The following is an 83092-nucleotide window of genomic DNA, read 5'->3' on the forward strand; positions in this document are numbered from 1 at the left end:
GCGTTATGCTTTCGTTAGGACTGATCTCAAATACAAGTAGATTAGGCGTTTTATAAACATGCTTTGCAGTGGATTGCTGCAGAGGTTCCTTGAATTCGAATACGATTCTCGTCGATTTCTCCTTCATCCTTTTGCCTGTACGGATATAGAAAGGAACGCCTCTCCAAAAATAATCATCGATATGCAGCTTAGCTGCGATAAAAGTGTCATTCTGGGAAGTTAACGCAATGTTAGGTTCGGATGTATAGCCAATCACCGATTTCCCATTGATCGTCCCTTCACCATACTGCCCGCGGACAACATGGGAGGTGACATCCTCTTTTTGCAGCGGCTCTAGTGCGTTCATGACCAATTTCTTCTTGAAACGGACATCTTCTGAAGTACTGTTGTTCGGGAGGTGAATCGTCAGCATCATGAGCAATTGGAGCATGTGGTTTTGGAACATGTCTCTTATCGCGCCAACATGATCGTAATAACCAGCTCTTTCTTCTACCCCAACGATTTCATTCGCTGTAATCTGTACGTTGGCAATATATCGTTTGTCCCATAATGCCTGAAGGACTGGGTTGCTTTGCTGTAATACTTCAAGCTTCTGAACCATCGGTTTCCCGAGATAATGATCAATTCGGAAAACCTCATCCTCCGTAAAAGCTTTGCTCAGGTTGTTATTCAGCTCGCGAGCGGATTGCAAATCATGACCGAATGGCTTCTCAATGACGAGGCGCTTCCAGCCGTTCGTAGAACCGAGCCCGCTTTCATGGATGTTAGCTGCAATCGTTTCAAAAAATTCAGGTCCTACGGATAAATAAAACATACGATTTGGTACTATACGAAGTTCTTCTTCCCTTTGTTCAATCAGGTGAAGCAGCTTCTTGTAATCTTCTTTACGACCCACATCCAGAACACTATAGCGGAATGCACGCAAGAAGTTTTGCAACAATAAGGGATCTTTCACTTCGCGTCTAGAAAACGTCCGAAGAGATTGCTCGACATTAGCCTTAAAGGCTTCATCGGAAAGTTCTCTTCTTCCAAGGCCGACCACTGAGAAAAACTCCGGCAGCTTTTTATCAATGAATAAATTATATAAGGCAGGGTAAATTTTTCTTTTTGCCAAATCCCCTGTCGCTCCAAATAAGACAAAAGTGGTAGCTTCCATGTAACTTCTCCTTCCAACAGAGCTATTTAGTTAGTACTGGTTTCTATTTCCTAAATCCACTATAATACGAATATCACCTATACAAGTAATTCATATATTTCACAGGAGCTATAGACAATATCTATGATCAATTACGAATTATACAAAGTTTTCTACTGGATCGCGAAAAAAGGAAGCTTGTCCCAGGCAGCCAAATCGTTGTATATCACTCAGCCGAGCGTGAGCCATGCCATTAAGCAGTTGGAGAGCAGTCTTGGGATTACTTTGTTCTACAGGAATTCCAAAGGCGTCGCTTTGACACAAGAAGGCGCCATCCTTTATTCCTATATCGAGAAGTCTCAAATACTCATCTCATTGGCGGAAGAAAAGATGGCGGCGCTAAAAAATTTGGACAGCGGCGAACTGCGAATCGGCGGGAGCGATTCGTTGTTTAAGCATTATTTGCTGCCATTTCTAGAAAGCTATCTTCAGAAGTATCCTGGCATCAAGCTGCATTTGAATCATGGAACGACACCAGAAACGATTGCGTTTCTGAAGGAAGGCAAAATCGATTTGGGCGTTGTCCGTATGCCAATCGTCGATTCGCAGTTAGAGGTGATGAGAGGAATTGAGCTTCAGGATTGTTTTGTGGCAGGAGCGCGATATGCCGAGCTTAAAGACAAAGTACTATCACTTGATATGCTTCTTCAGTACCCCATCATTCTATTCTCGCGTAATAGTCGGGTACGGATGGCCATCACCGAGCTTTTCCAAAGCTATGATTATCAGATCAAGCCTGAAATTGAGGTAGGAAGCGTCGATCTTCTCATCGAGTTCGCGCGGAAAGGCCTCGGAATCTCATACGTAACTAAAGAATTCATCACTAAAGAGCTTGAAGAAGGCTCGCTCTTCGAAATTCAACTAGATATCAAGATGCCCCCTTCCCAAGTGGGCTTCATGATTATGCGCAATATGCCGCTCTCCAACGCGGCAAATCGATTTCTTGAGCTCGTGAAATAACAGGTTGAGCATCTAGCTGGCCGCACATAACAAAATAAGCATGCTGCTATATGCAACATGCTTGAATATGCAACATGCTTGAATACTCCCGCTTCGAACGGTCAGCTCTGCTAGAAACTATTAAACCTCAAAAGGAGTCGGATTATGTTTCAAACTGAACAATATAAGGATTCAAAAGAACAAAATTATAAGTTAGTTATTAATCAGCTTCAAGCATTGCTGGAGGGTGAATCAGATATAATTGCTAATCTATCCAACACATCCGCATTGCTTAATCAATTTCTTACTAATATCAATTGGGTAGGATTTTACCTTTATCGAAATGAAGAGCTTGTTCTTGGCCCATTTCAAGGACTGCCAGCTTGCGTTCGCATCGGTTTGCATCGTGGCGTATGCGGCAAAGCGGCAAGCCAAAGAACGACAATCCGAGTTGGGAATGTCCATGAATTCCCAGGTCATATCGCATGCGATGCAGCATCGCAATCCGAGATTGTTATTCCTATCATTATAAATGGTGAGCTATTCGGCCTTCTCGACATTGACAGTCCTATACTCAATCGTTTTGACGAGATTGATCAGCATTACTTGGAGCAGTTCGTCGATCAATTGAGTAGACACTTGCAACTGCAATAAATAAATGAGAAAATTCACAGCCTCATGAGGCTGTGGATTTTAGTTTATAAATCGAATCTAGATTTAGAAATAAGATTATGGCGTGACTATGCTTGAAAATCCGCCTTATGCAAAATAGAACGCCAGCGAATGCTTTCTTGTTTGTCATAAGCGGCAATGCACAATTCGTAACTCGCCTCGCGGTACACATTTTAATATTTAAATTAAGTCCAATTCACTTTTTTAAATATTTCAATCGCCTTTTGCCGATATTCCTCCAAATCTGCGAATTCGAGCTGCTGCGACTTAAAGGCCCCCCAGGATTTGATAGGCTCTGCTGCTTCAGCCTCTTCATTTACCGGGAATTCAAAACTCCCCTGCACCAATAGCGTTTGGCCTTCCTTACTCGTCATATATTCAACCAGCTTTAATGCATTTTCTCTGTTTTTAGAGTAACGAACCAGCCCAATTCCGCTAATATTAAGATGTGTCCCCGTCGTCTCCTGATTTGGGAAAAACACTCCCAAGCCTTCCGCTATTCGGGCTTCTTCCGAATCTTTAGAGGCGGCCAGCTGTCCAACATAATACGTATTCATGATTGCTACATCACCAATGCCATCGGCTATGGCCTTGGCTTGATCACGATCTCCGCCTTCAGGAACACGCGCAAAATTGTTCACAATCCCTCTGGCCCACTGTTCAGCATGCTCTTCCCCGTTTATTGCAATAAACGAAGCAAGCAATGACTGGTTATAGAGATTGGAGTAAGATCTAACCAGCACTTTGCCTTTCCATTTATCTTCGGTCAAGCTTTCATAAGTCGATAATTCCTCTGGCTTAACCCTATCCTTCGCATATACGATTACCCTCGCACGCGTAGCAATGCCAATCCAGTAATCATCTGGATCACGCCATTTAGCCGGAACCTGGCGGTCAACTACCTCAGAACTCAGAGGCTGCAGTACTTTCTCTCGCTTGGCATAGTTTAATACGCCTCCGTCCACGGTAAAGAACAAATCCGCCCCGGAATCCTCTCCATCCTGCTTTAGCCGCGCGACCAATTCCTCCGCCGTGCCTTTGATCTCATTCACCTTTATCCCCGTGCGCTTAGTAAAGGCTTCGAATAGGATGGAGTCGGCTTCATAATGCCTAGCTGAATATACCGTCACATCGCCGTTTTTCATGTCTGTATCTTCAGTAACTTGAATAGCTGTAACCGTTGGCTCGGAATGATTTTGAGCTTCACCGCTACTTCCTCTAAGCTCGCATGCCGAACAGACTATAAAAAGAAATAAGATGATCGACAACTTTTTCAAACTTCTTCCTCCTCCATCATTTACCGTACCCGGCTTCTATTCGTGAAATAAATATGGCAAGCCGATGGTTACCGTAGTGCCGGAAAGCTCCTCGGAACGGATCGCAAGCGTGCCCTGATAACGATCAATCAATCTCTTGGCAATTGCAAGACCTAACCCATTGCCGCCCTGATCACGGCTCCTTGCTTTATCTACCCGATAGAACCTGTCAGTAACGTAAGGTAAATCTTTCGCAGGAATCCCCATGCCATAATCGATGATTTCAATATGGACCTGTTTCTCACTCACGTAGGCTTTAACGGATATCACTTTTTGCTGTAGAGAGTATTTAATCGCATTATCCAAAATAATGAGTAGAATTTGCTCCAGATGTTCGTTGGAAATCTTCAAACTCGTACCATCAATCCGTTTTAAATCGGTTTCCAAAAAGAAACCAGGATGAATCAATGCGAACCGATCTATTATTTTTTCGATTGCTTTCGAAGGGTTCTTCAACAACGATTCGAGGACATGTGTGTTTTGTTCGGCCCGAGATAAGGTAAGCAATTCCAAGACAAGCCCCTTTAACCGTGCAAACTCGTAAAGAGAAGCATCAAGCGAATCGCTAAGAATAACGGGGTCTTCCTTCCCCCATCTTCGAAGCAGATTCAGATGGCCTTCGATTATGGCTACCGGTGTTCTAAGCTCGTGGGAAGCATCTTCGACAAACCTGCTTTGCTGATGGAACGATTCTTCCACCTGATCCATCATGTCGTTAAACAAGATCATTAGAGTTGAGATTTCATCACCATTTAATGCAGGCCGCATTCTTTCCTGCATCCCTTTGTTGCTGATGTCTCTAATCGTCTGAGCCATTGCCTGCAGCGGCTTGAGCACATTTCTCGTAAGCAGCCAACCGACCAGAATACTTAAAACGACTGCGCCCAAAGTGAAATAAAACATGACCTGTGAAATCGTCTTTCTCATTCCCTCGAATTGTTCCAGGCTTTTGACAATTTCGACTGATCCGGAAAATTCGAAAATAGTGATCGGACTTTGCATGATTAACTGGGAATAGCCGCCCTGCCTGTAAATACCGATTTCTTGCGGTGGGATCGATTGGTGCTCCAATAGATCGTCCGGCACATTATCGTTTATCGTTAAAAGAGGAACATTGTCGGTTCCAATGATACGGATCCGTTGATCGTCTCGGTTGATTTTGTCCAAATACTGTCTTATTTTCGTTAAATCCCCTTGCTTAAACACCGCTTCCTGTTCCAGAAAATAGTTCAAAATTTCATTCATGCTGTGCTGCACGTTCTTTTTCTCGCGGTGAATGATCCATTTCTCCATAATGACGTATTGCAGCGTGTTATATCCGGCGAACAGCACCATAATTAACACAGTTGACCATAAAGTCAGCTTAAACTTAATCGGCATTCGAAAGTAGAAGCTCGTCCATTTTTTCAAGCTCATTTTCTCATCACGTAACCAATGCCTCTCAAGGATACTTTTTTCATTACGCCTTTTCCTCCCGCAAGGCTAAAGCCATGTCCTAATGCTGGCCGCGACATGATTATAGGGCTTATTTCCATTTAATGAAAATGATTATCATTATTATGTATATAAATCTATTCTATTCGAAAAACGTATGCCAATCAATCATTGTTTTTCAAAAACTGTTCGTTTCTCAACCGCAGAGCGTGCATCAATCCTACATTTAAGTCTTTCTCATCCGCCTGATGCAGAATGGCGTTCAAATCCTTAGGGAGACACTTCCCCGAGAAGCCGCGATTGTCCTCATATACGAAGGTATGGCTTCTGCCTATTCTCGGGTCTTCTAGCCACACTTCCCTCAGTCTGGAATAATCGACATCAAAGGCTTGGGCAATATCGTAAAACTCGTTGCAAAAAGCGACCTTCAATGCCAAATAACAGTTTTCCATATATTTGGCCAGCTCCGCGGTACGCGCCTCCGTCAGCACGAATTTAACCTCTGCGTTACATACGCTTTGATAGGCTTTCACAGCCAGCTTGACATCCCCAGCTGCGCCTCCCAGCGTTAACCAGCTTCGCGCATTGAGATCAGCAAATGGATGCGCTGCCGTTTCTCCGTAATATTCAGGCTGGAAGACGATCCGCTTGCCCGTATCCCTAATCTGACCGTCGGTGAAACCGACAGGGATAGTCGATCGAATAATAATAACAGAGGCATCAAGCCACGACAGAACTTCCTTCACTTGAGTCGTGTCGCAGCTGCCGTCCACTGCTTCCGGCGTAGGCACGCATATAAAAGCGGCATCGCAATCGGCAAGCTCCTCCCGGCTCCCAATACCTAATGGACCGTCATAGACGGTCGCATTCGGAAATTGCTTAAACATCGCTTTACCGACATGGCCAAAACCAATAATTCCGATTTTCAACATGTTCACACTCCCTTTACTGACTCTGTAGACTGCATTTCTTGGTAACGCTTTTTCTGCAAACCAAGCAGAATGAATATAATCAGATAAAATGCCCAGTAGAGGACAAACTCTTCAACGGATGGGTTCTGTGTATAGCCAAGGAATGCTTTAAAGAAAATTCCGACTTGTCCATTTATTAAAGGGCGTTCACCGGTATCGCGAATATGCTGCGTTTCGTCCAAAGGATGCTCAGGCATGATCGCCGTAATGTTGTAGATCTCGCCAACCTCGCCGCCAGGCGTTTTGAAAACCGAGCCCATTATTCCAATATCCTGCATGATCCCGACAGCCTGTACAAGAAGTCCTCCCGCAATCATCGTGAGGAATATGCTTGTGATCCGAAAAAAAGTTTTAAGCTGAATTTTTTTGGTACCTTTAAAAAACAAATAACCGACTACGAAGGCCAGTATCAGGCCAAACAACGCTCCCCAGCTTTGAAGCGCCTGTTGAATATCTCCACCGGTAATCGCGGCGAAGAAAAATACGGTCTCCACGCCTTCCCTTACAACGACAAGGAAAGAGTGGATGATCATATTCATCACCCCGCCGACGGTGAGAATCGCCGATATTTTATTCTCAACCTGCCCCTGTAAATTGCGGCTCTGCTGGCTCATGAATAAAACCATGTGAGAAAGGAGTACGCATGAGACGAGCATAATACCAATCTTCAAGTAATTTTGGCTGCCCATCATTGCGAATCCGGTTAGCACCGTTTGGAACACCAGAGCAGTGCCATAACTTGCTGCCAACGCAAGGATAACGCCTACCCATACCCATTTGTTCCACTGCGTCTGACCAATCCTCTTTAAATAGGTCATGATAACCCCAACAATTAAAATCGCTTCGAGCGCTTCGCGAAACGTAATTAAAAAGGACTGCAAATTCATCCTTATGCCTCCATTCAATAAGATAAATATAATGGCGGAAGACACCTGCGTTTTCAGCGCAGGCGTCTTCCGTAAAGAGATTATGAATTATCTGAGAATAATGATTTCACCTTTGTCATAAAAAACACCTTTTCCGAACAATTCAGCGACCGCACGCAGTGGAATAAATGAGTTGCCCTTGTCCACGACGACCGGCTGGTCGAGTTTAATCGTTTCGTTAAGTTTACCGTCTTGGATGATTTGATCGGAACCAAGCTTCAGTTCGGTTTTTTTACCGTCTTTAACGATGCTGACCGTCTTCGTGCTATTCTCGTAACTAACTTCTGCATTGATCGCATCCGCAATTAAGCGAACGGGAACCAGAGTGCGGGAAGTCTTCTTATTGATGAATGGAGCGCTGGCAGCGGTACGGGACTGCCCGTCAACTTTATACGTTTTTGCATTGACTGAAATTTGTGTACCGTCTTTGGCTGCCAAATACTTCAGCATCTTAAAGGAAGTAGCTTTTGCTTTCGCAAGATCCGACATGTCGATTGCTTCAGCGAACTGCTGCGCATGTGCTGCGGCTGCCGCATATTCTTCCTTCGTAAAGAATACTTCCTGCGTCGACAAGAACATATTCCCTTCCATTGCATAACCGCGTGCGCCTTGCAGATCACCGTCTGCTAATTTCGTATAGGCATTCGTTACGTATTCCGATACTTTGCCAATCATCGTTCTTTGAAGTGCGGCCTGAATTTTATCTTTATCTACTTTACTAGCGTCTCCAGATGCGAACACATTCAAAACATAATTAGCATCCTCCACGCTTCCACCTCTTAAATAGGTGTATACAGGGAGGTATAGGAAGTAGCCTTCCGTAACGGCAGCCGGTTGATCGGCAGCAGGCTTCGTCGGGATATTCGTCGCATAAGTAAAGGTTGCAAGCGCGTAGGTTTTGATAATGGTTTTATCCAAAACTTGACGGTGCACGTTGAAATCATTGGCATTTTTCTCATCAAGATCAGTCAACAGCTGCTCGATCGTCCCTTTCAAAATAGCTGTCATATCCAGTCCATACGTGCCATCGCGTTTGGTCACCGTGCTCTGAATAACTCCCTCATAAATTTGCACGACTTTGTAGAACTCAGTCGTAGCGGTATTGAAATCCTCTTTCGACAATGCCGGTCTAACCTTGTTGCTGATCATGTCACGCAGGCTGAAGTAGAAGTACCATTGAAGCCCTTTGTCTACAGCTTGCTTCGCTTGGCCCACATTAAGCGTGCCTTTAATGGCATTGTCTAATACGAATGAAATGTTCTCATCGATCTTTGGATCATCGGGCTTAATTGTTGCGTCAATGCGTTTAACATCCGTTTGGAACTGATTCACGTAAAATTGTTTAACCGCGCCCAGATCCGTCTTGTCTGTGAATAAGGCTTTAATATCCGTAAAGGCTTTTATTTTTGCGGCGATATCCGCATCCTCCGTAATTTTGAATTTAGATTCTGCACTGACAACGGAAGCCAGCATAAAGACGGAAGAAAAAACCAAAGTCAAACTGAGTACTAAAGATAATAATTTACGCAATTTCATCTCTCCTAAAATAAGTTTTTTTACATTAAACCTTTTTTGCGAATAAACCATATGACGCCAGCGCCAACGATAATTACCCCTGCGATAACGAATACCGTTACCAAGGAATTTGTTTTATCGGTTCGCTCCATCGGGGCATGTCCTTCTTCCTGTGCTGCTTGTTCAGATGCAGCAACTGTAGAATCAGAGGATATCGGCTCATCTATCACTTGCTCCGATACGTCCTCACTGCCTGAATCGGCGGATGTTGCTGTCTCACCCCCTGTCTCTTCTGTTACTGGCACCTCGGGCGTTGGTTCTGCCTCAGGGCTAGCCGATGCCAACTCCTTCGGATCTGGACTTGGAGCCGTGCTAGGCGTTGGCGAAGCCGCTGCCTCTTCCTTTTCGACGGGACTCGGCTTCACGCTCGGCGAAGGCTTAACGGCAGCAATAGGCGCCTTGCTTGGAGAAGGCTTCTGCGTAGCTGCCGGTTCCTTGACGGGCTTCTCCTCGTTTGGCTTCTCAACCGGCGGCTTGACATAAGCCTTGTAAGGAAAGTGCGGTTTAACCTTACCGTAAATAAAGTTTACCTTTTGTTTAAAGGTTTCCGGATCGGCCTCCTTCTCCCCTACGCCGAACAAGCCGGGATTTCCGAGCGCTTCCAAGGCTTCTTCGAAAGCGTTGTTGATGTCATCCGTACCAGATGACATATAGGGCGCTAATGTATCGAAGGTTGCCTTTGCTTTGGCCAGAAGCAGCTTGGCTCCGGCATAGTCACTTACATCCTTCAACGCGTACGTGAATCGGCGGTCCAGATTCATAACGAGAACGGCCTTGTAATTAGCCGTCAGAAGCTTACTATCCTTCGCTTCAATGTTCTTGTCCAGCGTGACCGCAATGGATTCGCCAAAATGTGATTTGATCTCTGAGCGCCTTACTTTGTGAGTCTCTTCGATTACTTTCCAATCCGGCTTACTCCCGTCTGCTGCACCGGCAATGATCTTAAAAGTCTCGGCAACATCCTCCGTATTCGCATCCCCATAGGAGTACGCCGATACCTGAGCTGGAGATAGCCATAATAATAAGACAACTACCGCCAGCCCGCTTTGAAACCATCTTGACACTTGAACACACTCCTTCTGTTTACTCTTTTTCCTTTTGGAGATCATTTGGTCCGATCCATTCGTAAAGGGTAATCCGGGAATAGACCGGGTCAAATAAATCATCTGACACAAACTTTGCAACCGGGATAACCTGTGATCCCGCATTGGCATTTTGCTGCAAAAAACCATTTAGCACATGATCCGTCAAAAATACCCGCTGCCCATCCCCCGTCTGCGATAAGGAATGAAAGTAATCGAATGTCAAAATTTTTCGATGCTCATATCCGGCTTCCAAATAGCGGAGTACCCGGGTTTCTTCCCATGTGTACAGAACAAACGGTTGGTTCAAAGCTTCCATATAGTCGTTCAATTGATAGACAGCAGGCGTTTGCTCGGCTTGAAGCTTAAGCAATTGAGCTCCTATTGCAATTTGAACGGCGATAACGGCAGCTAAGGAAAGATAGATTGCTGCTGGCATATCCCACTTCCAACGGCGGATATCGCTCGAAGCTCTGTTTAATAACTCTGCTGTTTTTAATGCTGAAGCATAAAGGACCAGAATCATTGGACCAGCAACGGGCGCAATATGGCGAGGCTTTTCAATATTTTGGCCCAATAAAACCCATACTCCATATGCAGCCAGACAAACCCACAGCCATTTGCCGAATTTCCTATCCGCAGTAACATCCCGTATGCTGCCTCTTAGCTTCCACATCCCAAAGCCCGTCAAAGCTAACAGCAGTAAATAAAGCAAAGCCAGTGCTGACGAACGGCTAAACCATACGTCACGAATCAAGTGATCCGAGATTAGCGTTACAAAGCGCGTGCCGAGTGGTACCTGCGAGTCTGCGACCCCGCCGCCCCATTCGGAGAAATGTCCAGAGACAAATGCTAGGGACAGCTTCCAGAAACCTTGCAGCGTACCTTCGGATTGGATTAGGCCGCCAATCCAAATGAGCTGCGCGCCTCCAGCGGCTGCCAGTGCCAAAACCAATCTTCGAAGCCTATTGTGGCTGTCCTTAAGACTCGTATATTGGAAAACAAGCAGCAGTAGCAAGGCAATGCCAAAAGGGAAGTAGGATAATCGAATCCCCATTAGTACACTGAACAATAGCAGCGAGGTTCCCAGGCGAGCGTTGGATTTAGGACGGTCTGCAGCCCATCGCACACTCCAGAGATACCACCACAGCACGGCGATGCCCGCGCATTCAGACATAGGCCGAGAGCCCATTAGCCATAAATAAGGCAAAGATTGAACGCCCACCGCTGCCCATACTGCGGGAACCAGCCCGATGTATCGTTTGGCTAACAACGTAATGGGAATCGCTGCGCTTAAGGCAAGCATCGCATTCCATATAATCAAGGATTGGACCGGATCAGTCACCCACTCATGAACCAGCTTCGCTCCCGCAATAAAATACGGGTATCCCGGAAAATGGGGCTGCATTGCGAGCAGGTCGAACCGGTCCACCGCGAGCACAAAATCCACCTCGTCCCATGAGCGTACATAGGGACTAGAGAAAAACAGATTGAAACAAAAAAGGAAGAGAAGGACGATAGAGGCAGCGCTTATCGATATACGGCGAACGAGTCGAAACAATATTTTCTGATCCCCTCTCGTTGCGATAACCGTTACGCTTGCTGGCCCGAGGTATCCTGCACTTGCCTGTTTCGGGCAAAGGATGAACCGCGCAGAGCAGGCCGCTTCATTTCCTTATAAATAGCCGGAATGACGGAATTGACATATTGCCGGAATTTAATGAAGGACTGCCCCTGTGTCCTCACCTTGTAGGCGATAGGAACCTCTTGCAGACGGAAGCCCTTCCGCAGCAAATTCAAGGTCAACACTTGTGCGTAATTGTAATCATGAATGATTTCCGCGCTTTCCATCGCTTCCCGAGAAAAGCCTCGCATGCCGGATTGGCCGTCATAAATCCATTTGCGCAGCAGCACAGACTGGAGCAGTGTAAAAAAATAATTCCCCAGCCTGCGATGCAGCTTCATCCCTGCGATGCTCCCCTTAAATCGCGAACCGAACGTGTAGTCTGCCGTCCTATCCATAATGGGAGCGATAACCTCTGGAATTTGCTCTGGCGGGTATTCATTGTCTGCATCAATCATCAAACCAATATCCGCATCCAGCAGGCAGGATTGTCTCAGTCCTTCTCTAACCGCAGCCCCTAAGCCCCTATTTTTCTCAAAGGAATGGACATAGTCCGCTCCTGCTTCCTTCGCTATCTCTACTGTTCGATCGGTCGAGCCATCATCGATAATGATGACTTTTACGTCATAATTAGGATGGAAGTCTCTCGAGACGCGAGAAATGACACTCGCGATGTTTGCTTCTTCATTGTGTGCAGGTATGAATACGACAAGTTTTTTGTTACCGCTTGATTTCATGGGATTCCTCTTTTCATTAAGCCATTTCCTTGATGTTGAGGTATTAACGCTTGAACGCATCCGTCAACACCCGACCGCGGCTGGCGCTTGGATAGGGTGCGCCCAATAAGTAGGCTAGCGTTGGTGCCATAGAAATCAATGAATTTCTTTCATCGATTCTGTAGCCTTGGCGAATGGTTGGACCATGCAGGAAGAAGGGGACAAACCGTTCACCTTCGTCAAGGTGGCCATGCCCGCCGATACCGTCCGCCTGCCCGTGGTCGGCGCAAACGATAAGCGTTGTATTTTCCATCATGCCTTGATCGGTCAGCCAACCGACAAATTCCTCAACCAACCTGTCTGCCTCGGCGATTTTCTCTAAATATTCATCGTACAGCACGCCCATGCTGTGTCCGGTTTGGTCAACGGCAATCATCTGAACGACGAATAAATCAGGGTTTTGTTCGGCCATTATCTTCTTGGAGCGGTCGATGATATTGCGGTCAGCTTTGTCATTGTGCATAACGGCAGTTACGCTTTCCACATCGTCGCCCATGGAGTCAATCAGATGGGCAATACCTAGCAAACGTCCACGCTTCCCAACCTTCCGCAGCGAATCAAAAATACTTTCCACCCGAATTCCCAGCCTCCAAACCATATTGGAACGTATACCGTGGTCTTTGGGATGGGCACCGGTAAACATGGATGAGAAACAAACGACCGTTCTTGCGGGATAAACCGTCTCCATCTGCGTATACTCTGTTCCTTCCGAACGCAGCTTCTTCAGAAATGGAGCATCGGCTTCTTCAAAGCGCTCCTTGCGCATACCGTCAATGACAATTACAATTACCTTCTCATTGGTGGCCTTTCCCGTCATATCAGGCCCATCTGTGAATCGTGTCGTCTCTTTGGGTTTCCAATCAAAAAGGTTTGCATGCAGAATCCAGCTATATAAACACAAGCACGCTGTGAATATGCCCAATAATATAACATCATCCGCAAACCCGGCAGCGGGCCAAGAGGACCCTCCTAAAGGAAACAGCAGTATGTAAAAATGATTCCATAGCAACAAGAGCAGCAGCAGCTTCGGCAGTTGTTCCTGTGCGTTACCGCTGGTCGAATCGCTGTTCTTGAGCACGAGCTTCCAGAAGCGTCTAAAGTTCCACCATGACGTACCGATTCGCATTCGGTAATAAAACGTCCCCCAGAAAAACACGGTGAAGAAAAAATACAATCCTATTGCCGCCGCATGAAGGGAAAGATTCTGAGGTTCCCATAAAAGTAACGCAGCCACAAGCGGCAACCATAAGTAGTTCCTTAGAAAAAGCGGGAAATCGAAATAATAGAATAAAAAAAACAAAGGTAACATCAGCAGCAGACTTAAGCCGCTACCCGCCCAAAAACGGCTGTCCAGCCACTGATCAGACCGATACAGCAAAAATACGGATGTGGCAAAAATCGGCGTAAACGGCTTGCCCTCGTTCAGAAGGTTCCAACATCTAGCCGCTACAATTTCAAAAGGAGAAGCTTGTTTCATAAGGATGTCCTTTCACGCGTTTGATTCGTATTGAGAGAAGGCTTTCGCTGTATTTGGATCCATTTCTTGGCTTCATGCAGACCAATCGGCATTCGAATCAAAGAAAAAGAACCCAGAATAAAGGCAACAGCGAATTTGAATGTATGTGTCAACAAAGCGGTAGTATAGGCTTCTTCCCAGCTAACTCCAAGCACCGCCAACGAGCCGCTTAACGTACTCTCATAGGTACCAATTCCACCTGGTGTTACATGAAAGATTTGGCCTCCAATTGTAACGCTGTTAGCCCAAATGGACGAAGCGGCGCTTAACTGTATGCCTCCCATATGGGCAATACCAAACAAGATTACCGCTTCCAATATCCAACTTACGGCAACAAGACCTAGGATATAGGGGCCTTGCCTTGATATAACGATTGCCTTGAGCTGCTCCCAGTGCCGATTGGCAAATGGCCAGCGCTGAATCGGAAACCATCTCAAAGCTACTACTGCAAAAATGACGATTGCTGCCATGACAGCAAATACAAGCCATGATATTTTCAGTCCTAACCACAACATGCCAATAGCCGATATCATTCCTAGCACAAGTAAGTCCGTTAAACGCATAATCACAACGGTGTGTAGAGCAGCATCCCACCTCATACGCGCCTTCTTCATTAAAATACCTGTGCGCACAAAATCGCCAACTTTGATTGGAAGCAAATGGTTGAACAGTAAGCTGTAAAAAATGCCATGCAAGTACATTCCAATTGCATGTTCACGGCCTGCGTAAGCTTGCCACGCCGCAGCTTTGAGAACAAAAGATAAAAGATAAACAGCAAACATGATTAATAGCCATCCCGGCTGAACGAGTACAATGCGTAACTGTTCGAGCAGTTGATTCAAGTCAAACAGCTGCCAGCTCAGAAGTAAAAAAACAACGAAGATGGCAAGTCCGGCGAATCCGCTAAGTTTTCTCATCATCCCGCATTGGCGCCATTTGACAGTTTAGGTTCCCCAGTGAAAACGAGATCCGGGTAGCGTTCCAACCACTTTTGCCAATCACGGTTCGCCTCCTCCCAGACCCGCACTCCGTTATCCGTAATGACCATACATTCACCGTCCTCCTCTGCCCTCACTATTAATCCGCTAACGGTCAAACTTTGGGTCACTTTGATTACGGATTGAGCCGGCATCATCAGAAGCGTCGAGAGCTCCTCTAACGTTATTCTTTCTCGTTCAAGCAGGATTCCTAGTACTCTATATTTGCTTCGTTGTGATCGATGTTTCAAATTAGCATTTCGATGATGCTTTCTGGTCCTGTATTGTGTACCAGCATCCAACTCTCTACCACCCTCTTTTAATGCAACTCGATCTTGATAATGATTATCATTCCGAAGACATTTTTCATTATATCTAGTGAAAATGAGAAAATGATGTGAAAATGAAATATTTTTACGATCTATTTAAATAGCTGCATAGCTTGCATGAAAATGGATCCGAAAATGCTTCAAATGGTAGTGACTAGAACAGATCATTTTGCATGCAAAAAAACCGGTTTTTCCTTCACTAGGAATTACCGGTTTCCGTGTTTGAGATACAGAGTGGACACAATAGTTTGTCGTAAATCAACTACGTTTTGTTTTTTTAAACACCGAGCTTAAAGCTACAAACAACAATGAAATCGTACCACTAAACAAAAATAAATAACTTAATGGTATTAAAAAGAAGAATGGTTCGATCAGAGTACCGTCTGGTGCAATATCCGCACTAGTTAAAGAAGAAATAATCAAACATATAACCCCTAAATATATTGGTGTGGCCGCTAATACATACTTTTTTTTCATTATAATTTCTCCTTCGTAGTAAACTAACAACATATTAATACAAAATATATCTCAAGTCAATTGTTATTTATCGTTTTACAATATATTTTTGTCGATAACATCATCCTATCACTTCTTACAACTGAGAATACAACAAAAAAAAGCAAGGATACTTCCCCTGCTTTTTAAGCATTAATCATTTTAATGATAATTTTGATTATTCCATTCAATTCATTGATTTATAATACTCCGCAAACACGTCAGCGAAAGCCTCAGCGGTTTGTAGATTTTCATTCAGTGTATTATTTACTCCTCCGAATTCCAGCAGCAGACTTCCGTTAGAGACGGACTGGTTGTATTCGGCATTTCCTTGATGAGCGCTTTTTAAAATAACACCTCTCGAGATGCCAGGATACTTCTTGTTCAATCGCGCATCTAATGCTTCAGCGAACTTTTTGTTTTCCTTGTGGGTGGGATTAACATCTCCAATGACGAACAAAATCCTAGCATACGTTTTTCCATTAATTACAACCGTTGTTTTGCTGCGTGGAACATCCGCATCCCGGTGAATATCGAAGAAATAAGAAAGGGATGTATGAGACTTCATCGCCTTGTCTACCGCTTTGCGCGATTCGCTGTAGGCTTTCGTGAAGCTTAGTTTCTGTTCATTCAACCTTTTTGCAAAGTCGGTCTGTTCAACAATGGATGATATTCCTTTTTTCTCTAGACTCTCTGCTAGCTTCTTGCCAACAAGTGTAATGTTCACTTTCGGATCATCGAAGGAAATACCACTTGTATTGCCCGATACATCTTTCCAGGACTCTCGATTATGTGAATGATAAATGTATACTTTGCTGCCGTTTTTTTTGGCAACACCGGTATTCACGACCCAATTGGCAACGTAAGCCGTTCCTCCGCTTGGCAGCGATACTTTATACCAATCTCCATCTAATCCGACTACAGGAAACGATTCGCCTGCCCTTGCCTTGGTAACAATCTCATAATCCAGCCCCGGTCCTTTGCGTAAATTAGTAGTGTCCACTATATTTACTATGGCTTCCTTATGCTGCTCGCTGCTATTGCCCTCAATGGTTTCCACTACCCAATTGGCAACATATGCCGTCCCGCCGCTGGAAAGCGATACTTTATACCATTCCCCTTTCGAGCCAACGACCGGATAAGTATCTCCAGCCTTCGCTTTGGCAACAACCTCATATTCAAGTCCCGGTCCTTTGCGCAAATTGGTAATATCTACGATTTTAGCGACAGTTGCGTTATTTTGAGTGGTTTTATTCTGTGCGAACTGTTGAGCTCCCGCATTCAGCGTTTTTCCTGCCGACAAGCTCTGAATGGACGCATACGCCGAATCAGATCCCCCTGCTATTAAAGAAAGTATGATGGTTCCACCCAATATTTGATTTCGTAATTTCAAAGCTAGTTTTCCTCCATTTCAAGAACTTGTTCTACGAGTTTCGACATCAATGGAGGAAAATCCTTCTAATATACAATTTAAAGCGCGAAAATGAGAATAAATTCCTAGTAAACTTTAAATTGATCCTCCTCCGTGTAGGCAATCATTAATTCAACCCTTAAGCCCCCCCATACACTTCTCGTTGCTCTCAATCCGAAGTTTTCTCCGTATTTCAACTGCAAGCGGCGATGAACGTTGAATAAGCCGGTGTATTCCGTAATGGCATTATTCGATCGCAGTTGCTCCTGAATCTTCATTAACTTGTTGTCGAGTAGTTTTTCCCCGTTATCTTCTACAATAATAAGCAAATCCCTATCTTTATCGGAAAACTGAATACTTAATCTTCCTCCATCTACCTTTTCTTCAAGTCCGTGAATATAAGCGTTTTCAACTAAGGGCTGCAAAATAATGCGGGGCACCATCATCTTGGCATATTTCTCCGGCACCTCACCCCACTCTACCTGGAGATTCCGGTCAAACCGTATGGATTGAATATTCGTGTAGGTTCTGGCATGACTTATCTCCTGCTCCAAGGTAATCTGCTCCGATCCTGTTCTCGTAATAAACTTAAAATAATTGGCCAAATACTGCATCATCGTTTCCGCAGTCGCATTATCGTTCATCCGCACTAATCCTTGCAATATGAAAAAGCTGTTATACAAAAAATGCGGATTGATCTGTGATTGCAATTGCTTTAGTTCAGATTGCTGCCCCCGGATTCGTTCCTCGTAAACTTCACGAATAAGAAGGTCCAAATGTCTGACCATCGCGTTAAACTGCTCATACAAATAATAAAATTCATCCTTGTTATGGTGGTAGATCTCAACTTTTAAATTTCCTTTCTCCACTTGGCGAAACGAAATAACTAGCCGCTTCAAGGGCTGGTGGATTAGGCGGAATATCCAATAGGCGAATAATACGAGAACAGCGGTAGAAATGATTGAGAGCATCCATAGCAAGGTCCGATACTTCGCCAATGACCCAAGCACTTGTTCTTCCGGAAAGTAGACAGCCAAATAAGTGTTCAGCAGACTCGAATATTCGAAAGTGGCTATATAGTCAACACCTTGCACAGTTATTCTGCCTTGAGCACTTGTTTTGTCCTTAAACCGCGGCTCCGAAATAAGTTTCTGCAAAGCGACCTGTATGTTCTTGTCACTCTTTCCGTCAGTGAATATCCAATCTTGTTGAAAGTTTATGAAAGCGGCACCTGAATATTTCACTTGACTAATCTGGTTAAGCGTATGCCTAAGCTGTTCCATCGATAGCTCTACAGCTAACGCAATCGTCAAATTCACACGCTGGAACGGAGGCGGATAGATTTCGCTTAGATACAGTTGATTATTCCAGAATGTTAAAGGATCGCTGTAACTTTTATGCGATGTTTCAAGCGCCTCAAGCTCATCCTCGGCGATTTGGTTGTCGAAGCTGTTAGCGAAGATCCCTCTTCCAAGCGATGGTATATACACTTTGACATCATCTACATATGGGCTTGAAGTTTTGAGAAGATTTAGCTTGTTCTTAATGCTTAATATCGTTTGCGCGCGCGTATAATCGTCCATTGCATCAGCAATCGTTCTAATTTTGAGGAAATCGTCATCGAAGATGAGCTCCTTGTTCAATCGCATGATCCGCTGCATTTCCGTTTCAAAGGAACTGACATAAAAATGAACGCTGGAGACGACTGATTTGGATATTTCGTTGTGGACGTTTTCTTCCGCTGTCTGATTCATATAAAAACTGATGCCATAGATGGGAAGCATAACAAATAGCAGGCAGGCGACTAGCTTTGTGAAAATGCTGAATTTTCTGATGGTCATAGGCAATCTCATTGACATCACATCCTTATTCGAGCAATATTTCATGCCACAGGAGAAATGGAAAATAACTCGGCAAACGCTGCATAGCCAATAAAGAGGCTGTCCTTGTCACAATGACACAAGACAGCCTCTCCGGCAACAATGATCTATGAATGAACGACTTCCATAACGCTGACATGGTCCGGACGATACACTGAGATCAAATGCCCCTTATGATCAGCGGCGAACATAACTGTCCTTTCCCTCTCCAAGTTGAATGCGTACCCGGTACCCGTCCTCGGATCGCGAACCTCCACATCGACGTCGATGCTATACTCAGATACGAAAATGTAGAGACTTCCCTTCGCGAAGGAAAGCTTGCGGCCATAGACACCCGGAAGGTCTCCGCCGCTCCGCCATTCCAGCTCATGCTCCGCTCCTGACACTTTTAACGCTTCAGCGTACAACGCTTGCAGCGGTTCCCACCGGTCATTCAGCTCCAGCGGAAGCGGACAATATATTATGCGGCCCGCTCCGAGCTCAACCGTGATCGGACTTTGAGCACCGTTCAGGCTGGAAATCGGCCGATCGATAGCAAGCGTGCCGATCTTGCGATCTCCGAACGAAACAGCATAATGCTTGCCGCTCAGTGACAGCACTTCTTCACGCAGCACATTGCCATGGACTGTTTCGGTGATCTCAGCCTGAAGCCGCTCAGCGGCAGGCCCCCAGTAAGCATCTCTACGAATTGGTCCTGTCCATAATACTGTGCTGCCTCGCTTCGCCAGTTCAATGATCTGTGCGAACGCTTCGTCACTGAAGTTATGAGCGCTTGGCACGATAATGAGTTTAGCAGGCTGGCGCTCTAATTGCTCGAGTTGGTACTCCCCGACGCCTCGTGGATGGATGTTCATTCCGTAGGCAAGTACTCGAATCGCCTGAGTTGTGGCCTGGAAAGCATGCTTCCGACTGGAAAAATCGTTGGAATAAGGATACACGACAGCGACATCCTCGAGCTCGCGTTCTTCGAAGAGACTGCCGATCTCGCCCATAAACCGACCGAAATCATACGATATGTCCGCCTCGGGTTTTTGAGTGCCGTCCGCGCGAAGCGCACCAATATTCGATTCATTCGCGTTATCCATGTAATAATTGATATTCCAGATCCATTGCACGGCTCCGGCGCCGCCGGTCGAAAACGCGTAGGCGTATTTTCTCTCCAATATGTTGCGCAGCTCTTCTTCGGTTCGCTTCGCTATACCGTCAGGACGCTGGATATGCATAATTCCTGTTTCCTGAATCAGATTAGGCTTATCCAGCGTCTTGGCAAAGATGCCGTCCCATACCAGTTGATCATTAAGCCACCAGCTGTGCACTGTCGTATAGTCTACCACCGGAGCGTAGAAGAAAGGCGACGGCCGCTGAGCTCCCAACCCCTCATCTTGTCCGACTGTCACAAGCTGCCTCGGATTCGATCGGCGTATCGCTTCCGTAAGCTCTGAAGCCCACTGATTATGCATGTCCATAGTGAACAACGAGTAATCAATCCATCGCCCCCACTTGTTCGGCTGCAGGACGCTGTCGAAGTGTGTATCGTTCGAATTCGGAGGCGTTGCTGCTTCAAAGGACGGAAGCTCGCCTGTCGTCATATTCCAACACTCCTGAAGCTTCGTGATGTTGTTTCCATGACGCTCCCGCAGCCAATTAGCGAACGCTTTGAGCTCGAAACGGTCCGCCAAAGTTCGCGGCCCCTCAAAAACTCGCTCAGGATCAAATAAGGACGGCTCGTTGATCAAATCCCAATGGACGTTTGTCGTACCGACGTGCCGGGATACAATAGAGGCGATAAAACGCTTCTGCGCTTCCACGGCTCTCGGATCCAAATACGGATTGACGCCATCCCAAGCTTCCGGAGCGAAGGAAAAAAACGTAAAGGTCACTTCGAGCTCATGCCGCTTCGCAGTCAGAACGAAAGCATCGATCGCCCGATTCACATCTTCTACGACATGTCCGTCAGTGAACATGATTGTCCGATATCCCGTCCAAATGCCGGTACGGATGAGGTTGATTCCTGCACGCTTCATCTCCGCCATATCCCGCTCCCAACGGTCTACGTTCGGCAAATGTAGAAATTTCCGTGATACGTCAGAAGTCATATAGGTCATGCCGACGATCGGGATCGGCTGACCGCCGCGAATGAAATAATCGCGGCCGCATTCCAGCGTCTCTCCGCATTGCAGCAGCTCCCGGTCCATTCCCCAGAAAGCTTGTCTCATTAGCCGGGCATCTCCTGCGTCCGAACGTGCTTCGCAGCTGATGCGATACAATCCTTTCTCCACGGCAATCGGAACCGCAATATGGATCAACTGCAAATCACGCTTATCCGTTCCTGTCTTGGCTTCTACCTTACCGCTCCAGACGGGCTCTTGCCCATCTTTGCCGACCGACAGTGTAAAAGTCCAATTCTGTTCCGGAATGGATGTCCGTGTCAGCGACTGCAGTTGCAGCGTTAACCTCGGCTGCTCTCCCAGCTCGAATACCGCGTAATTCGGCTTCAGCCACTGCTCCGTTACCCCGCGTCCCACATATTCCGCAAGCTCCTTAAGCAAGTTAAGACCGCCATTATTCCAGAAAGTCGACTGTAACGACTGATTAATAAGCACCCACCGTCCGCCGGCGAAATCTCCATTCGTATTTTCGATCAAAACTACCGGAGCGGCTCTCTCTCTCTCATCTCTATCAACACCTATCAACAGCGGATAAATATGAGCGTCCATCGGACCGCAAGAGCCCATCTCGCTCGGTACATCACTGGATTTCGTAGGATGTAGTGTAAGCCCCCAAGTTGATTCGATCGCAAAAAGGTTTTCTCTGCCTTGCAGCAACGGAAACTCGGAAGCAGCTGTCAATCGCTCAACCTTGCTTACATCTACAGGAAGGGCGTCGTGTATGTTCATCAGCTGGTGATAAGCGACTTGCTCCCGCTCCGCTCTCCAACCGCTGTCATCCTTTACAACGGGTTTACGGAAAGGAACGCCTCCCGCATAAATTAGACCTCCTCCATTCGCAAGGAATGTTTTTATGGAGTTCCATGCGGGTTTTGGGAAGTAAGCACCGTGCAAATATACTAGCGCATCCCAGCTCCCTTCCGCCAATCGATCTGACAACGTATTGGCATTTGCGATCTCCGCCCACGCCGTTGCTTGCTGGATAGCTTCCTCTGAAGGACGGGCCCCTTCGTAAGGAAACGTTATATCATAAAAAAGCAATGTTCTCATAATTACCTCCAGAACGATAAAATTATTATTTTTTATTATGGAATCTATAACATACTGGCCAACCAATCGTTTAATCGACGACGCATAAGAAATACCGGCCCGCTTCGGTACATTCCGCAGGTCGGTATTTCTAACTAACTAACTAACTAACTAACTAACTAACTATGTTTCTATAAAATTCCTTGTTGCAAAGCCTTCCACACCAAATGAGAGAACTGACTGTTTGACCAGGCGAACCAATCCCGCGTGAAGTTGGCGGGGTCGTCCATATGGAAGCCTTCATGCATAAAGCCCGTGTCGGCGTCCGTCGCCTCCATGATATCAATCATTTCTCTGATTTCATCTGGGTCTACGGCGGTCAAGCCTTGCATGGAATAAGCAAGATGCCACACGAAATCCGGCGGCGTATGAGGGCTGCCGATACCGCTAAGACTTTCGCCCTTGTAGTAATAAGGATTGTCTTCGCTTAATATGAAAGCGCGTGTGTTCAAATAAATAGGATCGCTTGCATCCGTGAAGCCGATATAAGGCGCAGATATCAGGCTTGGCGTTCCGGCGTCATCCATCAGGACGTGATTGCCGAAGCCGTCCGTCTCGAAGGCATACATGCGTCCGTACTTCGGATGTTCCACGATACCGTACAAATCAATGGCATGCCGGATTTCTTCTTCCATTACGGCCATGCGGGCAGCAAGCTTCTCATCCCGGTAAACGTGACGGACGATTTCCCCCATGTCGCGGAGTGTTACGGCAGCGAACATATTGGACGGAATGTTAAAATGGAAATCGCAAGCATCGTCGCTTGGACGGAAGCCAGACCAGATCATTCCGGTCTCGTTGACCGGCATACCGCGTCCCTGCCTACGCAGCGTATCAATCATAATTCCATTATGACGCTGGAACCGGTATGTCGAAAGCTCGCCATGCTGCTGCTCGATCTGCCAGAGATCCAGCATCGCCAGCAAAGAAGATTTGAATTGATCATTGAATATGCTCGTCCGGCCCGTCTCCTTCCAATAATGATAAGCTAGACGGAAAGAGAAGCACATGGAATCGAGCTCGAATTTGCGCTCCCACACCCACGGCGAGCTTTCCGTTTCGTCATCGGAGTTCCAATGCCAGTCATTAGCCGTTTCGTTAAAAGCATTGGCATACGGATCAATGCTAATATAAAACATATGGCGTTTAATGACTCCCTCCAAAATGCGCTGCAGCTCAGCGTCTTCCTTGGCGAAAGGCACGTAATGTATCACTTGCTCCGCGGAATCCCGCAGCCACATAGCGGGGATGTCTCCTGTTAGGACGAAGGTAGTCCCGTCCTCCATAAGCTTAGTTGTCGTCTCCAGCGTATTTGGGAAGCAGTTGCGAAACAATCGGCTAAGCTTCGGCCGATGAGCAAGCTGCTTCTCAGCTTCCTCCATTGCCTTTACGATGGAAGGCGGCAGCTTTAGCTTGGGCATATCAATTTGCGGCAAACGATGCGATTTCATAGTGCTGTTACATCCTCTCACAATAATTATTCGGAGGGCAGTACGTACAGGTCGGCCACAAGGAGCGACTCCGCATTTCCACCTATTTGGATTCGGAACTGTCCCGGTTCGACGATGCGGCGGAAGTCCTTTCCGACGTACTGCAATTGTTCCTCGTTAACTGTAAACCGAACGGTCTTCGTTTCACCAGGCTCCAATTGAATTTTTTGAAAACCTTTTAACTCCAAAGCTGGCCTCGTTACGGAGCTGACAACGTCCGTCACGTAAAGCTGTACGACTTCCTGTCCCGCCATACCGCCTGTATTCGTGACGTTTATGCTCACGATGCAGCTCTCATCCGGCCGCATATTAGGTACGCTTAGCGCGATGTTGTCATACCGGAAAGAAGTGTAGCTCAGGCCATAGCCGAATGGATATCTTGGCAATAAGTCCGTCTCTACGTACCGCTTGCCTCTGGTCCGCTTCGTATTGTAATAAATCGGAAGCTGTCCCGAATGCTTAGGGATAGATATCGTAAGCCTGCCGGACGGGTTGTAATCGCCGAAGAGAACATCAGCGATTGCATTGCCACCTTCCTGTCCGGGATACCAAGCCTCTAGTATCGCATCGGCGTGTTCGTCGATCCACGGTTCCACGATTGGCCGTCCGTTGATATAGACGACGATAAGCGGTTTGCCTGTCTTGTGAAGCTCTTTCAGCAACTCCAATTGAACGCCTGACAAGTTCAATTCCGCTCTGTCAAATCCTTCTCCGCAATCCATGTCGCTTAAGCCCGACTGATCCGTTATTATCGCGGCACCGGTCTTCAAATCAATCGTTCCTTCACCGAAGTCCCTTGCGCTGGAACCGCCTACAACGGCGATGATTGCATCTGCGTCCTGCGCGATTCGGATCGCAGGCTCGAACCCTTCCTTCGAAGGATCTTTAATACGGCAGCCCGGCGCATACATGACCTCGGTTTGTCCGACACATTTATGCTGAATGCCGTCTAATACCGTCACGATTCCGGAGCGCTCCTGCGGCGATGTATAATCACCTAATTGGTTATAAATGTTGTTCGCGTTAGGTCCGATGACTGCGAGTTTGCTCAGATCTGTTGACAACGGCAGCACTTGATTGTGATTCTTGAGCAATATTATGCTCTCTTGCGCCATCTGTCCCGCTAACTTGATATGGCTTTCTTGGCCGATAATCTCTGAAGCGCGATCTGGGTTGGCGTATGGCCGCTCGAACAAGCCTAACTCAAATTTCTGGTGAAGAATGCGGCGCACGGCAAGATCAATATCGTTTATAGAGACCTTTTGATTCTGCACGGCATGCAGCAAATGCTTGCCGAAGCTGTCTCCCGACATTTCCATATCGACGCCCGCAAGCAACGCCGCGCATGCCGCATCCTCCTCACTCTCCACTACTTGATGGCCGCTGCAAAGCATATTGATCGCTCCGCAATCCGTAATGACAAACCCGTCAAATCCCCATTGCTCTCTCAAAGTGCGCGTAAGCAGCTCATGATTCGATGTACATGGCACACCGTCGATTTCGTTGTATGCCGTCATGATCGACAGCGCGCCGGCTTTCACCGCTCGCTCGAATGGCAACAAATCCTTCTCGAGAAGCTCCCTCGCACCAATTCGAGCGGGTGCGGCGTTACGTCCGCCTTCGGAGCTGCCATAACCAGCGAAATGCTTCAGCGTAGCGATAACGGTATCATCGGAAGCGATAGACTCCCCTTGCAATCCTTCGACAGCAGCTGCTGCCATCTCTCCGATGAGATACGGATCTTCGCCGAAAGTCTCTTCCGTCCGTCCCCATCTAGCATCGCGGACCACGTCGAGGACGGGGGAATAGGTGACCGCGCCCCCTTGCACCCTCGTCTCAGCCGCAATCGCGCGGCATACTTCAAGGTACAGCGGCGTATTCCAGCTGCTGCCCATCGCGATCGGCACAGGGAATACTGTTGCGCCGATGGCCATATGCCCATGGGAGCATTCTTCGCCGAACAGTATCGGAATGCCAAGCCTCGTATGCTCAATCGCGTATTTCTGAATCAGGTTAATGACTTCTGCCCCTTCGCGGGGAGACAATCCCGACTCCAACGTCACCCCGGTCCAAGGATCGGCTCGCAAAACGCCGTAGAGTGAGCCGATCCCCCCGTTTTCGATATAGGAACGGAAAGTTTCCGTCAGCTCTATGCTGTCTTCCATCCGTTCGTAAGCCTGCCAGCCAAAGGGTTGGATCAGTTGACCGATTTTTTCCTCTAGCGTCATGCGTCCCAGCAGATCATGAACTCGCTCTTCCGTCGATATTGAAGCATCCAAATACTTTTTTACTTCTACCATTTCGATCTCCATGCCAAGATGCCGGCATTCATGCTGCGGCAAGCGGTCATCGCTGTCTCCGGGTTATCAAGAGCTTGTCCCCATGCGACAAAATATCGGAATTCATAGAAGCCGCCAAGCGTTGCCGTAAAGTTAGTTTCCCAATAATTGTTCATAGCCCAGGAATAGAGATGGCCTGGATCCTGCTCCAGCTTCTCGTCTCCGTTCAGTAAGCGGAAGCCGTGTTCAAGCTTGCCCAGTTGGATAAGCGGCGTATCCGGCATGGCGATCGACACCCCGCCTTGGCTTCCCACGTAAGCGACGCCTTCCCCAATACAATAATAATCGGCCAGACTGCCCGGAAGTTGATCCTTACGCGGACGGGCTAGTGCGTCCATCTTATCGATCCACAGCTGCTGCTCGCCGTCCATGATCGGCCCCCCGAACGGCAAGGAAATATAAAGATTTTCCGGATCCCATACGCTGTCCTTGTGCATTCGAACGGCCACATCCACACGTGCTGCGTTCGTATATGCCGTAACAAGCAAAGAATAATGCGTACATCCCGCCACTTCGAATGTCAATTGAACAGTTCCGTACACATCCCCCTGCGCGATCACTTCCGCACTCGTCATTACCCCGGTCGATACGACGGCATCCGCTCCTTTTCGGTTGCGGCCCATCTTCCGTCTAACTTCGTACATATCCTTTACACTGGAAGCACGCGTCATGTCATATACCGGCGAGAAGGCATGGTGATTGCGGTCTGAGCGCAGCATTTCCGTCCCAGTACTCTTGTCAAACCAGGATGTAATCCCTTCGCCTTTCTTCCATTCTATCCGGACAAACGGCGTTTCCAAATAAGTAGAGGTGAAATGGAAATCCTTCTTCACATGCGATACGTCGATATCCATCATTCTGTCCGACCCTACGTAGTCATCGCTGTAAGCAGTCTTTGTTTGACCATTCTTGACGGGATGAATCATCAACGTTTTCTCTTCTCCAGCCTGTAATGTCACTGGTATGCTGACAATGACGCCCCTCGGCGCTACTCTTAGCTGAGCAGGGTACACCTCACCGCTTCCTTCGTCGCGGGCTTCGAATCCGTCCTTAATCGGGTCATAGTGCCAACCTTCCATAATCAGATGCGCAACGTCTTCTTGCACGAACGGATTAGAATTGTGCAGCTTGAAGCGCATCGGCCGGTCTGGGGCAAGAAGCGCATCCCCTTTATGCTCCAAGATGTCATACAATGCACGATGTGCGAGCGTGCTCGCATTGGCAGCGAACGCCTCTTTACGGACACCCAGTTCCTGTACGAACGGATTCCACGGCTCTGTCACAGAGGAATGGTAGCCCCAAGTATGCTCAGCGAACAACGTCAGCTCATATTCCATCGCTTTCATCGCCTCAGAAGTCACGATCTCTCCGTTTGGATCAAGCTGCTTCACTTTCCGATAGACACGCTGCGCCTCTCGGAATACTTGCACATGCTTCGGCGTTGAACCTACACCATCTGTCCACCAGTCTGGCCAATCGCCCCGGAATACAGGAATATCGTCGGGATGCTGCTCTGCATGACTTCGTACCACGTCGAAAAATTGATCCAACGTACACGGTACAATTTTGATTTTTTCACTATGTTTGTCGTTCCATTGGTTCACGAAATCCATAAGCTGTGCATTGGGAGAGCTGTTGTCTGTCGGCAGCCCGGACATCATGACAGGTGCGAATTGGAACGGATATCCATCCGCATGCAACCGTTCCAAATACCTCGGAATACGCGCTTCCGCGATTTCAAACGTAATGCCCTTAGACGTATCAAATTCATCCTTAATCGTGTAAGAGCCTCCGATACCTGGCATTAGTCCCAAATCGTTGCCGAAGACGTAATGCTCCCCGTTCCATGTCAGAAGTCTTTCGCCATTTGGCATCTCCCACCAGAAAGGCTGCTGCTTATGCCAAAGCGGAAACATTGAATGATGAGTATGAATGCAGGTGATCATGTTTTGAATGCCCGCATTCAACAGCACCTCACCATACCCCCAGCTAAAGCCTGTAATATCGGCTGTCATGGCAGACTTCACCGGCACTCCGATCGACTCACCGTAATCGCGGACACGGCCGATCATCGCTTCAAGCAGATCTTTGCCGATCAACTCGCTCATATTGAGATAGGTGCCTGAAAGTCCGATATCTCCGCGCTTTACCGCTTCAACAAACTCTGACTTCTCCTGCTCAGTAGCCTTATCGAGGAACGCCTCAATCGGCCAAAAAGTTTCGCAGACCCATTTAAATCCATTCCACTCCGGACGGCGTCCAGCCTGAATTTCACGAAAGATATGGAGCGCCTGCCGAATAAAATCGACATGATATTGCTTTATCTTCTCTTGTCGCTCCGTATACCCCACATCAGTATGCGAGTGATGAATTGCATAAATTGTCCAAGATTTAGTTCCAGTCTCCATTAGCAATCTCTCCTTCAATTGTTATATTATTCTTTTACCCCGCCTAAAACCATACCCTTAACGAAATACTTCTGAAGGAAGGGATAAAAAGCTAGAATCGGCAGCGCGCCTACGAAAATTTGCGCGGCTTTTACAGTTCTGTCCGACACAGTGGCTAAGTTCGCCAGCTGCTCCGCGGACATGTTGGTCAAGCTCGATTGAACGATGATGGTTTGCAGGTAACTCGACAGCGGATAGTTATGCTGCGAATTCATGACGATAAGTCCGTCAAACCAGGAATTCCAATGCATAACGATCGTGAACAGCATGATCGTGGCGATTGAAGGCATCGACAACGGCACAAATATGCGCCATAGCGTAGTCCAGTGTGTTGCGCCATCGACAAATGCCGCCTCTTCCAGCTCTTTGGGCAAGCCTCTAAAAAAATTCAATAATAATATGACATTAAATACAGGAACGGCACCGGGAATAACTAATGCCCATATGGAATCGAGCAGCCCGGTAGCGCGAATCGTCATATACCAAGGAATCAATCCTCCGCTGAACAAAATCGTAAAGACGAAGAACCATGCGTAAGCCGTTCTGAACTTCAGCTCCCTGCCGCTTTTGGACAGCGGATAAGCAATGAGAATGGTCAAAATCATACTAACGCTTGTACCCAGAACAACCCGCTTCACTGTAATCCATAACGAAGTAAGAAACTCACTCTTGGACAACACAAATTCATAGGCTTTGAAAGTCATTTCCTTAGGCCATAGCTTTACGATCCCAGCGCTTGCCGCTACATTTGAGCTTAGGGATACGGCAAAAATATGAATAAGCGGAATTAAACAAGTTAAGGCGATCCCAATAAGAAAAACGTAATTGAGGATTAGAAATAAACTGCGTCCAAATGATTTTCCTTCTACCAAATCAATTCTCTCCTTTCCTTAAAAGATGCGGTAATCAGCAATTTTGTATGCCAGCCAATACGAGATAGATACAAGCGCAAAAGAAATAACTGATTTGAACAAACCTAGTGCAGTCGCTACCCCGTACTGCATATCCATTAACCCAATTCGATATATTAGCGTATCCAGAATATCTCCACTCTCGTAAACAAGTGGACTATATAAATTAAATACTTGGTCAAACCCTGCATTTAATACATTTCCTAAGCTTAATGTCGCCATCAAAATGATAACCGGCATCATACCCGGAAGGGTAATACTCCATGTTTGCTTCCATCTGCCCGCGCCGTCGATCATCGCTGCTTCATACAAACTAGGATTAATCGTCGTCAGCGCCGCTAAGTAAACAATCGTGCTGAATCCGAACTCCTTCCAAATATCCGAAACGATGAGGGTTATCGGAAACCATTCGTTATCGCCTAGAAAAAAAATAGGTTTAATTGAGAAGATGCCTAAAAACTGATTCAGCAATCCGTTGGACGGTGACAAAATATCGATGAGTACGCCGCCCAGAATAACCCATGATAAAAAGTGAGGCAGGTAAATCAACGTTTGAACCCATCTCTTCACATACATTTTGCCAACTTCATTTAACAAAATCGCGACCGTAATGGGCACAAGTAGCCCGAACACCATCTTGAGAACCGCGATAAATACGGTATTCCATAGAACCTGCCCGAAATCGGGCATTTGAAATAAATATTCGAAATTTTTGAACTCCACCCATTTGGAATCGAACAAACCTTTTGACGGAATATACTTTTGGAACGCCATCAATACCCCGACCATAGGAAAGTAGCAATAGATCAGTACGATCACGATCCCTGGTATTAACATCAAGTGCAATGGAAGCTGCCTGAGTCCCTTTTTTGTGTGCAAGATGTCCACTTCCTTATTTTGAATCTCTATTTGTCTGTATAAAGGAAAGGGGCAAGCAGCAAGCATCTTACCCCTCATACCGAATTATTTCTGTGAAGCGTTCCATTCATTAACTTCTTGCGTAATTTGATCGCCGCCGAGAGCTTTCCAATCCTCAACGAACTTATCAAATTGATCGATCGAGGCTGCGCCGTAAATGATTTTCGTGAAGATTTCAGTCTCCATCTTTTCCAATGTAGCTTTTTTCTCGCCCATCGTATCCGTAGGGGCACCACCGTATCCTTCGGTGATCACTTTTCCTTCATCCGACAGCTTCTTCAATACCATCATCGCTCCTTCAGGACCGTTCTGGTACATTTCACCATAGAAATTCAAGTCTCCGCCTTCGAATGCCTTGATTTTATCGTAAGTCGATTTCTCTTCCGGGTTCAGCTTGGACGGATCCCCGCTCTTGATCGCTTCCGCTACATTCACCGAACGGTTAATATCCTTATCCGGTGAGAACAAATCCACCATCGAGAATTTAGCAACCGTTATACCGCTGCTGTCTACTCCGTATTTTAAATAATCCGCAGTTTCTCCGTACAGCTTCTCCATAAAGAGGTTTGCCATCTTGACAGCTACTTCCGGATGCTTCATATCCTTCTTGACTACAAAAAAGAACGATGCGCCAAACGGCATTTGAACGGTTGCATTACCGCCATCAATGGAAGGAATCGGGAAAGGTCTCCACTCTGCTGCTTCGTTTTTCTTCTTGTTATCTTGAAGCGGCCATTGCGAAGCCCAGCTTGGTCCAAACATCATCCCTATACGATCGCTGACTATAGATTCCGCAACTTTCGAGCCGTCCTTTACACCAAATTCCTTATCAAGTTCGCCGTTCTTGTACATTTCCGCTAGCTTAACTAGAGCGGTTTTGACTTCCGGTTGGATGCTTCCGTACACCAAGTTTCCAGATGCATCTTTTTTCCAGATCCGAGGATGTGCGCCGTAAGCATTAAGGAATCCGTTAAGGGAAGGATATCCGTTAATGATTTCTTTACTTAGCGCGAAGCCGAATGTATCTGCCTTGCCGTTGCCGTCAGGATCTTTGGTCGTGAAGGCATTAGAAATTTGCAATACTTCTTCCCACGTCTTCGGCTCGGAAAGACCCAGCTTCGTCAACCAGTCTGTACGAAGCCAGAGCAACGGTGTTTGCGCGCCGATCATCGGCTCCGTCTTTGGAATCGCATACTGCTTGCCGTCGAAAGTAACGGATTGCAAAGCCTGCTTGTCCTGCTCGAAGATTCTTTTCACATCTGGAGTTGCATATTTCTCATAAACCGATGTCAAATCCTCTAACATATCCGATTCGACCAATTGCTTCAATTGAGCGGAGTTAACCATCATGATATCTGGTATTTCGCCTGAAGCGATGGAGAGGTTCAGCTTCTGGAAATATTGTGCATCAGTGCCTTTCACAATCCAATCGTATTTCAGATTGATACCCATTTCTTTATAGAGATCTTCCCAAGCGTTTTTTGATTCCGATTGACCTTCCGGATACACCACGTCTTGAGTAATGAATTTCGCCGCCGTTACATCAATTGGAGGATCGTATTTGCCTAACGGCTCAATAACGGTATCTCCAGCCTTATTTCCAGAATTTGCATTTGCATTCCCACTCTGTTCGTTGCCGTCGTTACTGCTGCCGCAGCCTGCCAGCACGACAGAGCACACCAAGATGTTGGCGAGAATGATACTAAAATGACCTTTTCCCTTCATCATGAACACCCTTTTCTAGTTAGTTTTCTTTGCTACGGCTTCATTATAAAAGTAAAGCATGTACGCTAACTAGTTTCCATTTGTGACTTTTGTATCTTTTATTTACACGTTTGAATCCCTCTTCAGTTCGCGGTATTCCTGCGGCGTCAGATGCGTCGCTTTTTTGAAAAAACGATGGAAATATTGGGAAGACAAAAAACCGAGCTCAGAGGCAATCTCGTGCACTTTGCATCCATCTTGTTCTAACATACGCTTCGCTTTCTCCAACCTAATTTCGTTGATATAAGCGGACAAACCTTTGCCTGTCAATTTTTTGTACAACCTCGAGAGATAGGAAGGATTGTGCCCCACCACCTCACCAATTCTGAGCAGCGACAAATCCCCTGACAAATGACTCGCCACATAATGCTGGATCTTCTGAATGAGCTCATGCTCCTGAACAACCATTCCAGCATGCTGCCATTCAAAAATACTCTTGGCGTATGAAGTGAATTCTTCACAAATTTGATGCCAGGAATGGTACCTTTCGAACTGTGTAAACCGTCCCAAATCATGATCGGTGTGAGCATCATTACTCGAATGCAGCAAGCCATGAGGAAGGAACACTGCAACAAGCAAGTAGTATAGTTCAATCTGTACGGCGCTTGGGAATGCTCCTGACAGTGACGCGAAAGCCAGCAGCTCCTCCAGCGTTTCGACCGATGCTTCCTCCTGTCCGTTCTCCATGCAGGACTTCAAATAGGCGATTTTGTTAAAGTGAACTGATGTCAGGCGCATCTCGACGTTAATGTCTTTGCTTGCAGGCAGGGATTCAGGCTCCAGCAAGATCAGCTCATTTCCGAATCCAAGACCGCTATGGAAGAGCAGATTAAGCCGTTCGAACTTGTGCGGAATATCGCACCATTCCGAGAAGCTGTTCGCGAGCGCCAGAGATAGAGGCAGCTTCAGCAGATTAAGTGACATCAGCTGGATTTGTTCCAACATTTCACGAACGAACAAGAAGGTTCTTCTGAGAACCTCTGAATCGCATAGTGCTTCAGAAGGTTGGATAAACCAAACCATCTTGTTCTTGTCATAGCTCATAGAGATTACCTTCGTGAGCGGGGATAATAATTCGTTCGTCATATTGTCCAGTGCAAATTGGAACAGCGATCTATCCATCAAGCTTTCCCGTTGTCCCCAATCATCAATACGCACAATCATTAGCAAGCAAGGACAGTCGTCATCCAGCGGAATCTGCAGATCTTCGAATTTGTCAGGAAGCGAAAGAAGCGACTTGTCGTCCCCTTGTATCAGTTCGTTCAAATATTGCTTCTGAATATAAGGCAGCGCTACCTTCCTTTGCTGGCTCGCTTCGATAAGCTGCATGTCCACTAATTGCTCCTGATCAAGCTGTTTGGCTGCCGCGATTATACACTCTGCAATTTTTGCGTTGCCTTCTGTCTTTAGAATGTAGTCCACGCTGCCTTGTCGAGTCGCTTGCTGAATAAAGGCAAAGTCGCTGTGACCCGTCAAGAAAATCACTTTGCACCTGGGCCATTGCTTCACGATCTCGCTCTGAAGCTCCAGACCGTTCATACCCGGCATCTGAATATCAGACAACACGATGTCTATTTTCATTCTTCCAAGCCACATCAATGCATCCTGCGACGTCGCTGCCGTATAGACTTCCAATTCAGGTTCCGTCAACCGGCTGCATAACTCCATTAGCCCTTGCAAAATAAACGGTTCGTCATCCACGATTAATAATCGGTACATTATTGCTCCTCCTTTGTCTTAACGGGTATTTTCATCGCGACTCCCAAGCCGCCTAACTCGCTTCGGAATACGTTAAGACCGGCGGACGGACCGAACTTGATCTGTAGTCGCCTGTGAACATTCACGATTCCCGTCGTTTCAAGTCCCGAGGCATCCTGAAGCATAAGCTTTAGACGTATCAGCTCCTCATCCGATAGTGCGGCGCCATTATCCTCGAAGTAAATACAGAGGAAGTTGTCTCGCAATTCATTCGTTATTCGAATAATACCTTCGGATATTCTGGACTCTAGTCCATGCTGGTACGCATTTTCAATGATAGGCTGCACGATGAGACGCGGCACCGGAATCATCTCCAATTGAGTAGGAATCGGTTCCGAATAAACATTGATCCTGCTTCCAAACCTCATCGACTGGATATTCAAGTACGCATCCGCATGCTTCATCTCCTGTCCTAGCGGCAGCTCTGACTTGGCGTCTCTCGTAATAAACTGAAAGTAGTTACCAAGGTAATGGACGAACTTTCTTGCATTGTCCAAATCCTCGAATTCAATAAGCTGATGCAAAATAAAAAAGCTGTTGTACAGGAAATGCGGATTGATCTGGGACTGAAGCTGTCTAAGCTCGGACTGCTGACTTCTGATTTGTTGCTCGTATACTTCCTGGATCAGCGATTGCAGCTGAGAGACCATTTTATTGAACTGATCTGACAGATCCGAGAATTCGTCGTTGCTGTTCTGTGTGATCCGGACAGCTAGCTGGCCTTGCTCCACTTTGCGGAAGGCTTTCAACAGGTTGCGGACGGGATTTCGAATCGCTTTGAATATCCAATATGAGAACAGCGCCATTACGACGATCGACAACGCGAACAAGATCCAAAACAAAGTATTATATTTGTCGAAGTCGCGCATAATGACGTCTTCTGGCGTATATATACCGAGCGAAAAATCGTATCCTGACGATTGCTGGAGCGAAACCAAGTATCTCTTCCCTTGACTCTCGAATATGATGCTTTGGACTTCGCCGCCTGTCTGCCGTGATAATAATGTTTCGATTTCATCGGACATCGCCGACACTTCGTGGTTGGTAATGACGCGGTTCTCTCGCTTGAAATAAAGGTAAGCTCCTCCTTGATCGGACATGCTGTCCAAATCCTCTATAATCATCCGCTGATTGAACTCGATCTCGAGCAAGAAGACGGGAGCCCTGTCTGTGAACGAGCTTTCCGGATAATAAGATCCCATCAGCAGTTTATCGTCATGCCATAATAACGGAGATAATTGCCGCTGCATTTTGTAGCGAATCGCTTCCAATTCTTTGATGGAGACACCCTCGAGGTAGCTTCCTGTTTGGATTCGCTTGTTGATTAGCGGGATGTGAAGAGTCGCACTCTCTATGTAAGAGCTGGAGTCCTGCAGAAGAGCCATCTTTCTCTCCAGCCGCAAAATCGTTTCGCGCAGCTCGTTTTCCGTTAAGGCCGGGGCTATCGTACTTAAAGCCATAAGATCCTCGTCCACCAGTAAGGAACGTTTGAAATTTTCGATATTAACGATTTCGTTCGTCAATGTAGACAAATAAAATTTCACGTTGGTTTGCATCGATTGCAGAATCTGATCCTGCAAACTGCTTGCCACCTGCTTATTCAAATAAATGCCCAGCATGTATACAGGCATAATTGCGATCAAGAAGCCCAAAAGCAGCTTCGGAAACACCGTAAACCTAATCTTTTGAAACCACATTTCGTTTCCTCCTGCCGAGCGCTTACGTCGATATCCATGATGTATTTGTTGAAACCTAAGAAGCATTCCAACATTGGAAAAACCCGACCGCAAGGGTCAGGTTTTCCAGAAATGTATGGGTGAGCTTTACCAATTTATTCGGTAACTTTTGTTACAGTAATATTCTTGACTTCGGACATGTTCCCCATGTAGTCTTCCAGTACAATACCGATGACAGATCCCACTGCCGGAATAGCCAATCCATTCAAATCATGATAACCCCGAATGAAATAATCGGTTGTTACACCGTTATACTTTTTCGTTGGTTTAACTGCTACACCATTAACGGTAATGTACATATGCCACCAGTCTTTCGATGAAGGTACATCGATCCCAAGCTTATTGCTATTGATATAGTAGCTGCCATCAAACGATTCGGAATACATATCTTTCATTTTCCCAGCATAACTGACGGTATCTATGACATTCTCTTTCTTATCCAATGTGGATATTCTCAACAGATAACGATCATCATCTTTCACCGGTACTTCAAATTTCGCTGAAGCAAGTTTAATATCTACAGTCTCCGTGTAAGTATCTTTTCTGCCATCAGTAAAGCTGAGGTCGAATCGAACTTTGCTGCCGCTGTTCTCCTTGCCCCAGCTAATATCGAATCCTTCGGCAGCTTCATTGACGGACACTTCTGAAATATTATTTTTGCTTTTCAGTTTGATAATAGCTGGTTTGCTCTCACTTTGATCGGCACCAACAGCAGTCAGTTTAAGAGCCACGGCATTTTCATCTAAGTTTTTCACATAGAAGTTGTCGCTATAAACACCGCCCAAAAATTCCTCTTTGCCATTATCCAGCTGTGCATAGAGATTGTATTGCTTCACCTCACTATAGTCATTACGATTCCAAACGACATCGACTTCATTGGTATGATATCGATCTTTGACAGCAAAGCCCTTAGGCGTGCTAGGCGTGTAGTTTTTCCCATCTGTAAGTTTAAGTTCCCCAATGTTGACTTGATAGCCATCGATAGTTTTTCCATTCGGATCAAATGCAACACCTAGAGCAGCGATTTCACGATTCGCATACTCTTTTAGATTCAATTTAGCTGTGACAAAGCCTTTTGTCTTCTTACCGCTATTCGGTACGGAAATATATTCAACTTGATCCGGCGCATCTTTGAAAATAAGCCCTAACTGGATCTCAGAACCATCTTTCTCCGATGTTTTGTTATACGTTAGCGAAGCTGTCGTCGTGTTCTTAACGTTCAGATTCGTCTTATAAAGACGCAAGAAATTTTTTGCATCCAAGGATCCATTCACGACAAGCGAACTTCCGCCTTTGTAACCGCCAATTGGCTGATAAGTAAATTTATCTCCGTTCTCCACGGCATCCCCATAATCAAAGTCCGCTTGCAGCTTGGTTCCTTCGGTTTCCATCCACCATTGCCATGTCGGAAGAATATCCTGTAAGTTAATGTTCGACCACTCTTCGTCCTTCGACACTTTACCGTCCATATAGTACTTCATGCCATGTCCTGTATTAAAGTTCGTCACAAAGGTGCTTTCATCGATGACCGAGCGCTCCGCGATGTATTTTGAAATGCCTGTCCATTCTGAAGCGTCCTTCACGCCAACATCTGGCCTTGCATATCCCTTCTGCTCCTCCGTATTCGTCGGATCAATCTTAACGCCGGTATACCACATGCGCTCACGTTCTGCGATCATCCACTGATGATCGTCATCTCCTCGAAGGTTCTTGCTCGGATCACCCAAGTCCTCATCCAGGCCAGTTTGAACAAAATTGCCTCCTAATGTCGCAATCGCTGTTAGCGGGTTCCCTGTCTCCGTATCTAGAATGACATCCATATTGCGAGTGGAGTTGTGAGTTCCTCCGTATCTCCCCATACCTGCCTCGACACCTGAGAAGACTGTTTTTAACGGATCTATTCCTCTTCTCTTCGCTTCTTCGACGGTTTTCTTAATATAGGTTTGATTCGTGCTATCTCCGTTATTCCAACCATCGCGAGAGTTCCAGTTATAGTTCATAAAGATGGAGTTGTTAATCAATCCTCCCATCGCATCATCTCGAACGAAAGAGCTGTGGGATGGAATAAGTGAAGGCTGATAGGTGAGCCTCCCATTCACATCATCTATCGTGTCATACCACTGCGTGTATACCCCGGCATCGACCAAAGTTTTCGTAAATGCCTTATACCTCTCAATATACTTCGGACTAATAGACGTTTCTTGGTTAATGAAATAGCCATCGAAGCCAAAGTATTCCTTCATCTCAATTAGCTTCTCCGCTACCGGGAAAGTTCCGTCTTCCCTTTGCTTGAGCAACAGATCATACGGCTGCCCTGTGCGCGGGATAAAGATACAACCTACTGATTTCACGCCATTCTTGTGTGCAGCATTAGTATAAGCTGGGTTAGGCAGGTCTACGATGCCGAACTCAAATGCTCGTTTTTCCCAAGATTCAGCAGGATCGTATAAGCTTGAAGGTACATCCTCCGTTGCTGTACCATGCCAACCGCCATAATAGTCTGTATATTGCCAGAAGTTAAATAAATAGTTTGAATACTCGTTATTATAAGGCGTTGCGCCAAGGAAATAGATGTCATAATCCCCAACTAGGTTAAATAACTCTGTCTCTGGGCTCAGCTTAGGATTCGCTTGGGTCGCAGCAAACGCCTGATTTCTCTGTTGCATGGGTACAAAAGCTCTTAATCGCTCCGCATTCGGATCTGTCGCTGGGGACCATTGCTCAATATCGACAGCGCGATATCCATGGGTCATCGGTTGATTCTTACCAAAGACCGCATTACCTGTGGGCGGCATGGAGTCTCCTGCAAGTGCATAATTGGGGAACGTCAAAAGCGATATCACTGCTGTTGTTATAAGTGCTTTTTTTCTCTTCTTCATTGATCTTTCCTCCTATTTGTTAATTAGCTTCTTGTGATTCCTAAAGACAAATGGGTCTGATACGACGGACGAACAGATCTCACATACACTAGTATGATGATTTCATTTTACAAATGTAATCGCTTTAAGTCTTTGAAAGATAAAGTCTAAATTTTGCACATTTCGGACAACCATTTGATATTTACTTCCATTTTTTCTAATCCCTACTCCTTTACGCTTCCGATTACAAGTCCTTTGACGAAATATCTTTGTAAGAACGGATACACGATGAGGATGGGAAGAGATCCAACGATAATTTGCGCAGCTTTAGTCGTTCGATCAGAGATTTCGCTCAGATTTTTCGCCTGAAGCACACTGATTTTGGACATGTCCGGTTGAATGATAATCGTCTGCAAATAGGTGGATAATGGATAGTTAGCAGGAGAATTCATCAGCATCAAGCCATCAAACCAAGCATTCCATTGACTGACAAACGAAAATAATGTAATCGTCGCCAGCGCGGGCAAGGAGATTGGCAAATAAATTCGCCACAGAGTGGTCCAGTGCGACGCACCGTCAATGAACGAGGATTCCTCCAGCTCCTTCGGTAAGCCGCGAAAGAAATTCAACAATAGGATCGCATTAAACACCTGCACGGCGCCTGGCAACACTAACGCCCAAATCGTATCAATCAATCCGGTCATTCGAATCGTCATGTACCAAGGAATCAAACCACCGTTAAATAAAATCGTAAATACGAAAATCCAAGCATAAATCGTCCGAAAACGGAAATCTTTAGTCTCTTTGGAAAGAGGATAAGCTAGAGTTATTGACAACAGCATACTGATGGATACGCCTAGAACAAGCCGCTGAATGGATATGACGAACGAAGATAAAAACTGCTTGCTCTCCAAAATAAACTTGTATGAGCTTAACGTAAATTCAACCGGCCAAAGCTTGACCAAACCTGCTGTCGCCGCACTGCTCGTGCTAAATGAAATCGCTAGAACATGCACCATCGGTGCAAGGCACAACAGTGCCAAACCAATCAGAAAAAAGTGATTGAACCAACTGAACACCCGGTAATTCATTGACGGTCGTAGAAACATAGGAATTCCTCCTTTCTTAAAAAATCCGGTAACCGGCTACGCGATAGGCAAGGAAATATGAGATAGAAATAAACAACAATGACACCACCGATTTAAACAATCCGACCGCTGTAGCCACGCTATATTGGGCATCAACGACACCGATTCGGTAAACAAGAGTATCGAGTATATCGCCGGATTCATATACGGTCGAATTATAAAGTGTAAACACTTGCTCGAAGCCGGCGTTTAGCACATTACCCAAACTCAATGTCGTCATTAAGATGATAATTGGCAGCATGCCAGGAAGAGTAATATACAAAGTTTGTTTCCAGCGGGTTGCCCCATCGATGACAGCCGCTTCATACAGCATCGGACTCACATTGGTTAATGCGGCCAAATACACGATGGTACTGAATCCGAATTCCTTCCAGACGTCAGACAGAACCAAAACGTATCGGAACCATCTATTATCGCCTAAGAAAAAGATAGGATCGATGCCGATGAAGATGAGCAATTGATTGATAATCCCTGTGCTGGGAGACAAGATATCGATCAGAATTCCCCCCAGAATGATCCACGAAAGGAAATGCGGCAAGTAAATCAGTGTTTGGATACCGCGCTTGAAAAAAGCGATTCGGATTTCATTAAGCAGCAATGCAATCACTACCGGCACAATAAGTCCAGCTATAATTTTCATACTAGCAATCAAAACCGTATTCCATATAACCTGCATCGTATCTGGAAGTTCGAATACATATTGAAAGTTATCCAGCCCAATCCAAGGGGAACCGAAAAAACCTCTGGCCGGTGAAAATTTTTGGAACGCAATAACGATGCCAAACATGGGGATATAGCTGTAAATAATAATGAGCACAAGACTCGGCAGCACCAAAAAATGCAGAGGTAATTCCCTCATCCACTTGCTTCGCATATGCAGATACCTCTTTCCGTTGTTCTAACGACCAAAGGAAACGAATGAAGCTGCCATCCGCTTCCTTTGCCTGCTGTTTCTATTGAGCAGCATACCATTCGTTGACTTCTTTGGTTATCTCGTTGCCTCCGAGCCTCTTCCAATCCTCAACGAACTTGTCGAACTCGTCGATCGAAGCCGATCCCATAATGATTTTTGTAAACAATTCCCGCTCCATTTTGTCCAATGTACTCTTTTTGGTTACCATTGTTGGTGTGCTGGCGCCAAGGAACTCGGTGGTCATCGCATTGTCCTTATAACCTGCAAGCGCTTCAAAAGCTGAACCTTCTGGACCCGTCTGACGATCTACCGCCCAGCTTGTGTCGTCACCTTTCATAAAAGCTGCTATTTTATCGTAGTTATCCTTCTGCTCCTGATTCAGCTTGGTAGCATCGTTCGTCTTAAACGCTTCTTTGATCGCTTCGAAATTGTCCGGAATGTTTTTGTTTGGAGGAAATACTTGGAATAAAGGATATTGGAAAATTTCTGTACCGTCTTTAGCTACCGAATATTTGACCCAATCCGCTGTTTTACCATAAAACCGCTCGTGCTGAAGATTTAGCATTTTTACGATAACCTCAGGGTGCTCAAATCCTTTGGCAGCCACATAATATTCGTAGATAGCAAATCCCAGACCCGGCTTAGCTGGTTGATCATCGATTGAGACGATTGGATAAGGCTTCCAATCCATTCCTGGGTTTTGTTTTTTTGCATCATTCAGCGGATAATAGGAGTTCCAGTTCGCGCCGAATTGGATGCCTACTTTGTTCTGAGATATCGACTCTATCACTTTGCTGCCGTCCTTGACTGCGAATTCACGATCCAATTGTCCGGATTTGTACATTTCCTGAAGCTTTGCCAAAGCCGCCTTCATCTCGGGCTGAACGTTACCGTAGACGATTTCACCGGAAGCATTCTTTACCCATATATTCGGATAGGCATGGTACCCGTTGAAGTAACCAGTCAAGTTGGCGAAGCCGCCGTATAGATCTTTCGACAGAGCAAGACCGAATGTATCGGCTTTACCGTTGCCATCGGGATCTTGCGTCACGAATGCTTCGGATATTTTCATCAAATCGTCCATCGTTTTCGGTGCAGTCAGATTCAGCTTCTCCAACCAGTCGGTACGAATCCATACAACATCAGCGCCTTCAATATTGCCGCCGAATTTCGGAATAGCCATCAATTTTCCATTTATCGTAGCTGATTTCAAGGCAAGCCCGCCATCCTGGTTCGCTAATTCTTTCAGCTCCGGGGTAGCGTACTGCTCGAATACTTCCGTCATATCTTGAACCTGACCCGCTTCGACCAGCTGACTCAACTGCTTCATACTGACTCCAAATACGTCGGGAAGATCGTCAGAGGCGATGGCCACGTTCAGTTTTTTATTGAGTGCGCTTTCATCTCCGCCGTTGGCATCAGCCAGCCAATCGTAAACTAGATTAATACCGAGTGCACTTTCGTACTCTTTGGTCCATACGTTGTTCTCCATCGTATCCCCGTTCTTGAAACGGTCGTCCGGCATACTTCCCCGTATGGCGTGAACTTCGATAGGAGGCTCGTATTTAACCAACGGACCATCTGCCGTCGATTTCGTAGCGGCATTTCCCGCTGGCTCTGGCGACTGCTCCTCATTTTTGTTACCATTCGAGCAGGCGCTTGTCGCAAGTGCCAATGCCAGAACGCATGCCGACGTTGCAGTCTTCCATTTCTTCTTTGCCATTATCCGTTCCCCCTTCAAAATCATTCCTTATCGATCTTGCACCTTGATTATAATGAAGCTTGTCGTCCCCCTTCTATTCACCGTTGTTTACATTGGACTATCATCTGTTGACCTTCCAATCTGATCCCGGTATTCCTGCGGGGTTGCATTCGTCGCTTTGCGAAAAAAACGGTAAAATGATTGCTCCGAAAGGAAACCGACTGCTTTGGATATTTCGTTGATTTTCAACCTATTTTCCATCAGCAGCTCCTTCGTCTTCGTTATTTTCACCGCCGTAATAAAATCGGATAGTCCTTCACCCGTTATGCGTTTATATAACCTTGATAAATAAGACGGATTATGACCTACCACCTCGGCAATTCGATTCAAACTAAGATCACCAGCCACATTGTGCCGAATATAGCGCTGAACTTGACTCACAACATCCATCTCTTGATTTCCTTGACCCGATGATTTCTGCTCAAAAATCACTTCAGCCAATTTGCCGAAGTATTCGGTCACTTCAAGCCAATTGTTTGTGTAATCCATCAAAGTCATCATGCCGAGATTAATGTCATCGCCGATTTCCTCATGAACCTTCCAGCGATTCACGTAGGATAAGAACATAGAAACGAGCGTAAAGTATATTTCAGTTCTGGTACTATCTGATTTTCCCGCAGCGGATGCTGCGAGCTTCATCAACAAAGAATATTCGACTGTAAAATGTGCCTGTTGACCGTTTTCCAAAAGCGTTTGCATCAGTGTCATTTTTTTCATTTGTTTGCGCAGCTCTATTACATCCAAATCCACGGCAAGTTCATGTGATTGCTGTTCAAGCAGCAGCAATTCTTGTCCCAGTCCCAGCCCGCGATTCATCAACAAACGCAAATGCTCAAACTGATCAGACAACTCTTTCCATTCCCGGTATGTCGTACCCACGGCAAACGATAGTTTTATATTGAGCAGCTTCTTGCACGCGTGCTGGATCATTTCCGCTACGCCTTTGACAAACGCCAAAGCTCGCTCTCTCGACTCCATCACTCTGCTTTTGAAGAATCCGTCTTGTTTCGGTTGAATCAACCAAGCAATTTTCGTCTTCTCTTCGAATTCAAAGGATACTTGACGGATTGAAGCAGACATATACTCTTCCGCAATATTTTGTATTGCAAACGAATACAGCGATTTATCGAAGGCGCTTGTACCTTCACGCCAATCGTCAATACGGCCGATGAGCATAAAAGCTGGATCTTCGGCATTCAAAGGAATATTCAGATCTCGGAACTGCTCCCCAATTGAACGAAGCGAGTAAGTGTCGGAATGGACAAGTCTCCACAACAGTTCCTTTTGCAGGAACGGTTGAATCGCCTGCGTCTGCTTCTTCGACCTTTCAATTAGATTTTCAACCTCGATCGCATCTGTCAACGATTGCGTCGCTTTTTGAATGGCTCGGAGAATCGCATCCGTTCCTTCCATTTTTAAGAGATAATCGACGCCTCCATTACGCATTGCCTTCTGAATAAATTCGAATTCGTCATGACCGGAAAGGAAAATGACCTTACACCATGGCCAACGTTCGATTATTTCGCGATGCAGCTCGATGCCGTTCAAACCTGGCATTCGGATATCAGTAAGAACGATATCTATTTTTGTCTTCTCCAGCATGTTCAAAGCTTCAGCCGAAGCGCATACACCGAATACTTCTAACTCCAACTCGGATTTACGCTCGAACAGATCGAGCATGCTCTCTACAATAATGGGTTCATCATCTACTATTAATAGTCTATACACTCAAATCTTCCTCTCTACATGCGACATCTGCATTATAAAAAAAACCACCCAAAAGGGTGGTTCGTACTCATGTCATTATAAGCACAATTTGATTTGAATTAGAATAAAATTTTGTTCATTTGCACTCGATTCCATTGCTTTGTATGAGGTAATTAGTGTATTATTTGACCTTAGCATAAAAAAGAATCGTGGAGGAATGTTTAAATGCAAGCGAAAATTAAACTTCAAGAAGGCCAAAGACTAATTACGAACAAAGATTTTGAAGTAGCTATTACTCAAAAAGCTATAATCAAAGCAATGCAAAATGGTATGCAGATTCGACCAGCCTCTACAATTGTAGGATATAACGATGATTCAGTTCGTATGTCTGACGGAAGTATCATCCATAGAGCAGCTAATTCATTTTTCGTCTAAACAAAATTTCTCATTGACCGATATCGTAATCGGTCTTTTTTTTATTGATCTCGTGAGAAATCGACTGGGTCCGGTGTTGTTATTTAGAATCTACTGGACTATCGTCAGCATACACGATTACAATTTCTGCATTCGTGATACCTGGCAATGATCTCGTCATGATAGGGGAGTGATATGCTATAATTTTCTTGCCTGTCTTCACCTCAGCATCATGAGGCAGATAGGAAATTACTTTGGTCTTATCCGTTATGTTCAAAATGATATCGTTATCTGTGGATTTGTCAGACCCCGTATTAACATAGACTTGACCTTTTCCTGTACGATCTGAGTCAATGATTGTGCCTTCAACTTTGTTCGTTTCCGTTTCTTTCACCACAATTTTCTCTGCATGCGTTTGAGCTGGGTAGATCATTGTCATTACTTCACTATAGTAAGTATCGACGCGCACATCACTTTTCAAAGCGTCTTTCGTTAATGGGTTGCCTTCTTGGTCAACGATTTGAGTCTTCTCGTCCACGGTTAGGATGACATAATCCGTCCCGCCTTTTTCCATTGGGTTTCCAATCACGGTAATACGATTGTCTGTTACGTTCGTAACAATACCGTCTGTACCTGGAAGATCTTTGTGAGCTTCTTCTTCAATAGTCGTATTTACCAAAATATAGTTCGTTGTCGATTGAGGCGGAATGCTCATTGTAACTGCAGGGCCGTAGAACGCTTTGACGCTCATTCCTGCTTGGATCTTGCTTGCATCAATAAACTTACCGTTTTGGTCAATGATTTGAGCTTTATCCGCAAATCGCAAAATAACCGTTTCTTCAATGGATGAGTAGAGGCCTGTCCCTTTTACAACAATGCTGTTTTCACCCACTTCGGATACCGTGCCATCAATTCCACTAAAGCTTTTATCTTGAACAACGAGCGTCAATGCTGTTCCTTGTGCAGGAAGGCTCCGCGTTATCTTTCCTCCATAAAATGCTTTTACGACCCTTTTCTCATCAATGATCGTTTTTAATGCCACTCTTTTTCCTTTGGAATCAATAATTTTAGTATCTTTGGTAATGGATAGAATGATCTCGCTTTGATCTGATATAGCAAGACCTCGACCTTTTACTGTAATGAATTTACCTGAACGATCGTTCACAAAATCAGTTATTTGACCTAATGTAGCAGGGGCAACTTTCGCTTCGTTTTGAATTAAACCTTGTCCATTATGAATCGTTGGGGGAGGAACGTCCTTTGCGTTTGCTGCCATCGGAACAACTGTCATTGCTAGAATTGATGTTGTTGCTAATAACTTGAACATTTTTTTCATTTGTATTTCCTCCAATTTGTGTCTGAATGTGTGTTTCTTGGAAAGAATCTTGCTTACCTATTCTTAGACGGTTAATCTGTAAAAAATGTTACACAAATTTGGGATGAGCTTATTCTTATCCATTTACACCGCGATTTGATCACAATTAAAAAAAACCTGAAAATAATCAGGGCTCACCATGCTTGTCTATCTACATATTCAATGAAATTGAGGATTTCCGTTATTTAAAATGACCCTTCGGCTTTTTGCCGCTCCATCTTTCGTCAACCTTCTCGTTAGCCGACTGGTATCTTGCATCCACACTTAGCCGGTATTGGTTGGTTGTATTCTCAAGTGAGCAATGCATCAGAAACATGCCGAAGATAAGAACATCTCCTGCCTGATATTCGGTTGTCGCCCACTGACCGCCGAACTTCTCCGTTATAACGAGCGGATCATCCGTATAATGTCCGAGACCGTCACGGTCCGAATCTTTGGAACCATAAGATTGCTTCAACGATTCGAATCGGTGCGAGCCCAGACAAATCGCCAGCCCCCCCATCTCATATGAAACATCTCCTAGAGGAGACCAAACCGTATAGACATTCGGGGTACCTCTGCCCATATAAACAATATCGTAGTGCGCACCAGTAAAATCTCCCTTGCCTACCGCACGAAGCCACTTATAATGATACGTCAGTGACTGCTCCCTGAGGAATGCATCGAAAAAACTCATGATGTGCTCCCCATTTAAAACATTTAGCAGCGCAGGAAGATCCTCGTTCGTACCTCCAAAGAAAATCGTTTTGCTGCCGTCAGCCATAACGCCCTCTTCTAGCTGTGTATCGCGATCTAGCTTCCCCATCCGGTCCATTTTTTCCAAAATACCTGTTCGGGCCTGCAGCACCTTGTCACGGTCATGAAACCCTCGAATGAGTAAATACCCGTCTTCCTCCATCCGATCACGCAAAGCCTGAACATCATGCAAAATATCATTTGAGCTTCTGAGCTCTGTGAGCTGCTCACCATCCATTACTAATTCGCGGCTTCCAACTTTGACCTTCATTTCAACAACACTCCTCTGCTCTTGGCATTTGTTCTAAGTGTAGAGGAATTTCATGTGCTCATCCATGGATTTAAGTATATTATTCATGTATAATTGTACAAAATATATGGTTATTTCAATAATATCACTGCAAAAAAATGTATACTAGAACAATTCCAAGAGGATGGGTCGATATGTCCTATATGAATATTCCTTATGTACTGGGGAACGCCCCTATCACTTTCCCACAATTTATTTCGATTTGGAAAGTGCAAGCGAACGACGCTTATAACAATACGAACAAAGAAGGATTCGTTGTACCCGGACTTTTTATTACGTATGAAGGTAAAGGGATTTTAACCCAAGGGAATAATCGCTATGAGTTACAGGAAGGCTCCTTCTTTTTCGTTCAAGAGGCTATTGCGACCGAATATAAATGTCATGATAATAACTGGAAATTTTATTATCTTGATTTCAGTTCACTGGATGCCATTCGAAATCTTCAACTGCCTGTAAGCAAGGTCGAGATATCAGGGAAAGTTGCGGAGGCGGTTCTGCTTTGCGAGCGTTTGATTGACACCTTGATTGCAGAGACCTTCGGCTACGCCTATTCGGCCAATATCATCTTGCAACAATTACTTCTTCTCTTTGCTAAAGAGCACGGTTCTTCACCGACCTCGCGTCATAAAGAGCTAGACAACATTTTAATCTATATCCATCGAAACATGGACAAGGATATTCGGGTTGAAGAACTCATCGAACGAAGCGGCTTGTCGCGGACAGCTTTTTTCTCCCGCTTCCGCGCTTTAACCGATCAATCTCCCAGCGAATACATCCTTAATCTAAAGCTAGAATCGGCCAAAGTATCGCTGGAGACGACAAGTTTGACTGTGAAGGAAATAGCGTCACATCTTCAATTTTATGATGAGTTTCACTTTTCCAAGCTGTTTAAGCGAAAGTACGGGCAATCTCCGAGCAAATGGCGGTCATTCAGATGAAAAAAACTACACTGAAAATAAAAAAACAATTTCCTGAACGAACAGGAAATTGTTTTTTTATTTATTATTTTTTAGATCATCGAAATGAAGTATACGTCCCGTTACACAACCGCTTCCGCAGTCTCGAACTGACTATTGTACAATTCGGCATAGAAGCCCTTCGCCGCAAGCAGCTCTTGATGATTGCCACTCTCGATAATATCGCCGTCCTTCATGACGAGGATTATATCGGCATTCTTAATCGTAGACAGCCTATGCGCGATAACAAAAGAGGTTCGTCCCGCCATCAGCCGGTCCATCGCTTCCTGAATGAGAAGCTCCGTTCTCGTATCGACGGAGCTCGTCGCCTCGTCGAGGATGAGCAGCGGTGCGTTTGCAATGAGCGCTCTCGCAATTGTAATCAGCTGCTTCTGCCCCGCGGAAAGATTCACTTGCTCGTTTAATACAGTGTCGTAGCCATGTGTCAAGGTCCGGATAAAATGGTCAATGCCTACGGCCTTGCAGACATTCAACACATCGGCATCGGTAACGCCTTGCTTGTTGAAGATGATATTTTCTTTAATCGTCCCCTCGAACAACCATGTATCCTGAAGCACCATGCAAAATTGCTCATGTACGTTTTCCCTTTTGAGCTCCTGTATCGGAACGCCGTCGATGACAATCTCTCCGCCGTTCAGCTCATAGAATCGCATCAGCAAATTGACAATCGTCGACTTCCCCGCACCCGTCGGTCCAACGATGGCGATCTTCTGACCGGGCAAAGCACGAGCCGAGAAATCGTTAATGATGAGCTTATTCGGATCATATCCAAAGGAAACGTTTCGGAACTCTACTTGCCCTTTAACGTCTTTTAGCATCTTCGTTTTATGGTTCTCGTTCTCGAGCTCTTTCTCTTCCAAAAATTCAAAAACGCGTGCGGCTGCGGCTGCAGTCGATTGCAGACTTGTCGCTGCCTGCGCGATTTGTCCTAGAGGCTGCGTGAATAGCCGGACATAGAGCATGAAAGCGACGATAACACCAAACGAAATTTGACCATCCATCGCTAATGCTCCGCCGACAATACAGACTGCCACATAGCCGAAGTTACCGACAAACATCATGAGCGGCATCGTCAAGCCGGATAAAAATTGCGACTTCCATGAGCTTTCGTATAATTTATCGTTAATTTCGTTAAAGGTTTCCTTCGCCTTCCGCTCTCCATTGTAGACCTTAACGACATCGTAGCCCGAGTATATTTCCTCGACATGGCCATTCATCGCACCTAGGTTTGCTTGCTGATGAACGAAATGCGTTTGCGATTTTTTGATCATCACGGTCATGAATGCAAATCCTAGAAACGTTGAAATGATCGCTGTCAACGTCATCCATACGTTCGTGACGAACATCATAACCAAGGAGCCGACCAGCATCGTGACTGAAGTTACAAGCATCCCTACGCTCTGATTCATCGTTTGTCCGATCGTATCGATGTCGTTCGTGACACGGCTCAGAACATCACCGTTACTAGTGGAATCGAAATATTTCAACGGAAGCTTGTTGATTTTCTTCGAGATGCGCGTACGCATGCTTCTCGTTACCTTTTGCGTGACTGTAGCCATAATATAACCTTGGAAGAATGAGAAGATGACGCTTAATCCGTATAGGACGGCAAGCAGTATTCCGATTTTGCTAACCGCATCCATGTCGATTTCGCCCATTAACCCCACGGTAATGTGATCCGTCATGTCTTCCAACTTGCTTGGCCCGATAATCGTAAATATCGTGCCCACGACTGACAGCAGCAGGGCTATAGCAATAAGAGGAACATAAGGCCTGCAATAAGCAACGAGTTTACCCATTGTGCCTTTGAAATCTATGCTTTGTTTGGTTGCGACCTGTTGTTTAGCCAATTTCAAGCTCCTCCTTCGATAACTGAGAGTTTGCGATCTGACGATATACCTCGCAGGTCTGAAGCAGCTCTTGATGCGTGCCTCTTCCTACGATCTTCCCTTCGTCGAGAACGAGTATGAGATCGGCATCCTTGATCGTTCCGATTCTCTGCCCCACAATCAGGTTGGTAGCGCCGGATGTTTCTTGCTTCAGCATGGAACGCAGCTGACGGTCTGTCTTGTAATCAAGCGCAGAGAATGAATCGTCGAATATGTAGATGTCAGGCTTACGGTATAGAGCTCTCGCGATGGATAATCTCTGCTTCTGTCCACCAGACAAATTCGATCCGCCTTGAGAGATATTGGCCTCGTACTCACCTTCCAGCTTCTCGACAAACTCTTGACCCTTAGCGATCGCTACCGCTTTCTTCACATCGTCCGCTGACCCCGCTACTCTGCCGTTATCACCATAGGCGACGTTGGATGTCACGGTTCCACTAAACAATACAGCTTTCTGAGGAACGTAACCAAGCTTGTTATGCAGATCCCGCAGAGCATACTCCTTCACGTTCAGGCCCCCGACAAGCACCTCTCCGTACGACACATCGTAAAATCTCGGAATTAAGTTCATCAAAGTACTCTTGCCGCTGCCAGTCGAGCCGATAAACGCAACCGTCTCACCCCTGCGCGCAACAAAGCTGATGTCCCTAAGAACATATTCATCCGAATCCGCATACTTGAAGCTGACATTTCTGAATTCAATCTCTCCTGCTTTCGCAGCATAAGTCGATTTTGAGCTTCCATCCATGATGCTCGGTTCCGTATTTAACACCTCCATTACGCGCTTGGCAGAGACCGACGCCCGCGGCAGCATGAAGAAAACCATCGACATCATCATAAAAGCCAAGACGATCTGCATTGCATAGGAAGAAAAGATGACCATATCACTGAACAAGCCGAGCCGAGCCGCTGCATCCGCCCCATTGATCAGATAGGCGCCGATCCAATAGATCGCTAAGCTTAATCCACTCATGATAAGACTCATAACCGGCATCATTAATGCCATTAATCGGCTTGTGTACAGATTCGCATCAGTTAACTCCTGATTCGCGCGATCGAACTTCGCTTCTTGGCTCGGTCCCGCATTATAGGCACGAATGACTCGCAGACCATTCAACCCTTCCCTCGTTACCCGGTTCAATTGATCCGTTAGTCCTTGAATCAGTCTGAACTTCGGCATGGCGAACAAAATAACGATCGCGATCATGAGAAGAAGCAGAGCAACCGAAACACCGGACGAAAGCGACCACTGCCAACTCTTGCCGGAAATCTTCACAATCGCCCAGCCTGCTAGAATAGGCGCCTTAATCATGACCTGCAGCCCCATCGCCACAATCGTCTGTACTTGCGTAATATCGTTCGTAGAGCGAGTTATGAGGCTCGCCGTCGAGAATTGATTCATCTCAGCCATCGAGAACGATTCAACCTTGTCGAAGAGAAGGCTTCTAAGCCTCTTGGCGAGCGACGCGGCACTCTGCGCGACCAAATAGACGACGATGAAGGATGCGATTAAGCTTCCAATGGCACACAGCATCATATAAGCGCCAGGCTCCCAAACCTCGCTTAATGAACTTCCTTCCGTCTGCACCAGCTTTGTGATTTCTGCCAAATAGTCGGGAAGCTTGAGGTCTAGCCATACTTGGAACACGATAAACGCAGTGCTGACGAGGATAAACCAAACATTTTTGGGATTGAAATATTTCAAAATCTTAAGCATTTATCGAACGCTCCTTCTCCATATTGATAAGCTTAGACTATAAGCCTGCTAACTATATTACATGATTAGAAGCCACCCTCACAACTTTGACGACTGCTGCTCCAGATTTTTTTGATTTTTTATCTCATGGTACTTGATAGCCTTCGGCGTAAACATGATCCTCTTTAACCTCGCATCGTAAGGGACCGATTATCGCCACAAATCCGTAACAACTTGCTCATTGTGCATCATTGCCCATTGGGCAATAATATAGATATAAATTATTTTTTTAGCAGCTATCAGTCTATCTGAAAAGAGGTGAACGCTTAAGCGTTAGATGATGAACAAACAAAGCCTACGTGATATCAAAAGGGAAGCAACTGCAAATGCGCTTGCCGATGCAGCGTTCGCACTCGCTCTGGAAAAAGGGATGGACGGCTTCGTCGTTGAAGATGTCGTACAGCTCGCTGGTTACTCCAGAAGAACGTTCGCGAACCACTACTCCTGCAAGGAAGAAGCGGTAGCATCGGCGGCTGTCATCTTTAATGGAGCAGATGAAGTCAAGGGTTGGATCGATGGCTTAAACGAAGACATTTCTCCACTTGATATCTTGTACCATTTGATGAAGATGCAGCTAACAGCAGAGCATTTCCTGAAATTGCAACAGCTGGTATCTCTCTCAAAACATTACCCGTCACTAGAGCCATACATCCTCAGCGGACTTCGTCGTTTGCAAATATCCGCTCAAGAGACATTAAGCGAGTTATCCCATGGACGTTATCCCGAAGGGTACACCCACTTACTCGTCGGTGCTGTTTATGGGGCCGTGCTGCCATTGCTTGACGGCAGTCTAGACGTGCTGCTACCAGGTCAATCAGCCGCAGAAAACCCAGAGGCTGTTACGCTCAATCACTATTTAGACTCCATGTTCGATTACTTACGAAACGGCTTCTAGTTCAGTACATTCACTTTATTTCTACATGCAAAGGAGAAATATTCACGTATGTCAACTTTCCTGTACCGAATGGGCAAGTCAGCCTATACCAGACCTTGGTATTTCATTATCAGTTGGATCGTGATCCTCGGAGTTGTGCTCGCCTTGCTTGGGGTGAACGGTATTCATGTCAGTTCAGATATGAAAATTGAGGGCACGGAATCACAGAAGGTGTTAGATCAGTTGACGGCAGAACTGCCTGAGGCTTCTGGCGGACAAGCCAGTATCGTGTTTACGGCGCCGAAGGGCGAACGTCTGGATACAGAGGAGCGATTGAGCTCCATTAGCGAAGCCGTTAATAAGGTATACAACCTTGAATATGTCATTAACCCCATCGAATTGGCTGCACAAGCCGGAGCATCGATGTCCGATGCCGCTCAAGGAAATGAAGCTGCACAAACTGGGCAAGCGAACGCATCTGAATCGGGTCAAGCCTCTGCAAGCGAGATGCCACCCTATGGTCCTTTGATGGTGAATGGTGTTCCGGTACCTGGCGTAATGCTTGCATCTGACGGCAGCGTAGCACTATTCCAATTCCAATTTACCGTTCAGCAAATGTCATTGCCTGAATGGGTTCCAGATTCGGTAATTGATGCTGTCATGCCCGTTGAGAAGACTGGTATTACCGCATTGCCGAGCGACTCACTTTCGACCAAGCCTGCCATTGGTTCTACTGAAGCAATCGGTATTGCCGTCGCCGCCGTTGTGCTATTCATGACACTCGGATCGGTTGTTGCTGCAGGATTACCGCTTCTTACCGCTCTAATGGGAGTGGGCATAAGTGTTGGAGGGGCTTTTGCATTCTCGAAAATATTCCATATGACCGATCTTACACCTGTTCTGGCGCTTATGGTCGGGCTGGCCGTCGGTATCGACTACTCGCTGTTCATCGTCAACCGTCAGCGCCGAATAATTTTCGATCAGGGACTAAGCGCTATGGAAGCGGCGAGCAGAGCTGTTGGCACCGCGGGCAGCGCCGTATTTTTCGCTGGCTTGACCGTTATTATTGCGTTATGCGGCATGCTTGTAATCGGGATTGGCTTCTTGTCTGCAATGGCGCTTGTTGCCGCATTGGCCGTACTTGTCAATGTTCTCGTTGCCTTAACCCTGCTACCAGCTCTGCTTGGTCTGGTAGGGGAACGCATCTGTTCGGCCAAAGCGCGTTCGAAGAGCAATAGCCATGCGAATAAAACTTCTCGTGGGTTCTCACACCGCTGGATCACAGCAGTTTCAAAGGGTCGCTCGCTTATTATCGTTGCCGTTATTGTCATACTTGGTGCAGCAGCGCTCCCTGTCGCTAAGATGGAAATGGGCATTCCTTCCGGTGCTACAGCGAACTTGGACACTGCATCCAGACAGAGCTACGATGCCATTTCTACCGGTTTCGGCGAAGGCTTTAATGGCCCGCTGCTCCTTGTCGCAGAACCTAAGGGAGCGTCAGACAACATTTCGATGGAGACGCTGGGCGGGCTGGTTCAGAAGCTCCAACAGCACGATAACGTTTCGCTTGTAACGCCGATGGGTGTAAACAAGAACGGTAATATGTCCATTATTAGTCTCATTCCGAAAACAGGGCCGACCGATGCGGAGACGAAAAATTTGGTGCAAGAGCTGCGAGCATCAGATTCGAGCACGGCTCTGATGGATGATGTCACGATTGGCGTTACTGGATTCACCGCGATCAACATCGATATGTCGTCGAAGCTGGCTGAGGTGTTCCCACTTTACGTCGGCATTATCGTCATCCTTTCACTCATTATTCTACTGCTCGTTTTTCGCTCAATCATCGTTCCACTCAAGGCTACGGTTGGCTTCCTTCTCAGTGTGCTCGCCACATTCGGGATTACAACGGCCGTATTCCAATGGGGCTGGCTGCACTCCCTCTTCGGCTTTGACACTGGCGGCCCGTTGCTCAGCTTTATGCCGATTATGGTTACCGGCATTCTATATGGTCTGGCGATGGATTATCAGGTATTTCTTGTCAGCTCCATGCGAGAGTCTTATGTCCATGGGCATCATGGAACGGAGAGCGTCGTTCACGGATACAATCAGGCTAGCCGCGTAGTTGTAGCAGCAGCCGTAATTATGGTATCCGTCTTCGCAGGCTTTATTTTCGCTCATGATATCATGATCAAACAGATTGGTTTTGCGCTGGCGATCGGTATCCTTATCGACGCCTTCATCGTCCGCATGGCGCTCGTCCCTGCAGTCATGGCGGTCTTCGGCGATAAAGCTTGGTGGCTGCCAAAATGGTTAGATCGCATGCTGCCGAACCTAGATGTCGAAGGAGACAAACTGATTGCACAGCTGAAGGAACAGGAAAATGCTGCCGACATCAAGGTCACTCCTCGTCGTGCTTACTAATTCCTTAGCTAAAACAAATAAGGCCCACCAGTTGATCTGGTGGCCTTATTTTTACTTATGATTACTGAATTGACTTCTGTACTCCGTCGGTCCCAATTCAGCATATTTTTAAAATACTTTTTGTAAATTGAGAAAAGTTCGAATTCCCAACGGATGATGAAACGGAACTGATAGGGATGTTCGTTTGTGTTAATAATTGCTTCGCCGGCTTGGTTCTTTCCAGCAGCACACCGTTTCCCGGGATAGATCTTGATTAATTAAAACCACCTCCCATATTTATATACATTACTATTACCTTACATTGATGGAAACTGCCCGTTTGTTGAATGATTCATCGCACAATGGTCAATTGCACTTAATTATTTTAAATGTCTTTATTTCATATTTTAATTAAAACAGCTTTTTTCAAGAATATAATCTTCATTGGAATTTTTTAAAACTATATCAAATTTTTGATGATATGGATGCATAAATAAATCATATTGAATCCTACGCTCTTCATGAGATCTTCTTAAATAATTAATATCTGTTCCTCTTTCAGAAACATCACGCTTGCTCCTTCTCATTAACTCGGTTTCTCCATCCGTATATAAGTAAACTTTCAGTTCATACAAATTTAGGTCTGTAAAGGCAATGCTCATGCCTTCTACAATATTTATTTTTTTTTGTGAAGATATTAACGTTCTCTTTGTATAATTCGTGCCTATTGTATAAAAATCTAAACCATCTCTCATCATATGAATGTCTCTCTCTAAAGCGAATATATTATGAGCAGCAGGATGACAAGCTGTCATTTTATCATGATGATGTTTATTCTTATATTCATAGTCGATTAAAGTGTACTTCCTAAGATGAGAGCCGATTATATAGGGGTCAGTATTAATATAATTCACATCATCATGTCCCAGAAGCTTTAAAAGATTATGGACAAACGTTGTCTTTCCAGAGGCACCATGACCCGAAATTCCAATGGTGACTCTTTTACCCTCACCGCTAATCAAATTGGCTATCTTATGTAATATCTTATCCATATAATCCTCCATCCGTCCTTCATAATTATTGAGCTATCGTGTCCCGTTAGTTGAATCGCTTTCCAATGAAACAGTGATGTCCTCACTTAGAATAAGTTATGATAATATTAGTATAGATTGGTCATCATTCAATCTTGTAATTTCACAATTTTCAAGGGTTTCAAACTCCCTTATTCTTTCTTCTATAGTTCTACCAGCATTCTCATTAAACAAATCTTCCCTATCGTAATGAGGAAAAATAAGTTTGTCAGTTATGTCTAATGCAGTAAAATCATTCATATTCAATGTGTTCATTTCAGGGGTGAAGAATTGTACGATTTTAATGTTCGGTCCAAGTAGTAGCGCACCAGCACTTACTCCAACAATAACTACGTTCTGCGCTGCTAAATTTTTTATGATGTCATGGGCTCCACTTTTAATCGTATGGAAGAACTCCCTCGGTGCGATTTACCTAATCATGTGTTACCTCATGACTCTCAAGTTCACCGTTCTTATTAAAATTGAGTCGTAACAAACTGTCATCTACTCCTAATCCTGCGCTCCCTAAGTAATAAACATATTGACGATAAGGTTCATCCAGTTTTTGTGCGGGTTCTCCAAGTAAGTCAATAACTTCAGCTTCAGTCATTCCTTTAAGTTCGTGCTTATTTATTAAGCTTTGCACCATGTCAGTTCTCTTATCTGGTTCTTTTAACCATGTTTCTTTATTAAACTGACTGCTACATGAACAAAGAATTAATAGTAATAATACAGAGAGAACTATCTTCTTCATTTGACCATCCTTTCTATTACAGATATTTGAATTTGCAACAAGTAACTTCTCGTCGGAGTCTGTTTTTGTCTCATTACATTATAATAGGAAAGATTCCTTTCAAAAAAACATATAAACTCATACGAGTAAGAAGGACATTTGTTGCACTAACCTGCCAGTTAAATTAATAAAAAGAGCAGGCCACCGAAGCACCTGCTCATCCATGAGTTATTCAACTATCGTTTACCCGTTAGCTTAACATTGAAAAGTGGTTTCATGATGTGCAAGCTTATAATTCGCCCTTACTTCAGTCATAACCTCCTTCGGCTTCAGGCAAAGATTTATAAGCCTCCGTACCCTCAACCATGTGCTGGATGTAGATTCTTAATTCCAGTAATTGATTCGCATCCTCCGTCATTCCACAGTTTTGGTCTGTCCACGAAAAAGTCTTTGTTTCGCCATCAACAGTTACTTTCCACTTATCTTCGTTGCTTGGCGTTTTGAAACAACTATCTTCTTTAGATAATTGTTTCGGTCCCATTATGTCTATTGCTTTCATTTTGTCATATATTTCACGTAATTCATCTGTGGTAAATATGATGTTTGCTGTTACCGAGCCTTTAATAATCAAATCTTTCGTTACTGTTCCCATATAAGTGTCTATTACATTCTTGGTTACATCGCCATAACCGAAGCTGACCATAAAATTGAAATCTGTAGGCTTTTCTAACGGCATATCGGTTTCCTGCTTAACAGCTTCCGCCAATTTCGTGTTATTTCCCATGTCAGAATCAGAATTATCAGAACATCCCGTTATCACCCACAATAAAAGAAGCAACGTACAAAATATCCCTTTCATTGCACTCCCCCTCCCGCTAATGTTATGACGATAACTGGATGGAATTGGTTGCACTAAACTTCCAGTTAGTTCAATTAGACAGAGGAGGGAATATGTAGATTTTTACTTTTATACTGATTGTACTTACATCCTAATGTCATAACCAATAATTTCATTTGCATCTGTGTCGAAATAAATACCGATTGAACCTACTAAGGGATCAAAAGTAGTCTTAAATAAGACCCGAGCTATGTTTTCGGGTTTTTCTTTGGTTGTTTTTATCCCAATGTCATCCCACTTAGCTAGGGTGACCTCTGCTTGTTTCCAGTCACCAATAACTGTTTTTTTCTCAGATTCCTCCAATGAATTCCATGCGATCTCTCGCATCTTCATTTCATCTAATGACTTTGACTCTGTTGTTCCTTTACTGCAACCTATAAGTGTCATCATTAATACGAAACACAGTAACATTAGTTTAATCTTCAAATATACACCCCCTGAGCTATCACGTTTAATAGTTCGCTTGTATATTCTATACATTTATTAGACGAAAAAAAATTCTGTTTGTTCCACTATACTGTCAGTTAAGTTAATAAAAAAAGTAGGCAATTGTAGTTCCTGCTTATCTATGTGTGATATTCAATTATCGTTATCCGTTAGCTCAGCGATGCCTACCGTTACATGCCGGCAGCCTCGTTCTGATGAATGTTACACCTATACTCATCTGTTAGCGCAGAGATTATAGTCAGAAATCCACAAAAAATGGATGATGTTCTTCATTTAAACAAAACTCAATTCTCTGCCTGAAATTTAGAAAAGTCACCATATCTAATGCTACTTCGATTGGAAAAAATCCTACTTCTAAGGACTCCGGGCTCGTTGTTAATTCTCCTCCGATTGGTTTACCTAAAAATAAGGTGTTACAAATAGACTGACTAACATTTTGAAAAACACCACAAAATTTTGTTATCTCTATTTCAATACCGCTCTCTTCCTTTGTTTCTCTGATCGCTGCATTTTTCAACGATTCGCCTTCTTCAACCACGCCCCCTGGCATTTCCCAACCTCGTTCAGGACCTTTTATTAATAAAATTTCATTACGCTCATTAATTACAATTGTTGCTGCCGAAAGAAAATGTTTTGGAGTCACCTCATCGATCTCCTATACTTCAATTTTATAAAACTATCTTTTCATATTTACCTAATGGTGCTAAAGTGTCCCGTTAGCAATCCTGTAGAGCGTTAACCCTTTGCAAAATCCATCCTCGCGATTAAAGGGATTAGTGGAAGCGAGATCAGTAAAGAAAAAAGTGTAGAGAAACGACCTAGTTTCTCTACACTCTAAAATCCCTTCCACTACTAATGCTGGAACAAAAGATAGTTGCTTGATTTGTCATTCCTGGTCCTTCTTAGTTTATTATTATTCTTCAGATAAATTGGTTTCCTTAGATTTCTCACAAGGACAGGGTGAATTCGATGCGGAAGAAGACCGGTCCCTAGTCCTTAAGGCCCTTTCGTTAAAAACATATGAAGGCAAGACTCCATTTGGTCTATTACGTAATTCCTTAATTTTTTGAATATAATCTATTAGTTTTTGCTGCTGTGATTGATTTTCTTGATTCACTTAAAATCCTCCTCTCGTTTCACTTACGACTGAATGAAGAACGTATCGGGATTGTTTCCATTAGTACCATTACGATTATCGCTCCAGCCGTGTAATAATGTCGTTCCCGGACCGGCGATGATTTGATTATAGTCGCCCATATAACAATCATTGAGTGCCGAATCAAAGTTGGGATTTGTATCCGGCACCAAAGAATCCGCGGTACTCAACCTAGTTTCCGGACTTATTGTATTCGTTATATGATCATAGCTACGCTTGAATAAGGCAAATGTTCCGTTACCCACTAGACCTACGTTATCCGGATCCAGGAAGCGGCTATATTGGATATGGGCACCGAGAGCGTTGGCTGCAACAGAAGGAAAAAATTCATGTGTCGTTGTAGTGGTGATCGTTCTCACCGTCCAGTTCATGCCGCCGTTTGTACTGAACGCGAGCCTGATGTTATAGTTGCCAGGCGAATCAAAGCTGTTCCAGACTACGTATAAGGTATTATCCGGACCAACTGCGGCGTGAGGGAACTCATTCATCCGAATAGCCTTAGTTGTGCTCACCACAATTGCCCCTTGATTACAACTAATTGTGTTTATTTCGATAACAGGGGAAATAGCGCCTCCCGTGGAAACGGGGTTTAAGAAGGATTGGCCCCCATCCGTTGATTTAACCACATTAATTGAAAGCCCATCACCAAACTGCTCATAGAAAATATACAAGTTTCCTGAGTTGTCGGCAACTGGAAAAGACCCCTGGATATTAAGAACGGGAGTACTACCGATAGTGACGTCTTTACTTGCAATGAGGGGCTGTGGATCGCAACCAGTAGTCCACTTGGCGAAACGAAGTCTTGTAGCTGCAAACAGGTCAGAAGGAAATTCTGTCCATGTAACATATAAGGATTGTTGACCGGGTCTGCTGGAGTCTAACCCGACTGTGATCCATTCTTTGTCTTGGAAGGATTCAGGGTCACTGGGTGAACCCTCACCAGCTACAAAAGGATTGCGGATTTCTAATAACCTGGTCAATAGATTCACGGATGCTGTGGAGATTTGAATAAATGAATGCGTGGGATCAGGCGTGAAATCTATGCCAAGATGTGCATAGTAAAATACCCCTTGCGAGTCTACCGCGATGACCGGGTCACCAAAATTCCCAACGTTGGGATTTTGAGGCATAGAACCGCAATCATTCCAGGTGCTGCCTCCGTCACTGGAGAAAGCAAATCCAGAAATATTGGCTGTGATAGCTTGGTTAGAGTCATTAAATCCGAACAGAATAAACGAGCCGAAAGCAGCCAAGCTCGTTTCACTCTGAGTAATATTGTTATCTGGTGCTGCCGTATCTTGTGCCGGATTGTTTACCTGCCTCTCTCCTGGCGAACCGAATCCTGTATTACCATTTCCACAGGTGATAACTGCTGACGGACAAAGGGGGGGTTCCGGGATAATCACGGATTCTTCCGTGTCCGTATTATTGGCTAAATCGGGATCGAACTCATTACCGGAAACGCTAGCCGTGTTAGTGATGGTACCGGCCGCCGTCGGGGTTACCACAATCTCAACTGTAGCACTGGCCCCGTTGGCTAAAGTACCTAGGCTGCATGTTACGACACCGCCTGTTTCCGTACAGCTTCCCTGGCTGGGATTGGCTGAAATGAAGGTCACTCCGGCCGGCAGTGTATCGATCAACGTAACTACTGTTGCGGTGGAAGGACCATTATTGGGAACCACCACGTTATAGGTCAAGGGGGATTCTACGATTACCGGATCGGGGGTATCGGTTTTGGTCACGGCTAAATCCGCGACCGGATCGACCGTAGTGGTTTCCGTATCTGTATTGTTGGCTAGATCGGGATCGAACTCATTACCGGAAACGCTAGCCGTGTTAGCGATGGTACCGTCCACCGTCGGGGTCACCACAATCTCAACTGTAGCACTGGCCCCGTTGTCTAAAGTGCCGAGGCTGCATGTTACGGTACCGCCTGTTTCCGTACAACTTCCCTGGCTGGGAGTGGCTGAAACGAAGGTTACCCCGGTTGGCAGCGTATCGATCAATGTAACCCCTGTTGCGGTGGAAGGACCATTATTGGGAACCACCACGTTATAGGTCAAGGGGGATCCTACGAATACTGGATCGGGGTTATCGGTTTTGGTCACGGCTAAATCCGCGACCGGATCGACCGTAGTGGTTTTCGTATCTGTATTGTTGGCTAGATCGGGATCGAACTCATTACCGGTAACGGTTGCGGTGCTGGTAATGGTACCTGCCGCGGTCGGGATCACCACAATCTCAACTGTAGCACTGGCCCCATTGGCTAAAGTGCCGAGGCTGCATGTTACGATACCCCCTGTTTCCGTACAGCTTCCCTGGCTGGAGGTGGCTGTAATGAATGTTACACCAGTTGGCAGTGTGTCGGTTAACGTGACCCCTGTTGCAGTAGAAGGACCATTATTATTGACGGTAACGGTATAGGTCAGGGGAGAAAATATTAATACTGGATCTGGATTCTCGTTTGAAACTGAAAGATCAGCAGAACGCTTAATTCGAACTCCCAAATTTTCACCTCTTTATCTTTGACTAAGCCTCTCGGAATTCATAATTCCGAATAACTTGATTCGAAGTTCCTGCTTTATATTTCGATTTCAAGAAAATCGCAGCAACGATCTGTCGAGCCGTGACAGTCGTGACATACATGTTTATGGATTTACCGCTAGGGGATGACGGCAATATATGATGGATTGCTGGCGGCGGTGTGGGTGCTGGTGGTGGCGGTGGCGGTGGTCTTGGCGGTCTTCCTCCCTTTACTCCAAGATTGTTTATTCATATTCCACACATGCGGAAAGGCGAGGGCTGTTTTTCTTACGACTAAATATTTTCCGTTGTAAAACCAGCCCATGCTTTTGCAAATTCAAAAGGCCGAGTGAGTACTCTGTTGTACATTTGCGGATCTTCCTTCAGATAGGACGGGATATTATGTTGATGACGGCTGTTTATTTCAAGAATCCAGACTTTCAGATTCGGATCTACCGTGACGTCGATCCCCACATCGCCGAAAGGTCCGTACTTATGGTCAATTAGTTGACAGGCTTTCGTACAAATCGAGATGATTTCCTCTTCTTTTTGGATCGCCTCTTCATCATTGAATTGAAAGACCGTTCGCAGAGCGTCCCTGCCCAAACTGATCGAGCTTACATCGTTCGTATAGAATCTTCCGTCTTCGCCATAACGCGCGATCACACCCGAGCAGGCCCACTGTTGGCTGCCGTCTTTTTGCATGATGACCCTGAAATCAACGTTTTTATTCTGATACGTCAAAGCAACGGACTGTTGAATCAAATACTTTCTGCCATTTTGCATGCGCCTGAGGAACGCCCCTGCTTTGATTTCATTATTTACGAATGTCATCCCCATATCCCGGTTGATAAAAAGATAGCCGCCCAGCGTCTTTTCTAGTTTCATGATCCCTTGTCCCATCGAACCGTTGTTCGGCTTCAGATAGACCGATCCGTATAAAGCCAGCATTTTATTCAAGGTCTGCAGGTTATCCAACAATTTGGTGTGCGGCAAATGGTCGTGAATAAGAGTATTCGTGCGGCTCGATTCCCATAATTCCCACTTGTTCAAATAATATGGATTGAAAATTTTTTTATCCGTATGCACAAACAAATCATCATAGAGCCTGCTTTTGTTGACCCTTATTCTCCTGTAGATTACACCGGGGTAGGGGAAAACTCCTTTGGTCCATGGAGCTTTGTCCCCACCGGCCTGCGGGTTGTAATAATACCCTTCAATGGTTTTATTCCTGGGATTGATCCCATCTACGGAAAATAGATAAATAAGCCCCTTAATCGCTTGATAATTCGTAAAGTAACCGCGATATTCGTTCAATAATTCGGAGGTAAGCCCCTTTGTAGAAATTAAGAGCGCGATTACAGGTCCGAGATGAAGATCTTTTCCGGAAGTATACATTTCATAAGGCAGCGTATCGGGCATCGTAACCTCATTTTTCAACTCAAAGGACAATCCGATGGCATCCTGCGGTTGATGTTCGCTAATTCCTACTTGCACCTTTTTTTTCCATGCGCCGAAATGAAGCATTGCCGAAAGAGGGATGACAACTTTCCGGGGCAGCAGGATTTGGTTGGGTTTCAGCCCAGGGATCCATTTGATATACAACCGATTCACCCTCTTCTTGGATGATAGTAGTTCATTAACATGAGCCATAGAAATGGATGGTTGCCCAATTATTCATGATTAAGAAATGACCAAGTAAGCGTTTAGGTTGCCTGTGGAAATGATACGCCTCCTTTTTCGGCACAATAACACAGTATTTGTCTGCTGCTGTTATTGCTTGGACGAATGACGGAGGTCAGATGCCTGAATATCACGAAATGCTATACGACGTAACCAGCCAGAATGAAAGAGACCTGTTTTCGTAGAATCTCGTAACATGAATGCGTCAGGTACCAAACAACCAGTAATCCCAAGGCAGGGTGAACGGTGAAATTAAACTAGAGTGTATTTCGTACAGCAGAAACCTGACATCCCGCACCGAACGGTGAGCTACGTTGCACATATGCATCAGAATCACGCCAAAAGTTACTCCAAAACGACGATCCGCCCCATTCAGCTGCATAAAGTGCATTGTAGCTAGTGAATGAGGCGACAGATGACGATTCAGTTGCAGAAAATGCAACGTAGATAAGCCGGTTCTTATGGCTGATCAAAGTTTAACTAATCATAATTTAGTGAGCGTCAAATAGCCCCCACCTAGCGGCGGAAGCGAGATTTAACCTATAATCAAGTTCGTTCAGCAAGTCTCTCAGACCAATTTAATTCATCGCTACTGCCCTTAAAGAAGACAAATGGGAACTTAGGCACCTCATCGAAGAATATGAACGAATCTGCATTGAAGAATTATACCAATTCCGACTTTCGATCCTTACTTGGATTCACTCGGTAGAATCGCTTGTATAGCTTACTAAAATAAAAAATATCTGCAATTCCAACTCGCTCCCCAATTTCTGCAATTGTTAAAGTTGTAGTTTTTAGCAATAGTTTCGCTTGCTTCATCCGGTACGCCTCAATATAATCTGTAATTGCGACACCCAGATGATCCTTGAACATCTTAGACAAGTGGGAACGGCTTACATGCACATATGAACTAAGTTCATCTAGAGTGATTTTACGCTGATAATAACTGTGGATGTAATATAATGTTTCCGTAATCTCTTTCCGCTGTTCCCCCACCAGCTGTAGCTTCGTCATCCATTCGTAGAAAAGCTGTTTATAAGCACCGATCCGTTCTTGCCGTTGATGCTCGATACTCTCTTTCAGTTCAGTTGATACAATGTACCCATGCTTCTCTATAAAAGTAATTAGAAGTTTCAAATCTTCCTTCACCAATGAGGAAGGACGACGGCAATATATGATGACTTGAAAGTAGGCTTCAATCCAATTATATAGCTTATTAGCTTGCCCTCTCCCATCTTCTATAGATTCTAGTTGTTGAAGATATCGATACAAATCAATCTCAACAGGAGCTACGAAGTGAGTATCATTGCTCGATAACAATAAACTATCCTCATAAAAAAAACGATCAAAATCTACTAAATGATCCTTCACTTCTCTAGTTAAACCCTGCATTTCGCAGAAAGAATAATGCATAATCAATGAGGCATCCAGCTTTAAATATTCTTTCAGAATCCTCTGAATTTCAAAGCATTTAATATGATGATTTTCCATATTCTGTTCTTCAATATCGAGTACAATAAATTGACCTCTGGCAAGATGGATGATTTCATTTCGTTCATCATTAATTTTCAATTTCTCAGCCACAACATTCATAACGGAGAATACAGCTAGATCCATCTCTCCTGAATAACGATCCTGTGCCCATGCTGTGAAATGATTAATTTCAAGTAGAGCAAAGTAAGACGGAGGCAAATCCAATTGAAAGAATAGGATATCTAGTTTTGCTGCTCGTTGCCTCAGTTCATGCATGGTTTCATGCTTCCTTAAAGCCTCATGGAATAAAGAGTTCAGCAGTAGCATCCTCTCATTGGAATTCAGTGCATTACGATGTTGATGAACCGATTGTTGATCTCGAAAGGCAGACAATATTTCATCAATTAATAGCTGCTTATCCATCGTTGCCTTAAGAACATAGTTTTTGGCGCCAAAACGCATTGCCTGTTGAGCAAGCGAGAAATCAGCATAGTTACTCAGTACAATCGGCCAGACGTTCGGATAGCGAACTTTCGTTTCCTTGATGAGATCAATTCCATCCATCACAGGCATTCGAATATCCGTTAGCATAATATGGATCGATACCTTTTCCAATATCTCAAGCGCCTTTATGCCATGTTCTGCTTCGTAGATTTCAACGCGCATATCGTTCAGCATGAGTTTGAGATGGCGACGTATCGTAATCTCATCGTCTACGATTAAGATACGCATCAAGACTCCTCCTTCGCTTGTGGGATCACAAGAGTTATCGTCACTCCTTGATCTGGTATGCTTACTATTGTAAATTCTGCCTGCTCACCATAATGAAGACGAATTCGTTCTCGGACATTCTGGACACCAATAGATTTTCTCGTACGACTTCTTTCCGACTCGATGATCCCTCTACCATTGTCAGCAACCATTATCCTTACATAATGGGTTGACGCATCGATCTCGGCATGAACTCGAATGATACCATCCTCACGTCCTGCAAAGGCATGCTCGAAGCAATTCTCTACCAGTGGCTGAATCAACATGCGCAGTACAGGTCGCTCCATCAGCACAGCTTCAAAATTCAGCAAGACTTGGAAACGCTCGCCGTATCGTGAAATCAATATATCTGAATATTTCTCGAGATATACCTTTTCTTCTTGAAAGGTCCAAAATGCATCTTCTTTATATAACTGCTGTTGTAATAAATAGGACAGAGATAACAGCAAGGAGCTAAGCTTTTGCTGTTGTTGTTCGTCCGCAATAAATCGGATAGAATTCAATGAATTTAACAGAAAATGCGGATTAATTTGATGCTGAAGCATTTGGAATTCCAGCTTCCGTTTGTCATCGGCTGCACGTTGATAGTTCTCTCTCGACATGTTGACATTATGAACTAACTGTCGAAGCACTTCCGTTAATTCTAGAATGTGAGGATCTGTCTTGATGGGAAGTCGTAGAATGGGAGAGTTTATAATCAATTGTTTAGAAATCGTTTGAATTTGAAACAACACTTTGCGAAAAACATTAATGACCAAAACCGAATTGATGAAGTATATGATTACAAAAAGCCCCATCGTAACATAAATAGAAATATAGAACCAATACAAGCTTTGCTTCAAGAAATAAGCATTATGACGTTGTATGAACACCCAATCGGTAGGCTGGATCTTTAGCGAAATGGTAGTCATATCGCGGGAAGCTGTATTCAGACGATTCGGTGATGAATTCATAGCGAATAACACATGGGCTTGCTCATCTTGAATTTCGTAATAGCTCTTATCCGTTTCTAGTATTTGTTGTACATATGTAATGGGAATAAAAATGGTAGCCGTTCCTTTTGGAATTGCCGTCTGCGGGTTAAATAACGTACGAGTGAAAACAATAAACTGTTTATCATTCCCGAAATCATGGATCGCCCATTGATAACTATGGAGTATGTCCCTCGGCATAGAATCTCCGCGATGATGAATATAATCAAAAAGTTGATTCTTTCTCAAGCCTAGACGTGAGGGGTCTGATACAAATTCATGACCATTCAAATCTTGTATGATGACAATATATTTCTCATTTAAGAAAAAGGCATATTGCAATCGCTCTACAGCTTCTAAGAGAATCTGATTTTTAGCAACATCGTAAGGATCATGAATATCCAATGCACGTAAAAACTGCTTGTCATTAATAAACAAATTTGTCGCCATGAAAATCCGTTGAAACAGATCCTGAATACGTGAGGCCGTCTGCTCTACTCGAATTTGATTGATTTCCTCTACTTTTGATAAAATTGTTTGTTCTACGAACGAATAAATAAAATAAAGCAGCAAGGAAAAAGGAATAAATATCGTTACTATCAGAATAATTAAACGCTTTTGCAACGATCTCGATCCAACATATCTCCTGCTGCTCCATTTCATTGCAGAACACTCCTACCAGAACGTTTATGAATTTTTCTGTTCAACAATGGATTTATCTACTTTTTGTTTAATATCGCCTAGAACCTTATCTACACTAACCTTTCCTGTGTAGTATTCAACAATCAAATCCAGGAACGTTGTCTCGTATTCTTGTGGGGCGCCGAGAATCGGCTTCTCTTCCACATTCACCGTATTCGGGTCACCACCGAACAAATATTTTACCTGTTCCAGTGTAATGTCGTCAGCCTTCAATTGATCCGCTAAATCTTGATAAAATTTATCGGCATTTACTTTATTATACATCGGAAGTGTTCCGGTACTCAATGTGTAATCGGATACATATTCTTTTGCGAAGATCAGTGCCTCTTTAGGATGCTTCGAATTTTTAGGAACCGCTAGAGAGTCGATACTCGACCAGTTCATATGCTTGCCCGCCATTTCCTTAGGCACTGGCATTGGAGCAATCCCCGCCTTCCAATCTCTCGGGAATTTATCCTTCTTCGTCGCAGCAAGTTGAGCATACCACTGGGCACCGACTGCCATACCATAGTTACCGTTCCAATAAGATAGAAAATCGGTGTTGTTAGAAATATATTCAGAGATCGGCATTGCTGCTTTACGTACATTCATCACATCGTTCATCCATTCAAGACTACGCTTGAATTCTGGTGCATTGATATTGCTCAGACCATCTTCCGTATAGAACTTTCCATCCGTAAGCTGACTACCGTATCCATAGTAGTACATACCCCAGTTATTATAGAAAAGACCATATGTCTTGGTACTCCCATCTACCTTAGTTAGTTTCTGTGCCACATCGGCAACCTCATCCCAGGTCATCGGGATATTCGCATCCGGGTATGAAACCTTAGCATCGTCAAATACCTTCTTGTTATAATAGAGCATCCAATTGTTCTGCTGAATTGGAAATCGATAGTAGTGATTATCCTTATCCGGTTTAAAATTCCCGAAATCCTTGGTCATATCCACATCTACTTCTTTAGCCACATCCTCAATTGGCATTAAGAAACCTTTATTAATGGCATCAAATTGATAAACACCATTTCCCCAGATCAAATCGACATTCTCACCGCTTGCGAGCATAATATTACGTTTGTTGATGTACTGCTCATGAGGAACTGAAATAGGGTCAACCTTGATGTTCGGGTACTTCTGTTCAAATCTAGTGAGAAACTCTTTGAATTCCGGCGTATCCAAATATTCTGAAATACTTAACAATTTTAAAGTTACTAGTTCCGCATTTTCATCCGTCTTTGTCTGTTCAGACTGTGCTGTTTGATCCGTACTGTTCTGCTTCGTAGAGTCATTACCTGTAGATTCTTTGGTACCTCCCCCATCACCGCATGCAGTTAATGCTACGGTTAGCGTACTAATCAAAGCTATCATACCTAATCTTTTGACCATCCTTAATCTCCCCTTATCATTTATGATTATATGAGGTTAACCCTTGATGCCTGAAGAAACAACACTTTCGACAAACTGCTTCTGGAGTGCCAAAAATATGATTAGTACCGGGACAATGGCCAGACAAGCCAACGCCATTTGTTGCGCATAGGCCTTGCCGAATTGTGTCTGGAAGCTCTGCAGTCCAATTGGAATCGTATACAAATCTGCAGACTTTAAGAATATCAATGGTTGATAATATTGATCCCAGATCATAAAGAAGCTTAACAAACCAATAGTTACTAGAATCGTTTTGGCAAGTGGCAGTGCGACTTTAATAAATGACTGTATCACTCCACTGCCTTCCATATACGCAGCACTGATTAACTCTCGCGGAAAGCTCATATAAAATTGTCTCATCATGAAAATGGATAGAATATCAACCATATTCGGAATGATCAGCGCCCAACGAGTATCCAATATGCCGACAAAACGATATGCTATAAACTGTGGCAGCAAGGTCAACTGATATGGAATAAACAAGGTCATCAGCATAAGAAAGAAGATTGCTCCTGAGTATTTAAATTTCAGAAAGCCAAACGCATAGCCAGCCGTAACGGATAAAGCTAAACGAAGTAAGACCGATAAACATGTAACGATAATTGAATTTTTAAACCAAGTGAGAAATGGTGTATCCAACAGAATGATCTTGTAATTATCCCAATTCATATGTCCCCAATGAACGAAGGTAAAGGGGCGTTCGAACACTTGACTCTCAAATTTAAACGATGTAGATAGCATCCAGAGCAATGGCGTTATAAAAAAGAGTCCAATGAGTAGATAGAGTATACTCGTTGACACACCCCTGAACGAAGACTTTGACATGCTGTGTTCTCCTTTCTAAAATTATTGATAGAACACCCATTTCTTCTGCATCTGCCAGTTGATTACTATAATCACAAGCGTTAATAAGAATAAGAACATTCCTACAGCTGAAGCATATGAGAAGTCATAGAATTCAAAAGCCGAGCGATAAATGTGATACGTCAAAGTTGTCGTACTGAACGCGGGACCACCTTTTGTAAGTAAAGCCATCTGGTTGAAAGCTTGTAGTCCACCAATAATAGTGATTAATAGGAGCATGAACGTCGTCGGTGAAATAAGAGGGAGTGTAATACTCCGAAATCGTTGCCAGCGTCCTGCACCATCGATCGAAGATGCTTCGTAGTAGTCGTTGGAAACGCCCTGCAATGCCGCCAAGAATAATATACAGTGATAGCCTACATCCTTCCACGATCCAATGATCGCTAGAATAGGCAGTGCCCAATCACGATCAACCATATACTGCGGGGGATGTGCAATTCCAAGACTCATGAGTAAACTGTTTAATGGTCCATCTGTCGGATGTAGAAAGACGTTCCATACAACTAACGTTGCTACATAGGTTGTTATATAGGGGATAATAAAAAACGTGCGTGTGACGCCCCTCATATACAGCTTCTTATTCAGCACAGTCGCCATACTTAATCCCAGTGCCAGCGTTAATGGAACATAGATGACCAAGTACAATGCCGTATTTCTCGTTGCACTCCAGAAATCTGAATCATGGATCATCTTCGAATAATATTTAAATCCCTGCCAACTAAATTCATTCGACATTAAATCTAATTTACTGATACTCAGTAGAAATACCGCTACGATTGGAAGTAGAATAAATACAAAAAAGCCGATCACCGTTGGTAGCGCGAATAGTAAACCTATTTTTCTTTCCCTTCGTTCTAATGAATAGCCCTTCACGAACATGCCCTCCTCTCTTATGTATCTTAATTATCCATTATTTTCTTTATCTTAGGTATGGAGCATCCAATGAAGTGATTTGTATTATTGTCTGATCCGATAACATAAAAAAAACACCGCCAAAGTAGATGGAATCTTCCTTTAGCGGTGAAGAATATTATTATTGCATAATCGCTTTGGCTACGATCGCTAGATCTGTAATATCAACCTTACCATCATGATTTACATCCGCTTTCTCATTCCACCCCTCTTGACCTTGTTGTGAACCGTAAACTCCCGCAACAATGGCCAAGTCACCGATAGAAATTCTTCCATCTCCAGTGACATCTGCAGTTATTTTCTTGGCATCAAATACTTGAATAGCTGTTTCCATGGCGATTTTCACGCTATCCACCTGTTGTTGAGTGGCGTTCGGATCATTTGCTATCACAAGAGCCGCATCGATCACCAACTGCAATGACGCTTTGGAGCCATTTGCATAAAGACCATCCTCATCGCCTTCCACTGCTGCCGTGTACTTGGCTTGAGCACTTGCAATCAACGTATTCAAGAGGGTCTTATCCACAGGTATAGTTGGTAGCGTGATTTGAATCTCGCGGAAGGCTTCGCCGACCTGCAGCTCATTCCCTTGTCCGTTGGCAATCACAACCTGGTCAATAGAAATGATCGTATCCGTTTCCTCAGATACGGATTTTGCTTTAAATTTGAATGTGAGCAAGTCTCCTTGACTAGCCACGTTCGCTCCAACGCTAGCAGCAATGATACGGATTTGTCCTGGGACCTTCTCTTTTGTACTAATAACTTGAAATCCGTCTTTCAGTGATGTAACCGATTCGAACTGTACATGTACCGGATCAAAGTATAGCGTCAAATCTTGAGCATTTATCGATAAATACTCATTTTGTGTAATGTTGCTCAACCCCATTGTTATATCAAATGTTTGACTAGCGAGAACCTGCTGCTGGCCAGCTAATGTAGATTGAGGTAAAGCTGCAGGTAATACAGTCACACTGATACTTGTTGTTAACGCTACATTATTCGGATTTGAAACTCCGTTAGGCAAAGTAACCACTCCGTTAATTGTGAACGTCTGTCCTGCCGTTGAAGTTGGAACATAGGTTGAAGCATCCACATTCCATACCACACTCGCATCATAGCTGCGCTTATCCGTCACTAGTTCAACGGTTGTAGGCAAGCCGAGAGCTGTCGCCGTCTTCGCTGTTCCGTTAACAACCCCGGTGATGGATGTCGGTGTTGTAATTCTTTCAAATACCGGTACATCATATATTTCGAATTCGGTTATGTTAGGTTCTCTTCCCCAACCGTTGGAGTCTGTTTGTGTAGCCGTAATCATCAACCTGACTTTCTGTGCTGTTACTCCGGTGAAAGAGTGTGTTGCCGTTGTTTTCACAGTAGTCCCGCTTGCAAGATCTATCCACATTGAACCATTATAATACTGAACCTTATATCCAGTTGTCCTGTTCAATTCCTCTTTAATAACGATCTGATTGAACGTTTTATTGGAGCCAAAGTCCATTCGGAGCCATTCGTTAATACCTGTTCCAGATTGTGGTGACCATTTCGTACTTGTGCTTCCATCTTTTGCTCTGTCTGGTGTAAAACTTGTATTATATTGACTGGAAGCCGTTGCCGTTGCAGTTAGGGATAGATTTACATTCGGATTTGGAACTACGGGAACATAGTTATTGCTTCTGGATACCGTAAAACCTTGTGCCGAGTCGATTGTATCGGTATTCGTATACATGTAGGATAGCGATATGTTTTTCGCTACTCCGCTTTGTGTAAAGCTATTTCCTTGAACAACAACATCTTTTGACCCGTAAAAATTAAGCTGCAATCCGCCTTCATGTACAATATTATTGTTAAAGCTGAATCCGTTAACACCTTTGGAATAAATACTCGTTGTTCCGTTCTTTTTAAATGTATTACCTTCAATTTTGATATTACTATGGACTGTTTTATCAGGGTTCGTTGAGGAAGTGCTTGGTTCGATACTAATTACAGAATTTCCTCCATAGTTAAACCTGTTACTGCTAATGGTTACATCTTTCACCATACCCGATTCATACCAACTACTCGCGTCGTCAGCAATTAAAATCGCACTCATTGGTGCTCTATTAAATGTATTATTGTCAATTAACACTTTTCCTCGTGTAGTCATCAAAATACCTCTAGTCGAGAAGGATTCGAATGTTGATCCTGTAATCGTAACATTCGGAGTCCAGGTAACGTTTTCGACATAGAAATTATTTACATTCACCGTGTTTGGAACATCTTTATCCAGTGTGAGAAGAGTATTGAAGTCGTCTACTCTTGTAACTGCTGTCACTTTAGCGCTACCAACGGCCAGCAAGCTGGAACCCTCGATATATTCAATCGTGTCGTTAACCGTAAAGGCATCAAAACCCCAACTCTGATTGTGCATAAATCTGACTTTAATCTGATTGGAAGCTGGTTTTTCAACGATCCTAAGATGAGTACCATGAACGTTGATCGGATCGTCATGAGCACCAAAAAAATTGGAATTATTGACTTTGATCTCGCCTTTGACTCCGGAAAATTGCATGAAATCAGCCATAGAAGCGTTCGTACGACCGCTGCCAGCTTTTGGGGCAAAATTCAAATTTTCAAAGTCAAGATTCTCACTATATTGTCCTACGATCCCAAGCCCAGGGGCTGCATGGAAATTTACTCCTGTCCACGTTACATCTTTGCTTCTGTAGATAAAAGCACCTTGTTCTTTACGTATATCATTTCGAAGCTGATACGTATATCCGTTTACAGCTATTGGAGTAGAATTAAAGTTAAATCTTACTTTTCGGTTCCCCAAATCCTGAGCACTAACCACGCCGGATAAAGGATTCGAATTTCTCCATGTCTCTTTCGTATTAGGATTATATCCTTGAACTTGCGTGATGTTTGCAAATCCGCCAGCTACCCAATTATCAATTGCATTCCCGTTACTATCAACTTCTCCAGTCCATTGAAGACTATTATTCTCAATTTTATACAACGAATCTGGATGAATTTCTGCTTCGAAATACTTACTGCCAACGTTAGTTACGGTCAGTTCAGACATAACAGGTCGTTTAAAATCAAAACTAATGTTATTCAAATTCACATTCGTAGCATGGTCAAATATAATGGGTGTCATTACCCCATGGAACAACAACGTTGATCCGTTACCCCGGATCGTAATGTCACTTATATCTTTAAACAATAGACCTATCTTTCTCCACCCTCCTGGTGTTTGCGATGCTGTCGAAGCATTTGAAATATAGTACTGCGCACTAATGGCAGATGAATCTTTAAAGTGATAGGTGCCTGCAGGGAAATCTAGAATTACCGGCTTAGCGGCATTTTTGGCGGCTGCAATCGCTTCATTTACCGCAGGTCCTGCGTCGTCTCCCGTGTAGTTGACGGTTATGACCGAATAGGTTTTACCATCCATGGTTTCCGTAGTTTCTGTATAACTAGTAGCAGCCGTAGTTGTCGGTATGTGAAACAGACATGTTATTGCAAGAAGCATGAAGCTCAGAACTACCACATTCAAAGGTTTTCTTATCATCACTTTCCACCTCTCTAATTATGTAATCGCTTTCACATCTGGGCTTAAACACTCTATTTGATTCCCCCCTAATCCTTAAGAGTTTATTTGTTAAGCCTGCACATATTATAATTCACCTACGAATCAACAAACATGGAATTTTATCCTTTGTGATTTGTAAAATTAGATGAGTTATTCCTGGCATCATCCGTAATAAATCCATCTCGGCTTCGTAACTTAAGTGAATATATCTGATTTACCAGACTTTTGAATTCGATATGGATCAGAGAATACCTTTTAAGTTGAGAGTTTCATAGTTTTCAACATTTGATCGATGATTAAACTAGCTAATATCCACCCTCACAAGATATTAGCTGGTTCTTTGTAATGGAGACATAGCTGTTAAAAAAGGCGCAATCCGTAGGATAAGCGCCCTGAAATCAGCTTGTTATCAAACTCTTTCCCTCTGTCGGTATGAAAATCTTAACGCGATCAAGTCCCACAGAGAAGCTGGCGATGGCCCTGTTCACCAACGCTGCTGTCTTCTCAGGTCCGCTACTAAAACCGATCATTTCGCGGTTAAAGAGGTCGACAAACAAGCATACGTAGTGCCATTTACCCGCAACTCTCACGTACGTCATATCGCTGACAACAACGGCAAAGGGCTCGTCTTGATCAAACTGTCGTCCAAGCTCATTCTTTACTTTTGATTCATTAGATTTGCATTTAAACGGCTTATACTGTGCAACGGTGTAGTTAGAAACTAGTCCATGTTTGTTCATGATACGACCGATTTTTCGTCGTGAAGCACCCAGTCAATTCCACCTTGATTTTGCGTGTTCCATAGTTGTTTCGACTGGCTTTAAAGATGTCCACAACTGCATGCTCAAGTTTCTGCTCCTCTTCATTCGTTGCAGGCTCTGACTTAATAGGTGCTACGAGGCAATTGGAGGACTTCACACATTGCTGATACCGAGTACTTGTGAGCGTTATAACGGATCACATTTACTTTCGTCCCATGATCAGCGCGGCTTGCTTTAAAATATCGTTTTCCATTTTTAGGCGCTGGTTTTCTTTGCGCAACGCAAGTAGTTCGTTTTCCTCTGCCGTACGGTTGTCTTTTTCTTTGAATGAACCTGTTTTCTGACTCTCGGCGATCCAACGATCAAATGCAGAAGCGCTCAGATTATATTCTCGGACAATGCTCGCCCTTGATTTTCCGCTCTCATAGTGCTGGACCATTTGCTTCTTGAACTCGGCAGTAAATGTACGTCTTTATTGTGGCATAGTAGATGCGCTCCTTCATCGATTATCTTCATTCTACTAGCCCTTATTTTTTCTGTCTAACTTAGTGTAGACGATCCACCTACCAATTCCGGAGCATCCTAAACAAATCTTAATTCCGATGTATAGACTTTCACCACCTAGCTACGCGCTATGCGTGGCGCACTAATATAAAAAAGATATATTCCCCTCAATTAATAGGGGAATATATCTTTTTTCATTTTCATTCATTGTGTGAATACATTAGCCTTTAACCGACCCTGCCATAATCCCTTTAACAAAATAACGGCTTAAAATAAATACACAAGCAAAGTTGGTAGTGCAGCTAGTAGAGCCTCGGCCATTTGTACATTTCATTTTACAATTTGACTTCCCGTCAGATTTTACAGAGCTACCATTATCGGCTGCTGTTTTTGAGTCGTAAGCGTAACTGCGAACAAAAATTCGTTCCAGACTCTTGTAAACTGCCATATTCCTACAACAACAAACCCGGTAATCGAAATCGGCATAATCACATATAATATGAGCGCGCAGATAGACAGACCGTAAACTACATGCACCAATATGAGCCCAGGAATCATATTTTATAATTCAATAGTTTGGAGAACGCGAATTAACGGAATCAAGACGCTTTGATAGATTAGCTTGCAGGTTAAATACATGAGTTGATGTTGCATATGATATGCTCATAAAAACACCTCCGTAATAAAACAAATCAAAGTACAGCATTAAGAAAATTAATGATATGGCGACCTGATCAAGTCGCCATATCATCTTTTGATCGGAAAAATCTTACTTTCTATTGTGGAGCATATTAAGATTTATTTAGTGCAGGTTAATTCCAGGTAAGATTATACAACTAACCTGCAGGATAATGCTTTATACACCATAATCCTGCAAGTTAATTCATCAGAAATGTTACTTATCCATATAAAATCTTACTTCACTTTGTTTAGCATAGCTAAGATCAAAGTCACTGCTTCTGCTCTTGTTGCAGATGCAGCAGGCTTAAAGCTGCCATCAGTATATCCTTTAATCAGACCTACCTCTGCAGCTGTTGCCACATATGCCCTTGCCCATTCCGGTACTTGATCGGCATCGTTAAAATCTGGGTTGGCACTTGTATCCACTTTAAGTCCAAGTACGCGTACCATCATGACAGTCAATTCCACACGCGTAATTTCATTATTTGCCCGGAATGTACCATCTTCGTACCCGTTAATGATACCGGCTTGAGCGATACTTTGAATATATGGATGTGCCCATGCTGGCGTTTCTGCTTGATCAGTAAAGCTAAACTCGCTATTACTGTCAGTATCCAGCTTCAATGCACGTGCAAGCATGGCTGCAAATTCACCTCGCGTTACGGTGCGATCCGGTTTGAACGTTTCATCCTCGTAGCCATTTACAAATCCTAGCTCCACCGCTCTTTCAATCGAAGCTTTTGCCCAATGTGTTGTAATATCCTTCAACTCAACAGGTTCTGGTGTCGGCTCTGGAGTTGGCTCTGGTGTTGGCTCTGGTGTCGGCACTGGTGTTGGCTCCGGTGTCGGTTTTATTACCGGTGGCACATACTTCTCTATTATAGTTACAACAAATGTTGCACTCTTACCTTGGTAGCTTATTGTAACTACTTTATCCCCGGCCGTATTACTTACAAAGCCGTTTACAGTTAAATCTGATACTCCGAGTGTTTGCTTACTTCCGTCGCTGTAAACCGCCTTAACTACAAGACCAGCTAATTGAAGTGATTCGCCCACTTCATATTTTGTCTTAGTAGGTAGCTGTTCGATGACCATAGACTTGAGCACAACGCTTGGTGTACCCACAGTCAAGTTAAGAAGTGCTGTACCTGTGATTTCTTCACTTGTCGCAGTAACTGTTACTTGTCCTTCCGTTGCTGTAACATCTACCGTAATCAGACCCGTTTGCTCATCTATCACTACTCCTGTCGTTTCAGGAATACTGTAGATAACGCTCGCATCCGCTACTATATCACCGTTCTCGTATTTTACTGCTGCTTCAGCTTGCGATGTCACAGTACCCGAATCTGGTATTTGTAGGCTAGTCGGATTCAGATTTAATTCAACCGTTGTTGCAATGGGGGTCGTGTCACTGACGGTAATGTTTAATGTCTGTGCCTCCCCTGCATTGAAGGTGAATGTTAAAATCATGTTTCCTGCTGGTTGCGCTGCCAAATACGCCTTGTGAATCGTTATCGTGTTTTCTGTAACCGTGTAGTCCGCTTCAGCAACCAAAGCTGTATCCACATTACTGATGCCACTTAAACTATTTCCATTCAGCTCTAGCGTAACCGTCACATCCGCTTGTTTTTCTGGATTTTTGTCGAAGCTCGCACTTGTCGGCGTTATTACGCTGTTTTGATTAATTATTTCTTCCAAGTTACGTTTCAATAAATTAGCCACTTTTTGGTGCGTATCCATTGTTGGGTGATACCCATCTAATGTATCGCTTACGGTAATCCAACCTGCTGTATCCACCAGATATACGTCTGTAATTCCACTATCCTTTAGTTTTTCAACCACCTCTTTAACTTCTGTGTTTAAAAACCCTTGAAGTGGCGTCATAATAGCTATAGGAGTTTTAGTACCATATGCCGTTTTTAATTGTGTCACAAAACTTGAATAGGTATTAACAAAATCTTCACTTTCTTGCGGTGTATCAACAGGATTCGCATTTCCGTTATCGTTTGTTCCTAAATTTATTACAATCATATTTGGAGTATAGTTTGTAGTATCCCATGATTCATTGGTGTCATCAAAAGCAAACTGCTTTAATTTGAAATACTGCTTCGCCATACCATCTTTACTAGCAAAGCTTCCACCATTATGTCCATCAAGCAACGCTATTCCACCTTGTGCCACTATACTATGGTCTACTCCTAAGGCTTCACCAGTATACCACGCATAGGTGTTTGTGCTCGCTGGCTCATAAAATGAACCTGCCGTAATAGAATCCCCTATAAATTCTATTAAATATCCATTATCCTTTGCTGGTTTCAAAGATTCCCCCTCTTTTAAATATATTCCATCAATTTTTATACTTTGCGATTCGTCTGGTACGACCACACGCAAAGTATGTTCACCTGAATTCAATCCTACTGGTGTAATATTTACAGATCCAGAGACATTTTTATACATAATAGGAGTTCCGCCATCTATGCTAACAGCGATATTGGCAGTCTGCTTTAACCCAATAAATATTTCTTCACCTGTAAAGGATGTTTCAAAGTAAGCTCCGCTCCAATAGCCTTCTTTTACTCCATTATTATTTTTCCATCTACCTACATACTTAATATTTGAGTCCGTAGCATCAAACTTAGTTAACTTTTGAACATATTTAGGATATTTAGCATTGATATAAGTATTGACACCTGCAATCTCAGCATCGGTTAGCACTTTATCATAAATCAGAACCTCAGCAATGTCACCGGCGAAGAAGGTATTGCTACTACTGCTCTTGGCAATAAATAGTTGCTTAGCAGTATTAGTAATAGTTGGAGCTTTGTTCCCTTCTTTCTTTACTAATGTACCATTTACATAAATACTGTCCTCTGTGCCATTTTTCATACCAATGGTTGCACTGAGATCATTTTCTACCTCTGACCTGTTATAAGTAGTTATACCAGCTTGACCCAATGCCTCGCCAATGCCGAAACGCATCTTCACTGTGCCTTTTTGTGGTGCAAGAGATACTCCCCCCCAACCACCAGTTTCTGGCATATACAATGCTGGCTTATAGTCTCCATAAGCAGGCTGATCAGTACCCATAAACTTACTAACCAATATAATGGTCATTTCTTCCTTACCATTAACTTCAGCAAAATCACTTAGCTCTAAGAAATCATTGTTGCCATCAAAATGCAGGTACGAATAACCATCCTTACTTTGCACCAGCTGCGGCTGGGCAGCGGAGATTAACTGTATCAAGCTTTGGCCACCAACAGCTGACGCCCACTGGCTAACAAAACCATTCTCGTCTTTGGTCACGCCTTCGTCGGCCTTCAGATGCAGCAGAAGTTGTTCTTCAGAAATTAATTCATCCAGAATGTAATATTGGAATGTCTGCTCATTGATTGCCAGATCGCCCAGGAATGCTTTGACTTTAATAGTCAATGTGCTATCAACCATAATCAGATTTTCATAGATTAAGCTATCCTTCGTAGGTTCAGAGCCATCAATGGTGTAGTATAGCTCAGCCCCCTCAACAGGTACACTTAAATGTACTTCTGTAGGCTCGGTATACGCTCCAGCTTCAGGTGTTGCTTTAACTACAACTGGCGTCCCCTCCACCTTAATCGTTGCTGCAGACGCTTCTGAGAATTCGTCAACTTGCTTGACATAGAGCTTATATTCGCTAGAGAACATTGGTAGAGCGATTTCTTCAGCATTGCCCATCGCTTTGGTCATTATTGCGCTCTCTGCAAACTCAGTTGTACCTGCGGGTGCTAACCAAATTTCATCCTCCTCATTGAGCCAAGCATGTAGCGTAAGCTTTTCTCCGTTCGATTGATTCAATACTGCCTCCTGCGGTAGTAATGCATCCTGTACTGAGCCGTAGATGTCAGTCAGAATAGGAGCAAATTTCACTCGATACTCAGTCGTCAAACCAGAGTTTTGTATAATATCGCTAGCTTCCTTCGGCCATACTTTATCTGCAATATGGTTAAAATTTGTACTAGTAATATTGATTGATTCCCTCTGTGCGATACTAACTCTATTTTTGTCCGAAAAGTTATTGTCAAACTGCAAATCATGTTTTCTACCATACTCAACAGCAAAAATTGCAGATCCCGTTAAATCAGCAACAACATTGTTCTGAATCGGTGCATAATATGCTGATCCTTCATCTGTGTAAATTCCATTCTCTGACCCTCTGCCGAAATTACCAGATATCACAGTTCCCTCTTGTTCACCTAAAGTGTAAATCAGACCGCCGTCATGCAAAATTGTCATTGTATCTTCAATGCGATTATTAATAATTTTGTTTTCTTTGCTGACCTTAGTAGGGACGCCGGGCAAAATACTGCCACCCTGATTATTAATGCTTCCCCAGTCATTGAATCCTGCAGGCACACCGTCAAAATTACACCAGCCCCAGCCAATGCTCATACCACTATACGCAGCATTCTTAATGAAGTTGTTGCTAACTTCTAGCCGCTGTGAATAAAAAGTTGTGATCGGACTATGAGATGGGAACAAGCGACAGTTATCCATAAAAAAATTATTAGATATCTTCACGTCTCGAGGTGCTCGCTCTGTACCATTCTGATATTTCTCCTTGTCAGCTGTAGCTCCTTCGATAGGCTTGGACGGATCCATATCCTTGTGATGGACGTAAACATCTGGCTCCAACGAATCATTTTCATAGATATGCTGAGGATTACCGATAGTCACGCCTGCGCCACCGGTCTGATAAATAAAGTTACCAGAAACCTCACTGCCATCAACATCGTTAGCTAGCAGCACGCCTTCTGCACCGGTTAACTTAATTTCGCCATTAAGAATTTTAATATTGTGAGCGTACTCCATTTCGATCGCACCAGGTAGCGTATCCAAGTTTCGGTACATATCAAAATGCCAGTTGTTTGTAGCATAAGCGGTAAACGTAGTGGCCGCCTGCACTGTAGATTTTCCATAAGAATCACCAATTTTTTGCAGACCCCAATCAGAGTGGGCAAAGGTAACACCCTTAAATAAAATATTTTTAGTCTGACCAGTGATGGCTTTCTCTCCAGCAGTTGTTAAATCGCCAGAAACCACTGGAGTTCCCCGAAATTCAACCAGCGTTTCCAGACGAGGAACCACTACACTAGCGTTTGCTAAGTTCTCATCGTTACGAGGAATGTAATAGAGCATTTGTTCTTCCCGATCAAAGAAAAACTCGCCAGGTTGATTTAAAAGTTCGTAAGCATTCCAAATTTTATGATTGCCGCTACCTGAAAAGTTCACTCCCCAGCCAGGGGTCTGTGCAATGGCGCCATAAGGCTGCTGGAGTTTCATAATCCATTTACCATTAGGCCCAGCATCCATTTCTCGAACGGTTACGATGTTTTTGTTCCAAACCTGTTGATTTTCAATTTCCACATCTTCAATGTTACTACTAATCATCGGGAAATCAGTTTGGTTATATAGAATCGCATCAGCTTTGCTTCCCATTTCCCAAGCCCAATCTGGCGTCTTGGTACCAGCATCGCCTTTCTTAATGCCAGTTTGGATGTTAAGATCATCCAAACGAATATCGATATTTGTAGCAGCTTGATGCTTATAGGCAAATATACGGAAAAACAAGTCTTGACCCTTTACGTTTGTAAACCCCTCGCGTCTGGACCAGTCAGAAGGTTCGGAATTCCCGTCTTTCCAGAACTTGGAATAATAGCTACCATCCTCGGTAACCATCATCTTCACCTGATACCACTGCTCATTGACAAACGGCATTGCCGTGACATTCTCTTGTAAAGCATTTCCATCCGTACCAGACTGGAAATAGACCTGACGATTAGGCATATGAGGCGCAAATTTAATGCCTGCCCAAGTGGTGGAACTTCCACTTCTCACGTTGGCACCTATTAACCCCAGCGCTTCCCAAGTATGAGAAAATTTATGTTTTTCTCCGAACTGAATTTTATAAGAAATTAATCCATTTTTATAAGCTTTATCCAAAATTTCAAAGCCTAAGTCTCCGTTTGCTGTAGGAGCCAATTGGAGCACCTTATTTCCATTCCCATCATCGATGACATTAACAATACTGTCAGCGGGTTTGCCGCTTGCAGCAAACATTTTGAGATCAGGATCGTTAGTTCCAATTCGACCAAGCTCACGAGCATTAAAATTATCGCTATAGAGCGGCGACCAGTCGAAGTCGTTAATATCGATGGTTTGTCCAATGGTATAAGTCCCCCATGTCCCCTGCGCTTTCACAGCACTTTCCGTGGAGGCCATATAAGAACGCTCACCGTTAACATACAACGCCCGCAGTTTATGGTCACGATTCAGGGGCATCTTGTAAATCGTGTTGCCATTCGGAAGGATCGTATGTTCTTCCCACTCATTCTCCAGTTTCATGCCGCCGCTGATCTCAGGTTTGGCGCCCGATGCAGCCTCATAGCGGATATAATAGCCGTTGCTGCCGGAATCGCCCTCCCCAAATCGCACAGTATGTTCTAGCTCATAGGTACCGTCCATCAAATAGACTACGATATCACCAGTCATATTTCCATTAATTTTTGCAACTTCTTCTTTGGCTTTTTTTAATGTTGCAAATGGTGCTTCTGCTGTACCCGCAGATGTATCGCTACCGGTATCAGAAACATAGAAGGCTGCCATTACATTGGATTGCGTCGTTGTATCGAATTCAGCCGATACTATTGATACCGACAAATTACATACCAATAAAATTGCTAATAATAACGCTAATACTTGCTTCTTCATCATAACTCCTCCTCATTTTTGTATACATTTACACAAATGGAATAAACATAATAAACCATTACTTCCAAGCTGGATCGCTGGCTGCAGTAGCTTGATTAGCACGGTTCTTATCGATGTTTTGAAGCATTTTTTTAGAATCGTTCTGACCAAGAATGACATTCGTGATTTCCTTACCAATTTCCATCCACTGAGGATTTACATACTTAACAGCTGTCTGATATACCGTGCCTTGCTCCGGATAAGCCGCATAGAATGATTTCACTCCATCTGAATATTTATCGTTCGCTCCAGAGATTGGCAATGTATTATACTTGTTAACATTGTCAATCATGTATTGT

At 44.3% G+C, this 83092-nt stretch carries 55 protein-coding genes and 3 pseudogenes (1 of these 58 cut by a window edge); 6 read left to right on the forward strand and 52 right to left on the reverse strand.

Annotated elements, in window-relative coordinates:
* Positions 1-1156, reverse strand: the 5' portion of a protein-coding gene (gene zwf, locus AC0YN6_RS04585; protein ID WP_475745434.1) for a glucose-6-phosphate dehydrogenase. The gene continues 359 nt to the left of window position 1, outside the view; 1156 of the gene's 1515 nt are visible here — the first part of the coding sequence; it begins with the start codon at positions 1154-1156; its stop codon lies beyond the left edge, outside the window.
* A 123-nt stretch (positions 1157-1279) separates the two neighbouring features.
* On the opposite strand from zwf, the gene AC0YN6_RS04590 reads away from it, so the two are divergent.
* A complete protein-coding gene (locus AC0YN6_RS04590; protein ID WP_475745435.1) occupies positions 1280-2155 on the forward strand; it encodes a LysR family transcriptional regulator in 876 nt (291 codons plus the stop codon).
* Positions 2156-2299: 144 nt separating this feature from the next.
* Positions 2300-2788: a GAF domain-containing protein gene (locus AC0YN6_RS04595; RefSeq protein WP_475745436.1), complete on the forward strand. Its 489-nt coding sequence runs from the start codon at positions 2300-2302 to the stop codon at positions 2786-2788.
* A gap of 203 nt (positions 2789-2991) precedes the next feature.
* On the opposite strand, the gene AC0YN6_RS04600 is transcribed toward AC0YN6_RS04595, so the two are convergent.
* The 28 genes from AC0YN6_RS04600 to AC0YN6_RS04735 form a co-directional block, all read right to left on the reverse strand.
* Positions 2992-4083, reverse strand: a complete 1092-nt coding sequence (locus AC0YN6_RS04600) for a Fe(3+) ABC transporter substrate-binding protein (RefSeq protein ID WP_475745437.1) — start codon at positions 4081-4083, stop codon at positions 2992-2994.
* Positions 4084-4119: 36 nt separating this feature from the next.
* Positions 4120-5532 (reverse strand): HAMP domain-containing sensor histidine kinase, encoded by a 1413-nt coding sequence (locus AC0YN6_RS04605; protein WP_475745438.1) that lies wholly within the window; start codon positions 5530-5532, stop codon positions 4120-4122.
* Positions 5533-5720: 188 nt separating this feature from the next.
* Complete coding sequence (locus tag AC0YN6_RS04610; protein WP_475745439.1) at positions 5721-6488, reverse strand: Rossmann-fold NAD(P)-binding domain-containing protein; 768 nt, start codon at positions 6486-6488, stop codon at positions 5721-5723.
* A gap of 2 nt (positions 6489-6490) precedes the next feature.
* The gene (locus AC0YN6_RS04615) at positions 6491-7414 is read right to left on the reverse strand and encodes an FTR1 family iron permease (RefSeq protein WP_475745440.1); all 924 of its coding nucleotides are present in this window, start codon (positions 7412-7414) and stop codon (positions 6491-6493) included.
* 87 nt (positions 7415-7501) lie between these two features.
* Positions 7502-8983 carry a stalk domain-containing protein gene (locus AC0YN6_RS04620; RefSeq protein WP_475745441.1) on the reverse strand — a complete coding sequence of 494 codons (1482 nt, stop codon included), beginning with the start codon at positions 8981-8983 and terminating at the stop codon, positions 7502-7504.
* 26 nt (positions 8984-9009) lie between these two features.
* Positions 9010-10092, reverse strand: coding sequence for a hypothetical protein (locus AC0YN6_RS04625; RefSeq protein ID WP_475745442.1), 1083 nt, complete (start codon positions 10090-10092; stop codon positions 9010-9012).
* 19 nt (positions 10093-10111) lie between these two features.
* Positions 10112-11671: a nucleoporin-interacting protein gene (locus AC0YN6_RS04630; RefSeq protein ID WP_475745443.1), complete on the reverse strand. Its 1560-nt coding sequence runs from the start codon at positions 11669-11671 to the stop codon at positions 10112-10114.
* A 32-nt stretch (positions 11672-11703) separates the two neighbouring features.
* Positions 11704-12471 carry a glycosyltransferase family 2 protein gene (locus tag AC0YN6_RS04635; protein ID WP_475745444.1) on the reverse strand — a complete coding sequence of 256 codons (768 nt, stop codon included), beginning with the start codon at positions 12469-12471 and terminating at the stop codon, positions 11704-11706.
* A 43-nt stretch (positions 12472-12514) separates the two neighbouring features.
* Entirely contained in the window at positions 12515-13987 is a 1473-nt protein-coding gene (locus tag AC0YN6_RS04640) for an alkaline phosphatase family protein (RefSeq protein WP_475745445.1), read from the reverse strand.
* Positions 13984-14946: a lysylphosphatidylglycerol synthase transmembrane domain-containing protein gene (locus tag AC0YN6_RS04645; protein WP_475745446.1), complete on the reverse strand. Its 963-nt coding sequence runs from the start codon at positions 14944-14946 to the stop codon at positions 13984-13986. The genes AC0YN6_RS04640 and AC0YN6_RS04645 overlap by 4 nt, the downstream gene beginning before the upstream one ends.
* Complete coding sequence (locus AC0YN6_RS04650) at positions 14943-15305, reverse strand: hypothetical protein (protein WP_475745447.1); 363 nt, start codon at positions 15303-15305, stop codon at positions 14943-14945. The genes AC0YN6_RS04645 and AC0YN6_RS04650 overlap by 4 nt, the downstream gene beginning before the upstream one ends.
* Before the next feature lie 285 nt (positions 15306-15590).
* On the reverse strand, positions 15591-15809 hold the full coding sequence (locus AC0YN6_RS04655) for a DUF3955 domain-containing protein (protein ID WP_475745448.1): 219 nt from the start codon (positions 15807-15809) through the stop codon (positions 15591-15593).
* Positions 15810-16014: 205 nt separating this feature from the next.
* Positions 16015-17220, reverse strand: coding sequence for a stage II sporulation protein P (gene spoIIP / locus AC0YN6_RS04660; RefSeq protein ID WP_475745449.1), 1206 nt, complete (start codon positions 17218-17220; stop codon positions 16015-16017).
* A 104-nt stretch (positions 17221-17324) separates the two neighbouring features.
* Positions 17325-19079, reverse strand: coding sequence for a sensor histidine kinase (locus AC0YN6_RS04665; protein ID WP_475745450.1), 1755 nt, complete (start codon positions 19077-19079; stop codon positions 17325-17327).
* 146 nt (positions 19080-19225) lie between these two features.
* On the reverse strand, positions 19226-22336 hold the full coding sequence (locus AC0YN6_RS04670; protein ID WP_475745451.1) for a beta-galactosidase: 3111 nt from the start codon (positions 22334-22336) through the stop codon (positions 19226-19228).
* Positions 22337-22506: 170 nt separating this feature from the next.
* Entirely contained in the window at positions 22507-23826 is a 1320-nt protein-coding gene (locus AC0YN6_RS04675; RefSeq protein WP_475745452.1) for a glycoside hydrolase family 125 protein, read from the reverse strand.
* A gap of 26 nt (positions 23827-23852) precedes the next feature.
* Positions 23853-26165 (reverse strand): glycoside hydrolase family 3 N-terminal domain-containing protein, encoded by a 2313-nt coding sequence (locus AC0YN6_RS04680; protein ID WP_475745453.1) that lies wholly within the window; start codon positions 26163-26165, stop codon positions 23853-23855.
* Positions 26159-28612: a glycoside hydrolase family 38 N-terminal domain-containing protein gene (locus AC0YN6_RS04685; protein ID WP_475745454.1), complete on the reverse strand. Its 2454-nt coding sequence runs from the start codon at positions 28610-28612 to the stop codon at positions 26159-26161. Before AC0YN6_RS04685 ends, AC0YN6_RS04680 begins: the two co-directional genes overlap by 7 nt.
* Before the next feature lie 26 nt (positions 28613-28638).
* A complete protein-coding gene (locus AC0YN6_RS04690) occupies positions 28639-29523 on the reverse strand; it encodes a carbohydrate ABC transporter permease (protein ID WP_475745455.1) in 885 nt (294 codons plus the stop codon).
* 18 nt (positions 29524-29541) lie between these two features.
* Positions 29542-30399: an ABC transporter permease gene (locus AC0YN6_RS04695; protein ID WP_475745534.1), complete on the reverse strand. Its 858-nt coding sequence runs from the start codon at positions 30397-30399 to the stop codon at positions 29542-29544.
* A 126-nt stretch (positions 30400-30525) separates the two neighbouring features.
* Positions 30526-32208 carry an extracellular solute-binding protein gene (locus tag AC0YN6_RS04700; protein ID WP_475745456.1) on the reverse strand — a complete coding sequence of 561 codons (1683 nt, stop codon included), beginning with the start codon at positions 32206-32208 and terminating at the stop codon, positions 30526-30528.
* A 99-nt stretch (positions 32209-32307) separates the two neighbouring features.
* The gene (locus AC0YN6_RS04705; RefSeq protein WP_475745457.1) at positions 32308-33963 is read right to left on the reverse strand and encodes a response regulator; all 1656 of its coding nucleotides are present in this window, start codon (positions 33961-33963) and stop codon (positions 32308-32310) included.
* Positions 33963-35699 carry a sensor histidine kinase gene (locus AC0YN6_RS04710; RefSeq protein ID WP_475745458.1) on the reverse strand — a complete coding sequence of 579 codons (1737 nt, stop codon included), beginning with the start codon at positions 35697-35699 and terminating at the stop codon, positions 33963-33965. Before AC0YN6_RS04710 ends, AC0YN6_RS04705 begins: the two co-directional genes overlap by 1 nt.
* Positions 35700-35833: 134 nt before the next feature.
* The gene (locus tag AC0YN6_RS04715; protein ID WP_475745459.1) at positions 35834-38617 is read right to left on the reverse strand and encodes an endo-beta-N-acetylglucosaminidase; all 2784 of its coding nucleotides are present in this window, start codon (positions 38615-38617) and stop codon (positions 35834-35836) included.
* Positions 38618-38820: 203 nt separating this feature from the next.
* Positions 38821-39705 carry a carbohydrate ABC transporter permease gene (locus tag AC0YN6_RS04720; protein WP_475745460.1) on the reverse strand — a complete coding sequence of 295 codons (885 nt, stop codon included), beginning with the start codon at positions 39703-39705 and terminating at the stop codon, positions 38821-38823.
* Between the two features lie 16 nt (positions 39706-39721).
* Positions 39722-40618: an ABC transporter permease gene (locus AC0YN6_RS04725; RefSeq protein WP_475745461.1), complete on the reverse strand. Its 897-nt coding sequence runs from the start codon at positions 40616-40618 to the stop codon at positions 39722-39724.
* A gap of 79 nt (positions 40619-40697) precedes the next feature.
* Positions 40698-42380, reverse strand: coding sequence for an extracellular solute-binding protein (locus tag AC0YN6_RS04730; protein ID WP_475745462.1), 1683 nt, complete (start codon positions 42378-42380; stop codon positions 40698-40700).
* 87 nt (positions 42381-42467) lie between these two features.
* The gene (locus AC0YN6_RS04735; RefSeq protein WP_475745463.1) at positions 42468-44147 is read right to left on the reverse strand and encodes a response regulator transcription factor; all 1680 of its coding nucleotides are present in this window, start codon (positions 44145-44147) and stop codon (positions 42468-42470) included.
* Between the two features lie 204 nt (positions 44148-44351).
* Between AC0YN6_RS04735 and AC0YN6_RS04740 the strand changes: the two genes are divergently transcribed.
* Positions 44352-44561: a hypothetical protein gene (locus tag AC0YN6_RS04740; protein ID WP_475745464.1), complete on the forward strand. Its 210-nt coding sequence runs from the start codon at positions 44352-44354 to the stop codon at positions 44559-44561.
* 79 nt (positions 44562-44640) lie between these two features.
* Here the strand turns inward: AC0YN6_RS04740 and AC0YN6_RS04745 are convergent, their stop codons facing one another.
* Entirely contained in the window at positions 44641-45876 is a 1236-nt protein-coding gene (locus AC0YN6_RS04745; protein ID WP_475745465.1) for a peptidase, read from the reverse strand.
* 220 nt (positions 45877-46096) lie between these two features.
* Entirely contained in the window at positions 46097-46921 is an 825-nt protein-coding gene (locus tag AC0YN6_RS04750; RefSeq protein ID WP_475745466.1) for a phytanoyl-CoA dioxygenase family protein, read from the reverse strand.
* 173 nt (positions 46922-47094) lie between these two features.
* Between AC0YN6_RS04750 and AC0YN6_RS04755 the strand changes: the two genes are divergently transcribed.
* On the forward strand, positions 47095-47898 hold the full coding sequence (locus AC0YN6_RS04755) for an AraC family transcriptional regulator (RefSeq protein WP_475745467.1): 804 nt from the start codon (positions 47095-47097) through the stop codon (positions 47896-47898).
* A 101-nt stretch (positions 47899-47999) separates the two neighbouring features.
* Here AC0YN6_RS04755 and AC0YN6_RS04760 read toward each other — a convergent pair whose 3' ends face one another.
* Together AC0YN6_RS04760 and AC0YN6_RS04765 are read right to left on the reverse strand one after the other, a co-directional pair.
* A complete protein-coding gene (locus AC0YN6_RS04760) occupies positions 48000-49736 on the reverse strand; it encodes an ABC transporter ATP-binding protein (RefSeq protein ID WP_475745535.1) in 1737 nt (578 codons plus the stop codon).
* Between the two features lie 43 nt (positions 49737-49779).
* Positions 49780-51543: an ABC transporter ATP-binding protein gene (locus tag AC0YN6_RS04765; RefSeq protein WP_475745468.1), complete on the reverse strand. Its 1764-nt coding sequence runs from the start codon at positions 51541-51543 to the stop codon at positions 49780-49782.
* A 316-nt stretch (positions 51544-51859) separates the two neighbouring features.
* Between AC0YN6_RS04765 and AC0YN6_RS04770 the strand changes: the two genes are divergently transcribed.
* Positions 51860-52477 (forward strand): TetR/AcrR family transcriptional regulator, encoded by a 618-nt coding sequence (locus AC0YN6_RS04770; RefSeq protein WP_475745469.1) that lies wholly within the window; start codon positions 51860-51862, stop codon positions 52475-52477.
* 48 nt (positions 52478-52525) lie between these two features.
* The gene (locus AC0YN6_RS04775) at positions 52526-54880 is read left to right on the forward strand and encodes an MMPL family transporter (RefSeq protein WP_475745470.1); all 2355 of its coding nucleotides are present in this window, start codon (positions 52526-52528) and stop codon (positions 54878-54880) included.
* Between the two features lie 386 nt (positions 54881-55266).
* On the opposite strand, the gene AC0YN6_RS04780 is transcribed toward AC0YN6_RS04775, so the two are convergent.
* From AC0YN6_RS04780 to AC0YN6_RS04870, 19 genes and pseudogenes are all read right to left on the reverse strand, one after another.
* Positions 55267-55911: a uridine kinase family protein gene (locus AC0YN6_RS04780; RefSeq protein ID WP_475745471.1), complete on the reverse strand. Its 645-nt coding sequence runs from the start codon at positions 55909-55911 to the stop codon at positions 55267-55269.
* A 96-nt stretch (positions 55912-56007) separates the two neighbouring features.
* Positions 56008-56358 carry a Type 1 glutamine amidotransferase-like domain-containing protein gene (locus AC0YN6_RS04785; RefSeq protein WP_475745536.1) on the reverse strand — a complete coding sequence of 117 codons (351 nt, stop codon included), beginning with the start codon at positions 56356-56358 and terminating at the stop codon, positions 56008-56010.
* 4 nt (positions 56359-56362) lie between these two features.
* A complete protein-coding gene (locus tag AC0YN6_RS04790) occupies positions 56363-56683 on the reverse strand; it encodes a hypothetical protein (protein WP_475745472.1) in 321 nt (106 codons plus the stop codon).
* 286 nt (positions 56684-56969) lie between these two features.
* Entirely contained in the window at positions 56970-57521 is a 552-nt protein-coding gene (locus AC0YN6_RS04795) for a hypothetical protein (RefSeq protein ID WP_475745473.1), read from the reverse strand.
* Positions 57522-57644: 123 nt separating this feature from the next.
* Positions 57645-57986 carry a hypothetical protein gene (locus AC0YN6_RS04800; protein ID WP_475745474.1) on the reverse strand — a complete coding sequence of 114 codons (342 nt, stop codon included), beginning with the start codon at positions 57984-57986 and terminating at the stop codon, positions 57645-57647.
* A 259-nt stretch (positions 57987-58245) separates the two neighbouring features.
* Positions 58246-58650, reverse strand: a complete 405-nt coding sequence (locus AC0YN6_RS04805) for an NUDIX hydrolase (protein ID WP_475745475.1) — start codon at positions 58648-58650, stop codon at positions 58246-58248.
* A gap of 270 nt (positions 58651-58920) precedes the next feature.
* Positions 58921-59124 carry a hypothetical protein gene (locus tag AC0YN6_RS04810; RefSeq protein ID WP_475745476.1) on the reverse strand — a complete coding sequence of 68 codons (204 nt, stop codon included), beginning with the start codon at positions 59122-59124 and terminating at the stop codon, positions 58921-58923.
* A 23-nt stretch (positions 59125-59147) separates the two neighbouring features.
* Positions 59148-61673, reverse strand: coding sequence for a DUF11 domain-containing protein (locus AC0YN6_RS04815; protein ID WP_475745477.1), 2526 nt, complete (start codon positions 61671-61673; stop codon positions 59148-59150).
* 310 nt (positions 61674-61983) lie between these two features.
* The gene (locus tag AC0YN6_RS04820) at positions 61984-63294 is read right to left on the reverse strand and encodes a YheC/YheD family endospore coat-associated protein (protein WP_475745478.1); all 1311 of its coding nucleotides are present in this window, start codon (positions 63292-63294) and stop codon (positions 61984-61986) included.
* A 741-nt stretch (positions 63295-64035) separates the two neighbouring features.
* Complete coding sequence (locus AC0YN6_RS04825; protein ID WP_475745479.1) at positions 64036-65577, reverse strand: response regulator; 1542 nt, start codon at positions 65575-65577, stop codon at positions 64036-64038.
* Positions 65577-67250 (reverse strand): sensor histidine kinase, encoded by a 1674-nt coding sequence (locus AC0YN6_RS04830; protein WP_475745480.1) that lies wholly within the window; start codon positions 67248-67250, stop codon positions 65577-65579. Before AC0YN6_RS04830 ends, AC0YN6_RS04825 begins: the two co-directional genes overlap by 1 nt.
* Positions 67251-67274: 24 nt before the next feature.
* Complete coding sequence (locus AC0YN6_RS04835) at positions 67275-68675, reverse strand: ABC transporter substrate-binding protein (protein WP_475745481.1); 1401 nt, start codon at positions 68673-68675, stop codon at positions 67275-67277.
* A 36-nt stretch (positions 68676-68711) separates the two neighbouring features.
* Entirely contained in the window at positions 68712-69539 is an 828-nt protein-coding gene (locus AC0YN6_RS04840; RefSeq protein ID WP_475745482.1) for a carbohydrate ABC transporter permease, read from the reverse strand.
* A 21-nt stretch (positions 69540-69560) separates the two neighbouring features.
* Positions 69561-70451: a carbohydrate ABC transporter permease gene (locus tag AC0YN6_RS04845; RefSeq protein ID WP_475745483.1), complete on the reverse strand. Its 891-nt coding sequence runs from the start codon at positions 70449-70451 to the stop codon at positions 69561-69563.
* A gap of 160 nt (positions 70452-70611) precedes the next feature.
* Complete coding sequence (locus tag AC0YN6_RS04850; protein WP_475745484.1) at positions 70612-74040, reverse strand: alpha-1,3-galactosidase-related protein; 3429 nt, start codon at positions 74038-74040, stop codon at positions 70612-70614.
* Positions 74041-74445: 405 nt separating this feature from the next.
* Positions 74446-75294 (reverse strand): annotated as a pseudogene (locus AC0YN6_RS04855) (IS3 family transposase); the annotation flags it as partial.
* A gap of 252 nt (positions 75295-75546) precedes the next feature.
* Positions 75547-75941, reverse strand: a pseudogene (locus tag AC0YN6_RS04860) (ABC transporter permease family protein); the annotation flags it as partial.
* A 300-nt stretch (positions 75942-76241) separates the two neighbouring features.
* Positions 76242-82757, reverse strand: a complete 6516-nt coding sequence (locus tag AC0YN6_RS04865; RefSeq protein ID WP_475745485.1) for an S-layer homology domain-containing protein — start codon at positions 82755-82757, stop codon at positions 76242-76244.
* Positions 82758-82812: 55 nt separating this feature from the next.
* Positions 82813-83092, reverse strand: a pseudogene (locus AC0YN6_RS04870) (hypothetical protein); the annotation flags it as partial.

Source organism: Paenibacillus sp. J22P15, assembly GCF_056269345.1.

Coding starts and splice junctions, on each gene's coding strand:
- AC0YN6_RS04795 (WP_475745473.1), bottom strand. CDS start 57,521: ATGAAAGGGATATTTTGTACGTTGCTTCTTTTATTGTGGGTGATAACG.
- AC0YN6_RS04850 (WP_475745484.1), bottom strand. CDS start 74,040: ATGATAAGAAAACCTTTGAATGTGGTAGTTCTGAGCTTCATGCTTCTT.
- AC0YN6_RS04835 (WP_475745481.1), bottom strand. CDS start 68,675: ATGGTCAAAAGATTAGGTATGATAGCTTTGATTAGTACGCTAACCGTA.
- AC0YN6_RS04770 (WP_475745469.1), top strand. CDS start 51,860: ATGATGAACAAACAAAGCCTACGTGATATCAAAAGGGAAGCAACTGCA.
- AC0YN6_RS04610 (WP_475745439.1), bottom strand. CDS start 6,488: ATGTTGAAAATCGGAATTATTGGTTTTGGCCATGTCGGTAAAGCGATG.
- AC0YN6_RS04745 (WP_475745465.1), bottom strand. CDS start 45,876: ATGAAAAAAATGTTCAAGTTATTAGCAACAACATCAATTCTAGCAATG.
- AC0YN6_RS04830 (WP_475745480.1), bottom strand. CDS start 67,250: ATGAAATGGAGCAGCAGGAGATATGTTGGATCGAGATCGTTGCAAAAG.
- AC0YN6_RS04775 (WP_475745470.1), top strand. CDS start 52,526: ATGTCAACTTTCCTGTACCGAATGGGCAAGTCAGCCTATACCAGACCT.
- AC0YN6_RS04645 (WP_475745446.1), bottom strand. CDS start 14,946: ATGATGAGAAAACTTAGCGGATTCGCCGGACTTGCCATCTTCGTTGTT.
- AC0YN6_RS04700 (WP_475745456.1), bottom strand. CDS start 32,208: ATGATGAAGGGAAAAGGTCATTTTAGTATCATTCTCGCCAACATCTTG.
- AC0YN6_RS04665 (WP_475745450.1), bottom strand. CDS start 19,079: ATGACCATCAGAAAATTCAGCATTTTCACAAAGCTAGTCGCCTGCCTG.
- AC0YN6_RS04730 (WP_475745462.1), bottom strand. CDS start 42,380: ATGGCAAAGAAGAAATGGAAGACTGCAACGTCGGCATGCGTTCTGGCA.
- AC0YN6_RS04755 (WP_475745467.1), top strand. CDS start 47,095: ATGTCCTATATGAATATTCCTTATGTACTGGGGAACGCCCCTATCACT.
- AC0YN6_RS04740 (WP_475745464.1), top strand. CDS start 44,352: ATGCAAGCGAAAATTAAACTTCAAGAAGGCCAAAGACTAATTACGAAC.
- AC0YN6_RS04685 (WP_475745454.1), bottom strand. CDS start 28,612: ATGGAGACTGGAACTAAATCTTGGACAATTTATGCAATTCATCACTCG.
- AC0YN6_RS04750 (WP_475745466.1), bottom strand. CDS start 46,921: ATGAAGGTCAAAGTTGGAAGCCGCGAATTAGTAATGGATGGTGAGCAG.
- AC0YN6_RS04675 (WP_475745452.1), bottom strand. CDS start 23,826: ATGAAATCGCATCGTTTGCCGCAAATTGATATGCCCAAGCTAAAGCTG.
- AC0YN6_RS04590 (WP_475745435.1), top strand. CDS start 1,280: ATGATCAATTACGAATTATACAAAGTTTTCTACTGGATCGCGAAAAAA.
- AC0YN6_RS04725 (WP_475745461.1), bottom strand. CDS start 40,618: ATGCGAAGCAAGTGGATGAGGGAATTACCTCTGCATTTTTTGGTGCTG.
- AC0YN6_RS04705 (WP_475745457.1), bottom strand. CDS start 33,963: ATGTACCGATTATTAATCGTGGATGACGAACCGTTTATTTTGCAAGGG.
- AC0YN6_RS04780 (WP_475745471.1), bottom strand. CDS start 55,911: ATGGATAAGATATTACATAAGATAGCCAATTTGATTAGCGGTGAGGGT.
- AC0YN6_RS04615 (WP_475745440.1), bottom strand. CDS start 7,414: ATGAATTTGCAGTCCTTTTTAATTACGTTTCGCGAAGCGCTCGAAGCG.
- AC0YN6_RS04865 (WP_475745485.1), bottom strand. CDS start 82,757: ATGATGAAGAAGCAAGTATTAGCGTTATTATTAGCAATTTTATTGGTA.
- AC0YN6_RS04695 (WP_475745534.1), bottom strand. CDS start 30,399: ATGTTAATACCAGGGATCGTGATCGTACTGATCTATTGCTACTTTCCT.
- AC0YN6_RS04710 (WP_475745458.1), bottom strand. CDS start 35,699: ATGTGGTTTCAAAAGATTAGGTTTACGGTGTTTCCGAAGCTGCTTTTG.
- AC0YN6_RS04595 (WP_475745436.1), top strand. CDS start 2,300: ATGTTTCAAACTGAACAATATAAGGATTCAAAAGAACAAAATTATAAG.
- AC0YN6_RS04765 (WP_475745468.1), bottom strand. CDS start 51,543: ATGCTTAAGATTTTGAAATATTTCAATCCCAAAAATGTTTGGTTTATC.
- AC0YN6_RS04680 (WP_475745453.1), bottom strand. CDS start 26,165: ATGGTAGAAGTAAAAAAGTATTTGGATGCTTCAATATCGACGGAAGAG.
- AC0YN6_RS04715 (WP_475745459.1), bottom strand. CDS start 38,617: ATGAAGAAGAGAAAAAAAGCACTTATAACAACAGCAGTGATATCGCTT.
- AC0YN6_RS04790 (WP_475745472.1), bottom strand. CDS start 56,683: ATGAAGAAGATAGTTCTCTCTGTATTATTACTATTAATTCTTTGTTCA.
- AC0YN6_RS04825 (WP_475745479.1), bottom strand. CDS start 65,577: ATGCGTATCTTAATCGTAGACGATGAGATTACGATACGTCGCCATCTC.
- AC0YN6_RS04670 (WP_475745451.1), bottom strand. CDS start 22,336: ATGAGAACATTGCTTTTTTATGATATAACGTTTCCTTACGAAGGGGCC.
- AC0YN6_RS04635 (WP_475745444.1), bottom strand. CDS start 12,471: ATGAAATCAAGCGGTAACAAAAAACTTGTCGTATTCATACCTGCACAC.
- AC0YN6_RS04720 (WP_475745460.1), bottom strand. CDS start 39,705: ATGTTTCTACGACCGTCAATGAATTACCGGGTGTTCAGTTGGTTCAAT.
- AC0YN6_RS04640 (WP_475745445.1), bottom strand. CDS start 13,987: ATGAAACAAGCTTCTCCTTTTGAAATTGTAGCGGCTAGATGTTGGAAC.
- AC0YN6_RS04655 (WP_475745448.1), bottom strand. CDS start 15,809: ATGAAAAAAAAGTATGTATTAGCGGCCACACCAATATATTTAGGGGTT.
- AC0YN6_RS04840 (WP_475745482.1), bottom strand. CDS start 69,539: ATGTCAAAGTCTTCGTTCAGGGGTGTGTCAACGAGTATACTCTATCTA.
- AC0YN6_RS04760 (WP_475745535.1), bottom strand. CDS start 49,736: ATGGGTAAACTCGTTGCTTATTGCAGGCCTTATGTTCCTCTTATTGCT.